Genomic DNA, 114,123 nt, shown 5'->3' on the forward strand with positions numbered 1-114,123 from the left:
GCACGCGTTCGGCGCGGAGGCGAAAGCCGAACTCGACGGCCATGTCTCGCGCTACGCGATCAATCGCAAGCTGTTGCTGGACGGTCTGACCGCGCTCGGCATCACCGATTTGGCGCCGGCCGACGGCGCGTTCTACGCCTATGCCGATATTGGTCATTTGACCGACGATTCGCGTAAGTGGTGCGCGGAAGTGCTCGAGGCCACGGGCGTAGCCTTGGCGCCGGGCATCGATTTCGACACCGTGAATGGCCATCGGACCGTTCGGTTCTCTTTCGCGGGCGCGACCGCGGATATCGAAGCGGCCCTGCTCCGCCTGGGTCAATACCTGCGCGGCTGAATAATTGTGCCCGGCAACAAGTTTGCCGAGATTCGCACCCGGGCGTGGGGAATGCGGTAAAACATCGATGGCTGGGATTCCTCTTACGATTTCGCACGGGTGAACCGATGACGACTGGCACGATGGCACGGTGATAACCGCGACGACCCCCAAAGGCGAACGGCGTCGCCAGGCTTTGGTAGCGGCCGCCGCCGAGTTGTTACTCGAAGGCGGATTCGATGCGGTGCGGCATCGATCGGTGGCCACGCGCGCCGATCTGCCGTTGGCATCGACCACGTACTACTTCGAGTCGCTGGAAGATCTGATCGCGCGCGCGGTCGAGTTCAGCGGCAACGCGGAGTTGGACGCGATGCGCCGCCGGGTCGGCGAGGTCTCCCATCGCCGCCGCGGCGCGGAGGCGACGGTGGATCTGCTGCTGGATCTGCTGGTCGGCGCCGACGGCCACGACGAGAACCCGAGCCTCGAGGCGCACCGCAACCACGGCGCGCCCCGTACCTCGCCGGACCGGCTCGGTCAGCTGATCGCCCGCTACGAGCGGTCGGTGGCCTCGGCCCGGCATCCGGAATTGCGCGAGGTGCAACTACGCCTGCGCGCGCAACTCGACGAGCTGCTCGGCGACGTGCTGCGCCGTTCGGACCGCCTGGTCCGGCACGAACAGGTGCGCCGGCTGGTCGCGGTGGTGGACGGCGCGGTGGTCGCGGCGCTCACCGAACTCGACCCCGAACCGCGCCGAATGGCACGCGGTGCACTGTTGGAGATCATCGATATCGTCGCGCCGGCGACGCCCCAGCAAGTGGACAGGTACCGGGCACTAGACTCGTAAGACGTGAGTCTTGTGCCGAACGTCCTCGCCACCAGGTATGCCAGCCCGGAACTCGTGCGCCTCTGGTCGCCCGAGAACAAGATCGTGCTCGAGCGCCGGTTGTGGCTGGAGGTGCTGCGGGCGCAGTCCGAGCTCGGCATCGAGGTGCCGGCCGGGGTGCTCGAGGACTACGAGCGCGTCATCGACCAGGTCGACCTGGCCTCGATCGCCGAGCGCGAGCGGGTCACCCGCCACGACGTGAAGGCGCGCATCGAGGAGTTCAACGCGCTGGCCGGGCACGAGCACGTGCACAAGGGCATGACCAGCCGCGACCTCACCGAGAACGTGGAGCAGTTGCAGATCCGGCTGTCGCTGGAGCACGTGCACGCCCACGGTGTCGCGGTCGCGGCGCGCCTGGCCGAGCGGGCCGGGGAGTACCAGGCGCTGGTGATGGCGGGTCGTTCGCACAATGTCGCCGCCCAGGCCACCACCCTCGGCAAGCGTTTCGCCTCGGCCGCCGACGAGGTGCTGATCGCGCTGCAGCGCCTGCGCGAGCTGCTCGACCGGTACCCGCTGCGCGGCATCAAGGGCCCGATGGGCACCGCACAGGACATGCTCGACCTGCTCGACGGCGACGCCGCGAAGCTCTCCACCCTGGAGCAGCAGGTCGCCCGCCACCTCGGTTTCGCGAACGTACTGACCAGCGTCGGCCAGGTCTACCCGCGCTCGCTGGACCACGACGTGCTCTCCGCGCTGGTGCAGCTCGGCGCGGGCCCGTCCTCCTTCGCGCACACCATCCGCCTGATGGCCGGCCACGAGCTGGTCACCGAGGGTTTCCAGCCCGGTCAGGTCGGCAGCTCCGCGATGCCGCACAAGATGAACACCCGCTCCTGTGAGCGCGTCAACGGCCTGCAGGTGGTGCTGCGCGGTTACGCCTCGATGGCCGCCGAGCTGGCGGGCGCGCAGTGGAACGAGGGCGACGTCTTCTGCTCGGTGGTGCGCCGGGTCGCGCTGCCGGACGCCTTCTTCGCCATCGACGGCATGATGGAAACCTTCCTCACCGTGCTCGCCGAGTTCGGCGCCTACCCGGCCGTCGTGGCCCGCGAACTGGACCGCTACCTGCCGTTCCTGGCCACCACCCGGATGCTCATGGCGGCGGTGCGCGCGGGCGTCGGCCGCGAGACCGCGCACGAGGTCATCAAGGAGCACGCCGTCGCCGTCGCCTTGGCGATGCGGGAGCAGGGCCGGGAACCCGACCTGCTCGACCGCCTGGCCGCCGACCCCCGCTTCCCGCTCGATCGCCCGGCGCTGGACGCCGCCCTGGCCGACAAGTCCGCCTTCATCGGCGCGGCCGAAGCCCAGGTCGCCGACGTCCTCGCCGCCGTCGAGAAGCTCGCCGCCCAGTACCCCGACGCGGCCCGCTACACCCCGTCCCCGATCCTGTAGTCCCGCAAGGGTTCGGGACCGGGGCCGGTTAGGGTCGCGGGGTGAATCCGTACACGATTTTCGCCGATATCGTCGCCGGGCGGTCACCCGCCAGCAAGGTGTACGAGGACGACGATGTGCTGGCGTTCCTGGATATCCGGCCGATGACGCCGGGGCATGTGCTGGTGGTGCCGAAGGTGGCGGCGCGGAGTCTGGCCGAGCTGGATCCGATGGTCGGGGGCAAGCTCTTTCAGGTGGGCCAGCGGCTGGCGGCGGCGTTGCGGGCCAGTGAGGTGGCGTGCGACGGGGTCAATTTCTTCCTCGCGGACGGTGTGACGGCGGGGCAGGAGGTGTTCCATGTGCACCTGCACGTGATTCCGCGGCTGCCCGGGGACGGGTTCGGGTTGCGGGGCCGGCCGACCAGCCCGCGGCGGGCGGATCTGGACTACCTCGCGGGATCGATCCGAGGTGCGCTCGAGCGGTAGCCGGTAACCATGCTTCTTCCGTACCGGATAGTTTGCTGACCGGATGCTAAATTACTGTTTCATCGCATATATAGCGATGGTGGGATAGCTTGGCAGGTAACGCAATGCGGTGACCGGAGGTGTGTTGTGCGCCGAGCGATGGTAGCTGTAGCAATGCTGGTGTTCGCCCTCGCGGGTGTATGGCCGACTGCCGCCGAGCCGGCGACCGCCACGGCCGCGCGCCTGGTGCACATCGAGGAGCGGAGCCCGACCCGCTCGGCGGTCTTCATCGACTCCGCGGCGATGGGCCGGATCATCCAGGTGGACGTGCTGCATCCCGCCGACGGCGGCGCGCGCCCCTCCTACTACCTGCTCGACGGCCTGGATCCCGGTGCCGGGCAGAGCACCTGGACCAACGCCACCGACGCCGAGCCGTTCTTCGGTGACAAGCGGGTCAACGTGGTGCTCCCCGTGGGCGGGCAGGCCAGCTACTACACCGACTGGCAGCAGGACGACCCGCGGTTCGGCCGCTACCAGTGGGAAACCTTCCTCACCGCGGAACTGCCGCCCATCATCGACGCCGAGTTCAACGGCAACGGCGTCAACGGGATCGGCGGGCTCTCGATGGGCGGCAACGCCGCCTTCATCCTCGCCGCCCGTCATCCGGAGCTCTATCGCGCGGTCGCCGGGTACAGCGCCTGCCCGGATACCGGCATGGCCGCGCCCGCGATCATGTTCTCCGTCGCCAACCGCGGCGGCAACCCGCTGAACATGTGGGGCCCGCCCGGTAGTCCGGAATGGGGCGCGCACGATCCCGCGCTGCTGGCGGAACGCTTGCGCGGCAAGACGATCTATCTCTCCACCGGCACCGGCATCCCCGGCAAGCACGAGCTGGAGATCAAACCGCAGCTGCCCGAGAACCTGGTGTTCGGCGGCCCGATCGAAACCGGCGTGAACGCCTGTGTGGTGTCCTTCGGGGAGCGCCTGCGCGGGCTGGGCATCCCGGCCCAGATCGATCACAGCCTGACCGGCACGCACTCGTGGTCCTACTGGCAGGACACCCTGCACGCGTCCTGGCCCACCCTGGGCGCGGCGCTCGGCGCCTAGGCCCCGCGGACCCGGCGCACGACCACGCCGATGCCGACCGCCAGCACCAGCAGCGCGCCGACCAGCAGCGGCGGCCCGGCGGGTACCCCGAACAGCGCGACATCCTCGCGCCGCCGGATCACCTGGCGATAGGTGGTGTCCGACGGTGCGGCCGCGAAGCCGAAATCGCTGGTGATGCCGGACGGCTGGTGGATCGCGATCGAGAGTTCGGTCAGGTAGTCGCGGCCGGCGGCGGCCGGTCCGGCCAGATCCGGGTCGGTCGCCGCGCCGATCCGCCCCGCGAAATCGACGGCGACGACCTGGTTTCCGGCGTCCGGGTCATCGCGCCGCACTCGATGGTCGCTGAGTACGTACAGCCGCACGTATTGGGCGGCGGTGGCCGCGCTAGACATCCGCATCGGATAGACGAGCCGGTCGGAGTCGAAGCTGAGCCGCACCGGGTCGAGCGCTCCGGCCAGCGGCTTGCTGCTGGTCAGCCGCATCGCGACGAACGACCAGCCCGCGCGCAGATACGGCTCGAGCGTCGCGACCACCTCCGGGCGCAGCACGTAGCCGTTGTCGCGCAACCAGTTCCGGACACCGTCCAGCTCACCACCGGTGAGCGTGGTGGCCTCCAGCGGACCCAGCTGCACCTGGCCGAGCACGGTGGGCCCGCCGGGCGCGCCGGCCATCGCGCCCTCGTCGGCCGACCAGAACCAGCGCCGTTCGGTGTGGACCGCGGGCGCGGTCAGCCGCTTCAGCTCGGCGAAGGTCGCGGCGGTCCCCGCCGAGACCTGGGCCGGGGCCGGCGTCGGCACGATCAGGGCGGCATTGTCGGTACCGGATTGCAGCGCGAGCTGCATCACGATGGTTTCGCGCCGCCCGTCCCAGTCGACGAGTGCCACCTCGTTGTGCACCGAGGCGACGGTGTTCGCGTCGCGTGGCAGGGCCACCCCGCCGCAGGCGCACGCGGCGGCCGGCGCCAGGGCGCCGATTCCGGTGAGCGAGAAGAACATTGCGAGGACGGCCGCGACCCGTACGGCCAGGGTGGAGCGCATGCAGGCGAGACTACCGCCGCGGCGGGCACCGGGACAGGCGCATCACCCGAGGTCCAGCGCCTCGGAACAGTAGGGTAGGACCATGTCTGTCGAGAGTGTGGTGGCGGCGCCGATCGCCAAGCGGGTGCCGGAGCAGCGCGAGCATCACGGTGATGTCTTCATCGACGAGTACGAGTGGCTGCGCGAGAAGGACGACCCGGAGGTCGTGGCGCATCTGACGGCGGAGAACGCCTACACCGAGGCGCAGACCGCGCACCAGCGCGGGCTGCGCGAGAAGATCTTCGACGAGATCAAGTCGCGCACCCTGGAGACCGATCTGTCCGTGCCGACCCGGATCGGCGACCACTGGTACTACTCGCGCAGCTTCGAGGGCAAGCAGTACGGCGCCAGCTGCCGGTGCCCGATCGATGCGAACGCCGAGGGCATCGACGCCTGGACGCCGCCGCAATTGGTTGTGGGCACGGAGATTCCGGGTGAGGAGGTGCTCCTCGACGTCAACGCGCTGGCCGAGGGCCACGAGTTCATCTCCCTGGGCACCGTCTCGGTGAGCCGTGACGGCCACCTGCTCGCCTACTCGATCGACATCGTCGGCGACGAGCGGTACACGCTGAAGTTCAAGGACCTGCGCACCGGCGAGCTGCTGGCCGACGAGATCGCGGGCACCGCGGGCGGCGCGACCTGGTCACACGACGGGACGCACGTCTTCTATCAGACCGTGAACGCCGCGTGGCGGCCCGACACCGTCTGGCGGCACCGCCTCGGCACCGAGCGCGACCAGGACGTCAAGGTCTTCCACGAGCAAGACGAGCGGTACTGGGTCGGCATCAGCAGCACCCGCTCGGAGAAGTATCTGATCATCGGGCTGCAATCCAAGATCACCAGCGAGCTCTGGCTGCTGGAATCCGACGATCCCGAGGGCGAGTTCCGGGTCATCCTGCCGCGCCGGGAGGGTGTGGAGTACTCGGTCGAGCACGCCGAGATCGGTGGCGAGGATCGCTTCCTGATCCTGCACAACGACGTGGTGGACGGGGTGAAGGCGGAGAACTTCGTGCTCTGCGACGCCCCGGTGTCCGATCCTTCGAACATGACGCTGCTGATCGGGCACCGCGACGACGTCCGCCTGGAGGACGTGGACGCGTTCCGCGATCATCTGGTGCTCGGCTACCGTCGCGAGGCGCTGCCCCGGGTCGCGGTCTGGCCGCTGACCGATACCGGTTACGGCGAGCGCCGGGAACTGGAATTCGATCTGGAGCTGTTCTCCGCCGGCGCGGGCGGCAATCCGGAGTGGGAGCAGCCGACGCTGCGGATCGGGCTCACCTCGTTCCTCACGCCGATGCGGGTCTATGACTACGTGCCCGCGACCGGTGCGCTGCTGCTCCGCAAGGAGTCGCCGGTGCTCGGCGGTTACGACCCGGAAGAGTATGTACAGCAGCGTGATTGGGCGGTCGCCGCGGACGGCACCCGGGTCCCGATCTCGCTGGTGTGGAAGAAGGACGCCGTCACCGACGGCCCGAAACCGTTGCTGCTCTACGGATACGGCTCCTACGAGTCGCCGATCGACCCGTACTTCTCGGTGCCGCGGTTGTCGCTGATGGACCGCGGCATGGTGTTCGCGGTCGCGCATGTGCGCGGCGGCGGCGAGATGGGCCGGCTCTGGTACGAGCAGGGCAAGACGCTGTCGAAGAAGAACACCTTCACCGACTTCATCGCTTGCGCACAGCATCTCATCGATTCCGGGGTGACGGCCGCGGACCGGATGGTCGCCGACGGCGGCAGTGCCGGCGGCCTGCTGATGGGCGCGGTGGCGAATATGGCGCCGGAGTTGTTCAAGGGCATCATGACCAGCGTTCCGTTCGTGGATCCGCTCACCTCGATCCTGGACCCGGAGTTGCCGCTCACCGTCATCGAGTGGGACGAGTGGGGAAATCCGCTGGAGGACAAGGATGTCTACCACTACATCAAGTCCTACTCGCCGTACGAGAACGTCGAGGCCAAGGACTACCCGGCCATTCTGGCCATCACCAGCCTGAACGACACCCGCGTGCTCTACGTCGAACCGGCCAAGTGGGTCGCCAAGCTGCGCGCCACCAAGACCGGGGACGCCCAGCTCCTGCTCAAGACGGAGATGAGCGCGGGGCACGGCGGCGTGAGCGGCCGGTACGAGAAGTGGAAGGAAATCTCCTTCGAGTTCGCCTGGCTGCTCGACACCGTCGGCCTGGGCGGCGAATAACGCTGTGCCGCTGATGATCCCGGCCTGATCGGCAGGCCGGGATCGGGCGCGGTCAGATCCCGCAGTTCACGATGTCGTCGAGCATCTGCTGCCGGTTCTGCTCGCGGATGTGCTCGATTCCCCGGTAGGCGCCGCGGGCGTCGAGCACCGCGATGTAGGCGTCGGCGATCTGCTGCGGCGTCGCGTCCGGCGCCTCGGCCCGCACCTTGTCGGCGAAACCCTGTGCCGCGGCACACCTTTCCTCCGTGGTGAAGATCGGCGGCGGCGGATCACCGAGATCGGCTGACGCCGTCCCCGGGGCGATCAGTAGTAGTGGCGTGACAAGGGCGCTGAACAGTGCTGCTCTCACCTCCGCAATCCTAGACATCGAGACCGTGACGGGCTGTTCGTCACTTGGTCACGTGCTTTGCACGCCCAGGACATGTCCGGCTGGCACCGTGAGTTCATGAACGCTGAGCTATTGGTATCGGTGTCCGGCATCCGGGACACCACCCGCGATGCCGCGATCGAGTTCGCCGCCGAGATGGATCAGCGCGATGTCCGGTTGTCGCTGCTGGTGGCGCCGCGGCTGAAGAACGGCTATCGGCTGCTGGCCGATCCGGGGACGCAGGCGTGGCTGCGCGGCCGCCGGGCCCGCGGCGACGCCATGGTTCTGCACGGGTACGACCAGGCGGCCACCAAGCGGCGGCGGGCCGAGTTCGCCACGCTGCCCAAGCACGAAGCGCGGCTGCGGTTGACGGCGGCCGATCGCGTGATGGAACAGGCGGAGCTGCGGACGCGGCTGTTCGCGGCGCCGCGCTGGGACGCCTCGCACGGCGCGGTCGCGGCGCTGCCCGAGGCCGGGTTCCGGCTCGCGCTGGGCCTGACCTCGATCCTGGACCTGGAACGCAATGCCGCGCAGAAGACCCGTGTTTACGGGATCGGGGAGGGGTTCCGCGCCGAGCCGTGGTGGTGCCGGGCACTGATACTGGGTGCCGCCCGCACGGCTCGGCGTGGAGGTGTCCTGCGCCTGGCGATCTCGGCCGCGCAGTTGCAGCGGCCGGGCCCGCGCCAGGCGATGCTGGACGCCGTGGATCTGGCGCTGTTCCACGGCGCGCGCAGTGAGGTCTACCGCTGGGAGCCGTTCGCCACGGCCCGGGCGGCCTAGACGCCGCCGTTGTGCGGTGTGGTCGGTGCCGCGGCCGGGTTTGTGCCCGGTGCAAGCGCCGGCAGGCGCCGCCGCCCGGGTGATGGCGTACACGGGCGGCGGCGTGCGGCGAAATCCGCAGGGGCCGAGGCGCTTACGGAACGGCGGGACGGTCGTCGTGGCGGAACGTGCCCGCCTCGTCCCGGCCCAGGCCCATCGCGTGCCGGTCCAGTTGCGCGAGGCAGCCCGCGACATCGTCGAGCAGCAGGTCGGCCATGTCGACGGTGAAGCCGTGCCGGACGACCGCGCGCATGACCGTCTCGGTGCCGCGCTCAGCCGGCAGGGGCGCGGCGGCGAGGGACCAGCCGCGGGTGCGCAGGCGGTCGGACAGGTCGTAGAGGGTGTAGGGCCGACCGGGTCGCAGCCGCCAGGAGACCGCGGTGCCGCCCTTGCCCGGATCGCCGTCGTGGATCATCTCGAACACGCGGAACTCGTCCAGCCGCTTCGCCAGATGCCTTGCGACCCGGTAGATCTCGGACTGCACGCGGCTGTAGCCCGCGTGCCCGAGCCGGATGAACTCGTAGTACTGGGCGATGACCTGCCCGCCGGGGCGGGAGAAGGTGAGATTGACCGTGGCCGCCGAACCGCCGAGATGGTCGACGTCGAAGACGAGATCCGCGGGCAGGTCGGCGGCGTCGCGCCAGATCGCCCAGCCCGCGCCGAGCGGGGCCAGGCCGCTCTTGTGGCCGGAGGCGTTGATCGACTTCACCCGCGGCAGCCGGAAATCCCAGACCAGGTACGGCGCGCAGAACGGCGCCAGGAAGCCGCCGCTGGCGGCGTCCACGTGCAGGGGAATGTCGAGCCCGGTCCGCTCTTCCAGCCGGTCGAGTTCGCGGCTGACGCCGGCCACGTCCTCGAACAGGCCGGTATGGGTCTGGCCGAAGGTCGGCACCACCATGATGGTGTTCGCGTCGCAGGCCGCGACCAGGTCGGCCGGGCGCGGCGTGAGGTGGTCGCCGCGCGGCGGTAATCGGCGGATCTCGACGTCGAAGTAGCGCGCGAATTTCGTCCAGCAGACCTGTGCGGGCCCGCACACGAAGTTGGGTGTGCCGGTCCCGCCGCGGTGGCGCCAGCGGAACTTCGCGGCCAGCCCGCCGAGCAGGGCGGCCTCGCTGGAGCCGGTGGTCGAGACGCCCCGGGTGCCCGCCGGGTCCGGTGCGTGCCAGAGGTCGGCGATCATTCGCACGCAACGCTTTTCGAGTTCGGCGGTGCGCGGGTACTCGTCCTTCTCGATGATGTTCTTGTCCAGCGACTCGGCCATCAACCGCCGGGCCTGGTCGTCGAGCGCGGTGGTGCAGAAGGTCGCCAGGTTGGTTCGGGAGACGCCGTCGAGCAGCAGTTCGTCGTGCACCAGTTCGTAGGCGGTCTGGGCGAACATCTCCCCGGCGGGGAAGCCCTCCCGGGGCGCGCCCCGCCGCGCGCCGGGCACGGCGAACAGGTCGTCGGAATCCGGGTTCTCGGGCATCCTCAAACCTCCAGGAGCGTTCGCGGCGGTGGTCGGCAGTGCTTGTGGCCGATCCAGAATCGCATATCCGGCGCTTCGCGTATTGCCAATCGTTCGCGACACGGACCGGTCGGTCCGTCAGGTGTGCGCAAGGGGCTGGAAGTTCCGTGTCACAGTGAGATAGCGGAATGATTGCCCGAGTGCCGGTGGTGGCATGGGTATTGTCGGACTGCTGATTCACCGAGCTGCAAGACCCGGACAACCACAGGAGATACCGGCATGACCGCCGATGGGCCGCAGACCGCCGAATTGCGCACGCGCGTAGCCGCTTTGATGCCGCAGGCGAAGAAAGATCTGACCCAGCTGGTTTCGTTCCGATCGGTGGCCGACCCGCGCCAGTTCCCACCGGAGGAGTGCGAGCGGACCGCGCAGTGGGTGGCCGACGCCTTCGCCTCGGTCGGCCTGCCGAAGGTCGGCCTGCACGAAACCCCGGACGGCAGTAAGGCGGTCATCGCCTCCCGGCCCGCGCCGCCCGGGGCCCCGACGGTCCTGCTGTACTGCCACTACGACGTGCAGCCGCCGCTGGACGCCGCCGCCTGGCGCACCCCGGTGTGGGAGCTGACCGAGAAGAACGGCCGCTGGTACGGCCGCGGCAGCGCCGACTGCAAGGGCAATATCGTGATGCACCTGACCGCGCTGCGGGCCATCGATCCCGAACTGCCGCTGGGCATCACGCTGGTCTCGGAGGGCTCGGAAGAACAGGGCACCGGCGGGCTGGAACGGTTCGTCGAGGCGCACCCGGAGCTGCTGCGCGCGGATGCGATCGTGGTCGGCGACTGCGGCAACTTCGCCGTCGGCGTCCCGACCTTCACCGAAACCCTGCGCGGCAACGTCAATGTCGTGGTGACCGTGGAAACCCTTGCCGGGCCGATGCATTCGGGCATGTTCGGCGGCGCCGCGCCGGACGCGCTGGCCGCGCTGATCCACCTGCTGGCCACCCTGCGCGACGAGCACGGCAACACCACCGTCGACGGCCTGTCCAACGACCAGCGCTGGACCGGGGTGCAGTACCCGGCCGAGAAGTTCCGCGCCGACGCCGGCGTCCTGGGCGGCGTCGACCTGCTCGGCGAGGGCACCGTCGCCGACATGCTCTGGGCCCGGCCGGTGCTGACGGTGCTCGGCCTGGACGTGCCGCCGGTGGTCGGCTCCGCGGCCGCCATTCAGCCCAGCGCCCGGGCCCGGCTCAATCTGCGGATCCCGCCGGGCACCGACGCGCGGGCCGCGTTGCAGGCGCTCACCGAGCACCTGCGCGCCAATGTGCCCTGGCACGCGCGGCTGACGATCGAGACCGAGGCCACCGGCGCGCCGTTCCGGTCCGGCCGCGGCGGCCCGGCCCGCACCGCGATGGAGGCCGCGCTGGCCCAGGCCTACGGCAAGGCGGCGACCACCCAGGGCCAGGGCGGCTCGATCCCGCTGTGCAACGTCTTCGCCGACACCTACCCGGACGCGGAGATCATGCTGCTGGGGGTGGAGGAGCCGAAATGCCTGATCCACGCACCCAACGAGAGCGTGGATCCGGTCGAGATCGAGAATATGGCGCTCGCGGAGGCGCTGTTCCTGACCGCCTACGCCCGGCCCTAGAACTCGCGCTGGGTCTCGGGCTCGACGACGGTGAATTCGGTTCCGGCGGGCCCCATTTCGGCCAGCCGGCCGAAGTAGATCCCCTGCGCCTGCGGTTCGATGATGCCGTAGTGGATGGGGAGCGCGGTGCGCGGGCGCACCGCGCGCAGGTAGTCGACGGCCTCGCTGAGCCGCATCCACGGCGCGGCCGCCGGAATCGCCAGCACCCCGACCGGCACCGGCGGCACCCACAGTGAATCGCCGGGATGCACCAGCTCGGCCGGGTCGTCGGCGGTGCCGAGCTGGAAGACGGTGTTGTCGACCACCGGGAGGTCCGGGTGGATCACCGCGTGCCGGCCGCCACCGCCGGTGATCCGCAGGTCGCCGAGCTCGATGACGTTGCCCGCGTGCACCGCCTCCCACTTACCGCCCTGCTGGTGGGCGGTTTGCGGATCGGAGAACAGTCGCGCGCCGGGATTCCCCGCCAGCAGCGCGTCGATCCGGGACGGGTCGATGTGATCGGGATGCTGATGCGTGACCGCGATCGCGTCCAGATCGGTGAGGCCTTCGAAGCCGTGGGCGAAGGTGCCGGGATCGAACAGCACCTTCTTGCCGTGCAGCTCGACGAGGAGACACGAGTGGCCGAAGTGGGCTATGCGCATGCCGCCATCGTATTGACCCCGGAGCCTGGGCGGGGGAGGCCGACAACTACGCTGGTCGAGTACCCCCACACCACCACACCTGAGGAGCAACGCGTGGCACGAGTCGTGGTCGAGGTGATGCCGAAAGCCGAGATCCTGGATCCGCAGGGGCAGGCGATCGTCGGTGCGCTCCCGCGTCTGGGATTCGCCGGTATCGCGGATGTGCGGCAGGGCAAGCGATTCGAACTCGATGTGGACGACTCGGTGAGCGACGCCGAGCTCGAGCAGATCGCCGAAGCGCTGCTGGCCAACACCGTCATCGAGGAGTGGAAGGTCGTCCGGCTGTGACAGCGCGTATTGGTGTGATCACCTTTCCGGGCACGCTCGACGATGTCGACGCCGCCCGCGCGGTGACCCGGTCCGGCGCCGAGGCGGTCAGCCTGTGGCACGCCGATGCCGACCTGAAGGGCGTCGACGCGGTCGTCGTGCCCGGCGGCTTCTCCTACGGCGACTACCTGCGCTGCGGCGCCATCGCCCGGTTCGCGCCGGTGATGGGCAAGGTCGTCGAGGGCGCCAAGGCCGGCCTGCCGGTGCTGGGCATCTGCAACGGCTTCCAGGTGCTGTGCGAGGCCGGTCTGCTGCCGGGCGCGCTCACCCGCAACGAGGGCCTGCACTTCATCTGCCGCGACGAGTGGCTGCAGGTCGAGTCGGTGGATACCGCTTGGACCTCGCGCTACGAGCCGGGCGCGCAGATCCTGATCCCGCTGAAGTCGGGCGAGGGCCGCTACCAGGCCTCGACCGAGGTGCTCGACGAGCTGGAAGGCGAAGGCCGGGTGGTGTTCCGCTACGCGGGCGCGAACCCGAACGGCTCACAGCGCGGTATCGCCGGCATTGCCTCGGCCAACGGCCGGGTCGTCGGCCTGATGCCGCACCCCGAGCACGCGACCGAACCGCTGACCGGTCCGAGCGACGACGGCATGGGCCTGTTCCTGTCGGTGCTCGATTCGCTGGTCTCGGCTTAGATTTTTCCCGCAGGCACCCCGTCACCCCTGGTGGCGGGGTGTTTCGCGTTTCAGCAGATGCGGCCGATGATCTCGAAGTCGACGCCCGCGGCGCGGGCGATGTAGCCCGGCTGGATCACCTGGTTGCCGTGGAAACAGCGGGCGCCGCCGGGTGTTTCGTAGCGCAGGTCGTCGAGCAGCGCGCGCTGCAGGCGGGGCACGTCGAGCGAGCCGACCGACTCGGCCAGCCCGCGCAGCGTGTGGATCGCCTCGTAGGTGGCGTTGCTGAAGCTGGTGAGCGCGGGCGCGAAGCTGCCGTGCCGGCGCCGGTAGCGGGCCTTGCGCGCGGCGCCGTCGACCAGTTCGTCGTCGAGGAAGAAGCTGGACGGGACGAACAGGTTGTGGTTGGCGCCGACGCCGCCGGCCAGCAGCACGTTCTCGTCGGCCGCCGGGCTGACCCGCAATTGCGTGGCCGCGCGCCCGGTCGCCGCGAACCGCCGGTTGAACCGGGATACGTCGTTGCCGACCATCAGGATGATGACGCCCTCGGCCTGTTCCAGCGCGGGCTCGGCCAGGAAGCCGCCGAAATCCGGGCTGCCCAGCGGCACGAACCGTTCCAGCACAACGGCATTCGGGTCGGCCAGGCTCTTGCGCACGACCCGGGCGGTCTCCCGCGGCCAGATGTAGTCGTTGCCGATGATCGCCCAGCGCCGGATGCCGTATTCGCGTTGCAGCCAGTGCACCGCGGGCACGGTGTGCCCGGCCGGATGCTCGCCCAGCATCAGGACGCCGGGCAGTTCGTCGCGCAGGCCCTCGTGGCCGGTGGCGAACAGGTAGGGCACCCGTCCGGCGTTGGCGCGCGCGACCGCGCGCCGCACCGCCGAGGTGTGCCAGCCGGTGATGGCGTGCACCATGCCGGTGGCCAGCAGCGCGGCGACCTCGTCGGCCACCTCGCTCGGCCGGCGGCCGCCGTCGATATGGGTGGTGCGAATTTCACGACCGAGAATTCCGGCGCCGCTGTTGATTTCGTGTACCGCGAGGGAAATCGCCGCGTCGCAGGACGGGCCCACGATCCCGCCCGGGCCCTGGCGCGGGATGATGTCCAGGATCTCGATGATGCCGTCTGGGCTCTCGCCGAACGGAGTCATTCGGTACTCTTCTTCTCGTTCGAGCACAATTCTTGGCGGGCAGGAAACAATGACGACCATTGTAGGCGGACATTCCACGCTGCATGGTGCGCTGCGCGCCGCGGAACGTCGTTGGCTGCGCCACCTCGACGAAGCTTTGTGTGCCAGGCGACTTTCCCCGGACCAATGGTCGATGCTGTGCAATTTGTCCAGTGATTCCGGCATAACCATGAGCGAATTGGCGGTGCGCTCACAGCTGGCGCCGTCCTCGGCGACCCGGCACGCGGATTGCCTCGCTGAGCGCGGGCTGATCTTCCGGGTGGCGGCCGAGGAGGACCGGCGGCGCATCCTGATCGGTCTGAGCACGCTCGGCGCGGAACTGGTCGCGGCGGTGCGCGCCGAGGAGATGCGCGCCGAGCAGGACCTGCGCGGCCGGCTGGGCGCCCGTCGATACACCGAATTGCTGCGTGTGCTCGAGCTCATATCCAGCGCCGAGTTGCCATAAACCCACCCGGTGTCGCGGGTCGGTTTCGATCAAGACACATTCGTCCCAAAAGCCTCGTTCCGAATCTTTCGTCTCCCGTGGGTGATCTTCTTCCATTAGTTTCGGATGGAATTACTTGATGGATGGATGAGGAGCGCGGCGATGGGAAACGAATCTGTTGTGTCGAACCCGGACACGGTCAATGTCGCGGTGCTCAATCACGGGATGCCGCGGCTGCATTCCCGTCCCGAGGTGCTGGCCAACTGCTACCGGATCGGGCTTCTCCTGGACGGTCTGAAATTAGGTCACCGCGACGTGGATCTCGTTGTGCTGCCCGAATATTCGACGATGGGCGTGATGTACGACGAGACCGAGCTGTACTCCACCGCCACCGTGATTCCCGGTGACGAGACCGCGGTACTGGCCGAGGCCTGCCGCCGCAACGGGGTGTGGGGCGTCTTCTCGCTGAGCGAGCGGCACGAGGAGCATCCGCTGCGCCCGCCGTACAACACCGTCGTGCTGATCAACGATCTCGGGGAGATCGTGCAGCGCTACCGCAAGATCGCGCCGTCGCCGGACGGCGAACCCTGCTATCCGGGGGACACCACCTACGTCTGCAGCGGGCCGAAGGGCATTCAGTTGTCGCTGATCATCGGGGAGGACGGCAACTATCCCGAGGTGTGGCGCGACTGCGTGGCCAAGGGCGCGGAACTGATGGTGCACTGCCAGGTGCTGCGCGGCTGCCAGACCGAACAGCAGATCGCCATGGCCAAGGCGATGGCCTGGGCCAACAATGTCTACGTCGCGGTGGCGGGCGCGGCCGGTTTCGACGGCGTGCACTCCTATGCCGGGCGTTCGATGATCGTCGACCACGACGGGCGGCCGCTCGGCGAGTGCGGCTCGGAGGTGAACGAACTACGCGGCGCCCGGCTCTCGCTGCGCGCCATCCGCGAAGCCCGGCACTACAACCGCGACCAGTTCGGCCCCTACGGGCTGCTGCACCGCGGCGAATCCCGCGGCGCCGACGCGTTCGGAGTCGCGGACTGCCCGCTCGACTTCTATCGGACCTGGATCAACGACCCGGTCAAGGCGCAGGAGCAGGTCGCCGAGATCGTCGGAATCTAGATCACTTAACTACCATCGGGGCATGCCCGCGACTACTACCGCTGCCACGGCCCCGGGGCTGTGCCAGTTCATCGATGCCTCGCCGAGCCCGTTCCACGTCTGCCGGACGGTCGCGGCGGAACTGGACGCCAACGGGTTCACGCCGCTGACCGAGGCGGCGGCCTGGCCGGCGGCGCCGGGCCGGTACTACGTGGTGCGCGGCGGTTCGCTGATCGCCTGGGCGAGTTCGGAGGACACCACGCTGCCGTTCCGCGTGCTCGGCGCGCACACCGACAGCCCGAACCTGCGGGTCAAGCAGCATCCCGATCTGGCCGTCGCGGGCTGGCAGCTGGTCGGGCTGGAGCCCTACGGCGGCGCGCTGCTGAACTCCTGGCTGGACCGGGAGCTCGGGATTTCCGGGCGGCTGAGCGTGCGCGACGGAAATACCCTGCACGACAAGCTGGTTCGCATCGACGACCCGATCCTGCGGGTGCCGCAGCTGGCCATCCACCTGGCCGAGGATCGGCGCGGTGTCCAGCTGGACCCGCAGCGGCACGTGAACGCGATCTGGGGCGTGGGCGACCGGCCGCGCTCCTTCCTGGACTTCGTCGCCGAGCGCGCCGGGGTGCGCCCCGACGCCGTGCTCGGCTGGGAACTGATGACCCACGACCTGGCCCCGAGCCGGTTGATCGGCCGGGATCAGGACCTGCTCAGCGCGCCCCGCCTGGACAACCAGGGCACCTGCTACGCGGGGTTGCAGGCCTTCCTCGCGGCGCTCGCCGAGCCCGGTGCGGCGGTGCCGGTGCTGGTGATGTTCGACCACGAGGAGGTCGGCAGCCAGTCCGATCGCGGCGCGCAGTCCGAGTTGCTGCCCACCGTGCTGGAGCGGATCGTGCTCGCCCGCGGCGGCGGCCGGGCCGAATTCCTCACGGCGCTGGCCGGTTCGGTCGTCGCCTCCGGCGACATGGCGCACGCGACGCACCCGAACTACCCGGAGCGGCACGAGCCCGCGCACCGCATCGAGGTGAACGGCGGCCCGGTGCTCAAGGTCAACCAGAACCTGCGCTATGCCACCGACGCCGCCGGGGCCGGCGCCTTCGCGCTGGCCTGCGACCAGGCCGGAGTTCCGTTGCAGCGCTACGTCCATCGCGCGGATCTGCCGTGCGGGTCCACCGTCGGCCCGATGACCGCCGCGCGCACCGGCATGACCACCGTCGACGTCGGCGCACCGCAGCTGGCCATGCACTCGGCTCGGGAGCTGATGGGCGCGGCCGACGTGGGCGCCTACGCCGCGGCGCTGGCCGCCTTCCTCACACCCACCGCCGACTGAGCGGCCACGCCGGCCAGCACCGCGAACGCGATCAGCACGTAGCTGCTGCCCACGATCTGCTGCCACCAGGACCAGTCGAGTTCGCGGTGCAGGGGCAGATGCCACTGCGGGCCCGCCAGCAGCAGCGCGGCGCAGGCGGCGACGCCGCCGAGGAACCACGGGTTGCGGTTGCCGCGTTCGATCGCGTTCGCGGCCGCCAGCAGCGCCGGGGCGGTCCACACCCAGTGGTGTGACCAGGACACGGGCGAAATCAGCAGCAGCGCGAAGGCATTCACCAGTAGCGCGGTGACGGGCGAGCCCGCGTCCAGCAGCCGGCGCATGCACACCACGGCGAGCGCGACCGTCACCGCCGACAGCGTCAGCCAGAGCGCGGTCGCCGGCTGGGCCTGGAAGCCGAGCCGGAACAGCATGCCCTTGATCGACTGGTTGCCCGCGAACTCCGGCGACCCGATCCGCCCGGTATCGAGGATGAGGTGGAACCAGTACCGCGCCGAATCCCTGGGGAACAGCAGGAAGCCCACGCCGATCGCGGCGAGCGCGGACACCGCGATCGTCTGCAATGCCTTCCAATCCCGGCGCAGCAGGAAATACAGCAGGAACGCGGCCGGCACCAGCTTCACCGAGATCGCGAGGCCGATCAGCAACCCGCGCGGCCAGAACGGCTTGCGGGCCAGGCAATCCGCGGTGACCGCCGCCATCAGGATCAGGTTGATCTGCCCGAAGCCGAAGGTCTGCCGGACCGGCTCCAGGAACTGCGCCAGCGCGACCGCGCCCAGCACCAGCGCGAGCACGCTCGGCCGCGCCAGCTCGGGCCGGAGCCGGGTCAGCACCAGCCACAGCGTGATACCGAGGCTCAGTGCCGACAGCGCGAGCATCGCCACCTCGGCCAGCGGCAACGGCAGCAGCGCGAGCGGGGTGAACAGCAATGCCGCCGGCGGGGGATAGGTGAACGGCAGACTGATTCCCAGCACCGGGGGCAGCTCGCCGTAGAGCGCCTTACCGTCCAGCCAGGCCTGGGCGCCGTTGCGGTAGACCAGCAGATCGATGTAGCCGCGCCACCACTGCGCCCGCAGCGCGATCAGCACGGAGGTGGCGAACGCCACGACGGCCAGCACCAGCCCCCAGCCCTGCCGCGCCGATACCGAATCGGCCGCCCGATCGATCATGACTCCACCTCGCTGCCGCCGGTTCTCGCATGGCCGAGTGCGCTCGGGTGTGACTTTCGTTGCGCGCGCGCACGGGCGACAGCGTAGTGGGGACGACCCGCTTCGGAGCTGCTCTGGCAACCGGTGTTTCGTCAGCAGATTTTTAGGGTCTGACAAGGTAATTCGATTGTGGTTGCGACGATGGCGTTCGACATGGGCAATCAACAGGCAATCGATACCCGGTGCTGCACCCGGGTAGGCACCGGCCGACCTGGGCGCTCCCTCTAGACTGAGCCCAGGCACTTCGCCGCAACCCAGTGACAACGCAGGTCGCTGCTCGCCGTTCCACCAGGCCCGGCCGAAAGGACCCAGGTACCTCCGTGACTCCGCAGGTCGATACCGTCAGCGCAGCCGCAGCAAGCCCCGATGCGCCGCAACCGTACAAAGAACTCGGCCTCAAGGACGACGAGTACGCCCGCATCAAGGAGATCCTCGGCCGCCGGCCCACCGACGCCGAGCTGGCCATGTACTCGGTGATGTGGAGCGAGCACTGCTCCTACAAGTCCTCGAAGGTGCATCTGCGCTACTTCGGTGAGACCACCACCGACGAGATGAAGGCCTCGATGCTCGCGGGCATCGGCGAGAACGCCGGCGTGGTCGACATCGGCGACGGCTGGGCGGTCACCTTCAAGGTGGAATCGCACAACCACCCCTCCTACGTGGAGCCCTACCAGGGCGCGGCCACCGGCGTCGGCGGCATCGTGCGCGACATCATGGCGATGGGCGCGCGGCCCATCGCGGTGATGGACCAGCTGCGCTTCGGCGCGGCCGATCACCCGGACACCCGGCGCGTGGTCGACGGTGTGGTGCGCGGCGTGGGCGGCTACGGCAACTCGCTCGGCCTGCCCAACGTCGGCGGCGAGACCGTGTTCGACGCCTCCTACCAGGGCAACCCGCTGGTGAACGCGCTGTGCGCCGGTGTGATGCGGGTCGAGGATCTGCACCTGGCCTTCGCCTCCGGCGCCGGCAACAAGATCATCCTGTTCGGCGCCCGCACCGGCCTCGACGGCATCGGCGGCGTCTCCGTGCTCGCCTCGGACACCTTCTCCGGTGACGAGTCCGGCACCGGCCGCAAGAAGCTGCCCGCCGTGCAGGTCGGTGACCCGTTCACCGAGAAGGTGCTCATCGAGTGCTGTCTGGAGCTGTACGCGGCCGGTCTGGTCGTCGGCATCCAGGACCTCGGCGGCGCCGGCCTGTCCTGCGCCACTTCCGAACTCGCGGCCGCGGGCGACGGCGGCATGCACATCGACCTGACCAAGGTCCCGCTGCGCGCCAAGCACATGACCCCGGCCGAGATCCTCTCCAGCGAGTCGCAGGAGCGGATGTGCGCGGTCGTCACCCCGGAGAACGTGGACGCCTTCATGGCCGTCTGCAAGAAGTGGGACACCCTGGCCACCGTCATCGGTGAGGTCACCGACGGCGAGCGCCTGGTCATCTCCTGGCACGGCGAGACCGTGGTGGACGTGCCGCCGCGCACCGTCGCCCATCAGGGCCCGGTCTACGAGCGGCCCGTGCAGCGCCCGGATTACCAGGACGCGCTGATCGCCGACAGCACCGACACCCTCTCGCGGCCCAAGACCGGCGACGAACTGCGCGCCACCCTGTTGCAGATGCTCGCCAGCCCGCAGCTGTGCAGCCGCAAGTGGATCACCGAGCAGTACGACCGCTACGTGCGCGGCAACACCGTGCTCGCCGAGCACGCCGACGCCGGTGTCATCCGGATCGACGAGGAGTCGGGCCGCGGTATCGCGCTGGCCACCGACGCCTCCGGTCGCTACACCAAGCTGGATCCGTACACCGGTGCGCAGCTGGCGCTGGCCGAGGCGTTCCGCAATGTCGCCACCACCGGCGCCACCCCGAAGGCCGTCAGCAACTGCCTGAACTTCGGCTCCCCGGAGGATCCGGGCGTCATGTGGCAGTTCCAGCAGGCCGTGCACGGTCTCGCGGACGGCTGTGCGGCCCTGGGCATTCCGGTCACCGGCGGCAACGTCAGCTTCTACAACCAGACCGGCAAGGACGCCATCCTGCCGACCCCCGTGGTCGCCGTGCTCGGCGTCATCGACGACGTGCACCGGCGCATCCCCACCGGCCTGGGCCTGGAGCCCGGCGAGACGCTGATCCTGCTCGGCGAGACGCACGACGAGCTCGGCGGCTCGATCTGGTCGCAGGTCGCCCACGATCACCTCGGCGGCGTCCCGCCGAAGGTCGACTTCCCCCGCGAGCAGCTGCTCGCCGAGGTGCTGAAGTCGGGTTCGCGCGACGGCATGATCAGCGCCGCGCACGACCTGTCCGAGGGCGGCTTGGCGCAGACCGTGGTCGAGGCCGCGCTGGCGGGCGAGACCGGCTGCCGCATCCTGCTGCCCGAGGGCACCGACCCGTTCGTGCAGCTGTTCTCCGAGTCCGCCGGCCGCGTGCTGGTGGCGGTGCCGCGCACCGAGGAGACCCGCTTCACCAAGATGTGCGACGCGCGCGGTTTGCCGTGGACCCGCATCGGCGTGGTGGACCAGGGTTCGGACGCGATCGAGGTGCAGGGTCAGTTCACGGTTCCGCTGACCGAACTGCGCTCGACCTTCGAGGCCACGCTGCCGAACCTGTTCGGCGCGCACATCGCCTGACGGCACTACGAAGGCGGGCCCCGGCAATGCCGGGGCCCGCCTTCGTATCCGGCCGGTTGCTGCAGGGGCGGTGCGATGGCGGCGTTGTCGCCCGCGACCGCCATACTGATCGGGTGCTCGAGAAGGCGAGGGCCCTGCGGAGGCTGCGTACGCGCGGTGTCGCGGTGATGCGCCGCCTGGAGACCATGATCGATCTCAACTATCTCGGCTTGATCTTCGCGACCCTGTTCTTCGCGCTCTCGGTGACACCGTCGCTGGTGCCGCGCGACTGGTTGTTCCAGGGTTTGATCAGCGGTATCAACGCCGCGCTGGGGTACGGCGTCGGCTGTTTGCTGGAGTGGCTGTTCCGGGTCTGGCTGCGGTACGCGCCCAAGCTCGGGCCCAGGCTGCGCGCGGCGGTCCCGCCGACCTGGGTGCGCTACGCGATGAAGTCGGCGATCCTGCTGACCGCCGCGGTGGTCGCGGCCCTGATGCTGGTGCAGTCCGCGCGCTGGCAGCGCGAGATCACCGCCCTGATGGGCATGGAGGGCACCGACACCGCCGCCTACCTGCGCACCGGCCTGCTCAGCGTGGTCGTCGGCGTCGGCGTGGTCGCGGTGTACCGCACACTGCGCCACCTCGTGCTCGCCCTGGCCCGCCAGCTCAATCGCTGGATCCGGGTGCCGCGCGAATTCGCGCCCGCGCTGGGTCTGCTGCTGCTCACCGTCTTCACCGTGACCGTGGTCAACGGCGTCGCCTCGCGCGCCTTCTTCGCGGTCGCCAACTCCGCTTTCAGCGTGCGCAACGACCACACCTCGGTGAACGCGGTGCAGCCGCAGCTGCCCGAACGGTCCGGCAGCCCGGAATCGCTGGCCAAGTGGGAGACCCTGGGTTTCGAGGGGCGCTGGTTCGTCTCGCACGGTCCGACCGCGAGCCAGATCGGCGAGCTCACCGGCAAACCCGCGCGCGAGCCGATCCGCGCCTACGTCGGCCTGGAGTCCGTCGCGGGCGGTCCGGAGGAGCACGCTCAGCTCGCCGCCGCCGAACTCGAACGCACCGGCGCCTTCGACCGCAAGGTCGTCGTGGTCGTCACCACCACCGGCACCGGCTGGGTGAACTCGCTCGCGGCCGGCGCCATCGAGTACATGTACGGCGGCGACACCGCGATCATCGCCACGCAGTATTCGTATCTGCCCAGCGTGCTGTCCTTCCTCGCGGACCGCGGCAAGGCCGCCACCGCGGGCAAGCTGGTGTTCGACGCGGTGCACGCGCACTGGTCGGCGCGGCCGCCGGAGGCCCGGCCGAAACTGCTGGTCTACGGCGAGAGCCTCGGCTCCCAAGGCTCCGAGGCGGCTTTCGACGGTCTCTCCGATCTGCGCGCCAAGGTCGACGGCGCGCTGTGGGTGGGCCCGCCCAACTCCAATCAGATGTGGAAGCAACTGGTTTCGCGGCGCGATCCCGGTTCCCGCGAGGTCGAGCCGATGTACGCCGACGGGCTGGTGGTCCGGTTCGCGGCCGAGAGCGCCGATCTGGCCCAACCGACCACCGAGTGGCGGCCGCCGCGCATCGCCTACCTGCAGCATGCCTCCGACCCGATCGTCTGGTGGTCGCCGGATCTCATCTTCTCCCAGCCCGATTGGCTGGCCGAGCCGCGCGGCGCGGATGTCTCCTCGCAGATGCGCTGGGCGCCGTTCGTCACCTTCTGGCAGGTGGCGGCCGATCTGACCAACGCCCAGGGCGTCACCGACGGCCACGGTCACCGCTACGGCTCGCTGGTGCTGGACGGCTGGGTCGCCATCGCCGAGCCGCCGGGCTGGAACGCCGAGCTCTCCGACAAGATCCGCGCCCAGCTCGAAACCGCCGAGGACATCGAGCGGGAACTCAAGTGAGTAGCGGCATCAGAGTCGCTGCCGCAGTGGGCATTCCGCTGCTCTGGCACAATTGGCTGCTGCCGGGCCTCGGTCTGAACCTGCGGGGCCGGACGGCCGCCAACGCCGGATTCGCCACCGGCTACGCGCTGCTGTTCGACGGTGCGCCGCACTGGTTCTCGGCACGTGGCCTGCGCGTCGGCCTGGCGGCGACCGCTCCCGTCGCGGCCGGATACGCTGTGGCGGTGGCGATTCCGGCGCTGCGGCAGGGCCTGGTCGAATTCGCCGATCGCGAAGCCGAGGTCTCGCCCGCCGAGTGGGCGGGCATCCACATTCCGATCGGCACCGTCTACGCGGAGGAGCTGATCTTCCGCGGCACCCTGGAACCCCTGCTGGACAACGCTTTCGGCCCCCGCGCCGGCGCCCTGCTCGGCGCCGCCACCTTCGGTCTCTGGCATATTCGGCCCGCCCGCGCGGGCGGCGACAGCGTGCCCGGCACGGTGGCCGCCACCACCCTCGGCGGCCTCGTCTTCGGCTGGCTGCGCCGCCGCGCCGACAGCGCCACCGCCCCGGCGCTACAGCACTGGGCACTCAACGCCGGTGGCGTGCTGGCCCCGCGCCTGGCCCGCTCCCGCCAAGGTGTCGGGCCCGCCCAGTAACCTCGCCGGCATGGCAGGACGTACGACCGTTGACCCCGCCGAGCTGCGCGCAGCCGTGGCGGCGGTGACTCCTTGGCTGCTGGACGAGTCTGTCGAGGCGCCGGTGCGCGCCGCGCTGGCCGCGGCGGTGCGCGGCACCGCCCGGGCGCTGGCGGCGTCCGCGCCCGGGCACTCGGTCGAGGTGCGGGTGCCGCCGTTCGTCGCGGTCCAGTGCATCGAGGGGCCGCGCCACACGCGGGGCACGCCGCCGAACGTCGTCGAAACCGACGCGCGCACCTGGCTGCTGCTGGCGACCGGGCTGCTCGGCTTCGACGCCGCGCTCGACGCGGGCACGCTCACCGCCTCCGGGAGCCGGGCGCCCGAAGTGGCGCACTGGCTCCCGATCGCGAAGGCGGGCTGATCTACCCGGGGGCGATCAATCGGCGGTGCGGTTGTCCACCGAGGCGCCGGAGTCGTCGACGACGATCGAGGAGCCGCGATGCAGTCCTTTGCGGTCGTAGAACCGGGTGACCAGCACACCCAGCACCAGCCCGACCGCCATGCCCAGCAACGCCATCCACACGCCGCGCGCCAGACCGGCTTGCAGATTCCCGTCGAAGTACAGGATGGCCCGCACCCCGAGGAACACCTGGTGCATCGGCTCGAACTGGGCCAGCCAGCCGAGGTAGCGCGGGGTCGCCTCGATCGGGACGGTGCCGCCGGAGGACGGCAGGCCCAGCACGATGAACAGGATCATGTTCACCAGCAAGCCCGCGGAGCCGATCGCCGCGAGGATCGCCAAGCCCGTGATGCCGACGGCGGCGATCGCGAGCACCCCGTACAGATACAGCGTGAACGAATTGGTGATCGGCATGTCCAGCGCCTTGCCGACCAGGACGAACACCCCGGACACCAGCACCGAGATGACCAGCATCACACCCCACTTGATCAGCAGGGTCTTGAAGCGGGACAGGTGTGTGCGCGGGTAGTGCACGAACCAGGGCCCGTATTCGGTCGGGACCACGCCGAGCGCGGCATCGATCATGGTGTGCACGGTCATCGACCCGATCAGGCCGGCGAGCAGCAGCAGCAACGCGTAGAAGAAGGCCGTCAAGCCCTCGCCGGTTCCCGAGGGCAACTGCCGGAACGGTTCGACGATGATGTCGACGGGATCGGCCAGCGCGAGCCGGGTGGCGCCGGTCAGCTCGGGCGCGGGACCGCCGCCGGGCGGGGCCAGCTGTGTCTGCACCTGCTGGGTGAGCTGCTTGCCGACCTGGGTGTCGACCTGGGCCAGGGCCTCGTTGCCGACCTTCTGCACGATGTTGGTGACGAACGCGCCGGTACGCGGGTTGGTCTGCAAGGTGATCGTCGGCTTCTGGATATCGCCGGGGATGACGCTGCCGACCCCGAGGATCCCGAGCCGCTTGCTGAAGTCGCTGGGAATGATGATGGTGCCGTAGACCTTGCCGCTCTGCATCTGCAGTTCGGCCTCGTTGATGCCGAGCTCGCGCAGGTCGACCTTGTCGGTGGGAATGCCCTGCTTCATGGCGGCGGCGACCTGATCGCCGAAGTTCACGCGCTGCTGGGCCTCCGGCGGCCCGGTGACGTCGCCCTGATCCTGGTTGACCAGGGCGATCGGGAAGTCGTGCAGGTTCTTCTCCGGGTCGACCACGTAGGCGAGATACATGGTGCCCAGCAGGGCGCTGAACAGCGTCAGCACTATGATCGGTGCCAGCCAGGCGCGTGGCCGCAGTCGTGCGGCCTGGGTGCTCTCCACTTCCGCCGATGTCGTCACGTCGGGACGGTAACAGCAGTCGAAGTCGATATTCGGCAGCTCGGCCCCGGTGTCGCCGGTCACTCTCGAGGGCAGATTGCCGCCGGTATGCGGTGGCGGTGCTCGCGGCGGGATATCGATCCGTAGAATGATGTTGCCCCCAGTCCGCCCGAATAGGGAGCAAACGTTGACCGACGTCAGCCAGGCAGTCAATCCCGATCAGGACGAGAACGAACCACGCGAGGAATGTGGCGTTTTCGGTGTCTGGGCCCCGAGCGAGGACGTGGCGAAGCTCACGTACTACGGGCTCTACGCATTGCAGCACCGCGGCCAGGAGGCCGCGGGTATCGCGGTTTCCGATGGTTCGCAGATCCTGGTGTTCAAGGATCTGGGCCTGGTAAGTCAGGTCTTCGACGAGCAGACGCTCGCCGCCATGCCGGGGCATATCGCCGTCGGCCACTGTCGCTACTCCACCACGGGCGGGGTGACCTGGGAGAACGCGCAGCCGATCTTCCGCACCACCGCCGTCGGCTCCGGACTTGCCCTGGGCCACAACGGAAATCTCGTCAACACCGCCGAATTGGCCAGCCGGGCAAGGGAACTGGGTCTCACCGGCGCCGGAGTGCACGGTGGCCGCCCGCAGCCCGCGGCCGCGACCTCCGACTCCGACGTGGTGACCGCGCTGCTCGCGCACGCCTCCGCCGACTCCTCCATCGAGCAGGCCGCGATGGAACTGCTGCCGACGCTCAAAGGCGCGTTCTGCCTGACCTTCATGGACGAGCACACGCTCTACGCCGCCCGCGATCCGCACGGCGTGCGCCCGCTCTGCCTGGGCCGGCTCGACCGCGGCTGGGTGGTCGCCAGCGAAACCGCAGCATTGGACATCGTCGGCGCCGCGTTCGTCCGCGAGATCGAGCCGGGCGAACTGCTGGCGATCGACGCGGAGGGCGTGCGCTCCATGCGTTTCGCCAATCCCGAGCCCAAGGGCTGCGTCTTCGAGTTCGTCTACCTGGCGCGTCCCGACTCCACCATCTCCGGCCGCTCGGTGCACGCCACCCGCGTCGAGATCGGCCGCCGTCTGGCCGGCGAACACCCGATCGACGCCGACCTGGTGATCCCGGTGCCGGAGTCCGGTACCCCCGCTGCCGTCGGTTACGCGCAGGGCTCGGGTCTGCCCTACGGCCAGGGCCTGATGAAGAACGCCTATGTCGGGCGCACCTTCATCCAGCCCAGCCAGACCATTCGCCAGCTCGGCATCCGGCTGAAGCTGAATCCGTTGCGCGAGGTGATCCGCGGTAAGCGGCTCATCGTCGTCGACGATTCGATCGTGCGCGGCAACACCCAGCGCGCCCTGGTCCGCATGCTGCGCGAGGCCGGCGCCTTGGAGATCCACGTCCGGATCGCCTCGCCGCCGGTGAAGTGGCCGTGCTTCTACGGCATCGATTTCGCCTCGCGGGCGGAGTTGATCGCCAACGGCGCCGGCGCCGACGACAGCTACGACGACATGGTGGAGGCGGTGCGCCGCTCCATCGGCGCCGACAGCCTCGGCTACATCTCCACCGAGGGCATGATCGCCGCCACCGAGCAGCCGCGGTCGCGCCTGTGCTCGGCCTGCTTCGACGGTGAGTACCCGATCCCGCTGCCCACCGAGGCGGCCATCGGCAAGAACGTCCTGGAAGGCATGCTCAGCGGCCAATCCGAGGCGATGCTGTTGAGCGAGAACGCGAATGCGAGCGCGCTCAGCCGCCCCTAGTACCGAGTTCGAACACCGAAGGCGTCCCCGCGGGGGCGCCTTCGGTCGTTTCGGCGCGTTGTCTGAGGAGGTGCCGTGGCCTACTCGAGACACGATTTTCCGGAAATCCGAGCCAACCTGGACATATGACCTGTCAAGGGGGCTCCGCACGCACCGGACTCAGTTCGTCTGCTAACACGCCGGTGATTTTTTCTTCGAAAACGCAACTCGCCGGAAATGGTTCCTGGGTAGGTTCCCGAGATATATCGCTAGTTCACCGTGTCCGCACCCGTCCTGTGATCCAGGACGACCCGGTGCGGACACGCACGAGAAGTGGGGCCTGATGTTGGTTTCAAAGACGCCTGGGCAGCGCACCCGAACGAGGCTGATTACAGCCGTCGGTCTGGCCGCGCTGGCGTCATCGGTGGTCGCGGGGTGTGGATCCGGTAACCAGGACGACGGCGGCGACGGCGCCGGCCTGGTCGTGGGTACCACGGACAAGATCTTCTCGCTCGATCCTGTTCCCGCCTATGACAACGGTTCGCTGGTGCCGGAGACGCAGATCTACTCCTACGTGCTGAATTTCGAGCCGGGCGACACCACGCCCAAGCCCGACGCGGCGGAGAAGTGCGAGTTCGCCTCGCCGACGGTCTACACCTGCAAGATGAAGCCGGGCTTGAAGTTCGCCAACGGAAACCCGTTGACCGCCAAGAGCGTCAAGCATTCCTTCGACCGGATGGTCAAGATCAACGACCCGAACGGTCCCGCCTCGCTGCTCGGCAACCTCGAGAAGACCGAGGCGCCGGACGATCTCACGGTGAACTTCACGCTGAAGGTCGCCAACGATCAGACCTTCCCGGCGATCCTGCCGACCCAGGCCGGGCCGATCGTGGACGAGAAGGTGTATCCCGCCGACAAGGCGCTCACCGACGAGGAAGTGGTGGCGAAGAAGGGCTATTCCGGCCCGTACGTCATCACCAGCTACGACAAGAACAAGCTGGTCGAATACCAGGCCAACGCCGACTACAAGGGCATTCTCGGCACGCCCAAGACCAAGCAGATCTCGGCGAAGTACTACGCCACCAGCGACAACATGAAGCTGGATCTGCAGAACGGTTCACTGGACGCGGCCTACCGCTCGTTCAGCCCGACCGACGTGGAATCGCTGAAGACCTCGGACAAGGTGAAGGTGCACGAGGGCCCCGGCGGCGAACTGCGTTACATCGTCTTCAACCTGAACACCATGCCCGGCGGCACGCCGGAGCAGAAGCTGGCCGTCCGTAAGGCGATGGCTTCCAGCGTGGACCGTGCCGCGCTGGCCACCAACGTCTACAAGGGCACCTACACGCCGGCGTGGTCGCCGATCGTGCAGGGCCAGCCCGGCGCCACCGAGCCGTTCAAGGACATCTACGGTGACAAGCCGAGCAAGGACAAGGCGGCCAAGTTCCTCGCCGACGCCGGTGTCGCGGTGCCGGTCGAACTGAACCTGCAGTACAACCCCGACCACTACGGCGGCTCCAGCTCCGAGGAGTACGCGGCGGTCAAGTCGCAGCTCGAGGCCAGCGGCCTGTTCAAGGTCAACCTGCAGTCCACCGAATGGGTTACCTACCAGCGGGAACGGGCGCGTGACGCGTACCCGCTGTACCAGCTCGGCTGGTTCCCGGACTTCCCGGACCCGGACAACTACCTGACCCCGTTCTTCGCACCGAACAACTTCCTGCAGTCCCACTTCGAGGATCCGCGCATCACCTCGCTGCTGACCTCGGAGACCACCGAGACCGACAAGATCAAGCGGCTCGAGATCCTCAAGACGATCCAGCAGGAGATCGCGCAGAATCACATCCCGATCCTGCCGCTGCTGCAAGGCAAGCAGATCGCCGTCGCCGGTACGGGCGTCCAGGGTGTCACCCTCGACGGTTCCTTCAAGTTCCGATACACGACGCTGAGCAAGTGAGTTCCGATATCGCAACCGAGTCCGGGCCTGAAAAGGCCCGGACTCGGGGGTTCGGGCTGCCGAAATTCGGTAAGGGGAGCGGTGATTCCCGCCAGGCCGCGTTGGCCAGGTATCTGGGAATTCGCCTGCTGATGATCCCGCTGACCGCGTGGATTTTGGTGACGGTGGTGTTCTTTCTGATGCGGGTGATCGGTGATCCGATCAGCGCCGCCATGGGCGGGCGCATGACCCAGGATCAGATCGAGATCCGCAAGGAAGCGGCCGGTTTGAATCGGCCGATCCTGGGCCAGTATTGGGAGTATCTGACCAATCTGCTGAGCGGTGATTTCGGCCGCTCCCAGGACGGCCGCGATATCGGTGAGGTCATCACGACCTACGGCGCCGCGACCCTGGAGTTGGTGTTCTGGGCGCTGATCGTCGCCTTCGCGGTCGGTGTGCCGCTGGGCAGATACGCGGCGACGCACCGGGATACGGCCGTGGACGCGGGCTTGCGGATGTTCGCGATCCTGGCCTACGCGGCGCCGGTGTTCTTCGTCGGACTGTTGCTGAAGCTGCTGTTCTCGGTGAAGCTGGGCTGGCTGCCGGTGGCGGGCCGGGCCAGCACCAATGTGGAGCTGCGGTTGCAGCACGTCTCGCCGAAAACCAACATCATGGTGGTCGACGCGATCCTCTACGGCAACAACGACTATCTGATCGACGTGCTCAAACACGCCGTGCTGCCGGCCATCGCGCTCGGCCTGCTGACCGCGGGCGTGTTCCTGCGTCTGGTCCGGATCAACCTGATCCAGACCCTGCGCGCCGATTTCGTCGACGCGGCGCGAGCCCGCGGCCTGACCGCGCGTCAGGTGACCGGCCGGCACGCCTTCCGCAACGCGATGATTCCGATCGTCACGGTGATGGGCATGTACATCGCGATGATGCTGGGCGGTGCGGTGCTGACCGAGACCACCTTCGAATGGAAGGGACTCGGTTTCCAGCTCGCCGAATATCTCAAGGCCCGCGATTTCATCGCGGTCCAGGGCATCGTCGCGTTCATCGCGGTGGCGATCGCGGTGATGAGCTTCGTTGTCGACGCCATCGTCGCGTTGATCGACCCGAGGGTGAGGTTCTGATGACCACACCGGAATTGCTGAACGACTCGGTCTCGGTGACACCGGTCCCGCCGGTGGTGAACCGCCGCGGGATACCGGGGCTGCGCCTGTTCACCATGACCTCGGGCCTGCAGCGGGTGACCCTGATCTTCGGGCTCGCGCTGATCGGGATCTTCGTGTTCGTGGCGATCTTCGCGCCGCTGATCGCGCCCTACGGTTTCGCCCAGAACTCCGCGGACGGTGTGGGTTTCGCGAGCCAGCAACCGCCCTCGGCGGAGCACTGGTTCGGTACCTCGGTGCGCAGCGAGGACGTGTTCTCCCGGGTGCTCTTCGGCGCCCGCACCGCGCTCTACGTGATCGCGCTGTCGCTGGTGCTCTCGCTGGTCGTCGGTGTGCCGCTCGGCCTGGTCTCCGGGTACGTGGGGCGCTGGCTGGACAAGGCGCTGGTGCTGTTCATGGACGCCATGTACGCCTTCCCGACACTGCTGCTGGCCATCGTGGTCTCCATCGTGGTCGCCGGCGGCGCGTCCAGCAGCTTCGGCGGCGTGCTCTCGGCCGCGGTGGCGATCACGGCGATCTTTGTGCCGCAATACTTCCGGGTGGTGCGCAACGCGACCATCGCGGTGAAACAGGAACCCTATGTGGACGCGGCCCGCGTCACCGGCGCCTCCACCGCGCGGATTCTGTACAAGCACGTGTTCGCCAATGTCACCCAGTCGCTGCCGGTGATCGTCACCCTCAACGGCGCCGAGGCCATCCTCACGCTGGCCGGCCTCGGGTTCCTCGGCTTCGGCATCGAGCCGACCCAGGCCGCGGAGTGGGGGTACGACCTGAACAAGGCGATTTCCGATGTCTCCAACGGGATCTGGTGGACCGGAGTGTTTCCCGGCACCGCCATCGTGCTGGTGGTGCTCGGGATGACGCTGGTCGGGGAAAGCCTGAACGAGGTCCTCAACCCCTTGCTGCGGACCCGGCGGACGGCGCGGCCGACCACGGTCGGCAGCGATGTCATCGTGGACGCCGCCGGCGAACCCGAAATGGCGGCCGCCACCGAGGCCCCGGCCACCCCGAAAACCGGTGCGGCGAAGGAGAACGGCGATGAGTAACCCGCAGACGGCGCCGGACGGGCCCGCCCTGTCCATCCAGGGGTTGTCGGTCACCTTCGCCACCGACGCGGGCCCGGTCCATGCGGTCAGCGACGTGTCCTACGAGGTCTTCCCCGGCGAGGTGCTCGCCATCGTGGGGGAGTCGGGTTCGGGCAAGTCGGTGAGCTCGCGCACCGCGATGGCACTGCTGCCGGGCACCGCCCAGGTCACCGGCCTGGTCACGCTCGGCACCCAGGCAATCACCAAGATGAGCGAGAAACAGCTCACCGCCCTGCGCGGCGGCGCCATCTCGATGGTGTTCCAGGAGCCGGGCTCGGCGCTGGATCCGCTGTTCACCGTCGGCTTCCAGATCTCGGAAGCCCTGCGCGCGCATACGGAGATGTCCAAGAAGCAGGCCAAGGTGCGTGCGGTGGAACTGCTGCGTCTGGTCGGGCTGCCCGATCCGGAGCACCGGGTGGACTACTACCCGCACCAGCTCTCCGGCGGGCAGAAGCAGCGCGTGGTGATCGCCATCGCCATCGCCTGCGAACCCAAGGTGATCATCGCCGACGAGCCGACCACCGCCCTGGACGTCACCGTGCAGGCCGAGATCCTGGAGCTGCTGCGCGATCTGCGCGACCGCATCGGCAGCGCCATCGTGCTGATCACCCACAACATGGGCGTGGTCGCCGACCTGGCCGACCGCGTGGTGGTGATGTGGAACGGCAAGGTGGTCGAAACCGCGCCGGTGGACGAGCTTTTCGCGCATCCGAAGGAGGAGTACACCCGCAAGCTGCTCGCGGCGGTACCGCACCTGGGCGCGCGCAAGGAAACGACCGCGACCGTTCAGGTCACCGAGCCCGCGCTCACGGAGTCCGAGCGGGCGCTCGCGCAGCAGGCCGAGCTCGGCGGCCAGCCGGTGCTCGAGGTGTGCGATCTGGTCGTGGAATTCCCCGGCCCGTTCGGGCGCCCGCGCTTCCGCGCGGTCGACGATGTGAGCTTCACCATCGCGGCGGGCGAAACCGTCGGCCTGGTGGGCGAATCCGGCTCGGGCAAGTCCACCATCGGCCGTTGCGTGGCCGCGCTGCAACGACCCAGCTCCGGGCTGGTGCGGGTGCGCGGCGAGGCGATCTCGGGGATGTCGCAGCGGCAGCTGCGGCCGATCCGCAAGCGCTTCGGGTTCGTCTTCCAGGATCCGGCGACCTCGCTCAACCCACGGCTAACCGTGGGCGACTGCGTCGCCGAACCGTTGCTGGTGCACAAGATGGGCAGTGCCGCCGAGATCCGGGAGCGGGTGCGGCACATGCTCGACGACGTCCAGTTGCCCGCGGGCGCCGAGCGCCGGTACCCGCACGAGCTATCCGGTGGCCAGCGCCAGCGCGCCAGCCTGGCCCGGGCCCTGGTGACCGGGCCGGACCTGCTGGTGGCCGACGAGCCGACCAGCGCGCTGGACGTCTCGGTACAGGCCGCGGTGCTCGACCTGTTCGGCGAGTTACAGCGCGACTGCGGGTGGGCGTGCCTGTTCATCAGCCACGACCTGGCCGTGGTCGACCAGCTCTCGGACCGCATCGTGGTGCTGCGCAACGGCGCCGTGGTCGAGCAGGGGCCGCGCGACAGCATCCTGCGCGATCCACAGCAGGAGTACACCCAGCGCTTGGTTGCCGCGGTGCCGGTGCCGGACCCGGTCGAGCAACGCCGGCGCCGGGCCGAAACCGCGGCGCTGTTCGCCACGGACAGCGCGGGCTGAGGTCCGGATAGTGGTCGCTAGCGGCCCCGTAGCGGAAGGGCGTCAAGCGCCCCAGCCAACTCCGCTGCGGAGCCGTTATCCGGTTCCGGTAGCGTGAGCAGGCATCTATCCGCCGATTCGGTTTGGAGCTTTCCCCGAAAATGACTGAACAGACCCCCTCCGGTGCTGGGGCTTCCTACGCCGCGGCCGGCGTGGACATCGAAGCCGGTGACCGCGCAGTCGAGTTGTTCGGACCATTGGCGAAGAAGGCCAGCCGTCCCGAGGTGCAGGGCGGTCTGGGCGGCTTCGCCGGATTGTTCGCCCTCAAGGGTGGCTACCGCGAACCGTTGCTCGCCGCCTCCACTGACGGTGTCGGTACCAAGATCGCGGTCGCGCAGGCGATGGACAAGCACGACACCGTCGGGCTCGACCTGGTCGCGATGGTCGTCGACGACCTCGTGGTCTGTGGCGCCGAGCCGCTGTTCCTGCAGGATTACATCGCCATCGGCAAGGTCGTTCCGGAGAAGGTCGCCGAACTGGTCTCGGGTATCGCCGAGGGCTGTGTGAAGGCCGGCTGCGCGCTGCTGGGCGGCGAGACCGCCGAGCACCCGGGCCTGATGGACCCCGACGACTACGACCTCTCCGCTACCGGCGTAGGCGTCGTGGAGGCCGATTCGGTGCTCGGCCCCGACCGTGTCCGCCCCGGCGACGTGGTCATCGCCATGGGCGCCTCGGGCCTGCATTCCAACGGCTACAGCCTGGCCCGCAAGGTGCTGCTCGACATCGACCGGATGTCGCTGACCGGGCACGTCGAGGAATTCGGCCGCACCCTGGGCGAGGAGCTGCTGGAACCGACCCGCATCTACGCCAAGGACTGCCTGGCGCTGATCGCCGAGACCGACGTGCGCACCTTCGCCCACGTCACCGGCGGCGGCCTGGCCGCGAACCTGGCCCGGGTCCTGCCCGCGGGCATGGTCGCCGAGCTCGATCGCGGCACCTGGAGCCCGGCTCCGGTGTTCAAGATGATCGCGCAGCGCGGGCGTGTCGAGCGTGTCGAGATGGAGAAGACCTTCAACATGGGCGTCGGCATGGTCGCCGTCGTCGCGCCCGAGGACGTGGACCGGGCGCTGGCGGTGCTCACCGCCCGCCACATCGAGTGCTGGACCCTCGGCACGGTCAAGAAGGCCAAGGACGCCGACGCGCTGCGGGCGATCCTGGTGGGCGAGCACCCGCGCTTCTGATCCGGCCCCTGAACCACTGAAAGCCCCGGCCACGGCCGGGGCTTTTCAGTATGTCCGGAGTTGTTGGCGGCCAACGAGTTCCGGGCTTTGTCCAGCTACGACTCAGCGCCCCGCATCGCATCGATGAGGGCGCTGATTTCGTTATGAAAAGTCTTACAGCGTTATCCGCAGCACGGTGTCAACGTTCGAAGGGGGAGGCCCGCCGACCTCCCCTTCGGTGAAGATCCGAATCTCAGCGGCGCCAGTCGTCGTCCTCATCCCAACTACGGGATGGGGACTCGTCTGCGTCGTGCTCCTCGGACAGCACTCCACCACTCATCTGAGAGTTGGGGCTACCCGAAAGCTCGCGCTGAAGGCTCGAGAAGTCGGTGTTATGCGTGCTGTACTTCAGCTCGCGTGCAACCTTGGTCTGCTTTGCCTTAGCCCGGCCACGGCCCATGGCTGACCCCCTCGCGTCACTGCGGGGCGGCCTGGGGTGTGTTGGCGGCCCCGTTCGAATTAATACTCTTCCTGACAGACACTTTAGCGTGTGTCAGGCGCTCGCGCTTCCAGGAGTGGGGGAAGTACTCCGGAAGTGGTGTCGTTTGCCCGGTTGTCGCCCTCTGCCCGGGTTGCCTACAGCGCGCCGGGGATCGCCCGGATCACCCCGACCCGGGCCCCACCACCCATGATCGGCAGCGCCGCGAGTTCGCTGTGCGCGTCGGTCCATTCGACTCCCAAGCGCTGCAAAAGAGCCAGCGTCAGGGGCATTCGGGCCCGGTCATGGCCGTCATCGATCTTGTAGGCGAAGGCCGATCCGTCCGGCAGCGCACCCGCGTGCACGCCGTCGGCACCGATCTTGCAGACCAGGCCGGGGGTGGCCGCCATGGTCAGCAAGTCGGGGCCGTTCGTGCCGGAAATCACTCGCGGATGCGCGCGAATCGCCTCGGCGACGCGCCGTTCCGGCGTGCCGGGTGCGGCGGTGACCATGGCGGCGAACGCCCGCGCGAGATTGACCAGGGAGACCGGGATGATCGGCAGGCCGCAACCGTCGATACCGAGATCGGTCTCGGGCTCGCCGGTGAGCTCGGTGATGGTGGCGATCACCGACTGCTGCAGCGGATGGTTCTCGGCCAGGTAGCCCTCGGTCGGCCAGCCGTTGATCTGGCAGGTCGCGAGCATGGCGGCGTGCTTGCCCGAGCAGTTCATGTAGAGCTTGCGCGGCGGGCCGGCGGTGACGGCGGCGGCCCGGGCGCGATCCTCGGACGGGTAGTCGGCGGGGCATTCGAGCTGCTTCTCGTCGAAGCCGAACCGCTCCAGCAGGCGCTGCACCAGGGCGACATGGTCGGGCTCGCCGTAGTGCGAGGCCGTGGTGATGGCCAGCTCGGCGTCGTCGACCGGCTCGAAGCCGTTGCGCAGCAGGGTAATCGCCTGCATCGGCTTGTTGGTCGAGCGCGGGAACAGGGGCAGATGCACCTCGCCGCGCTCCAGCGTGGGCTCACCGTCGGCGCCGAGCAGCACCACCGAACCGCGATGCACGCACTCCCGGAACCCGGACCGCACGACCTCGACCAGCTCGACACTCACGCCTGCGCCTCGCTGACGCTCGGCTCCGGCGTGCGCGTAGCACGCTGTGACATGGTTCCTTCACTTCGTTCAGTCACGACATCGCCTCCGTGCGCTGGGCCGCCGCGCGGGCGGCGTTGGCGTGCCGGCGTTCGTGCCGGTCGAGCTGCATGCGGATGTCGTCGGAGATCGAGGGCTCCACCTCGCGCAGCCGGTGCAGCAGCTCCAGGTCGGCGCCGAGGAAGACGTCGCGGACCGTGATGCCGTGCTCGGGGACGTGCACGACTCGCACCTCGTCGCCCGCGCCGATGCTGCCCGCGGTGAGCACGCGCAGATAGGCGCCGGTGTCGCTGCGCAGGGCGAAACGCTTCACCCAGTGCTCCTCGCCGGACCAGTGCTGGAAGACCGCGCACGGCACCCGCGGGGCGCTGACCTCGAGCAGGGTGTCGCCGATCGCCCAACGCGCGCCGAGCACCGCGTCGCTGACCGCGAGCCCGTTGATGCGCAGGTTCTCGCCGAACCAGCCGGCGGGCAGGTCGCGGCCGAGTTCCGCGCCCCAGCGGCGGGCGTCCGCCTCGGCGTAGGCGTAGACCGCCTGGTGCACGCCGCCGTGGTGCTTGGTGTCGGCGACGTGATCGCCGGTCAGGCCGAGCTCGCGCACCTCGACCCGGCCGGACACCGGGCGCTTGTCGATCGCGGTGCGCCCGACCCGCCCCGGCACCTCCAGTTCGGCGTGCACGACACAGACCGCGAGCACCTCCGCCGTCATCAGCGGCCTCGCAACCGGTCGACGGCGAGGCGGCCGGCCTGCGGCGCGTCGTGGTCGGGCACCGAGTCGGGGTCGATCGCGGCGGCGGTCGGCCCAGCGGTCAGCGCGGTGTCGGCGGGCACCGCGCGTTTGATCAAAGCCAGTGCGATCGGGCCGAACTCGAAGTGATCGATGACGGTGCCGATCCGGCCGACCGCGCGCCCGCCGGCGGTGACGTCCTCGCCCGGGACCGGGCGCTCGTCCGCGGAACCGTCCAGGTGCAGCAGCACCAGGTGGCGCGGGGGCTTGCCGAGGTTGTGCACGCGGGCGACGGTTTCCTGGCCGCGGTAGCAGCCCTTGTTCAGGTGCACGGCGCCGAGCTCTTCGATGCCGCCGATCCAGCGGGCCTCGTGCGGGATGGTGCGCTCGTCGGTGTCCAGGCCGACCCGGGGGCGCACGGCGGCGACCCGCAGGGCCTCGAAGGCCCACATGCCGGCCGGGGCGGCGCCCGCCGCGGTCAGCCGGGCCCACCAGTCGGCCAGCCGCTCGCGCGGGACGACCAGATCGAAGGAGTCGTCGGTGGGCCAGGGCATGCGGCGCAGGAAGCCGCCGTCGGGCAGCGGCACGGCCTGCAGGACGGTGGGCAGACCGGCCACGCCGAGGGCCTCGGTCAGGTTCGCGATGCCGGGACCGAGCAGGCTCAGCACCGCGTAATCGGCGGCGGCCGGTTTCGCGTCGGCCCAGAACACCATCTTCTGCAGGAAGGCCAGCAGCTCGGGGCCGCGTTCGGCCTCGGTGTCGATCCACACCGTCTCGCCGAGCTCGGTCTGCACGAAGTGGTGCAGTACCCGGCCGTTGAGATCGAGGTCGAGATTCTCGGCGGACTGGCCGTCGGTGAGGTTGGCGATGTGCTGACTGGTGATGGTGTGCAACCAGGTCAGGCGCTCTTTACCGGTGATGTTCAGGACGAACCGATGCGAGCGATCGATGATCGCCACACGCTGCGCGGCAGCGCGCTGTTCGCCGAACGGATCCCCGTAATGCCAGGCCACCGCGGCATCCGGAGACTCCGGAATTCCCGCGACAGCACCCGGGACGGAAAGCAGAGGACTGGGTACAACGACCACGGACACGTAAACCACTGTATGCGATCTTCGCTGTGACGTAGGCGGGGCCAGGTCACACCGCCTACGCTCGACGCATGGTAGATCGAGTTCTTGTAACACTCGACGGCGCGGTCCGGGATGCGGACGCGCCGTTGCTGTTTGCCGACGACATCGGTGTGCTGCGCGGTGACGGTGTCTTCGAAACGGTGCTGGTGCGTAGCGGTAGAGCCTGTGCGATAGAACACCACCTAGGCCGGCTGCGGCACTCGGCGCAGGCCCTGGACCTACCCGAGCCGGAGCTGGGCCGCTGGCGCGAGGCGATCGAGATCGCCGCCAAGGAGTGGGGCAGCGAGCGCGAAGGTGTACTGCGCCTGGTGCTGACCCGGGGCCGCGACAGCGAGCTACCCGGCGTCAAGGACAGCGTGACCTCCGGTGATCTGGCGGCCGCCGTGCCGGTGCCGACCGCGTACGTGCTCGTGCTTCCGGTCGGGGAGCGGGTGGCCAAGGCCAGGTCCGAGGGCATCAAGGTGGTGTCGCTCTCGCGCGGGATCTCGGTGGATCTGGCGCAGGCCGCGCCGTGGCAACTGCTCGGCGCGAAGACCCTGTCCTACGCGACGAACATGTCGGCGCTGCGCTTCGCGCAGCGGATGGGCGCCGACGACGTGATCTTCACCAGCACCGAGAACCGGGTGCTGGAAGGTCCGCGCTCGACCGTGGTGATCGCCCGGGACAAGCAGTTGATCACCCCGCCCGCGAAGAACGGCGTGCTGCCGGGGGTGACGCAGCGCGCGCTGTTCGCCGAGGCCGAGCGGGCCGGCTGGGAATGCATCTACAAATCTTTGTTCACTGCGGATTTGCTGACGTGCGACAGTATTTGGATGCTGTCGAGTATTACGCTGGCGGCCCGGGTCAATTCTTTGGACGGTTTGCGCATGTCCGCGCCCGATAATGCGGGCGACATTATCGAGCTGGTGGACCGCGGTATCGAGAAGGCGGGGTCGGCACGGGATTGGTAAGGCGCGCCAGCAAATAATTGGCGTGTCGTGTCGCAGAGCACGTTGAACAGGACACCTTCCGGCGTATCGTTTACTACGACATGTCGTAGATCGGCAGGGAGGTCGGATGGACGTCGTCGACGTCGCGCGCTGGCAGTTCGGTATCACCACCGTGTACCACTTCATCTTCGTGCCGCTCACGATCGGCCTCGCGCCGCTCGTCGCGGGTATGCAGACGGCGTGGGTGGTCACCGGCAAGGAGCATTGGAAGCGACTCACCAAATTCTTCGGCAAGCTGTTCCTGATCAACTTCGCCCTCGGCGTCGCCACGGGCATCGTGCAGGAATTCCAGTTCGGCATGGGCTGGAGCGAATACTCCCGTTTCGTCGGGGACGTCTTCGGCGCGCCGCTGGCGATGGAGGCGCTGGTCGCCTTCTTCATGGAGTCGACGTTCCTGGGCCTGTGGATCTTCGGCTGGGACCGATTGCCGAAAAAGGTGCACCTGGCCTGCATCTGGCTGGTGGCCCTCGGCGTGAACGCCTCCGCGTACTTCATCGTCGCGGCCAACTCGTTCATGCAGCATCCGGTCGGCGCGCGCTACAACCCGGAGACCGGACGCGCTGAGCTGCACAGCATTTGGGAAGTCATCACCAATGTGACGACCCTGGCGGCCTTCCCGCACGTCATCGCGGGCGCCCTGCTCACCTCGGCCACCTTCGTGGCGGGCATCGGCGGCTGGTGGATGGTGCGCACCGTGCGCAAGGGCGGCGATATCGAGGAGGCCCGCACCATGTGGCGGCCCGCCACCCGCCTGGGGCTGTGGATCATTCCGGTCGCCTGCATCGCGCTCATCTACACCGGTGACGTGCAGGGCAAGCTGATGTTCGAGCAGCAGCCGATGAAGATGGCCTCCGCGGAATCGCTGTGCCACACCGCGACCGATCCCGACTTCTCCATTCTCACCGTCGGCACGCACAACAACTGCGACAGCGTCGACCACCTGATCGAGGTGCCCTACGTGCTGCCGTGGCTGGCCAAGGGCGAGTTCAGCGGCGTCACCCTGGAGGGCGTCAAAGACCTCCAGGAGTCCTACACCGAGAAGTTCGGCCCCGGCGACTACCGGCCCAACCTGTTCGTCACCTACTGGACCTTCCGCGCCATGATCACCTGGATGGCGGGCTCGATCCTGTTGGCGCTGGCCGGATTCTGGCTCACCCGCCGCGGGCGCGTGCCCGATCAGAAGTGGTTCGGCTGGCTCTCGCTGCTGGCCATCGCCACACCGTTCCTCGGCAACAGCGCCGGCTGGGTCTTCACCGAGATGGGCCGCCAGCCCTGGGTGGTCGCGCCCAACCCGACCGGTGACCCGGACATTCGAATGACGGTGCAGCAGGGCGTGTCCGGGGTGTCCGCGGGCACCATCTGGACCTCGCTCATCGTCTTCACGCTGCTCTACGGCGTCCTCGCGGTCGCGTGGTTCTACCTGCAGCGGCGCTACGTGCTGGCCGGCCCGGAACCGGCACCCGGCACCTCCGACTCCCCGGACGACACGTCCGGGGAACCCGTCGAGAAGCTTTCCTTCGCCTACTAGGAGACCCGGATGACTCTGCAAGTGTTCTGGTTTCTGCTGGTCGCCGTGCTCTTCATCGGCTACTTCGTCCTGGAGGGCTTCGACTACGGCGTCGGCATGCTGATGCCCATCATCGGACGCAAATCCGAGGTGAAGCGGCGCGTGGTGCTCAACACCATCGGGCCGGTGTGGGACGGCAACGAGGTCTGGCTGCTCACGGCGGGCGGCGCCATGTTCGCGGCCTTCCCGGAGTGGTACGCGAGCCTGTTCTCCGGGTTCTATCTCGCGCTGCTGCTCATCCTGGTCGGGCTCATCACCCGGGCCTGCGCCATCGAGTGGCGCAGCAAGATCAACGACGACCGGTGGCGGTTCTGGTGCGATATCGGCATCGGGCTCGGCTCCTGGATTCCCGCGCTGGCTTGGGGATTGGCGTTCGCCAACATCGTGCGCGGCGTCGAACTCAACGAGAAGCGCCAGATCCAGGGCAACCTGCTCGATCTGCTCAACCCGTACGCGCTGCTCGGCGGCCTGACCACGCTGCTGCTGTTCCTGCTGCACGGCGCGATCTTCATCAACCTCAAGACCGGCGGCGAGGTGCGCGAGGACGCCCGGGCCATCGTGCGGCGGATCTTCGTGCCGACCGCGGTCGTGGTGGCGGCGTTCGGCATCTGGACCCAGCTGTCCTACGGGGTGGGCTGGACCTGGATTCCGCTGGTGCTGGCCGTGATCGGGCTGGTGGTGACCGGACTGGCCTTCACCCAGGCCCGTGACGGGTGGGCGTTCACCGGTACCGCGCTCGCCATCCTGGCGGCCACCGTGCTGCTGTTCGGCTCGCTGTTCCCGGACGTGCTGCCCTCCAATATCGACCCGGCCTTCAGCCTGACCGTCGACGGCCGCGACGGCACGATCAGCGCCTCCTCCACGCACTACACGCTGGTCGTCATGAGCTGGGTGGCCGGCGTCATGGTGCCGCTGGTGCTGGTCTACCAGGCCTGGACCTACTGGGTGTTCCGCAAGCGGCTCACCATGGAGCAGATTCCCGACCCGATCGGGCTGCTGCCGGAGAAGGTGCGGAGCTGACTCATGGCTCGTCCGGTCGACCCGCGCCTGTGGCGGCACGCCCACTCGGCACGCAGGTATCTCGTCCTGAGCGTGGCGTTGTCGCTGGCGATCACGATCTGCATCGTGGTCGCGGCCCTGGCCCTGGCGCGGGTGCTGACCGGTGTGATCACCGACCCGGATCGGCGTGACATCGGTTCGTGGACAGCCGAACTGGCGGTCTTCGCAGGCGCCGTCGCGGTCCGGGCCGCGGCCACCTGGTGGCAGTCGCGGCTCGCGCACCGGGCCGGGGCACAGGTGGTGGCCGAGCTGGAGACCGCCGTGGTCGCCGCGGGCGCGCAACTCCCACCGCGCGAATTGGAGGCGCGGCGGACCGAATTGGTGGTGGTGGCCGGGTCCGGGCTGGACGGACTGCGCGGTTATCTCGCCGGATATCTGCCCGCGCTGCTGCTTTCGCTGCTGGTGCCGCCGATCGTCCTGGCCGTCATCGCCTTTCACGACCTGGTCTCGGGCGGCATCATCCTGGTGACGTTGCCGCTGATCCCGATCTTCATGATCCTGATCGGGCTGCTCACCCAGGGGAAGTCGCAGGACACGCTGGCGGCCACCACCCGGCTGTCGGACCAGCTCCTCGACCTCTTCGCCGGCATGCCAACGCTGCGGGCCCTCGGGCGGGAAAGCGGCCGGGCGCAAACGGATTCGGCTCGCTCCGGTATGGCCGGGCGAGTCGGTGACCTGGGTGCCGCGCTGCACAAGCGCACCATGTCCGCCCTGCGCATCGCCTTCCTGTCCTCGATGGTGCTGGAGATGCTGGCCACCCTGAGCGTCGCGCTGGTCGCCGTCTCCATCGGCATGCGGCTGGTCTTCGGCAACATGGGACTGTACGGCGGGCTCGTGGCCCTCATCCTGGCCCCGGAGGTCTATCTGCCACTGCGGATGGTGGGGGAGCGGTTCCACGCCGCACAGGACGGAATGGCGGCCGCGGACAAGGCTTTCGCGGTGCTGGACCCGCCCGCGACCGAGGTCGCACCGGCCGCGCCCATGACTCCGTCATCCCCGCACGATCTCAGCCGCGAGCCGCGGCCCGTAGGCGCCACGGCGGGCGGCCGCGTCGAAATCCGCGACCTGAGCGTGCGGGCTCGCGACGGCATGGCGCCCGCCGAACTCTCCGCGGTGTGCCCCCCGGGCGCGGTGACCGTGCTCACCGGGCCCAACGGGAGCGGGAAATCGACCGCGGTGCAGGCGATCCTCGGCCTCATCGCACCCGATACCGGCGCGGTCTCCGTCGACGGCGTCGATGTCCGCGACCTGGATCCGGAGCAGTGGTGGGCGCGGGTCGCCTGGCTTCCGCAGCGTCCGGTGCTAGCCCCGGGCACGCTCCGGGAAAACCTGGACCTGCTGGGTGCGGGCTCCGTGTCCGGTCCGGCGCTCGAAGCCGCTTGCCGGGCAACCGGATTCGACACCGTGCTGAACGAGCTCCCGGAACGCTGGGACACCGTCGTCGGCACCGGCGGCGCGGGTCTGTCCCTGGGCCAGCGCCAGCGCCTCGCGCTGATCCGGGTACTCGCCGCCGACCGCGGTGTCCTGCTGCTCGACGAGCCCACCGCGCACCTCGACGCCGACAGCGAGGCCACCGTGCTCGCCGCCCTGCGCCTGCGCGCCCGGCAGGGCGCCACCGTGATCGTCATCGGCCACCGGCCGACGGTGCTGGCCGCCGCCGATCACATTCTTCCGGTCCGCGCCACCAACCACCGCGCGAAGGTGCTGCTCTGATGACCCACGTGACACGAACTGACAGCGGCTCGCGGACCAGTGGGGTAGGGGTGACCATGGGAAGCGATACGCCGGATGCGAGCCTGCCGGATGATCTGCGGCGCATGTGGCGGCTGCTGGCGATCTCGCCGGGGCGGCTGGCCGTCTCCATCGGGTGGGGTGTGCTGGCGCTCGGTAGCGGGCTCGGCCTCGCCGCGCTCGCCGCGTGGCTGATCGCGCGGGCGTGGGAGATGCCGCCGGTACTGGATCTGACCATCGCCGTGGTTACTGTTCGCGCGCTGGGCATTTCGCGCGGGCTGTGCCGGTATCTGGAGCGGCTGGCAACCCACGACGTGGCGTTGCGCGCGATGAATACCGCTCGCACAACTACTTACCGTGCGTTGGCGGCCGCCGATATCTGGCGGCCGCGCCGGACCGGATCTCCGCTCGATGCCACCGCCGGCCCGGTTGCGAACAGTGCTGTGCGACAGGGCGACCCGACTCAATTGCGGCGCGGCGAACTGCTCGGGCGCGTCATGAGCGATATCGACGACCTCGGGGCCGTGGTGGTGCGGGCGTTCGTGCCCATCGCCGTCGCGGTGCTGCTCGCGATCTTCGCCATCGGTCTGCTGCTCCCGATTTCGGTACCGGCCGCGCTCATTCTCGCGGCGGCGCTGGGTGTGGCGGGCGTTGTCGCGCCGTGGCTCTCGGCGCGGGCGGCCCGCGCGGCCGAGCTGGCGGTGCGCACGGATCGGACCGAATTCACGGCCGCGACGCTCACCGTGCTGGACCACGCACCGGAATTGCGAGTGGCGGGCAAGCTGGACGCGGCACTGGCCACCGCTGCCGCCGCCGGCCGGCGGGCGGTGGCGGCCGAAGACCGTGCCGCCGCGCGCAGCGCGTGGGCCGCCGCGGCGACCCCGCTGTCGATCGGCGTGACCGTCCTCGGCGCGCTGCTCATCGGAATAGCGCTGTACGGCACCGGGTCCGGCGCGGCTACCGCGGGCTTCCAGACCGTCGAGCCCGGTGGTATCTCACCCATGGCGTTCGCCGTGCTCGTGCTGCTGCCGCTGTCGGCGTTCGAGGCCGTCGGTGTGCTGCCCGCCGCCGCGCAGGCCCTGACGAACGGGCGGGCGGCGCTGCGCCGGATCACCGCGCTGGAGCGCGGCGCCGCCGCGGCACCCGCGATGGCGTTGCCGGAGCTGCCGCCGGGCCGCCGGATCGCCGTCATCGGTCCCAGCGGCGCGGGGAAGACCACGTTGCTGATGCACTGGGCGGGACTCTTCGACACCCCGCGACCCGGCGTGACCTTCTTCGCGGAGGACGCTCACCTCTTCGGCACCAGCGTCCTGGAGAACCTGCGGGTCGCCCGCGGCGACGTCACCGAGGCGGAGGCCGAGAAGGCCCTGCGCGCGGTGGGTCTCGGCGACTGGCTGGAGTCCCTGTCCGACGGTCTGCACACCGACCTGGTCGGCGGCGCGGCCGCGGTCTCGGGCGGTCAGCGCCGGCGCATCCTGCTGGCCCGGGCCCTGATCTCCCCGGCCCGGGTGCTGCTGCTGGACGAACCCACCGAGCACCTGGACGCCGAAGCGGGTGCGGAGCTGCTGTGCGAACTGCTCGACCCGGCCTCGGGCCTGGTCGAGGTGGAGCGGCAGGTCGTCGTGGTGACCCACCAGCTCCCGGCCGAGCACGCGGCCGACACCGTCGTCCGCGTCGACGCCGACGGCCGGGTGACGGTCAGCGATACAGCAGGTCAGCGCCCTCGAATTAATTCCGTTGCCGGGTGCGCAGACTTCCACTAACTTCGTCGGTACACAAGGAAGGAGGTGGTTCGAAAGATGTATTTCAACCGGACGCGTGAGGTGGCTGTCCACTAGCGCCACCGCTGCAGGTGAGTTTTCCCCGCGCGAGCGCTGGTGAATCCAAAGCAGCCACCCGGCCCCCGAGTCCCCGGTCTTGTCCGACCGGGCCCCGTGCAGGAGCAATCCGAATCGGGACGGCTCGGGGGTCGTCCCATATCCGGAGCTCGGAAAGAAAAGTCAGCCGATGTAGCGCTGCAGGCGAGCTGACAGGCGCGGCTGCAAGGGGCCGTCGGCGACGACCCGCTCCTCGACGTAAGCCAGATCGCCGCCCTCGACGATGCCGTACAGGCGCTTCGCGCCGCCCACGACGATGCCGGACTGCGAGCGGATGACCACATCGGTGGCCAGCTCCCAGGAGGACTGGGTCAGGGCCGTGCCGTAGAAGAGCTCGACGATGCCGGTGGAATGGGTGAGTAGCAGCTCGATGACCTCGTCGTCGGCGTCGGTGCCGACCCGCCAGAAACCGCTCTCCCGCAGATCCGGACCGGCGTACTCGCCCTCGGTGTCGATCACCCAGGAGCGTGACTCCCAGGCCAGATAGTCGCCGCCGTCGTGCGAGACGATGACCTGCTGACCGAAGCGGTAGTCGCCGCGCTCGGGATCGTTGCCTTCGCCCTCGCCGCGCCACACGCCGACCATCGGCAGCAGCGCCAGCATGGACGCGCTCAGGTCGGGGCCGAGACGCAGGTTCGCGGTGTCCTCGGGCAGCGGCAGATCCGGCAGGACCGGAATGTTGCGGCCGGCCGTGGACTTGGCGCGCTCGGCCGCGTGCGCGACCGCCTGATCGCCGCTGCGGCGTGTTTCTACCCCGTCAGCACCCGTCGCGGCGGGCTGACCGTTGCCGTTCAGTTGGTCACTCGCTCGCTCGGCCGGTTCGGAACCTTCGCTCGCGAGTTCGCTCATGATTCGGTGAAGAGCCGGTAGGCGACGTAGAGGCCGAACCAGGCGATCAGCACCGAGCAGAGGACCAGCAGTACTTCGAAGAAGAGGACCACCCCTGGAGTCTAACTACTCGGCGCGCCGGAGAACGCAACGACCCCGGAGGTTCGCAACCTCCGGGGTCGTAGACGTCTGAACAGGTGGTTAGCGCGCGACGGCGACTTCCACCTCATGGATGCCGGTGCCCTCGGGGCGAATCTCGGCGGAGCCGTTTCCGGCCGAGGAGAGCGCCCGCACGGTCCACGCGCCCGGAGCCGCGAAGAACCGGAAATCACCGGTGCCCGAGGCGACGACCTCGGCGGTGAAATCACCGTTGCCGTCGAGCAGGCGCACGAACGCGCCGCCCACCGGCTGGCCGTCGGTGCTCAGGACACGGCCGGTGATGACCGTTTCCTTCTCCACATCGACGCCCGCGGGAATGGCCTGACCCTGGGTAGGTGCTGCACACATATTGACTACGCTCCCAACTCGATCGGTGCACCGACGAGGGAGCCGTACTCGGTCCAGCTCCCGTCGTAGTTCTTGACATTGCTGTGGCCGAGCAGCTCCTGCAGCACGAACCAGGTGTGCGAGGAACGCTCGCCGATGCGGCAGTAGGCGATGGTTTCCTTGTTGCCGTCCAGCCCGGCCGCCTCGTAGATCTCGGTGAGCTCGGTGTCGGACTTGAAGGTGCCGTCCTCGTTCGCGGCCTTGCTCCACGGCACGTTGATCGCGCTGGGGATGTGGCCGGGACGCTGGCTCTGCTCCTGCGGCAGGTGCGCGGGCGCCAGGATCTTGCCGGAGAACTCGTCGGGGCTGCGCACGTCGACCAGGTTCTTGGTGCCGATGGCCTGGATGACCTCGTCGCGGAAGGCGCGGATCGAGACGTCGGGGGCCGCGGCCTTGTAGGTGGTGACCTCGCGGTTCACCGCGTCCCGCGAGAGCGGGCGGCCGTCGAGCTCCCACTTCTTGCGGCCGCCGTCGAGCAGCTTGACGTCGTTGTGGCCGTAGAGCTTGAAGTACCAGTAGGCATAGGCCGCGAACCAGTTGTTGTTGCCGCCGTAGAGCACGACGGTGTCGTCGTTGGCGATGCCGCGGGTGGAGAGCAGGTCGGAGAACTGCTCCTGGTTCACGAAATCGCGGCGAACCTGGTCCTGCAGGTCCTGCTTCCAGTCCAGGCGCACGGCGCCCTCGATGTGGCCGCCGTCGTAGGCGGAGGTGTCCTCGTCGACCTCGACGAAAACGACGCCGGGGGTATTGAGGTTCTCTTCGGCCCAGTCAACGGAGACCAGGACATCGGAGCGAGCCATGTTGTTCCTTTCGAGAAATTTTCGACGTGCAGGGTCAGTTCGGTGCCGGGGCGGGGGTGGTCCGGCGGAATCGGGCTACCAAGGGATAGATCTGGCAGCCCAGGCAGATCCCGAACGCCGCGTTCAAGAACGCGGCGAACAGGGCGAAGCCGGCGAACACCCCGCCGACCACGGTGGAGCCGGCCAGGAAACCCAGCAGGCTGACGGCACTGAAGACCAGGCCGAGCAATTGGGCGAACCGTAGCGGCGCCACGGGTTCGGTTTCGGTTACCGGGCCGTTGCGGGGTGCGATGACCGCCGCGTAGATCCGGCCGTAGGGAGAGCGGCGCGGGCCCTGCAGGGCGCCGAGCGCGAAGACGATCGCCTGCAGGCCGATCAGGACCGCGGCGGCGCCGGGCGCGACCGCCGCCAAGACCAGGACCAGGACGAGCACGGCGCTGGTGATCCAGGCCGCGAACCGCGGGCCGCGGACGTCGACGCTGCCGGGAGGTATGGCTTGACGAGTGTCAGTGGGCATTGGGATTTCTCCTGCGCTGAATGTGTCTGATAGCGGGGACGTTGCCAATTAGCCGGGGGATCGAAGATCACACGCACAGCAGGGACAACAGGTCGGCGTCAGGAAATCTGGAAAGGCCGACCGATCAGGCGCACAGGCAGCAACAACCACCGAGGCGACACAGATCAACTGTGCGGCGTCGGGTGAGCATCAGCTCGTGGTTGGTTTGCACGAGAAAGAGTTTACCCGGTTCGGCCGGAGAATTGGACCGGGGGTTCGTCACACTTCGCCGAGTGTGCGCAGGTACCGGGTTTCACCGGGTCCCGGCGCACGATTTTCCGCGGGAACCCGCACTGCCGCAAAATTTTTCAGACGGTCAGCGGCGCCAGCGCGGTGCGCAGGTCGGCCGCCTTGGGTACGCCGGAGATGCGGAAGCGCTCGTTGCCCTCGGCGTCGAAGAGGAATGTGGTCGGCAGCGACAGCACGTTCAGCTCGCGGGCGAGCACCGCTTCGGCGTCGATGTCGACCTCGAGATCCTGCGGCGGGCGGTCCGTGCCCGCCAGTTCCCCGGCCACCGTGGCAACCACCCGGCGCACCGCCGCGCACGGGCCGCACCAGTCGGCCGAGAAATGCAGCACCAGCGGGCCGGACCCGGTGAATCCGGCGGCGGCGAGCAGGGCCGCCCGGTCCGGGGCCGCCGTCACCGGCGGCGTCTCGGTCCGGCGCACCTTGCCTTGGCGGCGCTGCCACACCAGACCGACCGCGACGGCGGCCAGGAAGACGACGACCAGAATTGTGATTTCGATCATGATCCCTGCAACCGGTCCAGATCGATCACGACGTTCTCGGTCTCGCCCTCGATGACGATCTGACCACCCAGCGCGTACACCCGCTTCGGTTCCATGCCGAAGGGCAGTTCCTTGGTGTTGATGGTGTGGGTGAACCGCTCCAGCACCACCGCCTGATCCGCCTCCGGGATGCGCGCGGCGGGGTTGGGATCCGAGCTCTTCTCGACATAGAAGCCATTGGCGACGATCTTCACCTGGTCGCCGTCGAGCAACAGGTCGGCCTTCACTTTCACCGTCTCTCCGCCGAGCGGCTTGCCGTAGACATCGGTCAGATTGAAACTCGACGGCAGCGTGCCGGTGAGCACCAGCGCGCCCGCCGTGGTCATGCCGGAGCCGCCGGAACCGCCGGTGCCGTCGGACTTGTCCGCGGGCCGTGAATGAACCTGCAGGTCAGGGATTTTGAATAGGCGGCCGAGCTCGACCGGTTCGACGCGCATGGTCGCGGTCACCCGGTCCACGGCGACGTGGCGCACGTTGCCGTCGGCCAGTTCCCGGAACGGGAGATGCGCCTCGCGCAGGTTTGCCTCGACTGAAATCTCGCCGGGGATGTCGGGCCGCATGTAGCGCGCCTTGATGTCGATGTTCTGGTAGACGCCGTCCATGGCCTGGCCCAGGAACGGGAAGCCGTGGATCGTCACCTCCGGATCGGCGGTGAGATCGGCGCCGGCGCGCAGCGCGCGGGAGACGCGGTACTCCGAGTAGGCGGCGGCGGTGAAGTCGACGACCACGGCCAGCCCCGCGAGTACCAGCAACCCGATGATCAGCTTGCGCATGACGGAAACCCTATCCGGCGACGCGTTTGCGGCGGGAACTGTGTCGTTCCTGGCATAACGGTCACCCGGTGCACGTGGTCTCGGGGGTTCACACGCTAATCTTGCATCCGATTACCCGCGATCAGCGACGAGGCCGACAGCAGTGTTGCTGATGACTTGCGTGGCTATGGCTACGAGATGGGAGGAGGGCTTGTGGAGCTGCTCCTGCTGACCTCCGACCCCAACCCCGAATCGGTACTGCCCTCCTTGGCGCTGCTTGCGCACAATGTGCGGCCGGCACCGACCGAGGTGGCGTCACTTTTGGAAGCTGGCACGGCCGACGTCGCGCTCGTCGACGCACGGACGGACCTGGCCGCCGCGCGCGGTCTGTGCCGTTTGCTGGGGAGCACCGGTTCGTCGGTGCCCGTGGTGGCCGTGCTGACCGAGGGCGGCCTGGTGGCCGTGAACGCCGACTGGGGTCTGGACGACATCCTGCTGCCCGGGACCGGTCCCGCCGAACTCGACGCCCGCCTGCGCCTGCTGGTCGGGCGCAACGGCGGCGTGGCGAGCCCGGAGAACACCGGCAAGATCACCCTGGGTGAGCTGGTGATCGACGAGGGCACCTACACCGCGCGCTTGCGCGGTCGCCCGCTCGATCTGACCTACAAGGAATTCGAGCTGCTCAAGTACCTCGCACAGCACGCCGGCCGGGTGTTCACCCGGGCCCAGCTGCTGCAAGAGGTCTGGGGCTACGACTTCTTCGGCGGCACCCGCACCGTCGACGTGCACGTGCGGCGCCTGCGCGCCAAGCTCGGCAGCGAATACGAATCGCTGATCGGCACGGTGCGCAACGTCGGCTACAAGGCGGTGCGCCCGTCGCGCACGGCCAGCAAGGGCGAGCCGGTGTTCCAGGAAGACGACGCCGAGGACGAGGCGCCGCGCACCCCGGTCAAGAACTCCTCGCAGTAGGCGGGCGCGGAATGCCGCGCGCGTGGGCGGTGCTGTAGGACAACAGGCGCGCACGCCCGGTGCCGCGCGAACGCGAAAGGGGTCGGCCGTGAGCGGTGCGGCGTTGCAGTGGTCCGAACGGCTGTCCGACGAGGTCGCGGCGCGGGTGCAGGATCTGCTCGAGCGCGCGAGCGCCGAGGACGGCGTCGCACCCGTCTCCGAGCAGGCGGTGCTGTCGCTGACCGCCGACGCCGCCGCCCGCCATCTGCTCGCGCTGCGGGCGGACAACGTGACCGGCTACGCCAATCTCGTTCCGGGGCACGACGAGCATCCGGCGATGGCCGAGGTCGCGGTCGACCCGCGCTTCCGTGGTCAGGGCATCGGCGCCGAGCTGGTCGCGGCCGCGCTCGCGGCCGGCGGCCCCGGCACCCGGGTCTGGGCGCACGGTGATCGCCCCGCCGCCAAGGCCGTCGCCGCACGCCTGGGCCTGCGGACCGCCCGCGAACTCTGGCAGATGCGCCGCTCGCTGGCTACCCCCGAGTTACCGGAACTGGCGGTGCCCGAGGACATCCTGCTCCGCACCTATGGCGGACCTGCCGACGATGCGGAGTTGCTGCGAGTGAACGGAGCCGCGTTCGCGTGGCACCCGGAACAGGGCGCCTGGACCGAAAGCGACATCGCGGCCCGCCGCGAATCCGCCTGGTTCGACCCGAACGGTCTGTTCATCGCCGCCGATCCCGCCGACCCGGCCCGCATCCTCGGCTTCCACTGGACCAAAGTGCACCTCGACGAGCAACCACCGATCGGCGAGGTCTACGTCGTCGGCATCGATCCGGCCGCCCAGGGCCGCGGCCTCGGCCGCCTGCTCACCCTCGCGGGCCTGCACTACCTGCGCGACCGCGAGCTCGGCGCGGTCCTGCTCTACACCGAGGCCGACAACAAGGCCGCGGTCAACACCTACACGAAACTCGGTTTCTCCCCCGCGCACATCGACGTCGCCTACGCCGCGGAGTAACACTGCGGCAAACGTCACAGCGCGCCAGCGGAATCGCGCCGGGCTGTTCACTTTCCGTTCACCCAGCTCCGGCTGACTGTCAACCGGGCGACCCTACGTTAGCTGTGGGTGGCAACGGCCGCCTTCAATATCGCCCGGGCCGGTGAGGGACCGGGCGTGTGGATTTCCCCGGAGGAATAGTGAAGTTCAAGCGCAGTAGCGCCCTTGTCGGTGTGCTGGCCGCCGTTGCCATGCCGCTCGCCGCCTGTGGCAGCGACGACAACACCGGTGCCGGTAGTGGCACCGCCGTCAACTCCGACGTGCAGTGCGCCGGCAAGAAGGCCCTCAAGGCCAGTGGCGCCTCCTCGCAGAAGAACGCCATGGAGCGTTTCGTGGCCGCCTACGAGGCCAACTGCGACGGCTACACCCTCAACTACACCTCCAGCGGTTCCGGTGCGGGCGTCAACGAGTTCATCGGCAACCAGACCGACTTCGGCGGCTCGGATTCCCCCCTGAGCGCGAAGAAGGAAGAGCCGGCCAAGGCCGAGCAGCGCTGCGCCTCGCCGGCCTGGAACCTGCCGGTCGTGTTCGGCCCCGTCGCCATCACCTACAACGTCGACGGCGTCACCGACCTCGTGCTGGACGGCCCGACCGCCGCCAAGATCTTCAACGGCGCCATCGCCACCTGGGATGCCCCCGAGATCAAGGCGCTCAACCCGAGCGCCAAGCTGCCCTCGGACAAGATCAACGTGATCTCCCGCTCCGACGAGTCGGGCACCACCGACAACTTCCAGCTCTACCTCGACGCCGCCTCCGACGGCGCCTGGGGCAAGGGCGCGGGCAAGATCTTCAACGGCGGTGTCGGTGAGGGCGCCAAGGGCAACGAGGGCACCTCGGCCGCGATCAAGGCCACCAAGGGCTCGGTCACCTACAACGAGTGGTCCTTCGCCAAGGCGCAGAACCTCTCGGTCGCGCAGATCGTCACCTCGGCGGACAAGACCCCGGTGAAGCTGACCGTCGAAACCGCGGGCAAGGCCATCGACGGTGTGAAGATCAAGGGTGAGGGCAACGACCTGATCCTGGACACCACCTCGTTCTACAAGCCGACCGCGGCGGGTTCCTACCCGATCATGATGCCGACCTACGAGATCGTGTGCTCGAAGTACAGCGACGCGGACACCGCCAAGGCGGTCAAGGCGTTCCTGACCTCGGCCACCAGCAACGGCCAGAAGGGCCTGGAGGAGAACGGGTACATCCCGATCCCCGACAAGTTCAAGACCCGCCTGACCACCGCGATCAACGCCATCTCCTGATCTGATCCGAAAGTCATGACCGTGCACCCTGAGGTGACCGCACCGGGCTCGTCGAACTCGACGGGCCCGGCCGCGGCCGGAGATACTGCGCATATGTCGAGCGAACCGAAAGACGACGTGAATCTCACGAAGGACGCGCCCGAACCGGGTGCGGCCGTCGCGGTCCGGCGTCCACACAGTCAGCGAGCCGAGCGGATCTTCCGGTCGCTCGCGACGGCGGCGGGCGCCATCATCGTCGCCGCCATCGCGTTGATCGCACTGTTCCTGCTGATCCGCGCGGTCCCCTCGCTCAGGGCGGACGAGGTCAACTTCTTCACCAGTACCGAGTTCAAGACCACCGACGCGAACGACCTGCGCTTCGGCATCAAGGACCTGTTCATGGTCACGGTGCTGAGTGCGGTGTTCGCGCTGGTGATCGCGGTGCCGATCGGCGTGGGCATCGCGCTGTTCCTGACCCACTACGCGCCGAAGTCGGTGGCCCGGCCCTTCGCCACCCTGGTCGACCTGCTGGCGGCGGTGCCGTCCATCGTGTTCGGCCTGTGGGGCTTCCTGGTGCTGGCGCCGCAGCTGGATCCGGTGCAGACCTTCCTCAACGAGAACCTGGGCTGGTTCCCGCTGTTCGCCGACGGCAACGTCTCGATCAGCGGCGGCGGCACCATCTTCGTCGCGGGCGTGGTGCTCGCGGTGATGATCCTGCCGATCATCACCTCGGTCTCGCGTGAGGTCTTCAACCTGACGCCGCGCGCGCACATCGAGGCCGCGCAGGCGCTCGGCGCCACCAAGTGGGAAGTCGTCCGGATGACCGTGCTGCCCTACGGCCGCAGCGGCGTCATCGCCGGCTCCATGCTGGGCCTGGGCCGCGCGCTCGGCGAGACCATCGCGGTGCTCGTCGTGCTGCGCACCGCCGCGCAGGCCGGGCACTGGTCGCTGTTCGACGGCGGCTACACCTTCGCCTCGAAGATCGCCTCGGCGGCTTCGGAATTCAGCTCCCCGCTGCCCACCGGCGCCTACATCGCGGCGGGCTTCGTGCTGTTCGCGCTGACCTTCGTGGTCAACGCGCTGGCGCGGCTCGCGGCCGGCGGAAAGGTCAACCAGTAATGGCCACCACGACCACGCTCGAGAAGCCGATCAAGGCTCCGACCTTCCGGCACGTGAGCACCTCGCGCCGGATCAAGAACAACCTCGCCACCGCCGCCTTCGCCACCTGCTTCGCCATCGCGATGATCCCGCTGGTGTGGGTGCTGTGGATGGTGGTCAGCAAGGGCATCGGGGCGGTCACCTCGGCGACCTGGTGGACCAATTCGCAGAAGGGCATCCTGCCCGACCAGGTCGGCGGCGGTGTCTACCACGCCATCTACGGCACCATCGTGCAGACGGCGGTGGCCGCGGTGATCGCGGTGCCGCTGGGCGTGATGGCGGCGATCTACCTGGTCGAGTACGGCCGCGGCCGGCTGGCCAAGGTCACCACCTTCATGGTCGACATCCTCGCGGGCGTCCCCTCGATCGTGGCCGCGCTGTTCATCTTCGCGCTGTGGATCGCCACCCTCGGCTTCCCGCAGAGCGCGTTCGCGGTGTCGCTGGCCATGGTGCTGCTGATGCTGCCGGTGGTGGTGCGCAGCACCGAGGAAATGCTCAAGCTGGTTCCCGATGAATTGCGCGAGGCGTCCTACGCGCTGGGTATCCCGAAGTGGAAGACCATCGTCAAGGTGGTGGTGCCGACCGCGCTGCCCGGCATGATCTCCGGCATCCTGCTCTCCCTGGCCCGCGTCATGGGTGAGACCGCGCCGGTGCTGGTGCTGGTCGGCTACGCCAAGTCGATCAACAGCAATCTCTTCGACGGCAACATGGCCTCGCTGCCGCTGCTGATCTACCAGGAGCTGGCCAACCCCGAAGCCGCCGGCCGGGAACGGGTCTGGGGCGCCGCCCTGACGCTGATCCTGCTCATCGCGCTGCTGTACGCGGCGGCCGGAGTCGTCAACAAGCTGCTCACGCGGAACCGATAGGAATCTGAAGATGGCCAAGCGGATCGACGTCAAAGACCTCAACATCTACTACGGCAGCTTCCACGCCGTGGCCGATGTCTCGCTGACCGTGCTGCCGCGCAGCGTGACCGCCTTCATCGGTCCCTCGGGTTGCGGTAAGTCCACCGTGCTGCGCTCGTTGAACCGCATGCACGAGGTGACCCCGAACGCCCGCGTCGAGGGCGTGGTGGCCCTGGACGGCGAGGACATCTACGGGTCGGCCATCGACCCGGTGGGTGTGCGCCGCACCATCGGCATGGTGTTCCAGCGCCCGAACCCGTTCCCCACCATGTCGATCCGCGACAACGTGGTGGCCGGGCTGAAGTTGCAGGGCGTGCGCAACAAGAAGGAGCTCGACGAGGTCGCCGAGCGCTCGCTGCGCGGCGCGAACCTCTGGAACGAGGTCAAGGACCGCCTGGACAAGCCGGGTGGCGGCCTCTCCGGTGGTCAGCAGCAGCGTCTGTGCATCGCCCGCGCCATCGCGGTCTCGCCGGACGTGCTGCTCATGGACGAGCCCTGTTCGGCCCTGGACCCGATCTCCACGCTGGCGATCGAGGACCTGATCACCGAGCTGAAGAAGGAATTCACCATCGTCATCGTCACGCACAACATGCAGCAGGCCGCGCGCGTGAGTGACCAGACCGGCTTCTTCAACCTGGAGGCCCAGGGCAAGCCCGGCAAGCTGGTCGAGATCGACGACACCGAGAAGATCTTCTCCAACCCGGGCAAGAAGGCCACCGAGGATTACATCTCCGGCCGCTTCGGCTAGGCCCGCGACTCCGATCGGCAGACAGACGAAAGGCCCGCGCACTGCGCGGGCCTTTCGCGTGTCATGGGAACGGATTGTCAGACAACGGGTTCCGGGTCGGTGTCCGGGGGCAGCACGCCGGTGACCAGGAAGATGACGCGGCGGCCGATCTCGACGGCGTGGTCGGCGAAGCGCTCGTAGTAGCGGCCGAGCAGGGTGACGTCGACGGCGGCGGCGACGCCGTCCTTCCAGTCCCGGTCCATCAGCAGCGTGAACAGGTGCTTGTGCAGGTCGTCCATCGCTTCGTCGTCCTGGTTGAGCTGGGCGGCGCGCTCGGGATCGCGGGTCTCCAGCACCTCCTTGGCGCCGGCGCCCATGTTCACCGCGATGCGGCCCATCTCGGCGAAGTAGCCGTGCACCGATTCGGGCAGGGCGGGGTTCGGGTGACGGCGCCGGGTGGTCTTGGCGACGTGCAGCGCCAGGGCGCCCATCCGGTTCACGTCGTTGACGATCTGGATGGCACTGACCACCTGCCGCAGATCGCCCGCCACGGGGGCCTGCAGGGCCAGCAGCGCGAACGCGCGCTCCTCGGCGTCGGTGATCATGTCGGCGATCCGGTCGCCCTCACCGATCACCTGCTCGGCCAGGGAGAGATCGGCCTGGAGCAGCGACTGGGTGGCCCGTTCCATGGCCGAACCGGCCAATCCGGCCATCTCGCCCAGCAGGTGGGCAAGATCGGCCATTTGCTCGTTGTAGATGACACGCATGGAACTGAACAGTAGTTCCCACTGCTGACGTCGTCACCAACAGTGGGTAAATGCTCGGTGCTACTTGCAGGTGTCGTCGGCCGCGTTGACGTGTTCCAGGTCCGAGGGCAGCGCCACGGTGGTGGCGTTCGGCGCCGTGGTGGTGGGCACGTTGGTGATCGGATCGCCGACCGGGACGGCCGAGCGGATGGTCCCGGTGAAGTCCTTGCCGAGCACGACCTCGATGACGCTGCCGAGCTCGGTATCGGCTTCCAGGCTCGCGCCGGGGATGGCGGTGGCCACGGTGGCTGCCTCGGCCTCGTGGCCCGGGGCGAACCGGACCTTCGTGGTCTGCGAGACGCCGCCGGAGTAGTTGGTCGTGCTGTAGATGTTGAAGCCCTGGTTGCCCAGCTTGTTCGCGACCTGCAACGCCCGGCCCTGGATGTCGGAGCCGTTGGAGACCAGCAGCGAGACGGTGTCCGGGTCGACCGCGGTGTAGGTGGGCGGGGCGGGCGGCGCCGCGGGGCTCGAGCTGATCGGCTCCGCCGTCTTCTCACCGGGCAGCGGGCGGTCGTCGCGGACCGCGCTGAAGATCGCCTTGATGTCGGTCTCGCGCGGGATCTCGTTGCCGTAGGAGGTGGTGCCCGCGGTCGGGATGGTGAGGAAGGTGACCGCCCCCGCCTCTACTTTTTGCAGGGACCGGCCCAGTGTCACCAGATCGTTGGTGGTGACCCCGTCGACGAAGGTGTGCTCCCGGAACGCGCCGATCAATTTGTTGAAGGTGTCCGGATTGAACAGCACCCGGCTCGACAGCATGCTGCGCAGCAGCGAGGCCATGAAGCGCTGCTGCCGGCTGATCCGGTCGTAGTCGCTGCGCTCCTCGCCGTAGACGTGGCGGGCCCGCACGTAGTTCAGCGCGGTCTCGCCATTGACCACCTGCTTGCCTGCCTTCTCCAGCACCGTGCCGAGCACGCCGTCCTGGATCGGCTTGGGCGCGCAGACCTCGACGCCGTTCATGGTGTCGACCATGGCCTGGAACCCGGCGAAGTCGATGCCGATGAAGTGGCTGATGGTCAGGCCGGTCATCTTGCGGACGACGTTGACCAGGCACTTGGGCCCGGCCAGGGCGTAGACCGCGTTCAGCTTGTCGCCGATGGCGGAGGGGAAGACCTCTTTGGTGTATTCGCCCTTGTCGTTGTCCCAGCCGTTGCACTGCGGGCGCGTCACGTCCAGGTCGCGGGGAAACGACACCGCGACAACACGTTTCCGGTTCTTCGGGATGTGCACCAGCATGACGGTGTCGGCGCGGGCGCCCTCGGCGTCGTCGAGCGTGCCCGCGCCCATCTTGCCGTTCACGCCGGCGCGGGTGTCGGTGCCGACGATCAGGTAGTTCTCGTCACCCAACTGGAGGTCGGCGTCGACGACGTCGAGCGGGTTCTCCTCGATCGCGCTGATCTGGTTGAGGCTGTTGTTCGTGGCGCGCAGATAGCTCCAGCCGCCGCCGGTGACGAGCAGGATCAGCACGGCGAGCAGGGCCGCGCCCGCGCGGCCGGAGGTCCGCAGGCGGCGGGTGCGCCGCTGCTTGCTGGCGGCCAGGCGGGACAGTGCCGGGCTGCCAACGGTTTTGGGTGCGGCCTTGGACTTGCCGGTGGTCGGCCAGGACATGCCGGTGCGCTTGGTTTCGGCCGGCTCGGCGGCCTCGGCGACCGGGGCCATCACGTCGGTGACCTCTTCCGGCTTCTCGCGCCGGGCGTTCTTCTTCGCGGGGCCGCGACGCTCGGGCCGCTTGCCCGCGGCGCTGGGTACGCCGGCGCCGGGTGTGCCCGCGATGTCGTCGACGACGGCGGAGGGCCGCGCCACGCCGCGCTGCCGGCCGGTGGCCGGGCGCGCGGTGTCCGCGGATGTGGCGGGCTGGTTGCCGGGGTTTCGTCCGGGGGCCGGGGCGGCGGCCTTCGGGGGCTGGACCGGACGTTGCGCAGAAGAAGCTGGACGGGTGGTTCGCTCGCTCTGCCGCGGTGCGGGATCGGCGGGGCGGCCGGAAGATTCGTTCGGCCGTGCGCCCGATCCGCCCGCGCGGGGCGCCGATTCCGGTCCGCGCGGCCCACGCTCGGCGGGATGGGCGGGCGCGGGCTCGGTGCGCCGGGCGGCCCGCGCGCCGCCGTCGGCGCGGCGCCGGCGGCCACCGCGTTCGGAGTCGACCTTCTGGACGAGGTCCTGGACCGTCAGTGGCGCGTTGCCGGATTCGGCCGTGGTATCCGTGTGCCGGGCGCGACGGGACGTGGTGGAGCCGTCTCGTTCGGTGTCATCCGCCGTGGGATAGCGCTCCCACGGGGCGCGATCTCCGGGCCGTGGCGCTTGCCCGTGCCGATCGTCACCCACCAACGAACCTCGCTTTTCGTCTTCGTCGTCGCCTGGGCCGAGCCCGACCCGGCATGACCGATTCCGCCAATGATAACGATTCCGCCACGACGAGCCAGCCGAGTCCGAAATCGCAGAAGCTGCCGTGCTTTTTTCCGTAGACCCGCCGCTCGTTTGCTGAATATTAGCGATCGGCCGAGTCGTATCGCCGATGCTGAGGCGTTGCCACGAGTCCGAGTTTGCTGGATCGACTACCCCTGATCAGGGCGCTACCGAATGGGCGGACCGCCCATTCGGTTCGGGAGTGTGATCTGCCCGACAGTGAAAGGCCGGTAGGTCAGCCGCCGCTGTGCATGACGTCGGCGCCCGCTGGCACCGTCGGATCCTCCGGGTCGTCGAGCCAGCCGTGCGGTAGCGCCACCTTGCCGGGCGAACCCTGCCTGCCGCGCGGACCCTCGGCGTCCCGGGGGAACGGTGCGCTCGGATCCAGCTGATCGACCAGGCCCCGCAACTCCGCCAGACCCGAGATCGAGGCGAAGGAGCGACGTAGGTCCGCGCCGACCGGGAAGCCCATCAGATACCAGGCCATGTGCTTGCGCAGATCGCGCATGGCCTTCTCCTCGCCGAGGTGCTCGGACAGCAGCGCGCCGTGCCGGTAGAGGATCTCGCCGACCCGGCCCAGGTTCGGCGCTTCCGGCAGCGGTTGACCGCGCAGCGCCGCCTGGAGTTCACCGAACAGCCACGGCCGGCCCAGGCAGCCGCGCCCGACCACCACTCCGTCGCAACCGGTTTCGGCCATCATGCGCACCGCGTCGGCGGCGGAGAAGATATCGCCGTTGCCGAGCACCGGGATCGTCGTGACGGCTTCCTTCAGCCGCGCGATCGCAGTCCAGTCCGCCTCGCCCGAGTACCGCTGCGCGGCGGTGCGCGCGTGCAGCGCGACGGCCTTGGCGCCCTCTTCCTCGGCGATCCGGCCCGCGTCCAGGTAGGTCAGGTGCTCGTCGTCGATGCCGATCCGGAACTTCACCGTCACCGGCACCCCGGCCGGTTCCGCCGCGCGCACCATCGAGCGGACGATGTCGCGGAACAGCTTGCGCTTGTAGGGCAGCGCGGAGCCGCCGCCGAGCCGGGTGACCTTGGGGACGGGGCAGCCGAAGTTGGTGTCGATGTGATCGGCCCAGCCCTCGCCGACGATGATCCGCACCGCTTCGGCGAGCGTGGGCGGGTCGACGCCGTAGAGCTGCATCGAGCGCGGGTGCTCGTCGGCGTCGAAGGACATCATGTGCAGCGTCTTCTCGTTGCGCTCCACCACGGCCCGCGCGGTGATCATCTCGCAGACGTAGATGGTGCTGGAGCTGCCGAACTCGCGGCACAGCTTGCGAAAAGCGAGGTTGGTGATGCCCGCCATCGGCGCCAGCACCACCGGCGGATCGACCGGATACGGCCCGATCGCCAGCTGGTTCTTCGCCTCCGCGGTAACAGTCACGCCCTCCAGTGTCTCAAACGCCGATCTGCCAGGACGAATGCCACCTGTGTCGTTCATGGGGGCGGCGGGTTCGCTCAGGTGGGCTCAGTAGCCTGTACCTGGGGCATTGCAATGCCGCGAGTAATCAGAGGCGGGTCGCGGACTCGGCAACCACCCATCGGAGAGGACCCAGATGGCAGCGAACGAAGACGGCGAACAGACGGTGAAGCTGGACAAGGAGCCGGAGGGCACGCCCGTGCCCGAGGCCGCGCAGTACCACGCTCCGGCCCGGTCGCCGGGTGCGACGGTGTCGCTGCCGCTGTCCGCTCTCCTGCTGGGCGCGGCCGCCGTGCTGTTCGCGGTACTGGCGGGTGTGTTCGGGTTCCTGTGGGTCTCGGCGAAGGGCGATCTGGACGACAAGAACGCCCAGGCCGCCGACAACGTGCATGCCGAACAGGTGGCCACCGATTACGCGATCGGCGCGGCCACGGTGAACTATCAGGACATCAATGCCTGGGTCGCGAAGCTGAAAGCCAATACGACTCCGCAGCTGTCCAACAAATTCGATGCGACGGCCCCGAAGCTCGAACAGATTCTGGTCCCGTTGAAGTGGGCGTCGACCGCCACTCCGATCACCGCCAAGGTGATCTCCGACGACAATGGCGTCTACAAGGTGAATGTGTTCGTGAACGTCTCCTCGACTAATGCGCAGAGTCCCGAGGGCGCGCAAACGACGGTCACCTACAACGTGACCGTCGATCAGAAGTCGGATTGGAAGATCACCGACGTCGGCGGTGTCGACGGCGCATTGCCGTTGAAGTGATATCGAGGTTGAAGCAATAACCTCGGCGCGGAGTTAATGCAATAACGAACGAGCCGCCCCCGTGAATCCGGTGGCGGCTCGTTCGTTTTCGATCGTGTTGCTGGGCGGGGCTTTTCAGCTGGTGGCGCCCGCACTGGCGAGATCGCGCTTCTTGGCCTCGCGCGCCAGCATGCGGTCGCGCTGCTCCTCGAACTTGATCACGTCGCCGGCCAGCTTCTCCAGGAACAGGCCGAGGCGCTCGCGCACCTGCTCGCCACGGGCGGTGAAGTCGGTGCGCTCGAAGATGTCCCACTTCTTGAGCACCGGCTGCACCACTTCCTCGAGGTGCTGGCGCAGGTCGTAGATGCCGTGCTTGGCCATCAGCACGCCGTTGCGCCGGAAGTTGGGCATGCCGGCGCCGGGCATCTGGAAGTTCTCCAGGATCAGGGTGATCGCCTCGATGGCCTGGTCCGGGCTCAGATCGAGGGCGGCGCCGCACAGGTTGCGGTAGAAGATCATGTGCAGGTTCTCGTCGGCGGCGACACGCTGCAGCATGCGGTCGGCGATCGGGTCGTCACAGACCCGGCCGGTGTTGCGGTGGCTGACGCGGGTGGCCAGCTCCTGGAAGGTCACGTAGGCGACCGAGTGCAGGAACCCGGCGTCGGCTTCGGTGGGGGAGGCGAACCCGTTGGTCATGTGGATCATGCGCGCGTTCTCCAGCGCGACCGGATCCACGCCACGGGTCACGACCAGGTAGTCGCGCATCACGATGCCGTGCCGGTTCTCCTCGGCGGTCCAGCGACCGACCCAGGTGCCCCAGGCGCCGTCCATCGAGAAGTTCTCGGCGATCTCGCGGTGGTAGGACGGAAGATTGTCCTCGGTCAGCAGATTCGTGATCATGGCCGCCTTCGCGACCTCGTTCAGCTGGGACTGCTCCGGGTCCCAATCCACCCCGCCGAGTGCCGCGAAGTTGCGGCCTTCGTCCCACGGGACATAGTCGTGCGGATGCCATTCCTTTGCCAGGGAGAGGTGCCGGTTGACGTTTTCTTCGGCAACCGGCTCCAACTCCGTGAGCAGCTCGAGTTGAGTCAGATCCCTTGCCATGTAATAGCCCTTCATTGAGTGCGTCCACGCTTGCAGGTCTTCCCCGAGTAGACCGTGCCGATGCGGCCATACCTTACGGCACCGTAGGTGTGATGCGAAACGCATACACCTGACAAAATCGGGCCCGGTGATACACCTCATACGACAGTCCCGGGGTACCACGTGCGGCCGAGTGTATGCCTCTTCGGTGAATTCCCGGGAGGCTCGAGGATCGTGTCCGCGTGCCACCGGGTGGTCTATCGGCAGGGGCGCGAAGTTGTTAGCGCGTCCGGCGTGGCGCGGGCCGTGCGGGACCACCGCGGGCGGGATGGCCTGCCGGAGCGGGCGTTCGGCCCCGGGTACGAGTCAGGCGCCCGGTGGGAACCGGACGCCTGCGGGAGTGCCCCCAGTAGGGCTCGAACCTACGACCTGCGGATTAAAAGTCCGTAGCTCTACCAACTGAGCTATAGGGGCGCGAGGGGCAGTGTAATAGGCGCGGGGCCGAACCCATAACCGGGGGAGTGGTCGGGTTCGGAACCCGGGCCGGCGGCAGCGCGGGGTTAGCGGGGCCGGGTAACGCACGGGACGGTCGCAGCGATCTTGGCGGTAACTGGTTGCCCCCCAGCTTTGTTCATTCGACACACTCCGGGATATCATCGAAATATGTTGTGCACCAAAGGCTTTGCAGTCGTTGGGGGTGTGGAGGCGGAGTCCGGGGGCGGAGAGCCGAGGCGTGAGGCGATGTCGCGCGCGGTCGGGCTCGTGGGCGGCCGCACCGGCCGGTTCGGGTGAACGGCACTGCGGCGCTGGCGAATTGGGTACCCGGCCGGACCAGCCCTGAAGTTAGCCGATCATTTGCTGTAACGCTTAGTTCGACATCCTGGCTATCTGACTCTTCGGTTTGCCGCGTGTCGGGTGATGATTCCGGGTACCGTGACGCATTGGTGAATTCCGGACGAATCGTCGGCGCGGCCGGTGGTCTGGAATTCGGCTTATCTTTGTTGTGCCCCAACGTGTCGCGAACGCTACGGCCGGTCGCGACTTCCCAGGAGTCGACGCCGCAGGAGGCTGATCCGAGAAGACGAACCCGGGTGCGCACCCCCTGCAGCGCACCCGGGCAGGAAAACTATACCAGCTGGTGTGTTTCAGGTTTTCGCATAGTTTTCGTACCGAAAGTTTGAAAACCGGGCAACAAACCGGTTTGAAGTATTGAAAAATCCCATAACTTCGCGCCAAGGGGTCCGTTCCATTTCGGGGGGTTCGATTGGCGGCGATAAGGCTTCGGAGGCGTTTCGAGCATGGCACGGCAGCAAGAGCGGGCCCGCCGGACACGTGCGGCGATAATCAGGTCTGCCGCCGTTGAGTTCGGGAAGAGCGGCTATGCCGCTGCATCGCTCAACCGCATATTGGAAGGTTCCCGCGCGACCAAGGGCGCCATGTACTTCCATTTCGATTCGAAGGAAGACTTGGCGCGTGCGGTCCTGGAGACGGCGGTGGAGCGCTATCGCGCCTCCGCCGAACGATGGCTCACACGAACAGATCTCGGCCCACTCGACACCCTGCACGGGATGATCGACGAGATGGCGCTGCGGCTCGAGCACGACATCATCGTGCAGGCCGAGAACCGGCTCATCATCGAACCCGACTTCTATCGGGACGTGCAGTCCGGCGGCGGGCGCATCCTGGCCCGGGCGACGCGCACCCTCACGGTGCGCGCGATCGAACACGGGCAGCTACGTCAGGACGCCGATCCGGATCGCTTCACCCGCACGCTGACGGCCGCGCTGGCCGGCCAGCGCTACCTGGTCGACACCCTCGGCGGCGGCATCGAGCTACGCGGCCGGTTCGCCGAAGCGCTGGAGGTTATCGTCGAGTCGATGGCCACGCCGGAGTGGGCGGAGAAGTTCCGCGCCGACGGCTGGCGGGCCTCGGCACGGCTCGAAGAGCTCGGATTGGCGCTCTGACCAGCCGATTTGGAACTCTCGGCGAGGCTGTCATAAGCTATGCGAGCTCCCAACGGAACGCACTACACCGTTGAAAGCCGGTCCAGAGCAATCTGGGACGAGCCCCCTTCGTCTAGCGGCCTAGGACGCCGCCCTTTCAAGGCGGTAGCGCGGGTTCGAATCCCGTAGGGGGTACGGTCTTCGGACTGTTGGTAGCACAGCAAGGCCCTGTGGCGCAGTTGGTTAGCGCGCCGCCCTGTCACGGCGGAGGTCGCGGGTTCGAGTCCCGTCAGGGTCGCAAGTGTGTGAACGCCGGAGTAATCCGGCGTTTCGCATTAGCATGGCATTCGCTCCGGGTGTCTGCGGCCAGGTAGCTCAGTTGGTACGAGCGACCGCCTGAAAAGCGGTAGGTCGCCGGTTCGATCCCGGCTCTGGCCACAAATCGAAATCCCCTCGACCTAGTCGGGGGGATTTTTTGCGCGACGGTGGGATGCTGGAGGCATGGCTGATCAACAGTGGTACTACTGCCTGAAGCATCATCGGGCCGAGCAGGGCAAGAAGTGCTGGTTCGCGGATCGGATGGGCCCCTATCCGGATCAGGCGACCGCCGAGCAGGCGCTGGAGATCGCGAAGGCCCGCAATGAGGGGGAGGACGCGAAGGACTCCTGGGGGAACTGAGCGGGCCCGCGCGGGTCTAGGTGGAACTGCTCAGGGCACGGTCAGATCGATCAAGTACGGTTTCTCGGTAAGTTTCTGAGAAATCCGACGAATGCTGGTGAGCAGGGAGGGCGACCCTTGAGGGTTACCGTTGTTGTGCCGACCTACAACGAGCGGGAGAATCTGCCGGTGGCGGTGGAGCGGCTGACGGCGCTTCCGGTGTCCGACCTGCATGTGCTCGTCGTTGACGATAATTCCCCCGACGGCACCGGGGAGGTGGCCGACAAGCTGGCGGCCGAGTTGCCCAACGTGGTCGGGGTGCTGCATCGCACCGAAAAGGACGGCCTGGGCCGGGCCTACATCGCCGGGATTACCCGGGCGCTCGACGAGGGCGCCGATGTGGTCATCCAGATGGATGCCGATCTGTCGCATCCGGCCGAGGTCATTCCGGCGATGCTGGAGAAGCTGGCGACCACCGACGCGGGCGTGGTGCTCGGGTCGCGCTACGTCGCCGGGGGGTCCACCGCCACGGAGTGGAAGTGGTACCGCAAGGCGCTCTCGGCGTGGGCCAACTTCTACGTGAACCTGCTGCTGCGGCTCGGCGTCAAGGACGCCACCGCCGGGTTCAAGGCGTGGAAGGCGGATACCTTGCGCGCCATCGACGTTGCCTCGATCAAGAGCAACGGCTACTCGTTCCAGGTGGAGATGAACTACCGGACCGTGAAGAAGGGCTTCCACATCGCGGAGGTGCCGATCCGGTTCGAGGAGCGCACCCTCGGCGCCTCGAAAATGAGCCTGAAGGTGCAGCTGGAGTCGGCGCTGATGCCGTGGAAGCTGCTGTTCGGCCGCTCCGTCTGACCCCGCACGCGCGAAAGCCCCGCATCCGATCCGGATGCGGGGCTTTTCGCTCGCTCACGCCCCGATCAGCTTGCGGCGCAGGCCTTCGGTGGCCACGACGATGGCCGGAACCAGGGTCAGGTGCGTGATCGAGAGCGCGATCGTGGAGGCGGTGTCGAAGTCGGCGGCCACGGTCAGGCCGATGGTGGCGACGGCGAGCGCCGAACCGACGACCGCGGCGACCCGCAGTACGCCGACCCACTTGTAGGACACCAGGGCGGCGACGGTGAGCCCGATCAGCAGTGGGACGACGGTCAACATGATGATCCCGCCGGGCGCCACGCTAGCGGTCACGCCGTCGGTGGTCATTTCGAAGGAGCCGCCGGCGGCCGCGCCGAGCAGCCAGACGATCAGGTTGGCCAGCAGGGCCGCGCCGGTCGCGCCGAGGACGGCGACCGGACGGCTGAGTGCGGGGATGCGGGCGGTGGTGGTGGCGATGGCGGTCGTGGTGCTCATGATGATCTCCTGAGGTGTGGCTGTGAAGTTCGTGTGAGACCATCCTGAAACCTCAACAATTGTTTGGGTCAACCCCTGTGTGCCGCAGCGTGTTCCAGATCACTCGGCGCCGGGCCAATCCAGCAGCGTGTCCAGGTACAGCTGCCGGACGGCCGCGACCTCGTCGTCCAGCGCGGCGGGATCCCAGGCGCCGACGTCGATCGGCGGGAGCAGGGCGACGTCGACCGTGCCCCGGCGCGCGATCATCGAATCGCGCCAGGAGATCTCACCCGCGTTGCGGATCACTATCGGGATCACCGGGACGCCCGCCTGGCGCGCGATGTGGAACGCGCCCTTCTTGAACGGCCCGACTTCCGGTGTGTAGGACCGGGTTCCCTCCGGCGCGATCGCGATGGACAGCCCGTCCCGCAGCGTCCGCACCACCGGCTCCAGCGCGGCGCGGGTCCCCACGGCGTCCTTGCGGTCGATGAAGGTGACGCCGACGAAGCGCATGAGCGGTCCGAAGACGGGGTTCTTGGTCAGTTCCTTCTTGCCGATGCCGGTGACGCCGCCGGCCAGCACCTTCGGCACGATGATCACGTCGAACTGGCTCTGATGGTTGAACAGGAACACCGCGGGCCGCGGGGTGTGCGCGTATTCGGCGCCGGAGGTGACGCGCAGGCGCACGCCGAGCACCGTCAGGGTGGCTCCGGTGCCGTAATCCATCAGGGCGTCGGCCATTTTGCGCCGCTGCCGGGTGTAGGACTTGCTCAGCACCCCGGCGAACGCGCCGCCCAGCAGGGCGATGAACGCCGCGACGGTGCGCAGATAGTCGGTCGCGTGCGGGGACTGGCGCGGCCGGAAGGTCAGGACCGGCCACCGGTGCTCGGCGGCGGCGACGGTGAGCTTGCGTTCCGGGTTCACCGCGGTCGGGTGGCCGAGCAGTGTGAGCAAGGGTAGGTCGGACACCCCGTCGGCATAGCCGTAGCTGCGCGCGAGATCCAGCTCCCGGTCGGCGGCGAAGGCGCGGACCGCGTCGGCCTTGCCGTTGCGCCACAGGGTTTTCCCCTCGGCGTACCCGGTGAGCGTCCCGTCGACGGTCGCCATCGGCGTGGCCAGCACGTGCGGGATGCCCAGCATCGCGGCGGCGGGCGCCACCTGGAACCGGGTCAGCGCGCTGACCAGCACCACCGTGTGGCCCGCGGCCTCGTGGGTCCGGATCAGCTGCCACGCTTCGGGATACAGGTGCCCGTAGACGGTGCTCTTGAACAGCTGCACGCCCAGCGCGTCGAGGTCGGCTTCGCGCTGGCCGGCCAGCGCGAAGGAGGCCTGCTGCAGGAACCGGCTGTACTCGCCGTCGGTGAGGCCGTTGCGGATGCCGCCGAGCAGGGTCGCCGTGGCGGTGGCGTCGCGCTGGAAGATCCGCCGGTAGAGCCGAGGCCGGGTGAAACCGTCGACTACCGCGCCGAAATCGAAGATGGCCGCGATCCGCGGGCCCTGCGGCCCGGTGCGGATCGCGGTGAGCGTCTCCTCCAGGTTCACTGCGCGGGCTCCCGGTTGGACGGGTCCAGCGCGGCCGCGCGCGAGATCCGGATGGTGATGGTGCGCAGCTGCTGGGCGAAGGCGGCGCGGCGCTCGGACAGCGCGGCGCGGTCCTTGGCCGACTCCTGGCCCACCGGCGTGAGCAGGCCGTGATTGTCGGCGAGCTTCAGTGCGCTGGTGAATAATTCGGTGGAGACCGACTCGGGGCTGTGCAGCCGCTGCTGCAACAGCATCTGCCTGCCCACCTTCACGCACTCGTCGATGAACTGCTTGCGGTCCACCTCCAGCCCCGGATCGCGGGCCGCCAGCCGTTCGGCCACCACCAGCTGCGCTTCGAAGAACGAGCGCAGCACCCGGTGCGCCATCATGAAGCCGGACTCGGTGAGCCGGTCCAGGATGTCGGCGCCGAAGGTGTCCTCGCGGGTGTGGCTGCGCCACTGCGGGTCGACCAGCAGCATCTCGTCGGTCATCCGGGCGGCGAAGCCGGCCCGGTCCGGGAAGAAGAACTCGAACTTGAGCAGATCGCGCAGTTCGTAGGCCTCGTCCCAACCGGCCCGCAGTTGATCCGGATCCTCGGATTCGATCGCGGCCAGGATGGACAGCTCGAGGATGGCCCGGTCGACGAACCAGTGCACGCCGCTGTTGCGGTAGAACGCGGCCTCCAGGTGCGCGCCCGGCTCGATCGAGAACACCGGTTCCAGCCCGCCCCGGTAGATGGTGACCACATTGGCCAGCGAAAGCTGTTCCAGCACCACGGCCAGGCTCTGCTCGTCGCGCAGGGCGGCGAGTTCGCCGCTGGGCAGGCCGCGCTTGTCGATGTAGTGCAGCACCGGATCGAGCACGGCCCGGACCTCGCCCAGGGTGAGCGCGCGATCGTGCACGCCGAGCAGGGCCAGCGTGGCCAGCGCGTTGACGGTGATCGGGGTGACCGCGTTGATGCCGACGGCGATCTCGAAGGCCAAGCGTTGCACGGCCTTCCGTTCCTGCTCCTCGACCTCGGCGTCGGGTGCGGCGACGCTTTCGGTGCCCTGGGCGTCGGTGCGGTGCAGCGGTATCGCGGTGGCCGGCTCGCTCAGCGGGTCGCCGTGCGCGGCCAGCCGATCGCGGGCCGAGAGTGGTTCGCCGAAGCGCACATACACGTGTCCGGCCGAATGCTGCTGGCTGCGCACGTAGCGCGCCAGCCAGGCCAGGCCCTCCGGCTTCTTCTTGCCGCCGACCTGTTCGCTGGCGATCGCGCCGAGTTCGTTGAGCCGCTCGTAGGTGATCGACACCGGCACCAGCAGCACGTCGTCGACCCGGTTCCGGCGCACCGCGGCGGCGAGGTAGTTCAGCAGTCCGTAGCGCGGCGGGCGCAGCTTGCCGGTGCGGGTGCGGCCGCCTTCGAAGTACCACTCCAGGTTGAAGCGCTTGGCCAGCAGGTAGGCGAAGTATTCCTCGACCACCGCCTTGTAGACCTCGTCCTCGCCGAAGCTGCGGCGGATGAACACGGTGCCGGTGCGCCGCGCGATCGGCCCCATCGGCCAGAAGCTCAGGTTCGCGCCGCCGATCACGTGGTTCGGCGGGAAGTCGTTGCGGGCCAGCACGTCACCGAGCACGAAGGCGTCCACGTAGGAGCGGTGCGAGGGCAGGAAGACCAGGGGATAGCGCCGGTTGAGCGTGCGCAGCGTGGCCAGGCCGGATTCGTCGGTGTCGACCTTCCAGGTCGAGGCGTGCACCGGGCGCATGGCCTGGGTGAACAGGTCCGAGACGAGCCGGGACTGCGCGGCGACGAGTTCGTTGAGCCCTTTCTCCGCGCGGCGGTACACCTCGTGGGTGGGCGTCTCGGTCTGGTCGGCGATCAACTCCAGCCGGCGCAGGAACTCGGGGCGGTCCAGGATTTCCTCGGCCACCAGCCGCGGCACCTTGTAGCGGTCGCCGATGATGGTGCGCTCGGCGCGTTCCAGCGCCACCACGCCGGCGCGCACGATGGCGCGGGCCAGCGGCTCGCCGGAGCCGGTCGACAGCATCGCTGTCGCCTCCGGATTATTTGCTTGAAGTTCGCTGAGGAGCGCGGGGCGGCCGGTGAGCACCACGTGCCGGTCCGGTTCCCTGCGCGCGAGTCGGCGCTGCGCGAGGCGGTTCGGCTTGCGCGGGTTGGTCATCGTGGCCAGGTCGGTGAACGTGATACGGCGCACGCCGTCGCGCTCCGGCGGCAGCCACAGCACCCGCACCGGGACCACCAGCGGATCGTCGTGCCTGCCGACCAGGCGGGTGGCGATCGCGCCCGCGTCCATATCCAGTTGCGTCACGGGCGCATTCGCGCCGAACTCGCGGGCGATACCGCCCGCCGTCAGCCAGTCGCCGACGAGCTGCCGCTCCACGGGTGAGGAGGCCTCGATCAAGGCCACCACCGAGGCGGGCGGCGTCGTGCGCTGAGCCGGTGCGGATGCACCCCGGCCGTGATCGATCATGACTGTCCCTCCGCGACGGCGTTCCCCCTATTCAAGCGGCACCGGGCGAATCGCGCAGGTATCTCGGGCGCTTGACTCGCATCGGCGCCGAATCGAGCTGTGCCGGGCGGGGTATCGCACCGGCCGCGGCGCGGGGTTTGCTGAGTTGTGGAACGAGTGTCTTTCGACACCCGGCCACATCGGCCAGGTAATGCTAACCTTACTTCCCAAAGTTAGGTCAGCATTACCTTGGAGGACCGTTGTCGACCACGGACGAGCGCTTGCGCGTGGTGTATGTAACCGATCCGGCGGCAGCAGTGTCCCAGCTGGCGGCCGCGGAGAGGTTCGGCGAGTACGTCATGTACGAGCGTCCGGGGGAGTGGGTGTTCGCGGCCGACCCGATCGGCGGCGTCGAACTGGACGCTCACGAATTGCGAGTGACCTGGGCCGGGCAGACCACCGTGAGCAGCTGGGCCGGCAAACCGGCCGCGGTGCTGGATCGCGCGCTGGGCCTGCTGCCGGTGGGTGCGCGGAAGGCCTACGGGTGGATCGGCTTCGAGTTCTGCGCTTGGGCGCTGGACGCGACCGCCCACGTGGCCGAGCGGACACCACTGGCGCACCTGATGATTCCGCGGCTCGAGGTCGTCTTCGACGACTCCGGCGTGCGCATCACGGGCGCCACCGAGGCCGAGGCCGCCGATATCCGCGAGCTCATCACGGCCTCGCAGCTGAGCCCGCTGCCGCAGGCGGAGCCCGCCGACGTCCGTGCGGATCCGACCGGATACCGGGACCGGGTCGCGGCCGCGGTCGGCGAAATCCGGTCCGGGCGTTACCAGAAGGTCATTCTGTCCCGGAAGGTCGAACTGCCCTTCGCGGTGGACGTGCCCGCCACCTACCGGCTCGGGCGCACGAACAACACGCCGGCGCGGTCGTTCCTGCTGCGGCTGGGCGGACTCGAAGCGGCGGGCTTCAGTCCCGAGCTGGTCGCCTCGGTGGACGAGCAGCGAGTGGTCACCACCGAGCCGCTGGCGGGCACCCGGGCCTTCGGCTTCGGTGCGACCGTCGACCAGGCGGCGCGGGCGGATCTGCTCAGCGACCCGAAAGAGATCGTGGAGCACGCGATTTCGGTGCAGACCTCGTTCGCGGAGATCGCCGCGGTGGCCGATCCGGGCAGCACCGCGGTCTCGGATTTCATGGCGGTGCGCGAGCGCGGCAGCGTTCAGCACCTGGCCTCCACGGTGCGTGGCCGGTTGGCCCCGGGTCGCTCGGCCTGGGACGCACTGGAGATTCTGTTCCCGTCGGTGACCGCGTCCGGCATTCCCAAGCGGGCCGGCGTCGACTCGGTCTTCCGGCTCGACGGCGCGACCCGCGGGCTGTACTCCGGTGCCGTGGTGACGATTTCGCCGTCCGGCGCGCTGGAGGCGACGCTGGTGCTGCGCGCGGTCTACCAGAACGCCGAGGGCGCCTGGCTGCGGGCGGGCGCGGGCATCGTCGGACAGTCACGCCCGGAGCGGGAATTCGAGGAGACCTGCGAAAAGCTGGGTAGCGTCGCGCCTTACGTGGTCAAGGCCTGAGGCCGGGGGCTGGGCAGCGCCGAAAAGCGCTGCCCAGCCGGTTCGTTCAGTGCGCGGCGCGCAGCGCCTTCTTGTCGATCTTGCCGACCGCGGTCACCGGTAAGGTGTCCGCGCGGCGGAGCACGTCCGGCAGCTTGTAGGTGGCCAGGCCGCGGTCGCTGAGGAAGGTCTTGATCTGCGCGAGGGTCGGCAGGTCGCCGTCGACAACCAGGACGGCGCAGACCTTTTCGCCGAGCGCGGCGTCCGGCAGGCCGACCGCGGCGGCGTGCCGGACCGCGGGGTGCGCGAGCAGGTGTTCCTCGAGCTCGTCACAGGAGACGTTCTCCCCGCCGCGGTTGATGACGTCCTTGATCCGCCCGGAGACGACGAGGTGGCCGGAGGGCAGCTGCCGCACCAGATCACCGCTGCGGTAGTAACCGTCGGGGGTGAAGGCGCGCGCGTTGTGCTCGGGGGCGCGGTAGTAGCCGCGAATCGTGTAGGGGCCCTTGGTGAGCAGTTCGCCCTCCGCGCCCGGCTCGACGTCGTTGCCGGCGCCGTCGACGACCCGGATCTCGTCGGCCGCCGACAGCGGGCGGCCCTGGGTGGTGTGCAGCAGTTCGGCGGCGTCGTCGAGGCGGGTGAAGTTGAGCAGGCCCTCGGCCATGCCGAACACCTGCTGCAGGGTGGCGCCGAGCGCGGGCGTGACCTCCTTGGCGTTCACCTCGGCCAGGCGGGCGCCGCCGACCTGGAGCAGGCGCAGCGAACTCAGGTCGGCGTCCTCCCATTCGGTGGCCGCGCACCAGAGTTGCGCCAGCGGCGGCACCACCGCGGTCACCGTCACGTGATGGCGTTCGATGGCGGCGAAGGCGTTCTCCGGGCTGGGATCGGTGACGAAGGTGACCGCGCCGCCCGTCGCGATGGTGCCGAGGATGCCGGGGCAGGCGAGCGGGAAGTTGTGCGCGGCGGGCAATGTCGCGAGATAGACGTCCGCGGCGCCGAGCTCGCAGACCGCCGCGCTGGCGGTGGCGTTGTAGGCATAGTCGTCGTGGGTGCGCGCGATCAGCTTCGGCAGGCCGGTGGTCCCGCCGGAGACCAGCATGAGCGCGATGTCGCGGGAATCGATCTCGGGCAGCGCCGTGCCGTCGCGGGGCACCGAGTTCAAAGCGGTGAACTCGCCCGGGTCGCCGGCGACCAGGACGTGGCGCAGCGCGGGCACCGCCGCGCGGACCGTCGAGGCCAGTTCGCGGTAGTCGAAATCGCCCTGCCGGTCGGCGATCACATAGGCGACCGCGTCGGAAAGCCGTGCCAGATGCTCGATTTCGGCCCGGCGGTGCGCGGGCAGCGTGAGCACCGGGATGATCCCGGCGCGCAGCAGGCCGAAGAGCACGGTCAGGAACTCCGGGATGTTCGGCAGTTGCACGACCACCCGATCGCCGGGCGCGATACCGAGTGCGAGCAGGCCGTGCGCCATCCGATCGGCGGCTGTGTCCACCTGTGCATAACTTCGCACCGCGGCGTCGTCGAGCAGGAGCGGGCGGTCCGGGTGTGCCCGGGCGGCGGTGCGCAGCAGGTCGCCCAGCGGGCGGCCGGCCCAGAAGCCCGCCGCGCGGTAGGACTCCGCCGCGGCATCGGGGAAGGGTACATAGCCGGCGCGGTGGTCGGTGGGCGTGGAAGTCACGGGCTGCCTCACATGCTGGGGGAAATCGGGGGCCTCTATGTAGGTTAGGCAACCCTATCTCAGTGCGATACTCTTGGCGCGAGCAGTAGTGAGCCGCCGCGCGCGGCGGCAACCGAGGAGTGACGGCCGAACATGGAGTCAGCGCAGATCAGCCGGGACGAGATCCGGGCCGCCATCGCCACGCAACTGGGCATCGAGGCCGGTGACGTCGGCGCCGACGCCGACCTGATCCAGCTCGGCCTGGATTCCATCCGCACCATGAAGCTCGCCGGCGGCTGGCGCAAACGCGGGCTGGACATCAACTTCGCGCAACTGGCGGCCAACCCGACGGTCGACGGGTGGTTCGAATTGCTCGGCGGCAGCGATGAACCCGCCGCCCCGGCCGAGCCGGTCGCGGTCGCGGCGGGCACGCCGGACGAGAACGCGCCGTTCCCGCTGGCGGCCATGCAGCATGCCTACTGGATCGGGCGCTCCGACGAGCAGGACCTGGGCGGCGTCGCCGCGCACCTCTACGTCGAGTTCGACGGCGCCGGTGTCGATCCCGAGCGTCTGGGCCGGGCAGTGAGCGACCTCGTCGCGGTGCATCCGATGCTGCGGACGAAAGTTCTGCCGGACGGCACCCAGCAGGCGATCCCCGCCCCGGTGGTCCCCGTTTTCGCGGTGGTCGACCTGCGTACGCACGCGCCGGAGTCCGCCGAGGCGGAGCTGGAGCGCTTGCGCGACACCAAGACTCATCAGCGGCTGGCGATCGAGGACGGGCAGGTGCTCGACATCACGCTGAGCCTGCTCCCCGGCGATCGCACCCGGCTGCACCTGGATGTGGACATGCTCGCGGGCGACGCGATGAGCTACCGCGTGCTGATCTCGGATCTGGCCGAGCTCTACCACGGCGGTACCGTCCCGGAGCAGGGCTACAGCTACCGCCGCTACCGCACCGAGCGCCCGGTCGACACGGCCGCGCGCGCTCGCGACAAGCAGTGGTGGCAGGACCGGTTGCCGGAATTGCCCGGCGCCCCCGAGCTGCCGACCATTCCGGTCAGCGAGCGGGCCGACCCGCACCGCACCGTCCGCTACAACCACTGGCTCGCGCCGGAGGCCAAGGAGCGGTTGCTCGCCGCGGCGCACGCCCGGGGCATCACCCCGGCCATGGCGCTGGCCGCGGTCTTCGCCGAGACCATCGGCGGCTGGTCGGCGCAGAGCCGGTTCCTGCTGAATGTGCCGCTGTTCCACCGGGAACCGGTGCATCCGGACATCGATCGGGTGATCGGCGACTTCACCTCCTCGATCATGCTCGAGGTGGACGTCAGCGCGAACGTGACGGTCGCCGAGCGGGCCAAGGCGCTGCAGCGCGCCATGCACGAAAGCGGCGCGCACACCGCTTATTCCGGTCTCGAGGTGCTCCGCGATCTGGGGCGCCGGCGGGGGGAACCGGTGCTCGCGCCGATCGTCTACACCAGCGCGCTGAACCTGGGCGAACTGTTCGCCACGGCGGTCACCGAGACCTTCGGCGAACCGGTGTGGATCATTTCGCAAGGCCCGCAGGTGCTGCTGGACGCGCAGGTCACCGAGGTGCGCGGCGGATTGCTGCTGAACTGGGATGTGCGCGAGTCCGCGTTCCCGGCCGGCATGATCGACGCGATGTTCGCCCGGTACACCGACGCGATCGGCCGGCTCGGCGCGGGGGAGGCCGGCTGGAGCGCGGAAGCCGCGGTGCGACTGCCGGTTTCCCAGGCCGCGACGCGTGCCACGGTGAACGCGACCGACGGACCGGTGTCCGGCCGCGTGCTGCACGAGGGTTTCTTCGACCACGCCCGCGCCACGCCGGACGCCCCGGCGGTGCGCTGGACGCGCGACGGCGCGGACGGTGGCTGGAGCTACGCGGAGCTTGCCGCGCAGGCTCTTTCGGTGGCGGCCGCGCTGCACGAGGCCGGGGTGCGCCCGGGCGCGACGGTCGCGGTGCAGCTGCCCAAGGGCCCGGATCAGATCCTGGCCGTGCTCGGCGTGCTCGCGGCGGGCGCGGCCTATGTGCCGATCGGGTTCGACCAGCCGGTCGGCCGGCGCGCGGAGATCCTGCGCACCGGCGACGTGCTCGCCGCGCTCACCGTCGACGACGCCGACCTGGACAGTCCCGGCATCACCTGCGTGCCGCTCTCGGCGGCCCGCCGGCACCCGAATCCGCTGGGCGCGCCGGTGCTTCCGGATCCGGAGTCGATCGCCTATGTGCTGTTCACCTCCGGTTCCACCGGCCTGCCGAAGGGTGTCGACGTGCCGCATCGCGGCGCGATGAACACCATCGACGCGGTGAACGACTGGTTCGAGGTCGGCGCGCACGACAGCGTGCTCGGCCTGTCGGCGCTGGAGTTCGACGCCTCGGTGTACGACATGTTCGGCATGTTCGCGGTCGGCGGCACGGTGGTGGCGCTTTCGGCGGCGCAGCGCGAGGAGGCCACCAGCTGGGTGGAACTGCTGACCCACCATCGGGTTTCGATCCTGAACTGCGTGCCGAGCATGCTCGACATGATCCTGGAGATCGGCGGCGAGCACCTGGGTGACGCGCTGCGCGCCGTGACCCTGGGCGGGGACTGGGTCGGGGCCGACCTGGCCCGCCGACTGGCCCGGCAGGTGCCCGGCTGCCGGTTCTCCGGCCTGGGCGGCGCCACCGAAACCTCGATCCACAACACGATTTGCGAGGTCGCCGACCCGCCCGCGCACTGGGCCACCGTTCCGTTCGGTGTCCCGCTGCGCAATGTGCGCTGCCGCGTGGTGAATTCGGCCGGCCGGGACTGCCCGGACTGGGTGCCGGGCGAATTCTGGGTCGGTGGCGCCAATGTCGCGGCGGGATACCGCAACGACCCGGAGCGCACCGCCGAACGTTTTGTCACCCATGACAATCTGCGTTGGTACCGCACCGGCGACATGGCGCGCTACTGGCCGGACGGCACCATCGAATTCCTGGGCCGCGCCGACCATCAGGTGCAGATCCGGGGCTACCGCGTGGAATTGGGCGAGGTGGAGGCCGGTCTGCGGACCGCGCCGGGCGTGCGGCACGCGGTGGCCGCCGTTGTCGGCACGGGCGCGCCCAAGCTGGTCGCGGCGGTCGCGGGCACTGCCGGCAGCGCCGCGGACATCGTGGCCGCCGTCCGGGATCTGTTGCCCGCCTACATGATTCCGACGCGGATCGAGATCCTGGACCAGATGCCGCTGACCGCCAACGGGAAACTGGATCGCCGCGCGGTGACCGCGCTGCTGGCGCCGGATGCGAACGCGGCCGCCGCGGCCGCACCCGCCACCGCGCTGGAGGGCGCGCTCGCCACGATCGTGGCCGAGGTCCTGGGTGCCGAACGGGTCGGCGTGCACGATGACTTCTTCGCGATCGGCGGCGATTCGGTGCTCGCGACCACCGCGGTGGCCCGCGCCCGGGAATGGCTGGAGATCGAGGACGCGCGCGTCGCCGATCTGCTGGCCGGGCGCACCATCGCCGGCCTGGCCCGGCGCCTGCTCGAGCGTGAGCAGGCGCGCGGCGCCGCGGGGCGCTTGGAGACCGTGGCCGCCCTGTACCTGGAGGTCGCCGCGATGAGCGACGACGAGGTGCTCGCCGAGGCCTGAGGGCTCAGGACGCGGCCAGGAACGCGGTCAGCGAGTCCAGCAGCATGGTCGAGCCCTGCTCGGCCATGTCGCGCTCCTCGGCCGAGGCGCAGTCCTGGCTGAGCACTGCCTCGGTGCCGGCGCCCTTGTCGGTCAGTTCGAGCTTCATCACGGTGCTGCCCGTCGGCGTGGCCATATCCATGACCAGCAGGCGCTCGGGCTCCACCTCGAGGTAGCTGCCCTTGATGTCGTGCCGGTTGCCCGCGGGGTCGACCACGGTGGTGGTCCAGGCGCCGCCGGGGCGCACGTCCTGGTGCACGGAGCCGGGCGCGGAGTAGGACCACTGCTCGTACTGCTTCTCGTCGGTCCAGGCCTGCCACACGGCGGCGACCGGGGCGTCCAGGGTGCGGGTCAGGCGGTAGGAGAAGTCGCTCATCGTCATCATCTCTTTCTGTTCCATCGAGTGGGTTCAGGTGATCAGACGCCGCGGCCCCCGCGAACTGATCGCACCGGAAAGTGGTCTGCGTCACACGAGGGTTGCCAGGCCACGGACCTCGAAGTGGACCGCGACGGAACCGGGTGCGGCGGGCCAGGATCGAAGCATGCAGACGGCGGCGATTGTAGGTGTGGCGGCAGCGGCGTTGGGGATGGTGCTGACCCCCGGGCCGAACATGATGTATCTGGTGTCGCGCACGGTGTCACAGGGGCGGCGGGCCGGGCTGGTCTCGCTCGGCGGCGTCGCCGCCGGTTTCGGCGTGTATCTCGCGGCCGCGACCGCCGGGATCACCGCGGTGTTCGCGGTGGTGCCGGGGCTGTACCTGGCCGTGAAGCTGGCCGGGGCGGCCTACCTGCTGTGGCTGGCGTGGCAGGCCGTCAAACCGGGCGGCGCCTCGGTGTTCGCGCCCGCCGACCTGCCGGTGGACCCGGCCCGGCGGCTGTTCACCATGGGGCTGGTCACCAATTTGCTCAATCCGAAGATCGCGATCATGTACATGGCGCTGATCCCGCAATTCGTGGCGCCCGAACGCGGGCAGGTCTGGTTGCAGAGCCTCGGCCTCGGCGCCGTGCAGATCGTGGTGGCGCTGACCGTGAACGGGCTCATCGTGCTCGGCGCCGGCGGCATCTCGGGCTTCCTGGCCGCCCGGCCGCTGTGGCTGCGGACCCAGCGCTGGGTGATGGGGTCGATGCTGGGCGCGATCGCGATCAAACTGGCCACCGACAAGGCCCGGCCCGTTCCCGCCTGAGCCCGTACCGGGTGTCGCGGGCCGCGCAGCGCTCCCGGCGTGCCAACCTGCAGGGCAGGGCGCACGAAGGGAGCGATGGATGAGCGCTGGGACGATGCTGCTGGCCGGTCAGTTCGACTCCGCCGCGAACGCCGCGCAGCACGGCGGCGAGCTGCTCGGCGTGATCGCGTTCGCGACCTCCGGGGCGCTGCTCGCGGTGCGCAAGAACCTCGATATCTTCGGCATGGCGGTGCTGGCCTGCTCGACCGCGCTCGGCGGCGGCGTGCTGCGCGATGTGCTGGTCGGGCGCACGCCACCGGCCGCGTTCACGGACCTGACCTATCTCAGCGCGGCGCTGCTCGTCACGCTGGTCATCTTCTTCCGGCACCCCTCGGCGCGGTTGACCCGCGGCCCGCTCGAGATCGCCGACGCGATCGGCCTCGGCCTGTTCTGCGTGACCGGGACCGCCATCGCCTACGCGCACGGCGCGGGCGCACCCTCGGCCGCGCTGCTGGGGATGGTCAGCGCGATCGGCGGCGGCGTGATCCGCGATCTGCTCGGCGGCCAGGTGCCGAGTGTGCTGCGCCCCGATCAGGATCTGTACGCGGTCCCCGCGCTGCTGGGCGCCTCCGCCACCGCAGTGCTCCTGCACTTCGGTCTCTATCAGGTGTGGACCGGCTTCCTGGCCGCATCGCTGGCCATTACGTTCCGGTTGCTCGCGCGCCGATTCGAGTGGCGCGCACCGCAATCCCGGCACGCGGCCGACAGCTAGACGCGCACGCCCGCGCGCAGCCGGCGCACGCCCTCGTCGATCGTCTCGTCCCGCTTGCAGAAGGTGAAGCGCACCAGCGCATCCCAGGATTTCTTGTCGTCGGCGAAGACACTGACCGGCACGGCGGCCACGCCGAGGCGCTCGGGCAGCTCGCGGCAGAACTGGAGCCCGTCGGTACGGCCCATGGGCGTGATGTCGGCGCAGACGAAATAGCCACCCGCGCTGGACTTCACGTCGAAGCCGGTGTCGGCGAGCGCGGCCGCGAGCCGGATGCGCCGGTCCGACAGCGTGTCCCGGAGCGTGCCCACCCAGTCGAGTTCGTGCTCGAGGGCATAGGCGACGGCGGGCTGGAACGGGCCACCCGCCACGAAGGACATGAACTGCTTGGCGGCCAGCACGCCGTCGATGAGCCGCGCCGGGCCGCAGGCCCAGCCGGTCTTCCAGCCGGTGACGCTGAAGGTCTTCGCGGCGCTGGAGACCACGACGGTGCGCTCGGCCATGCCGGGCAGCGTGGCGATGCTGATGTGCTCGCGGCCGTCGAAGACGAGGTGCTCGTAGACCTCGTCGGTGAGCACCAGCAGGTCGTGCTCGCAGGCGAGTTCGGCGATGGCGGTGAGATCGGCGCGCTCGAGAATGGTGCCGGTCGGGTTGTGCGGGGAGTTGACCACGATCATCCGGGTGGCCGGGGTGATGGCGGCGCGCAGGCTGTCCAGGTCCAGCACGAAGCGGTCGCCGTCGGCGACCAGGCGCGCTGTGCGCCGGGTGGCGCCGGCCAGCGCGACCGCGGCGGCGTAGGAGTCGTAGTACGGCTCGATCAGCACCACCTCCTGGCCCGGCTCGACCAGCCCGAGCAGGGCGGCACCGATCGCCTCGGTCGCGCCGACGGTGACGAGCACCTCGGTGTCGGGGTCGTACCGCAGGTCGTAGCGGCGGGCCCGGTCGGCGGCGATGGCCTGGCGCAGCACCGGCATGCCGCGGCCGGGCGGGTACTGGTTGAGCCCGTCGGCGATGGCCTGGCGGGCGACCTCGAGCATCGCGGCGGGGCCGTCGGTGTCGGGGAAGCCTTGGCCGAGATTCACCGCGTCGTGACGGACGGCGAGTTCGGTCATCTCGGCGAAGATCGTCGAGGCGAAGGGGCGCAGGCGGGCGACGGTCGCGGAGCTCGTGGACACCCTGAAAGGGTAGCCCAGCTGTCGCTGCCGTTGCCAATAGATAGCGAAAGGCTATGTTTCACTTTAAGTTCGAGGCTTCTACCTGCGTGGTTGTGAGTTCTCTGAACGGCAGCTAGCCTCGCCGTGTTCTACCTCACAAAAAACCGCCCTCCGGGCGGATTCTCGAAAGGGGCGTTCATGGCCTCGTATCTGGACCTGGTACTGCAGCCGGCCGCGTCGGAGGTCGCCGGAGCAGCACTGGGTTACCTTCGCGATATCGCACACGATCTCATCGGCGGCAGCTTCCTCGGCTCCTCCACCGGTGACTTCTTCGGTGGTTCCTCGACGGGCAACCACGGCACCGGTTCCTCCACCGGCGACTGGTTCACCGGCTCCACCATCCCGTAATTCCGAGTATCGACCGGGTCGGGCGATGAGGGTCCGGCCCGGTCACTCAGATACGCACACCGGAGAGTTTCGCGGGATTGGCGTGATCGTAAGTGCCCCAAATGGTTCCGGCACTGACCGTGAAGCCGACCACCCGCGCCGGGCCGTCGTCGCGCTTGACGATAAGGCCCAATTGCCCGTTCACCAGCGCGAATTCGTAGCGCATGGTGGCGGCGCCGTCCGTGCCGATGCCGTACCTGCCGGTCAGCCCGAGCAGGAACCTGGCGATCCGGTCCGCGCCGTCGATCACATTCACCGCGGTGGACGTGGTGCCGTTGGCATCGCCGACCATCCGCGAATCCGGGTGCAGCGCAGCGGTTACCGCGCCCACATCACCGGCGGCGAGCGCGTCCAGCAGGCGGCGCACCGCGGCCTCGTGCTCGGCATCGGGCACCGGCGCCGGGACACCGGCCACCGCTTTGCGGGCCCGCACCGCCAGTTGCCGGGCGGCATCGGCGGAAATCCCCAGGATGTCCGCGATCTCGTCGAAGGGCACCGCAAGCCCGTCGTGCAGCACGAAAGCCACGCGCTGCGCGGGGGTCAGGGTGTCGAGCACGACCATCGCCGCCATCCGGAATTCCTGTTTGCGCACCACCTGCTCCAGCGGATCGGCGGTCCGCGAGCCGGTCAAGCCGGTGACCACCGGCTCCGGAAGCCACTGCCCCACATAGGCTTCCCGGCGCGCCGCGGCGCTGCGCAGGCGATCCAGGCAGATCCGGGTGACGACCGTGGTCAGCCAGGCCCGCAGATCCTCGATCTCGGATTGGTGCACGCCCGCCAGGCGCAGCCAGCTCTCCTGGACCGCGTCTTCCGCGTCGCTGACACTTCCGGTCAACCGGTAGGCGACGGAAAGTAGATGCGTTCGATGCGATTCGAACAGATCAGCGAGAAAAGCGGCAACCACCGGGTGGATTCTACGGGGCCCGAGGATACGGCCGGCGCACCGGATACGCATGACACCATGAGTGCTGTGCAGGAACGCGCGCTCTCCGACGGCACCGTGTGGCTGTCGCCGCCCACCGAGGCCGATATCGACACCATCGTCGCCTGCTGCCAGCATCCGTCGATCGGCGAGTGGGTGACCATCCCGGTGCCGTACCGGCGCGAGCACGCCGAGGCCTTCCTCACGGATCTGGTCCGGCCCGGCTGGGCGGGCCGCAGCCCGACCTGGGCGGTGCGCGCGGCGCAGGACGGCCCGGTGATCGGCATGATCGGGCTGGAGGCACAGGATGTCTCCGCCGCCGAGGTCGGCTTCTGGCTGGTGCCCGAGCAGCGCTCGCGCGGGCTGATGTCGCGGGCGCTGGGTTTGGTCTGCGCTGCCGGTTTCGACCCCGCCACCCTGGGCTTGCAGCGAATCAGCTGGCGCGCCTTCGTCGGCAATCACGCCTCGGCGGCGGTGGCGCGGCGCAACGGTTTTCACTACGAGGGCATGCTGCGCCTGGGCAGCACGCAACGCGGGCTGCGGCGCGACACCTGGATGGCCGGGCGGCTGCACACCGATTCGGGCCTGCCCGCACCGGAGTGGCCGATCTGATCGCCGCAATCCCCGGACTCGCGGGCGGCGCCGTCCTAGATTTGCGGCTATGGCGGAGGACGCGCGTTTCCGGTGGATCGTCGACACCATGGCGGTGCGGCCGGGGGATCGGGTGCTGGAGATCGGTCCGGGCGCCAGCGAGTCCATCGCCTGCGTGGCGCGGGCGCTGGACGCGGGTCACTACGTGGGGATCGACCGTTCCGCCACGGCCATCACCCGGGCTACCGAACGTCATGCGGCGCTGATCGATTCGGGCCGGGTCCGGCTGGTGCACGCCGGGCTGGAACACCTGCGCGCAGGCCGCGCGGTGGCGGGAGTCGACTTCGGCGCGGGCACTTTCGACAAGATCCTGGCGGTGAACGTCAACCTGTTCTGGACCAGACGGCCCGATGCCGAGCTCGCGCTGGTCCGGGATCTGCTGGCCGCCGCGGGGACCCTCAATCTGTTTTACGGCTACGGCAGCCCCGGCGCGACAAGTCCGAAACCGCCGCCGGGCACTCTGATTCAGCACCTGGAAGCGGCGGGATTCAGCGCTCGGACAGTCACGGCGGGCGACTTGCTCGGCATCATCGCCCGGCCCCGCTGACCCGTTGTGCATAGCTCACATCCGGGTGGGCGGGGCTGATGGGAAGCTCCAGAGCTGTCGCCGGATCGGGTTCAACTCAAAACTAACACCGTTAGCCTCCGTCCGTACGGCGCCAATGACGGCGCGCTCGAGGAGGTTCAGGGATGACACGACCTACCGTCCGGCTGCGGGGCAGAGCTCTCGCCAGCGCGGTGATCGCCGCGGCCGCGGCGCTGCTGATCGGCGTGGGAGCGCCGGGCGCGGGCGCCGAGGAACCGCAGGCGCCGACCGAACAGGAACTGGCCGACAGCATCAATCGGGGCGGTCGGCCCGTGGCGGTCGCGGACTCCGGCAGCAGCTCCGGCTCCTCGGGCAGCCGCTCGGCCGTGGCGGCCGGTGCCGGTCCCGAACTGAGCTCCGCCGTAGCGGCATTCGGCTACGGGCTGTTGAATCCGAATGCCGCACCGGCGGGCGCCAACGACTGGAATTGCCGTCCGAGCGCGGCGCATCCGCGCCCGGTGGTGCTGATGCACGGCACCTGGATGAACGCCTACGACAGCTTCGCCTACCTGTCCCCGCGCCTGGCCCGGGCCGGATTCTGTGTCTTCGCACTGAATTACGGCCAGGCCAACCTGCTGGAGGGCGGCGGTCTCGGGCCGATCATGCCGGGGCGCAACGGCGTTGGATATATGGAGGACTCGGCGCGGCAGCTGGCGGTGTTCGTCGATCAGGTGCTCGCGGCCACCGGCGCGGCGCAGGTCGACGTGGTCGCGCACTCGCAGGGCGGCACCGTGGCCAACCAGTATCTGAAGTTCGAGGGCGGAGCGCCGAAAGTGCAGCGGCTGATCAGCTTCGGCGCCACCCACCACGGCACCTCGCTGCTCGGGATCGCGACACTCGGCCGGATGATCAACAATCTCGGCCTCGACATCCTGGGCTTCTACGAACTCTTCGTCGGCCACGGCAATATTCAGCAGACCGTCGATTCGCCGTTCGTGCGCAACCTGAACCGGGACGGTGACACCGTGCCCGGAATCGATTACACCGCAGTGGGTTCGCGCTACGACGAGGTGACCAACCCCTACCAGCTGACCTTCCTGACGGCCGGACCCGGCGCGACCGTCGCCAACATCACCCTCCAGGACGAGTGCGAGCAGGACTTCTCCGATCACCTGACGATGATGTATTCGCCTCGGGCAGCGGCGATTACGCTGCGCGCCCTGGATCCGGTCGCCTTCCCGGACCTGGTGTGCGCCTTCAATCCCTGGCTGGTCGGCGGAGGCGGCTCGCTCTAACTAGACTCCGGATCATGAGTGGCTGGGACAATTCGGACATCCCCGATCAGAGCGGGCGGCGGGTCATCGTCACCGGCGCGAACAGCGGATTGGGGGCCGCGGCGGCACGCGCGCTGGCCGCCGCGGGCGCCGAGGTCATCCTGGCCTGCCGCAACCTGGAGAAGGCACAGGTGGTCGCCGCCGAGATCGGGGAGCGGGCCCAGGTGCGCAAGCTCGATCTGTCGGATCTGGCGTCGGTGCGCGAATTCGCGGAGTCGGTGGACCGGGCCGACGTGCTGATGAACAACGCCGGGGTGATGGCGGTGCCGCTCGGTCGCACCGCCGAGGGCTTCGAAATGCAGTTCGGGACAAATCATCTCGGGCACTTCGCGCTGACCGGCCTGCTGCTGGACAAGATCACCGACCGGGTGGTGACCGTGTCGAGCTGGGGGCACCGATTCGGTCGGATCAATCTCGGCGACCCGAACTGGGAGCAGCGCCGCTACGACCGCTGGCTGGCCTACGGTCAGTCCAAGCTGTCCAACCTGCTGTTCACCGGCGAATTGCAGCGCCGGCTGACCGCGGCCGGGTCGGCCAAGCTCGCCACCGCCGCCCATCCGGGCTATGCCGCCACCGAGTTGACCAAGCACACCGAATCGTTCTTCGACACGCTCATGATCCTCGGTGACCGCATCATTGCGCAGAGTGCCGAAAAGGGCGCGCTGCCACAGCTTTTCGCGGCGACTGCCGATGCGGAGCCGGGCGGGTACTACGGACCCGAGGGGATCGGCGGGCTGCGCGGCTATCCGATCCGCTGCGGGCAGAACAAGGCCTCGCGCGACGAGCGGGTGGCGCGTGAGCTGTGGGAGCTGTCCGAGAAGCTGACCGGGGTCACCTACCGGTTCGGCTGACCGGCCGATGTCACACCCGGTGCGGCCGCGTCGTCGTCTCTGTGAAGCCAACACACACAGGATGAAAGAAGGCCCACCATGGACGCTCGCTTCGATTTCTACGGCAACGACAACGGCGCCAAGTTCACCAAGCGCATCGGCAACGCCGGTCTGGTCGTCGACAACTCGGCCCTGCCCAAGCCCACCCAGGAACTGGTGAAGCTGCGCGCCAGTCAGATCAACGGCTGCGGCTTCTGCACCGACATGCACTCCAAGGACGCCGCGCACGCCGGTGAGACCCAGGTGCGCCTGAACCTCGTCGCCGCCTGGCGCGAAGCCACCGTCTTCACCGAGGCCGAGCGTGCCGCCCTGGCCCTGACCGAGGAGGGCACCCGCCTGGCCGACGCCCACCACGGCGTCACCGACGAAACCTGGGCCCAGGTGGAAAAGCACTACGACGCCGATCAGATCGCCGCCCTGATCTCGCTGATCGCCCTGATCAACGCCTACAACCGGATGAACGTCATCGCCCGCGTCCCGGCCGGTGACTACCAGCCCGGTCAGTGGTGAACCCGGTCGGCGGCCGGCCCCGCGCCGGCCGCCGGACGTAGGACCCACAAACGGCGTCCGGCTCGATAATCTCGAGATACCGGATGTGACGTTGAGCGCCTCGTGGCTGGTGCCTGGTTTGTCCCTGCTACAGTCGGCGACGTGCAGCGAGCATATTTCTGGTTTAGCAAGCCGGCCCTGGGTGGGCCGGTCTGCGGCATGTGCCTGCGCTGACCAACCTCCACCCCCGAGCCGGATGATGACCGGCTCGACGGGGTCTCGAAATTCCGTGGGTCGGCCTGACGAAAAGGAACCCACCTATGACCACCGCAGTTGATGTCGACGCGCGGCATTCCGATCTGGACGACCAGCGCACCCTCTCGGTGAGCCCGTTGCGCTCGCCGGCCGAAGTGCGCCAGGTGCACCAGATCACCGATGCCCTCGCCGACACCGTGCGTGCGGGCCGCAAAGCCACCGTCGACGTGCTCAACGGCGACGACGACCGCCTGATGGTGATCGTCGGCCCGTGCTCGGTGCACGACCCGGCCGCCGCGATCGAGTACGCGCGCCTGCTGGCCGCCAAGGCCGAGGAGCTGAAGGACCGGCTGCACATCGTGATGCGGGTCTACTTCGAGAAGCCGCGCACCACGCTGGGCTGGAAGGGGCTGATCAACGATCCGCACCTGGACGGCTCGTTCGACGTCAACACCGGCCTCGGCATCGGCCGCAAGCTGCTGGTCGACATCACCGGCCTCGGGCTCCCGGTGGCGTGTGAGTTCCTGGATCCGATCACCCCGCAGTACATCGCCGACCTCGTCTCCTACGGCGCGATCGGCGCCCGGACCGCCGCCAGCCAGGTGCACCGGCAGCTGAGCAGCGCGCTGTCCATGCCGGTCGGCATCAAGAACGGCACCGACGGCGACGTGCAGGTGGCGGTCGACGGCGTGCGCGCCGCGGCGGCCAGCCACGTCTTCCCGGGCACCGACCTCGACGGCCGCGCGGCCCTGATCCGCACCAGCGGCAATCCGGACTGCCACGTCATCCTGCGCGGCGGCAGCACCGGCACGAACTACGACGCCGCCTCGTGCGCCGAGGCCTGCCTGCGCCTGGAGAAGGCGGGGCTGGCCCAGCGCCTGGTCGTCGACGCCAGCCACGGCAACAGCAACAAGGACCACAACCGCCAGGTCGACGTGGTCACCGATATCGCCGGCCGCCTGGCCGCCGGTGAGCCGGGCGTGGTCGGCGTGATGCTGGAGAGCTTCCTGGTCGCGGGCCGGCAGGATCTGACCCTGGGCCGCTCGGACGAGCTGACCCACGGCCAGTCCATCACCGACGCCTGCCTGGACTGGGCCACCACCGCTACGCAGCTGGACCGCCTCGCCGAGGCCGTGCGGCAGCGTCGCGAGAACTGACCCTCGCGTTGTTGAACCGCCGCATCGCCGCCCGCCCCCGGGTGCGGCGGCGCGCGGCGGGAACAAAAGCGCCGGGCCGGACGCTGAAGTAGCGGGTCCGGACCGGAACCCGCGGGTTGCCGGGGGCGTCGGGGAGAATGAGACGACCTCGCGAGAGCGATCGGGCCGGGGATGGTCCAGCTGCCGCCGACAAGGGAGAGTTCTGTGACCGATGGTCCGTTGATCGTGCAGAGTGACAAGACGCTGCTGCTCGAGGTCGACCACGAGCTGGCCGGCGCGGCACGGCAGGCGATCGCGCCGTTCGCGGAGCTCGAGCGCGCGCCCGAGCACGTGCACACCTACCGGGTGACACCGCTCGCGCTGTGGAACGCCCGCGCGGCCGGCCACGACGCCGAGCAGGTCGTGGACGCCCTGGTGAATTTCTCGCGGTACGCGGTACCGCAGCCCCTGCTGGTCGACATCGTCGACACGATGGCCCGGTACGGGCGCTTACAGCTGATGAAGTCTCCGGCGCACGGCCTGGTGCTGCACAGCCTGGATCGCGCGGTGCTCGAGGAAGTGCTGCGGCACAAGAAGATCGCGCCGATGTTCGGTGCCCGCATCGATGACGACACGGTCGCGGTGCATCCCTCCGAGCGCGGCCGGATCAAGCAGATGCTGCTGAAGATCGGCTGGCCCGCCGAGGATCTCGCGGGCTATGTCGACGGTGAGGCGCACCCGATCGAGCTCGACTACGAGGGCGGGCACTGGGAGCTGCGCGATTACCAGCAGCTGGCGACGGATTCGTTCTGGGCCGGCGGGTCCGGCGTGGTGGTGCTGCCCTGTGGCGCCGGCAAGACGATGGTCGGCGCGGCCGCGATGGCCAAGGCCAAGGCGACCACGCTGATCCTGGTCACCAACACCGTCGCCGGTCGGCAGTGGCGGCGCGAGCTGCTGGCCCGCACCTCGCTGACCGAAGAGGAGATCGGCGAGTACTCCGGCGAGCGCAAGGAGATCCGCCCGGTCACCATCGCCACGTACCAGGTGATCACGCGGCGCACCAAGGGCGAGTACAAGCATCTGGAGCTGTTCGACAGCCGCGACTGGGGCCTGGTCGTCTACGACGAGGTGCACCTGTTGCCCGCGCCCGTCTTCCGGATGACGGCCGACCTGCAATCCCGCCGCCGCCTCGGCCTGACCGCGACGCTGGTGCGCGAGGACGGCCGCGAGGGCGATGTGTTCTCCCTGATCGGCCCGAAGCGCTACGACGCACCGTGGAAGGACATCGAGGCGCAGGGCTGGATCGCGCCCGCCGATTGCGTGGAGGTGCGGGTCACCCTGACCGACGCCGAGCGGATGGCCTACGCGACGGCCGAACCGGAAGAACGCTACAAGCTGTGTTCCACGGCACGCACGAAGATCCCGGTGGTGCAGTCGATTCTGGCCAAGCATCCGGACGCGCCGACACTGGTGATCGGCGCGTATCTCGATCAGCTGGACGAATTGGGCGTGGCCTTGAACGCGCCGGTGATCCAGGGTTCGACGAAAACCAAAGAGCGCGAAGAGCTCTTCGAAGCGTTCCGGCAGGGCGAGATTCCGGTCCTGGTGGTCAGCAAGGTCGCGAACTTCTCCATCGATCTGCCGGAAGCCTCGGTGGCGGTGCAGGTTTCGGGGACTTTCGGGTCCCGGCAGGAAGAGGCGCAGCGGCTCGGGCGGCTGCTGCGGCCCAAGCACGATGGTGGCCAAGCCCACTTCTATTCGGTCGTCGCGCGTGACACGCTGGATGCCGAATATGCCGCGCATCGGCAGCGTTTCCTGGCCGAACAAGGGTATGCCTATCGCATAACGGATGCCGACGACTTGCTGGGACCCGCCATCGGATAAGTGGAGGAATCCTCTCCACTACGTGTGCTAGGAAGATTACGTGCGACGCTTCGAATTCCCGGTGGACCACAGCCACGCCCAGGCGGTGAACGAAGTTCTCGCCGACGTGCGCCGCCTGCGCGTGCTCGCGATCGCCGGAGCCATCGTCGCCGGGCTGATCGCCGGCTATCTGATCTGGCTGGGCCACGCCTGGTCCTACCTGCTGGCCATCGCGTTCGTGCTGGGCGCGGTGGTCGCGCTCTGGGTGACGGTGTGGGCGCCGCGCCGGTTCAGCATCGACAGGCTCTACGCCACGGGCGATCTCGTGCCCGCGGTGGTCTCGGAGACGCATCCGGGCGGCGTGGTGCTGCTCGCGCTCGTCGATGTCGCCAAGCCGCCCGCCACCGGTCCGCTCTACGCGCTGGTCATCCGCAAGGTCCGGGACCTGCCCGGGCACGAGAAGCGCGCGGGGGAGCGGGTGCCCTCGGTCGCGGTGCGCAGCGAACGCGCGCCCCGGCAGGTCGGGGAGCGCTGGCAGACAGTGCATCCCATGCCGATCGCCTGGGGCACCACCGACGGCAGCGTGATCGAACGCGCTCGCGCCGCGATCGGCGAGGCCGAATGGCGTTTGCTGACAAACAATCTCGGGCTCGCCGCCAAGGTCCGCCGGACCTCCTCGAAGCGGCTGCTGCTCGATCCGGAGCAGTTGCCCGACGATCTGGGCGCCTGAGCGCGCTCTCGATCGGAAAAAACATGGCGGGATGGCGGGCCGTCGCGCCTAGACTCGGTTGATGGTTCCGGTCGGAAATCTGCTGGCCTTCTCGGTCGCAGCGTTTGTCATCATCGTCGTGCCGGGACCCGGTGTGCTGTTCGCGATCGGGCGCGCGCTCGCGCTCGGGCGCCGCGCCGCCCTGCTGTCGGTCCTCGGGCACGCGGTGGGCGTCTTCGTGTCCCTGCTGCTCGTCGCCGTCGGTCTCGGCACCATCCTGACCGCCTCGGCGCTCGCGCTCACCATCGTCAAGTTCGCCGGTGCGCTGTATCTGATCTACCTGGGCATCCAGGCGATCCGCGACCGGAAGTCGCTGCGCGCGGCCTTGCAGGTCCGCACCGAGCAGGACACGCGGGTGATCCGGCAGGGCATCATCGTCGGTCTCACCAACCCGAAGGCGGTCATCTTCTTCTCGGCGGTCCTGCCGCATTTCATCGACCCGGCGGCCGGGTCCTACGTGGTGCAGTTGCTGATCCTGGGCTGCGTCTTCCTGGCCATCGCGGTGGTGTCCGACAGCGCCTGGGCGCTGGGGGCGGCCGCGGCGCGCGGCTGGTTCGCCCGGTCGCCGCGGCGGCTCGAAGCGGTCGGCGCGACCGGTGGCGCGATGATCGTCGGCCTCGGCGCGTCGGTGGCACTCAGCGGCGCGGCGAAATAACCGACTAGCATCGCCGCAGTGCCAATGCTCGCCGGCACGATCCCGAACCGAGGTGATCGAGAGAGGCGGTTGGTCGAATGAGGTTGTCCGGCCTGTGCAGCGCCGTGGTCGCGGGTGTCCTGGTCGTCGCGGCGCCCGCGGTGGCCCAGGCGGATCCCTTCGTGGGCGCACCCGGACTGGGTGATCCCTACTATCCGCTCGACGGCAACGGCGGCTACGACGTCGGCCACTACGACGTCAGCATCGACTACGACCCGCCGACCCGGCACCTCATCGGCCAGGCGCGCGTCGAGGCGCGCGCCACCCAGGGGCTGAGCGCGTTCAACCTCGACTTCAACGGTCCGGAAGTCCGGATGGTGACGGTGAACGGGCACCCCGCCGCCTGGAACAGCAACGGCGAGCACGAACTGACCATCACCCCGTCGCTGCCCCTGCTGCCGGGCCTGCCGTTCGTCACGATCGTCGATTACGCAGGTCCCGCGGTCGACGCGTTCGGCAAGGGCTGGACCATCGCGCCCAGCGGCGGCGCTTTCGTCGCGGGCGAACCGCATTCGGCCGCCACCTGGTATCCGCTCAACGACACCCCCTTGGACAAGGCGACTTTCGCGCTGCACGCCACGGTGCCCGCCGAGTGGGAGGTGGTGTCCAACGGGCGCCGCGTCCAGAACGAGGTGCAGGGCGCGAAGCGGGTCGTCAGCTGGGAATCCAAGCATCCCGTGCTCGGGTACCTGACCACCGTCGCCATCGACAAGTTCAGCTTCCTGGAGCAGCGGCGCGCCGACGGCACTCCGCTGCTCAGCGCCTTCGCGCCGGAGGCCGAGGGCAACCGGGAGACCGAGCAGCGCCTGCCCGAAATCCTCGACTTCGCCGAAAACCTGTACGGCCCCTACCCGTTCGACACCGCGGGCGGCATCTACGTGGACGCCGAACTGGAGATCTCGCTGGAGACCCAGACCCGCCCGATCTACGCGCCCTGGACCGACCTGGAGACCGTGGTGCACGAGATCGCGCACCAGTGGTGGGGTGACGCGGTATCGGTGCGCAACTGGTCCGATATCTGCCTGAACGAATGCTTCGCCAGCTACACCGCGGACTACCTGTGGCCGGAGCAGAAGGAAGGCGTGGACGTCGACGCGCAGTATCGCGAGACGCTCGCGGAGTACCTGGACAAGCCGAAGTTCTGGCAGATCCCGCTCTTCGATCCGGGCGCCGGGCGGGAATTCACCTCGGTCTACTACCGGGGCCCGCTGTTCCTGCACGCGCTGCGCAAGCAGATCGGCGACGAGGTGTTCTTCGGCGCGCTGAAGGAATTCCAGCGCAACCGGGCCTACGGCAATGCCTCGATGCCGGAGTTCCGCACGTTCATCCAGTCCAAGTCGCGGACCGATCTGACCGGCTTCTTCCACGCCTGGCTCGATACCGAGGAGCCGCCCGCGGACGAATACCTCTACCCGGGCGCGTTGCGGGTCTAGCCGAGGCGCTTGCGGGCCCGCTCGACCCACCGCTCGACGCGGTCGAGCTGGCGCTGGGCGGACCGGAGCTGCTCGTGTGCGGTGCGCTCGGCGGACTTGGCGAACTGCTTCTCGTGTTCGGCGTGTTCGAGGTCGGCGCGCAGCTGGTCGATGCGCGCCTCGGTCGCGGCCAGCCGCCGCGCGGCCTCGTCGGTGTCGCCCTGCGCGGAATCCCTTGCCGTGCGGGCTAATTCGAGTGCCTCTACCGCCTCGTCCAATTCTTGCCGGGCGGACTCGTCGTCGTCGGCGGGCTCCGGCGCCGGCTTGCGGGCGGACTTGTGCTCGGTGCCGCCGACGGCCACCAGCGCCGGGCCCTCCGGCCCGAAGCCCTCGTAGGTGGCGGCGGTGGTCAGCGTGCCGGTGTGCACCCGCTCGGCCACCTCGTCGTCGGCCAGCGCCGCGCTCAAGGTCTGCCCGACCTCGCGCAGCACCGTCTCGCCGACCGGATGCCCGTGCTCGCCGGCCAGCGCCCCGGCGCGCTTGGCGAGGGCGTTGACGACCTGCTGGCGTTGCGCGGTGAGTGTCCGCAGCTGATCGCCGGACAGCTCCCGCTGGGCCGAGCGCAGCGCCGCCCCCAGTTGCAGCAGCGCGTCCACGTCCTCGGGCGCGGAGCGGGCCAGCAGGTTGACCGTCCACGCGGTGACCGTGGGCTTGCGCAGCTTGCCGATGGCCGTGGCCAGGGCCTTGTCGCCGGCGTCCCTGGCGTCTTTGACCCGCGCCGTGCGCGCCGCCACGAACTCCGCGGGATCCAGCCCGTACAAGTCGCGGGCAACGTCGTCGACCGTCATACTTGCCAAGCGTAACGACTGGTGCCCCCGCAGCGACAGACTCCCTGAATTGGACGTTCGTCCACGTGGTGGGCGACATTGTGGAAGGCATTGCTAGTGAACAACTTTGGATTGCAACTTCTCCTCGGTCTGCCGGCGCGTCTGCTGGGCTTCTCGCTGCTGAGCATGTGGGGATTGGGCATGCTCTGACCCTGCTGTCAAGCAGGTGCGGCCACCGCGACGTGCGGGTATCCTCACCGCGTTCACGATGAGTGCAGATGTTCGGTGAGAGAAGGTATTTCCGTGAGATTCCCAGGCGCCCTCTTGGCGGTGGCCGCAATCGCGGTCGCGGTGACCGGTTGTTCCGCGGTCGACAACGCGAGCAAGTCCGACGTCGCCAAGACCAAGGTCGGTGACTGCATCAACATCACCGACAACGCCTCCAACGACACCAAGGGCGAGGCGATCGACTGCTCCTCGCCCAAGGCCGTCTACAAGGTGTTCCAGACCTTCGACAACCAGACCGCGTGCCCGACCACGGACTACACCACCTACACCGAGCAGCGCCCGAGCGGCGGCACCACGTTCATGTGCCTGGCTCCGAACCTGAAGCAGGATTCCTGCTACAACGACGTCGGCACCTCGCCGTACAAGTGGGCCGACTGCGGCACCCCCGAAGCCACCATCAAGGTGCTGCAGCGCCTCGAGGGCACGACCGATGAGATGCAGTGCCCCGAGGACACCCAGACCTACATCACGGTGCCGGATCCGAAGGCCCTGTTCTGCCTGGGCGCCCCCGCCTAAGCGTCGAGTAGCGCGACCGAGGCGATCCGGTGCAAGGTGAAGTGCCGGACCGCGCCGGTCACCGGGTCGAGCGCGTCGAGCTGACCGTTGCCGACCTTGAGCGGTTCCACCACCCGCTGCGACGCCACGCCCTGCGCGTCGACGTAGCCGATGTTCACCGGCCGCCGCACCCGCGCCGCCAACTGCAGCAGCGCGAGCGTCGCGGCGGTGTTGGTGCGGGTGCCGTCGGCGCGCACGAACTGGCCGGATTTCGCGCTGGCCGCGCGGTCCCCGGCCCGCAGTTCCGCGACCAGTAGCTCGAGCTGCTCGGTGCTCGGCGGCGTCGGCCGGTAGGGCGCACGGGCATTGGGGCGCACCGTGATTCGCGCACCACGCGCGCGCACATCCACGATGATGCCGGCGGAATCCTCGCCGGCCGGTGCGAATCCGGCGGCCCGGAGCTGCTCGAGCAGTTCGCCGAGCGGCGCCTGGGCGATGGCCACGGTCGGTGCGATGGCCCGCAGCGCCAGCGCGCTCGCCACCGGGGCCGCCAGCACCTGCGCGAGCAACGCGGGATCGTCACTGCGCAAGAAGGATTGGGCCATTCCCGCGCGCAGCTGACCGTGCCGGCGCGCGACGTCGTCGATCAGATAGGTCAGGGCCTGCGGGATCGGCGTGCGGGAATGCGTGCTGAACAGGGCATGTAGTTCGGCGGCGGTCAGCCCGGCGTCCAGCGCGCGCCGCACCGAATTCTCGCTGAGCCGGTAAACCGTTGCCGCACCCGCGGATTCGACATCGGCGACCAGCGCGATCCGCTGCTGCAGTTCGGGAGTGAGCGGGCCGGGCGCGATGATCGTCAGATCAGCCTGCACCAGAACGTAATCCAGCGGGTCCGGCAGCGCGGCTTCCATCTCGGCTTCGGCGTCGGCCAGGCTGGTGGCCGCGCCGTGCAGCAGCGCCCGCGCCGGCGAGGCCAGCGCGCCGCGGCCGATGAGGCCGAGCTCGGCCGCCTCGCGCAGCGTGTGCTCGACCGCCTCCAGCCGGAAGTGCCTGCGCCAGCGCGGTTGCCGCCAGGCCAGCAGGCGGCCGATATCGGCGGGTTCCAGCGCCGTGCCGGACGGGAATTCGGCGAGCAGCGCCAGAATGGTGCGGCGGTCGCGCGGTGCGTTCGGCATGCGCAGCTCGAAAGACAGTGCCGCGAGCGGCTTGTCGTTGGCGTCGCGCATACCGATCATCCACGGCATCCGGTCCAGCTCCAGCCAGGCCAGCGCCAGGGCGGTCCACCGGCGCGCGGCGGGCGCGTCCAGCCAGCCGTCCGCGGCCGGCGTCGGCGCCCAGTAGTCCTCGGCGTTGTCGTAGTTCGGCTCCGGTTCCGGCAGGCCCTTGCCGACCAGCTTCGCCGCGGTCAGCAATTCGACCAGCAGCCCGGCCCGGGTCTCGTCCACCCCGGTCTGCTTGGCGACGCGGCGCAGCTCGCGCACGCCGAGCCCGCCCGCGCGCAGCGCCGGCGCCGGGGCCTGGCCGAGCGCCTCCAGCACGTCCTCGCAGTGCCGCAGCAGCTCGCCGACCTCGCCGGCGGCGACGGCGTTCACCTCGGCGGGCGTCTGTTTACGCAGTTCCGGTTTCGGGGGTGTGAGCGCATGGGGATGGGTGACGGGTTCGCGGCGCAGCACCTGGCCGACCGTGCCGGGTAGCTCCACCGTCTCGTCGTCGACCCAGTGCAGCAGGCGCCGGCTCAGCAGCTGCTGCACCGGCCGGTCGGCGGGGGTGCCGGGCGCGGCGTCCTTGCTGCGGCCGAGCGGGCTGGTGGTGGCCAGCTTGTCCAGCAGCGCGCGGGCGGCGGGCGGCAGGTCGCGCAGCGCGGCGACGACCTCGGGTTCGGTCAGGGCGTCGGGAATCTCGGTGGTGGACCCGATCGGCCACGGCAGCGCCTCGGCGGTCGCGGGGACCAGATGCAGCTCGTCGCCGTCCGTCCAGACCAGCGCGCGGGCCATCAGGCGCTCCAGCGCGGCGTCCAGCGCGGCCTTGGTCACCCGGCCCTTCAACTGCGCCTGCAGCGCCTTGCGGCCCAGCGGCGCGGCGTCGTTCGAGGCCTTGTGCACAGCAAGGGTTTCCACGATCGCGAACTCGAGGGTGTTCAGATCGTCGGTGGCGCGCAGCACCGAGGCCCGCTGCTCGGCCCGGGCGCCGAGCACCTGCATGGCAGAGGGCAGCGGCACCGCGAGATCGGGCCGCAACTGCAGCAATGCCACGAGCTGGGCATCGGTCCGGGCACCGAGCCACCCGGCCAAAGAGGTCGCGCTCATCCGATCCAGCGTACGGTGCTGGTTTGTTGCGGTGTGAGCTCAGGGCCCGGAGGCGGTAGCGCAGCGTGACCATGGAGGGCCCAGCGAACACCGCCAATCGGGCAGAGCCCGCTGGTCCGGGAGTATGGTGGTCCGGCCGTGCGCGGGAGGGAGGATTCCCGCTAGCATGTGGCCGTGGTGAACAAATCGAAGAAACCGTATGTCGACAATGGCTGGCCGAAGCTGGCCGAGGGTGACCACGCCGTCACCGAACTGTCGTCGACCCGCTCCGGTGGGCTTTCGCCGTTCGGCGAGGACACCGAGTTTCCGGTCCCGGCCGAGCAGCTGCCGTACATGCACCCGCACACGGTGATCAACCGCTGACTTCCGGGCTGGAAACGGCCGCGCTCCGGCGCGGCCCTACCCGGCGCGAGCCGGGATCCAGAACAACAACAAGGCCCCCGCATCGACAGTGATGCGGGGGCCTTGTTTGCTGACGAACGTCGGGTCAGGAGGGGAGCAGCCCCTTGTTCGCCTCGTAGAAGTTCACGATGGCCGGATCGAGCTTGACTCCGTTGCCCTTGGCGGCATTGAAGAAGTCGAGGGCCGGCTGCGGGACCTGCACACCCTGCTGCTGCACCAGCGCGACGGCGCGGTCGACAGCCTGGTAGATCTCCTGGTGCGTATCGGGGGCCTGGACCTGAGTGGGGTTCCACTTCGGGATCGAGGGCTCGGCGGGCACGTCGCGCTGCTGCGGCGCGCTGCGCAGGCCGAGGGAGGACGAGCAGGACGGCCAGGCGCCCCAGCCCTGCGAGGCGAGGACCTTCTCGGCGACGGCGATCTGCTCTTCACGGCTGGCCTGGTGGGCGCTGGGCGCGTATTCCTGGCCGCCGTGGGCTTTCCAGGTGCTCGGAGAGAACTGCAGACCACCCTGGAAACCGTTGCCGGTGTTGATACCCCAGTTGCCGCCTGCTTCACACTGTGCGAGGCGATCCCAGTCGGAGTCGGGGGCCGCGCTGGCGTTCCCGGCCAGGGCCACACCCGCGGTGCCGATGATGGCGCCGGTGACGGCGACCTTCGCTACGGTGCGCCCGGTGGAGGTCGGCTTGCGATGGCGTCCACTCATATCCGGTGTCTTCCTCTCGTCCGCACCTGCGAGGCGTCTTGAATAAGATCCAGCGCTCGGAAACGGACTGAGAGGTCGTCCGTACCGCCCTCACCCCTGATCCAGTCGGGGTTCCGGTACCCGCGGGGTGAGGCTCGGTGCGGCGGGCCGGTGGTGCCGGGGTGCCCCGGCTGGAATAGACGGTACGACTATCGCGGCGAAAAATCACTATTTGATAACCGGCGTGTATGTGCTGGGCTCGAGCGGGGGTCATCTGGCGCGAAAGTGCTTCTGCGCAGCTAGAAGCCGCTCGCCTCGCCCTGTAACGGTTCGATGCCGCTCCGTGACCGCTCCGTTATGTGATCAGGATCACATCTAGGATTCGCTAACGGAGGGCTCGGGTACCTCACCTGGCGCGCCGCCCCGACCACAGCGCGTACCCGACGCCGAGGATGAAACCGAGCGGCGCGAGCATCGCGAGCAGGTACAGCCAGAGTCCGGCAGTGCCGTCGGTCAGTATCGGAGTCAGGAAGATGCCGATGACCGCCAGCAACCCGAGCGCGAACAATCCGAGCGCGAAATACAGAAACCCGTCGCGGCGCGGACGCGGCGGCTGCGGGGCGGAGGAGTTCGTCACCGGTCGACCGTAAAACTGGTGTGCTCCGGGCATACCCACCGGGGTAGACTCGGGGGCAATCGCGTCCTGCAGGCTTGTGGGGCGCGTTCTTTTCGCAAAGCAGAAAATTTGCTCGGGCCGTTGGGGTTCCGAGTGTCGATGATGAACGGGTGAGCGCAGTGCCGACCGGCAGGGTGAAGTGGTACGACGTCGAAAAGGGCTTCGGCTTCCTTTCCCAGGATGAGGGGGAGGACGTCTATGTCCGGAGCTCGGCGTTGCCGCAGGGCATCGAATCCCTCAAGCCGGGGCAGCGCGTCGAATTCGGAATGGCCGCGGGCCGCCGCGGGCCGCAGGCGCTGAGCCTGAAGCTGCTGGAAGCGCCGCCGTCGGTGCGCCAGGGCCAGGAACGCGGTGAGCGCGCGGTCCACAAGGATCCGGCCGCCCCGCGCCGCACGGCCGACGAACTGCACGGGATGGTCGAGGACATGATCACCCTGCTGGAGACGAAGGTGCAGCCCGACCTGCGCAAGGGCAAGTACCCGGATCGCAAGATGGCGCAGCGCATCTCGGAGGTCGTCCGGGCCGTCGCGCGCGAGCTCGACCACTGAGACCCACAGACGCGAAAGGCGCCCCTGCACGCGGGGGCGCCTTTTCTGTGCCGTCTCAGATCGTGTTGATCGACCAGGCGGCGTGCGGCACATAGAACTCCCGGCCGGTCTCGTCGCGCGCCAGGATCGGCAGCTGCATCTCGACGCCGATCAGTCGCAGCTCCGGCAGCGGCCGCGAGTCGATGGTGATGGCCCGCGCGTCCTTCGGATAGTCGTTGCGGCTGATCACCTTTCCGACGCGCTGGCCGTCCTCGGTGGCGTACACCAGCTGCGCCAGCCAGGGCGCCTCCACGATCTGCTTGGGCAGCGACAGCTGCAGCGGATAGCCCGGCGGCACCTGGAGGTCGGCGGTGCCGCCCTTCGCGCACCCCTCGGCCTCACACGGCAGGCCCTCGAACACCGTGCCCACGGCGTCCTCGGCGTTCTGCGGCAGCACCCGGCAGTTCTGCATGGACACCGCGCAGTAGGCGAACGGGGTGACGTCGACGGTTTTCCCGTGCGAATAGGCGGTGAGCTCCGGCGCGTGCTTGTCCGCGTTGCGGACCGTGACGATCAGCACGCCCACGAACGCGACACCGACAACCAGCGCGGCCGCCGCGAGTAGGGCAATGATGGTGCGGCCACTGGGCTTACCCACCCCGCCGCCGGAAAAAGCACCGGCGGCTGCCGTCCCCGAATGCTTGCGTCGCTCACTCACTGAGGGGATCTCCAGTCGGTCGGGGGATGAAGGTGGTCTTGCCGGGCAGCTTCTGCTCGACATGCTGCGGGCGGTTACCGCTCATGAACGGCAGCAGCGTGTGGCCGCGATAGCTGAGGTAGGTCTGGGTCAGGCCCAGCACGAGTATCGCCGAGACGACCGCGAAACCCTTCCACCACTCGGTGGGCAGCAGCACACCGGCCGCGCCGCCGATCACCCAGGACAGCTGCAGCACGGTCTCGGACCGGCCGAAACCGGAGGCGATCGACTCCGGCGGCAGGTCGTCCTGGATCGCCGCGTCCAGCGAGACCTTCGCCAGCGCGCTCGCGCCGGAGGCGACCAGCGTCGCGATGGCCGCGCCCAGCAGGTTATCGGCGAGGATCGCGAAGACGGCCACCAGGGTGCAGGCCGCGGTGCAGCCCACCACGATCAGGGAGGGGCGGCCCAGTTTGAGGCGGGCGCCGGTGGCGTTGCCGGTGAAGTTACCGATCGCGGCGGCGGCGCCGACGATGCCGAGCATGGTGGCCTGCTGCACCGGGCGGTGCTCGGTCGCCTTGGCGACGAAGGCCACATAGAAGGTGAGGAAGCCGGTCAGCACGCGGATCGCGCTGTTGCCCCACAAACCGGTCACGACGGACCGGCCCAGCGGCTGCCTGCGGCGGCGGGCGGGCACGTCCGGCACCTGCTGGATGACCTCGGTGCGGGCCTGCTCGCCGTGATAGCCGAGCGTCGTCGGAACCTCGCCCTCGGTGACCTCGACCCAGCTCGGAATCCGCAGGCTCAGATAGGTGCCGGCCACCGCGATCAGCACGGCCAGGATCAGCGCGCCGTTCGAGCCCGCGATCACCGCCGCGAGCGCGGCCACCGAGCCCGCGCCGATGGTGCCGCCGACCAAACCGAAGACGGTCAGCCGGGAATTCGTGCGGACCAGGTCTATCTCCGGTGGCAGCACGCGCGGCGTCACCGCGCTCTTGAGCACCGAGAACGATTTACTGCCGACCATCATGCACAGCGCGAGCGGATACAGCGCGACATTGTTGAACTGGAAGATCAGCATCACCGCGACCACCGCGCGCGCCGCGAACGAACTCGCCAGCGCCACCCGGCGCCCGTGCTGCAACCGGTCCAGCAGGGGGCCGATCAGCGGGGCGATCACCGCGAACGGCGCGATGGTGATCAGCAGATACAGCGCGACCTTGGATTTGCTCTCCGCGGTCGCGCTGGCGAAGAACAGCGTATTGGCCAGCGCCACCGCGATCGCCGCGTCCAGCGCGAAGTTCGTCATGGTGGCGTAGGTCAGCGCGGTGAGCCCCGACTTGTCGGCCCCGTCGGCCTTGGCGGCCCGCTGGAAGGTCGCGATGCCCTTCCCGGTCAGCTCCCGTCCGCGCATGACCGCGACACGGGTGACCGTGAGCTTGCGCGGAATACGCTGCTTCCCCGCCGGCGGCTCGGCCGATTCCGGTTGCGGCACTTCGCCGAAGCGCTGAGTCTCCGGGGACTGCCGCACATCCGGAAGGTGCTGCGTTTCGGTGCGCTGCTGGACGTCCAGGGGGTGTTGCGCGTCCGCCAGGGGCCGCGTGTCCGGCGGGCGTTGCCCGTCGAGCGGGTATGGCGGTTCGGGCGCACGCGAGGTCTCGGGTCGCCGCTGCGCATCGGGCAGGCGCTGGCTACCCGCCAGGCGTTGAGTTTCCTGCTGGCGCTGCGAGTCCTCCGGGTGCTGGCTGTTTTGCGGGTGCCGCGTGTCCTGCGGGCGCGTGGGGTCCTGCGGGCGCGCGGTGTTCTGTGGGCGTTGGCTGTCTGGCTGGTGCTGGACGTCCCGCGAGCGAGGGGTGTCTTGCGGGTGCTGGCTGTTTTGCGGGTGTCGCGTGTCCTGCGGGCGTTGAGCGTCCTGCGGGGGCTGGCTGTTTGGCAGGCGCTGCGATTCCAGCGGTCCCTGGGGGCCGGCCGGGCGCGGCGGCTCCGGGAGGCGCGGGGGTTCCGGGCGCCACGGGAAGACTCGGCGGGCGCGGCGCTGGTTCGCTCCGTCGGCGGGTTGGCCCCAGCGATGGTCGGCGTTCAGGGCGGGGAACGGGCGGGTCGGGGGCGGATAGCGGTCGAACTCGGGGTGCCGGTGGATCGGTGGATCCTCCGCGCCATCCCAGGGGCCACGGTCGGAACCGGTGGGATCACGAGGAGTAGTCACACGCTCAATTCTGGCGCATCCGCGACCGTGGGGTACTCAGGCCGCCCGGTTCGCTGTCTCACATCGGCACGAACCGGACCTCGAAGATCGTCGGCCAGTACTTGCCGGTGATCAAGAAATGATCGGTGCCGGGCAGGTGAGCGATGCCGTTGAGGACATCGGTGCGCGCCCGCTCGGCCGTGCTGAGCAGTCCGCTGCCGTCGATGACCGCGAGGACACGCCCGGTGTCCGGATCGATGCGCAGGATCTTGTCGGTCGGATAGTCGTTGGCGTAGACCGATCCGTCCGCCGCGCAATCGAGTTCGTTCAGGCGCGCGCCGCGGTAGTTGCCGAGGTCGACCGAACCGGTGACGGCGAAGCTGACCGGGTCGCGAAAGGTCAGCGTGCCGCTGCCGTCGCTCATCACCAATCGGTCGGCGCGGGTGCACAGGCCCCAGCCCTCGCCCTCGTAACGCACCTGGTCGCGCACCGCGAGACTGTCCGGGTCGCGGGCGTAGGCAGTCTGATCTTTCCAGGTCAGCTGCCACAGGGTGGAGCCCGCGCGGGTGATCCCCTCGCCGAAGAAGCCGCCCGGCACGTCCGCGCGGGCCAGCTCCGCCCCGGTGTCCAGGTCGCTGGCGCGCACCCAGGACGCGCCCGACAGACCGGTGCTTTCGTACAGCACCCCGTCGTGCACCTCCAAGCCCTGAGTGAAGGCTTGCGGGTCGTGCGCGCGGGTGCCGAGGACCTCGATTCGGAGCCGCGGGGGCTCGTCGTTGGCGCTGCCGCAACCGCTCGAGGTGAGCAGGCAGAAAAGAACAGCGACGGCCAACGAACGCGGATTGCGTTCCATACGGCAAAATGTAGGCCGTGAGCGCAGTATCTGTTTCGGAGCCCGGCGTAAGGCCCGTGTTGGCCGATGCCGTGGACGTGGCCCGCCGTGCGCTCCTGGAGTTGGAGCCCTCGGCGGTCGGCAGCCATCTCGGCGTGTCCCTCGAGGACGAAAGCGCGGCAACACACCGCTTCGAGGCCACCCTGCCCGGCTATCGCGGCTGGCAGTGGGCGGTCGTGGTGGCGGCGCCGCCCGGTGCCGAGCATGTGACGGTCAGCGAGTCGGCGCTGCTGCCGGGGCCCGACGCCCTGGTCGCGCCCGACTTCATTCCGTGGGAGCAGCGGGTCCGCCCCGGTGATCTGGCCCCCGGCGATCTGCTCGCCCCGCCCGCGAACGATCCGCGTCTGGTGCCCGGCTACATCGCCACCGGCGATCCGGTCGTCGACGAGGTCGCCCTGGAGATCGGTCTCGGCCGCACCCAGGTGCTCAGCCTGGAGGGCCGTGCCGAAGCCGCCGACCGCTGGTACGCCGAATTCGGCCCCGACACCGACATGGCCAAGGCGGCCCCGTCGACCTGCGGCCTGTGCGGCTTCTATCTCCCGCTGGCCGGCGCCATGCGCGCCGCCTTCGGCGTCTGCGCCAACGCGATGGGCGCGGACGGCCGCGTCGTGCACACCGAATACGGTTGCGGCGCGCACTCCGATGTCGAAGGCCCCACCGGCGGCGGTTCCCCCCTCTACGAGGCCTACGACGACGCTGCCTACGACGTGGTCCCCACCGAAAAGCGCAAGCCGTCCACCGAAGCCGACGATTCCGCCGCCGCCGCGGAGCCGGGCGTCGAAGCGATTGCCCCGGCCGCGGCGGAAGCCGAGACCGTCCCCGGCGAAGACGTTGCCGCTGGAGCAGCGCCGTCGGTCGATGGCGAGGCAGGGTCTGCCGCCGCGTCCACCGAACCGAGCGACGAGGTTCTCGCTGCTACGCAGTCCGAGGATGTCGAAGCGGTAGCGCCGGTCGAGTCCGCCGCGGCGGCCACCGAACCGCGTGATGAGGTACTGGCCGCCGCGCAGACCGCGCAGGCGGAGCCGGGTGTCGAGGCGGTGGCCTCGAACGAGCCTGTCGCAGCGTCGGCGAATGGTGTGCCGCAGGAGAATTCCGCGGCTGACGAGGCGCAGTCCACCGCGGTGAGCGTGCGGCCGAAGGGTGAGGTCGCGGTGCGCGAGGGCGGGCCGGGGCCGGAGCCGGTGGACGCGCATGTGGTCGCGCATCCGGAGGCGGAGGAGTCCGCCACCTATGTGGCCGACAGCGACGGTTCGGTCGTGGCGGACGAGCAGATCGAGATGCTCGGTGCGGCAGCGGTCGAGGACTCGGAGTCCGAGTCATCGCGCAGCTGAGCGCCGCCGACCCGTTCGGCACCTCGGACCTACGCGCGGGAGTTCTCGCCGCCTGGGGGAGTTCGCCGACCCGGCTGCGGGAGGACGCCGCCACCGAGGCCGACCTGGTGCGCGCGGGCTACCGCGACCGCCTGCTGACCGAGCTGGCCCAGAACGCCGCCGATGCCGCCGCGAAGGCCGGGGTTCCGGGCCGGGTGGCGGTCCGCCTCGACGGCCGCACCCTGCACATCACGAACACCGGTGCACCCCTGGACCTCCCGGGTGTGCACGCGTTGACGGCGCTGCGCGCGTCGGGCAAAGCCGATCCGGCCGATGTGGGCCGTTTCGGCGTCGGCTTCACCGCCGTCCTCTCGGTCAGCGACGACATCGAAGTGCGTTCGACCACCGGATCGCTGTCCTTCTCCCGGCAGCGCACGCTGGATACCCTGCGCGACAACGAGATCCAGCTGCCCGCCGGCGACGCGCATTTCGTCCCGCCGACCCTGCGGCTGGTGTGGCCCGCTGCCACCCCGCCCGCGCCGGGCGCGGACACCGAGATAGTCCTGCGGCTGCGTGACGATGTGGACCCGTCCGCACTGCTGTCCGCGATGCGCGCCGAAGCAGCCGACCTCCTGCTGGAACTGCCCGCGTTGCAGCGCGTTCGAATCGCGGACGACGAGTTCACCAGCACCCTCGGCGAACTCGGCAACGGTGTCCGGGAATTACGCGTCGACGGCCCGGGCGATGAGCGCCGTTCCTGGTGGCAGTACCGGACATCCCGGGCCCGCTGGCTGCTTCCGGTGCGCAACGGCAAGCCCGTCGCCGCCGCGCCCGATGTCCTGCGCGCACCGACCCGTTCCGACGAGGAACTCTCGCTGCCGGCCATTCTGATCGCCGACATCCCCATGCAGCCCGACCGCCGCCGTCTCTTGCCCGGCGCTCGAATCGCCGAATTGGCCACCGGATACGCCGATTTCGCCCGCGCTCTCGCACCAGCCGATCGTCTCGCGCTGGTCCCCGCACCCGGCTTCGCCCGCAGCGAGGCCGACAGCTTGCTGCGCGAGGCGATAGTCGGAGAACTCCGGACCAACGGCTGGCTTCCGGTCCTGAGTGCTGTTCAGCAGGAGACGCGTCTGGATGACGAACTCGACCCGATGGGGGAGTCCGCGGCCGATCTCGGCGTAATACCCTCCGCGTCAACTGATTCCCCGGACGACGCCGTCGAGCCGGTCGACGGTGACGCCGAATCCATCTGGGGCGGAGGCTTTTTCGAGCCGCCCGTCACCACGCCGCCCTCCTACGCGAATGCCGTGCCGACACGCGCAAGCGTATTCACCGGCCTGACTACCGAACTGGCCGAGCTGCTCGACGACGTGATCGGCCCCTTGGTGATTCCGGAGCTGTCCGGCCCCGCGCACTCCGAGGCCCTGGGCACGCTGGACGTCCATCGGCTGGGTTTGGCGCGCCTGGCGGAGCTTTCGGGCGGGTTGCAGCGCGAGCCGGGGTGGTGGCGGCGACTGTATGAGGCGCTGGAGTCGTTCGTGGCCGATCCGCTGGCGGCGGAGGAACTCGGTGCGCTGGCGGTGCCGCTGGCCGACGGCCGGGTGGTCACCGGGCCGCGCACGGTGGTGCTGGATGATCAGCTCGAAGTGCCGATCCCGGTGCACTGGGCGCGGCTGGTGCACCCGGACGCGGCGCATCCGCTGCTGGCCCGGCTGGGCGCGCGGTCGGCGACGGCCGAGGATCTGCTGAACGACCCGGGCCTGCACGCCGAACTGGAGGATCGGCCCGACGACGAGGACACCCTCGACGCGGTACTGCGGCTCGCGTCGCACGCGAACCCGGCCCTGCTGCCGCCGTGGCTGGGGCTGCTCGAATTGCCGGACACCGCAGGCGAATTGCGTCGCGCCGACGAGCTGCTGCTGCCCGACGCCCCGCTGTATCCGCTGCTGGTCGAGGACGCCCCGTTCGGCACCCTGGACAAGGCCCTGGTGGACGCCTACGGCGTGGAGCCGTTGCGGGCGATCGGTGTCGGCTGGGATTTCAGCGTTGTCACCGAAGCCGATCCGACCGGACCCGATCACGACCTCGACGACGAGGAGCAGTGGTGGTCCGGTCTGACGGCGGACCCGCCGGAGTTGGCCGCGGTCCGCGACCTGGATCTGGTCGACGAGATCGCGTGGCCGGATGCGTTGCTCCAGTTGGTCTCCGAGCCCCGTACGCGTCGGCTGCTGGCCGATCCGGACGGCTACACCGCGTGGTGGCTGCGCCGGCACGCGCGCATCGACGGCACACCGCTGGGCCTGCTCCGCCACCCCGCGGACACCGAATTCACCGGTCTACTGCACGAATTCGGTTTCGACGGCTTCAGCCGCACCGATCTGGACGCCCTGCGCGCGGTCTTCGCCGACCCGGTGGTCCTCAGCACGGAGCTGGCGGAGGCCCTGCTCGAAGCGCTCGCCGATCCGGCGAAAACGCCGTCCCCCGAGGTGATTTCCCGAACGCACCGCAAGCTGGCCATCGCGGTCGCCACCCAGCGCCTGGAGGTCACCGACCTCGAACTGCCGAACCGGGTCCGAGCCCTGTCCGGCGCGGTGATCGATCCGGCCGACGCGCTGGTCCTCGACCAGCCCTGGCTGGCGCTGGCCCTGCCCGCGGACCGCCTGGTGTACGGCGATACCGAGCACGCCCAGGCCCTGGCCACCCTGCTGGATCTGCCGGCGGCCTCCGCGGCGGTCACCGCCGAGGTGCTCGGCACCGGCCGGCGCGGCACCTGGGCGACCGAGCCGCTCGGCGTCGTGCTGCGCGAAATGCTCACGCTCCCGGCCCAAGACGGCGATCTGGTGCTGCACGACGAGCTGCGGGTACGGCTCGACGGCGCCGTGCAGGGCACCGTGGCGGTGCCCTGGTGGCGCGAGGGGGCCACGACGCACGTCCGGATCCCCGAGGGCCGCTGAAGCCGTTAGCGCGGCACCGCGTAGCTGGTGATCATGTCGCTGAGCAGATCGAGCTGTCCGCGCACCGCTTCGCTGTCGTTGTCGACCAGCCAGCGCAGCACCATGCCGTCGATGACCTCTAGCACGAACCGGCTCAGCGACTGCACCGGAACGGTCCACTGGTTGGCCGTGGCATCGCGGGCGTGATCGAGAATGTCGCCGACGGTGGCGTCGTTGAACGCGTACTGTTCGCGCGCGATCGCGAGTTTCGCAGGTGTTTGCTCGCCTTCACGCAAGGCGTAAGTCGTCGTTTCGTAGGTGAGTAGTTGACGCTCGGGTGTGGCTTCAATGTTGAGCCACATGAGTTCGAGTGCCGAGCGCACCAATTTTTGAAGTGCTTCTTTTCCACTTCCGACGTCTTGCCAAACCGTTTCATTGGCGTCGACGGAATCGCGCAATTCCATCGCCAGCGCCTTGACCAGCTCGGTCATCAGCGCGTCCTTATTTTCGAAACAGTAATGCACCACACCGAGCGAGACCCCCGCCGCCTGTGCCACATCTCGTGTGGTCACACCGGCTACGCCCTTTTTCTCGGCTAGCCCAATGGCCGCCTCGATAAGGTGGGCCCGTCGTTCTTCGACGCTCAATCGGGAGGACACCCCAGGGAGTTAAGCGCCCGTGGCGCGTGCAGTCAATTCGCTGGCCGGAAAAACTTCCACTGGACGCACGTCCAGTTCTGTGGTTCAGTGCCAACGGAAGACTAAGGAGCTCCCGTATGTCGTTGTCTCGCAGGACCGTTCTGGCCGGATCCGTGGTGGGGTCGGCAGCCCTGGCCACCGCCGCCGCGACGGGCGCCATCCCGGGTGTACGGGGCGCTGCCGCGACGGCCGCGCCGGCCGGCGGCTACCTCGTCGGCCTCGGCATCTCCGACATCACCGGACCCGCCGCCGAGTGCGGCATGATGGGCTACTCGCAACTGGAGCAGACCACCGCGGGCATCCACCTGCGACCTCGGGTGCGCGCCTACGTGATCGCCGACGGCGGGCAGCGGGTCGTGTTCGTGGTGGCCGAGAACGGCATGATCTTCGGATCCGTGCATCGCGGCGTAATGCTGGAGCTGGCACGGCGTTTCGGTGATCTCTACACCGAGCGCAACGTCCTGCTCACCTCCACCCACTCGCACGCGACCTGCGGCGGATCCAGTCACGACTACGCCTACAACCTCGCCATTCTCGGCTTCCAGCAACAGGTCTACGACGCCGAGGTACAGGGCATCGTGGAGGCGATCGCCGCCGCGCACGCCGACCTGAGCCCCGGCACGCTGGCCCTGGGCCGCGGCGAACTCCACGACGCGAGCGTCAACCGTTCGCGCGTCGCCTTCGAGCGCAACCCCGCGGCGGACCGCGAGCAGTTCCCGGGGGCTATCGACCCGGCCGTGACCGCGCTCTCGATCAGCAAGGGCGGCAAGCAAGTCGGCGCCATCACCTGGTTCGCCACGCACAACACCTCGATGAGCAACTCGAATCGCTTGATCAGCAGTGACAACAAGGGTTACGCCGCTTTCGCGCACGAGCACACCGAGCGCGGGGTCCGCTACCTGGACGGCAAGCCGGACTTCCTGGCGGCCTTCGCCCAGACCAATGCCGGTGACATGTCGCCGAATCTGAACCTGAGCCCCACCTCCGGGCCCACCGAGGACGAGTTCGAGAACACCCGCATCATCGGCGAGCGCCAGTACCACGCCTCGAAAGCCGCGCTGGCGCAGGCGCGGTCGATCGGCGGCACGGTCGATGCCCTGCTCTGCTACATCGATCTGGCCGACATCGCCGTCGACGGCCGCTTCACCTCCGACGGGCAGCCCAAGCGCACCTCGCCCGCCGCGGCCGGTGTCGCCCTGATCGCGGGCAGCACCGAGGACGGGCCCGGCCTGCCCGGCATCCCGATCCCGGAGGGCGTGCGCAACCCCTTCGTGGACGCGCTCGGCGACCCGCGTCAGCCCGCGCCCGCCTGGCTCTCGGATGCCCAGGCGCCCAAGGCGATCGTGGCCCCGCTGGGCCTGCTACCCCCGGTGGGCTGGGTGCCGAGCGTGGTGCCCATCCAGATCATGCGCATCGGGGAGCTGTACCTGGCCGCCGCGGGCGGCGAGTTCACCATCGTGTCCGGGCTCCGCATCCGCCGGGTAGTGGCCGAGGTGCTCGGCGTGCCGTTGGAGCAGGTGCTACTACAGGGATACGCGAACACCTACCACGAATACGTCACCACCCCTGAGGAATACGACGCCCAGCAGTACGAGGGCGGTTCGACCCTGTTCGGCCGGTACACCCTTCCGGCCTATCTCCAGGAATTCACCCGGCTGGCAACGGCTTTCGCCGCACGGCAGCAGATCGACCGCGGTCCCGCCCCGCGCGACGTGTCAGCGCTGCAGCCGAACTTCGTCGCCGCACCCGGCCCGGACGCCACGCCCGCGGGCCGCGCCTTCGGCGACGTGCTGACCCAGCCCGCGCCGACCTACCAGCGCGGTAGCCAGGTGGCCGTCGAATTCGTCTCCGCCCACCCGAAACACAACCCGCGCCGCAACGGCACGTTCTTGGAAGTGCAGCGCCGTACCGGATCCGGTGACTGGGTGCGGGTGGCCAACGAGGGCGAGTGGGCGGTGCGCTACCACTGGAGCAAGCGTGGCGGCGCTGAATCCGTGGCGCGGTTCACCTGGGACATCCCGGCCGACGGCGCGGGCACCTACCGATTCGTGCACTTCGCCGACAGCCTGGGCGGCGACGGGACGCTGCGCCCGTTCACCGGTACCAGCGCCGAATTCGCGGTGCTCTAGAGGCCGGTCTGGGCGCCCTTGTCGCCGCGGCGGGCGCCGCGGCGCTGGATCAGGAAGATGGTGGTGCCGAGCAACCCCACCGCCAGCCCCATCAGGCACACCGGGCGCAGTGACTCCCAGCGGTCCCCGCTGACCCACACGACGAGGGTCGCGACGAGCCAGAGCGCACTCCCGATCGCGAGCACCGGCCGCGGGTCGGTGAAGCGCGGCGGAATCTCGGGAACTTTCTGGGTCACCCCGCAAGCGTAGCTACCGAACCGGCTGCCCGTCCTGCGCAGGTCCCGTATCGTTTGCGCTTGTGACAATGCCATCGGATGTTCGAGCCCTCGCGGGTGAGCTCTCGCTCGCCGTGGTCAGGCTGACCCGACATCTGCGAGGCCGGCGCGCCGATGCACAGATCTCGTTGACCCAGCTCTCCGCTCTGGCCACCCTGCACCGCGACGGCGCCATGACCCCGGGCGCGCTGGCCGCGAAGGAGCGGGTGCAGCCGCCGTCGATGACGCGGGTGATCGCCTCGCTAACCGATCTCGAGCTGGTGGAGCGCAAGCCGCACCCCACCGACGGGCGGCAGATCATCGTCTCGCTCTCCGATGCCGGCCGCGCGCTGATCGACGACGAGGCCAGCGCCCGCGAGGCCTGGATGACCGAGCAGCTCTCGCAGCTGACCGACGAACAGTTGGTCACCCTGACCCGCGCCGTCGGCATCATGAAGCAGATCGTCACCGACTCGGAGTAGGCGCTACCGGGCGTATTCGCGGGCCCCGAACGGCTGATCGCTGTCCACGATCTCGCGCCCGAGCGGGAACAGCGAGAGCGGGATCATCTTCAGGTTCGCCCAGCCGAACGGGATGCCGATGATCGAGATGAACAGCGGAATGCTGGTCAGCAGGTGGCCCAGGGCCAGCCACCAGCCCGCGAAGATGAACCAGATGACGTTGCCGAGGGTCGACCCCGGCCGCACGCCCGGCTTCTCCACGGCGCTGCGCCCGAACGGCCACAGCGCGTAGGCCGCGATCCGGAACGAGGCGATGCCCCAGGGGATCGTGATGATCAGGATGCAGCAGATGACGCCGGCGACGACGTAGCCGACCGCCATCCAGAACCCGGCGAAAATGAGCCAGAGGATATTGAGAACCAGCTGAATCGGCTTCATGGTTTCCAGGATACGGACGGAATCGGATCCCGGCCGGGGCCGAGATCCGCGGCACAGTCCCGGTTCAGAAGTGCCACCCGAGCACCGCGTCCCGGTCCGCGGTGAAGGCGTACTCCAGGGCTTCCAGTTGCCCGGAATCCTTGACCCGCAATCGATTCGCGGCGGCGAACACGCGCGCGGGGTAGGCCCCGAGGTACAGGCTGCCCAGCACGTCGATGCCGAGCTCGAAATCGGCTGCCGCGCTGGTCGGTACGCATTCGGCCTTGCCGTCGCGGGCCGTCAGCGCGAAGGTGCCCCCCGCGCCCCGGAACGGATCGTGCACGGCCAGAACGACATCCAGGTCGGCGCGGTACTCGCGCGCGGTGAGCGCGGCGGGCACGTCCATCAAGCGCAGCCACAGACCGTCGTAGCGGGCCTCGGTCCGGACCAGCCGCAGATCGGTCAGCAGGTAGGGCAGCGGATCGTGCTCGCTGAGCACCGCCTCGATCCGGGTGACGAGCTCGAGCCCGAACAGCGTCCGCCAGAGCGCGACGTGCGCGTCGGCGGTCACCGTGCGCATCTCGACGACCTCCACCTCGGTGCCGCTGTCGCGATGGTGATAGCGGTAGAGGACATACCCGTCGGCGTGCAGCAGCACGAACAGGCCGGTGCCGCCGCTCCGCCACCCCTCCGGGTCGGCGAAGCGCGTCGCCCAGGACGCCTCGGGCCGGTGCTGCACGCCGGGGGTGACCTGCCGGAACCGGTCGTAGATCGCCTTGATTGCCTCGGCGGCCTCCGGGAGCGCGGCGAGCTGGACCCCGCCCGGGTCCGGCGCGGTCGGCAGGAATTCGGCGAACCGGCGATCGATGCTCACCCGGCTCTCCCGCAGCGTCGGCCCGTAGCCGAACCGCCCGTAGATGGCGCCCTGGCTAGCGGTGAAGATGGTCAGCGGCAGCCCGGCCGCCTCGGTGCGCCGATGCTGTTCGGTGTACATCGCCCGCAGGATGCCGCGGCGGCGGTACTGCGGCGCTACCGTCACCCCCGCGATGCCCGTGGCCTCCACGGTCCGCTCGCCCGGCACGGTCAGCGTCATCGTGCGGGCCTTGGTGTGCCCGACCACCCGGTCACCGTCCACCGCGACGATCGCGTCCTCCGGCGGGAACAAGGTCATCGCCTGCTCCCGGTACCACTGATCGGAGGGCCAGGTGAACAGGGTCGCGCCCAGCAGCCAGATCTGCTCCACGTCCGCGGCGGTGGCCGGACGAACAGTGATCTCGGATCCCATCGTCATCGTCCGACCATCCCATGCCTCACCCCGGCGCGCACCCGATTTCTCGCGGCGCGGCCACCGGTGTGCGACGCCGGGCCGCCGACCCGGCAGGATAAGGGCCGTGGCTGAAGTGATCGATATCGACGATCCCGCGGACCCGCGGGTCGACGATTTCCGCGATCTCTCCTCCGCCGACCGCAGGCCGGACCTGCCGGGGCGCAAGGGGCTGGTGATCGCGGAGGGGGTGGTCGTGGTGCAGCGGATGCTGGATTCGCGATTCACGCCCAGTGCGCTGCTCGGCGTGGGCAAACGCTACGAGCAGCTGGCCCCCGATCTGGCCGGGGTCGATGTGCCGTACTACCGGGCCGGTCCCGAGGTGATGGCGCAGGTGGTGGGGTTCCATCTCAATCGGGGCGTGCTGGCGGTCGCGCCGCGACCGAAGGAACTCACCCTGGACGAGGCCCTCGCCGACGCGCGGACCGTCGCCGTCCTGGAGGGCGTGAACGACCACGAGAACCTCGGCTCGATGTTCCGCAACGCCGCGGGCCTGGGCGCGCAGGCGGTGCTGTTCGGGGATCGGTGCGCTGACCCGCTGTACCGGCGGTCGGTGCGGGTGTCGATGGGGCACGTGCTGCGGGTGCCGTTCGCCGCCGTGCCGGACTGGCCGGACGGGGTGGATATACTGCGGCGCAAAGGTTTTCAGATCATCGCGTTGACGCCGGATCCGGCGGCGCGGAATCTGGCCGAGGCGATGACGGGGGAGCGGGTGGCATTGCTGCTGGGGGCGGAGGGGCCGGGATTGACCGAGGCGGCCATGCGGGCCACCGATATCCGGGCGCGCATCCCGATGTCGCCCGGCACCGACTCGCTGAATGTGGCGACGGCCGCCGCGATGGCGTTCTATGAGCGGGTGAGGACCTCGTGAATCCAGAATGGGGACAGCAGGAGGCGGAGCCGACGGGGTGGGTGAACAAGGAGTACCGGGACCCGACGCCGTGGGCGTCGGGACTCACCGTGTCGGTACTGGTCGCGCTGCTGAGCGCGGCGGCGGTCTACTCCTTCGGTGACGCGCTCGCGCGGGTGCATCCACTGCTGTCGATCGCGGTGAACCTGATCGCGGCCGGCGGTGCCGCGCCCACGGCCTGGCGCTGGCGCTGGGCGCCGGTCACCAGGTGGGTAGTGGCCGGCATCGCGGCCGGGGTACTGCTGGCCTGGTTCGCGCTGTTCGTCGGACTCGTTTTCGGCTGAGTCAGGACACGCGATCGCGGCCCCGGATCCAGTGCAGGATGCTGCGGCGCTGCGGCCGCGCCGCTAGATCCGCTTCGGCCGGCAGCAGGGCGGCCGGATCGGGCGCCTGGCCCTTGGGATACAGCGTGAACCCGCAGACCGCGATATCGCGCGGCACCACCGCCGCCGCGTGCGCGGGCGCCCGATAGCGGAAACCGAGCCACTCCTCGTTGGCGGCGTCGGCGAATTCGGGGGGATCGAAGGGCAGCATCTGCGGGTCGGGCAGTTCCCCGGCGCGCCAGCGCACCGGATGCTCGCCGGCCCAGAACTCGCGCTCCCAGACCAGCGGCAGGCCCTCGTCCTCCAGGATGTTCACCCGGGTGGAGCTGAAGGCGCGCCGGAATTCGCCACGCTCCCAGTGCGCGAACGCGCCCCAGGCGTAGGTGGAGTCGAAGGCGACCAGGTAGGTGTGCTCGGAGGCGAGCGGGCGCACCAGCAGTTCCGGCAGCGCGGTCGGGCGGACCAGCGCGGCCTGCGCCGAGCACAGCACGGTGACGCCGGGATAGCAGCCGATGTAGACCTCGCCGACGGGCGGGCCCGCGCATCCGGCGAGCGTGCCGACCATGATCGGCAGCACGTCGCGGTCGGCGTGCAGTTGCTTGGCCAGGGCCAGTGCGGCTTCGGGATCCGGATCGCGATGGTCGCGCAGCACCGCCAACGGGTCGGAGGCGTCGACGTACCAGAGAGTCGAGGCTTTGGACAGCATTGACGGCACCTCCCGATGGTTGCATGAGCTAAGCAAACTTCTAGCAACTCTCGGCGTCGGCGAAGACCTTCCGGCTACCGCGAACTGCCCGCCACCGACGTGTGTGTCGACAACTCACATCAAATCTACCCGCACAAATCGGTCAACGCTGCCGGTTCGGCGGGCGAACACGCCAGGGAGACTCAAAAATTGGAGTTTCAGATAGCTGTCAGCAACCTTGGTCGGGTGCCTGCAAAATCACCGGGGGTGAACTCAGTGACCGGAGCTGCGGACGCCGAGCAACACGTCTTCCCAGGACGGCATGGGCGCCTTGCCGCGCTTGTTGCGCGCGGTCTTCGCCGGGGGCTGCTTGGCGGGCTTCTTGTCCGCCGGAGCGGGATCCGGCGTCGTCGCGGCCGGTTCCGATGCGGCGGCGGGGGTGCTCGGAGCGCTCGGCTGCGGAGCCGGGGGCGCGGGCGCGGTGGGTGCGGCGGCGGTCGGCGTCGTGGCGGCGCCCGCGGTGACCGTGGGTGCGCTCGCCGCGGCAGGGGCCGGCGAGGTGGCCGCCGCGGCCGGAGCGGGCGCGGTGGTGGCGGCTGGAACCGCGGCCGCCGTGCCGCCCGCGGCGACGGCGCGCTGCGGCTCGTAGTACTCCTCGACGGCGGGCGTGGTCTGCCGGGCCGCCGGACGCGGCGGAACGATGGCCTCACGGGTGGCCGGACGCGTCTCGGCGGGACGTTGCGATTCGACGACCGCCGGGGGCTCCGGCTCCGCCACGGGCGCTTCGACTTCGGCCGCGGCGGGCAGAATCGTCGCGAGCCCGCGCAGCGCGCGGCCGAAATCGGGATCCACCAGGTCGGCGGCGGGATCGTCGAGGGGGGACACCGAGCCGCCGTGCGCGTCGGGCTGGTAGCGCCAGTGCGCGGCGATCTCGGAATGGCCGTTCTGCCACTGCAACTGGGCGACCCAGTAGCCCTTCTCGTCCTTCCAGGCATCCCACTCGGCATGGTCGAGGGTGTGCCCGCGCTCGGTGAAAGCGGCGGTGACGATGTCGATCAAAGTTTCCACGGCGGGCCCGTCCGGCCGCACCGGATGGGCCTTCTGGGCGAGTTCGGCGGCCCGGGCGCGTTCCAGCAGCACCGGGTAGGCGAAGCGCTCGACCCGGCTGGCCGGCATGCCGGATTCCTGGGTGACTTGTTCTACGGAGGCCCCGGCACGGATACGAGCTTGAATATCGCGGGGACGCATAGTTGCTTCCATCTCGATCTCAATCTGGCCGAATCGGGCAAGGTCTCCGCGGGCCGCGGCTCTAAGCTTGTCGTCGGCGGGCAGCCGGTACTTGGTGCCGGTCTCGGTGTCGATACACACGATGTGCGTGGAGTCGGGCGTCACCCCGATCACTCGAAGTTCACGCACACCGTTACCTCCTTATCGCGCCGGCTCGCGACACCGCCCACCGCCCACTGCTCTTGCGAAACAGTAGTGCACAGTTGTTGTTTTCGAGGCAAGACACGCGGGCCGAATGTCGGCCCAAAACGTGTCATACCCGCTAATCTGCTCTGTTCCCCTTCGCGGAATTCGATCTACGGCGTGTCGAATTCCGGTGTGTCGCAGGGCATCAACTGTGCACTACCGCTCGAAACCTCAGCCCAGGTTCTGCACGACCCAGTCGATGGAGCGGGTCAGCTGCGACACGTCCTCGGGGTCGATGGCCGGGAACATGCCGACGCGCAGCTGGTTGCGGCCCAGCTTGCGGTACGGCTCGG

The 114,123-nt window shown here is 69.1% G+C and carries 103 protein-coding genes, 4 tRNA genes and 1 pseudogene (2 of these 108 cut by a window edge); 65 read left to right on the forward strand and 43 right to left on the reverse strand.

The features are described from left to right. The 5 genes from AB0H76_RS27320 to AB0H76_RS27340 form a co-directional block, all read left to right on the forward strand. A protein-coding gene (locus AB0H76_RS27320; protein ID WP_357329494.1) for a pyridoxal phosphate-dependent aminotransferase crosses the window boundary here: on the forward strand, positions 1-337 show its end. It extends 821 nt beyond the left edge of the window; 337 of the gene's 1,158 nt are visible here — the last part of the coding sequence; the start codon falls outside the window, past its left edge; it ends in the stop codon at positions 335-337. Positions 338-467: 130 nt separating this feature from the next. Beyond that, complete coding sequence (locus AB0H76_RS27325) at positions 468-1,160, forward strand: TetR family transcriptional regulator (protein ID WP_357329496.1); 693 nt, start codon at positions 468-470, stop codon at positions 1,158-1,160. Positions 1,161-1,163: 3 nt separating this feature from the next. Continuing rightward, complete coding sequence (gene purB / locus AB0H76_RS27330; RefSeq protein ID WP_357329498.1) at positions 1,164-2,585, forward strand: adenylosuccinate lyase; 1,422 nt, start codon at positions 1,164-1,166, stop codon at positions 2,583-2,585. 41 nt (positions 2,586-2,626) lie between these two features. Then, on the forward strand, positions 2,627-3,049 hold the full coding sequence (locus tag AB0H76_RS27335) for an HIT domain-containing protein (RefSeq protein WP_357329500.1): 423 nt from the start codon (positions 2,627-2,629) through the stop codon (positions 3,047-3,049). 138 nt (positions 3,050-3,187) lie between these two features. Continuing rightward, positions 3,188-4,135 (forward strand): alpha/beta hydrolase family protein, encoded by a 948-nt coding sequence (locus AB0H76_RS27340; RefSeq protein ID WP_357329502.1) that lies wholly within the window; start codon positions 3,188-3,190, stop codon positions 4,133-4,135. On the opposite strand, the gene AB0H76_RS27345 is transcribed toward AB0H76_RS27340, so the two are convergent. After that, positions 4,132-5,172: a DUF2330 domain-containing protein gene (locus AB0H76_RS27345; protein WP_357329504.1), complete on the reverse strand. Its 1,041-nt coding sequence runs from the start codon at positions 5,170-5,172 to the stop codon at positions 4,132-4,134. The genes AB0H76_RS27340 and AB0H76_RS27345 overlap by 4 nt on opposite strands. A gap of 82 nt (positions 5,173-5,254) precedes the next feature. Here AB0H76_RS27345 and AB0H76_RS27350 point away from each other — a divergent pair, with 82 nt between their 5' ends. Further along, the gene (locus tag AB0H76_RS27350) at positions 5,255-7,402 is read left to right on the forward strand and encodes a S9 family peptidase (RefSeq protein ID WP_357329506.1); all 2,148 of its coding nucleotides are present in this window, start codon (positions 5,255-5,257) and stop codon (positions 7,400-7,402) included. A gap of 52 nt (positions 7,403-7,454) precedes the next feature. On the opposite strand, the gene AB0H76_RS27355 is transcribed toward AB0H76_RS27350, so the two are convergent. After that, on the reverse strand, positions 7,455-7,751 hold the full coding sequence (locus AB0H76_RS27355; RefSeq protein WP_357329508.1) for a hypothetical protein: 297 nt from the start codon (positions 7,749-7,751) through the stop codon (positions 7,455-7,457). A 96-nt stretch (positions 7,752-7,847) separates the two neighbouring features. Here AB0H76_RS27355 and AB0H76_RS27360 point away from each other — a divergent pair, with 96 nt between their 5' ends. Further along, entirely contained in the window at positions 7,848-8,549 is a 702-nt protein-coding gene (locus tag AB0H76_RS27360; RefSeq protein WP_357329510.1) for a DUF2334 domain-containing protein, read from the forward strand. A gap of 133 nt (positions 8,550-8,682) precedes the next feature. Here AB0H76_RS27360 and AB0H76_RS27365 read toward each other — a convergent pair whose 3' ends face one another. Continuing rightward, complete coding sequence (locus AB0H76_RS27365) at positions 8,683-10,053, reverse strand: glutamate decarboxylase (protein WP_357329512.1); 1,371 nt, start codon at positions 10,051-10,053, stop codon at positions 8,683-8,685. A 258-nt stretch (positions 10,054-10,311) separates the two neighbouring features. Between AB0H76_RS27365 and AB0H76_RS27370 the strand changes: the two genes are divergently transcribed. Beyond that, positions 10,312-11,673, forward strand: a complete 1,362-nt coding sequence (locus AB0H76_RS27370; protein ID WP_357329514.1) for a dipeptidase — start codon at positions 10,312-10,314, stop codon at positions 11,671-11,673. Here the strand turns inward: AB0H76_RS27370 and AB0H76_RS27375 are convergent. Further along, positions 11,670-12,314, reverse strand: coding sequence for an MBL fold metallo-hydrolase (locus AB0H76_RS27375; protein WP_357329516.1), 645 nt, complete (start codon positions 12,312-12,314; stop codon positions 11,670-11,672). The two genes, AB0H76_RS27370 and AB0H76_RS27375, sit on opposite strands and share 4 nt — an antisense overlap. Positions 12,315-12,407: 93 nt before the next feature. On the opposite strand from AB0H76_RS27375, the gene purS reads away from it, so the two are divergent. Further along, positions 12,408-12,641 (forward strand): phosphoribosylformylglycinamidine synthase subunit PurS, encoded by a 234-nt coding sequence (gene purS, locus AB0H76_RS27380; protein ID WP_357329518.1) that lies wholly within the window; start codon positions 12,408-12,410, stop codon positions 12,639-12,641. Continuing rightward, the gene (gene purQ, locus AB0H76_RS27385) at positions 12,638-13,315 is read left to right on the forward strand and encodes a phosphoribosylformylglycinamidine synthase subunit PurQ (RefSeq protein ID WP_357329520.1); all 678 of its coding nucleotides are present in this window, start codon (positions 12,638-12,640) and stop codon (positions 13,313-13,315) included. The genes purS and purQ overlap by 4 nt, the downstream gene beginning before the upstream one ends. 50 nt (positions 13,316-13,365) lie before the next feature. On the opposite strand, the gene AB0H76_RS27390 is transcribed toward purQ, so the two are convergent. Continuing rightward, positions 13,366-14,442, reverse strand: coding sequence for a substrate-binding domain-containing protein (locus tag AB0H76_RS27390; RefSeq protein ID WP_357329522.1), 1,077 nt, complete (start codon positions 14,440-14,442; stop codon positions 13,366-13,368). A gap of 49 nt (positions 14,443-14,491) precedes the next feature. Here AB0H76_RS27390 and AB0H76_RS27395 point away from each other — a divergent pair, with 49 nt between their 5' ends. The 3 genes from AB0H76_RS27395 (at position 14,492) to AB0H76_RS27405 (ending at position 17,339) form a co-directional block, all read left to right on the forward strand. Further along, the gene (locus tag AB0H76_RS27395; RefSeq protein WP_357329524.1) at positions 14,492-14,926 is read left to right on the forward strand and encodes a MarR family transcriptional regulator; all 435 of its coding nucleotides are present in this window, start codon (positions 14,492-14,494) and stop codon (positions 14,924-14,926) included. Positions 14,927-15,067: 141 nt separating this feature from the next. Beyond that, positions 15,068-16,030 (forward strand): nitrilase-related carbon-nitrogen hydrolase, encoded by a 963-nt coding sequence (locus AB0H76_RS27400; protein ID WP_357329526.1) that lies wholly within the window; start codon positions 15,068-15,070, stop codon positions 16,028-16,030. Positions 16,031-16,052: 22 nt separating this feature from the next. Beyond that, positions 16,053-17,339: a M18 family aminopeptidase gene (locus tag AB0H76_RS27405; RefSeq protein WP_357329528.1), complete on the forward strand. Its 1,287-nt coding sequence runs from the start codon at positions 16,053-16,055 to the stop codon at positions 17,337-17,339. Here AB0H76_RS27405 and AB0H76_RS27410 read toward each other — a convergent pair. Beyond that, a complete protein-coding gene (locus AB0H76_RS27410; protein WP_357329530.1) occupies positions 17,294-18,505 on the reverse strand; it encodes a glycosyltransferase 87 family protein in 1,212 nt (403 codons plus the stop codon). The two genes, AB0H76_RS27405 and AB0H76_RS27410, sit on opposite strands and share 46 nt — an antisense overlap. Positions 18,506-18,864: 359 nt before the next feature. Between AB0H76_RS27410 and purL the strand changes: the two genes are divergently transcribed. From purL to AB0H76_RS27430, 4 genes are all read left to right on the forward strand, one after another. Then, positions 18,865-21,159: a phosphoribosylformylglycinamidine synthase subunit PurL gene (gene purL, locus AB0H76_RS27415; protein ID WP_357329532.1), complete on the forward strand. Its 2,295-nt coding sequence runs from the start codon at positions 18,865-18,867 to the stop codon at positions 21,157-21,159. Between the two features lie 167 nt (positions 21,160-21,326). Next, entirely contained in the window at positions 21,327-23,027 is a 1,701-nt protein-coding gene (locus tag AB0H76_RS27420; protein ID WP_357329930.1) for an alpha/beta-hydrolase family protein, read from the forward strand. Then, positions 23,024-23,665, forward strand: coding sequence for a CPBP family intramembrane glutamic endopeptidase (locus AB0H76_RS27425; RefSeq protein ID WP_357329534.1), 642 nt, complete (start codon positions 23,024-23,026; stop codon positions 23,663-23,665). The genes AB0H76_RS27420 and AB0H76_RS27425 overlap by 4 nt, the downstream gene beginning before the upstream one ends. Before the next feature lie 10 nt (positions 23,666-23,675). Continuing rightward, entirely contained in the window at positions 23,676-24,065 is a 390-nt protein-coding gene (locus tag AB0H76_RS27430) for a sterol carrier family protein (RefSeq protein WP_357329536.1), read from the forward strand. Between the two features lie 15 nt (positions 24,066-24,080). Here AB0H76_RS27430 and AB0H76_RS27435 read toward each other — a convergent pair whose 3' ends face one another. Next, on the reverse strand, positions 24,081-25,439 hold the full coding sequence (locus tag AB0H76_RS27435) for an ABC transporter permease (protein WP_357329538.1): 1,359 nt from the start codon (positions 25,437-25,439) through the stop codon (positions 24,081-24,083). Between the two features lie 166 nt (positions 25,440-25,605). Here AB0H76_RS27435 and purF point away from each other — a divergent pair, with 166 nt between their 5' ends. From purF to purM, 6 genes are all read left to right on the forward strand, one after another. Beyond that, positions 25,606-27,171: an amidophosphoribosyltransferase gene (purF, locus tag AB0H76_RS27440; protein WP_357329540.1), complete on the forward strand. Its 1,566-nt coding sequence runs from the start codon at positions 25,606-25,608 to the stop codon at positions 27,169-27,171. Positions 27,172-27,493: 322 nt separating this feature from the next. Continuing rightward, positions 27,494-29,104: an ABC transporter substrate-binding protein gene (locus tag AB0H76_RS27445; RefSeq protein WP_357329542.1), complete on the forward strand. Its 1,611-nt coding sequence runs from the start codon at positions 27,494-27,496 to the stop codon at positions 29,102-29,104. 101 nt (positions 29,105-29,205) lie between these two features. Next, positions 29,206-30,216, forward strand: a complete 1,011-nt coding sequence (locus AB0H76_RS27450; RefSeq protein WP_357329932.1) for an ABC transporter permease — start codon at positions 29,206-29,208, stop codon at positions 30,214-30,216. A gap of 95 nt (positions 30,217-30,311) precedes the next feature. Continuing rightward, positions 30,312-31,301 carry an ABC transporter permease gene (locus AB0H76_RS27455; RefSeq protein WP_357329934.1) on the forward strand — a complete coding sequence of 330 codons (990 nt, stop codon included), beginning with the start codon at positions 30,312-30,314 and terminating at the stop codon, positions 31,299-31,301. Beyond that, positions 31,294-33,027, forward strand: coding sequence for an ABC transporter ATP-binding protein (locus AB0H76_RS27460; protein WP_357329544.1), 1,734 nt, complete (start codon positions 31,294-31,296; stop codon positions 33,025-33,027). Before AB0H76_RS27455 ends, AB0H76_RS27460 begins: the two co-directional genes overlap by 8 nt. Before the next feature lie 140 nt (positions 33,028-33,167). After that, positions 33,168-34,247 (forward strand): phosphoribosylformylglycinamidine cyclo-ligase, encoded by a 1,080-nt coding sequence (gene purM / locus AB0H76_RS27465; protein ID WP_357329546.1) that lies wholly within the window; start codon positions 33,168-33,170, stop codon positions 34,245-34,247. Positions 34,248-34,479: 232 nt separating this feature from the next. Here the strand turns inward: purM and AB0H76_RS27470 are convergent, their stop codons facing one another. From AB0H76_RS27470 to AB0H76_RS27485, 4 genes are all read right to left on the reverse strand, one after another. After that, a complete protein-coding gene (locus tag AB0H76_RS27470; RefSeq protein ID WP_357329548.1) occupies positions 34,480-34,686 on the reverse strand; it encodes a DUF3073 domain-containing protein in 207 nt (68 codons plus the stop codon). Positions 34,687-34,862: 176 nt separating this feature from the next. After that, positions 34,863-35,813 (reverse strand): asparaginase, encoded by a 951-nt coding sequence (locus tag AB0H76_RS27475; RefSeq protein WP_357329550.1) that lies wholly within the window; start codon positions 35,811-35,813, stop codon positions 34,863-34,865. A 73-nt stretch (positions 35,814-35,886) separates the two neighbouring features. After that, positions 35,887-36,561: an MOSC domain-containing protein gene (locus AB0H76_RS27480; protein WP_357329552.1), complete on the reverse strand. Its 675-nt coding sequence runs from the start codon at positions 36,559-36,561 to the stop codon at positions 35,887-35,889. Next, positions 36,561-37,673, reverse strand: coding sequence for a folate-binding protein YgfZ (locus AB0H76_RS27485; protein ID WP_357329554.1), 1,113 nt, complete (start codon positions 37,671-37,673; stop codon positions 36,561-36,563). Before AB0H76_RS27485 ends, AB0H76_RS27480 begins: the two co-directional genes overlap by 1 nt. 68 nt (positions 37,674-37,741) lie before the next feature. Here AB0H76_RS27485 and AB0H76_RS27490 point away from each other — a divergent pair, with 68 nt between their 5' ends. The 5 genes from AB0H76_RS27490 (at position 37,742) to AB0H76_RS27510 (ending at position 44,821) form a co-directional block, all read left to right on the forward strand. After that, entirely contained in the window at positions 37,742-38,662 is a 921-nt protein-coding gene (locus tag AB0H76_RS27490; protein WP_357329556.1) for an aminodeoxychorismate lyase, read from the forward strand. Between the two features lie 106 nt (positions 38,663-38,768). Next, complete coding sequence (locus AB0H76_RS27495) at positions 38,769-40,229, forward strand: cytochrome ubiquinol oxidase subunit I (RefSeq protein ID WP_357329558.1); 1,461 nt, start codon at positions 38,769-38,771, stop codon at positions 40,227-40,229. A 9-nt stretch (positions 40,230-40,238) separates the two neighbouring features. Next, positions 40,239-41,288, forward strand: coding sequence for a cytochrome d ubiquinol oxidase subunit II (gene cydB / locus AB0H76_RS27500; RefSeq protein ID WP_357329560.1), 1,050 nt, complete (start codon positions 40,239-40,241; stop codon positions 41,286-41,288). A gap of 3 nt (positions 41,289-41,291) precedes the next feature. Then, complete coding sequence (gene cydD, locus AB0H76_RS27505) at positions 41,292-43,040, forward strand: thiol reductant ABC exporter subunit CydD (protein ID WP_357329562.1); 1,749 nt, start codon at positions 41,292-41,294, stop codon at positions 43,038-43,040. A gap of 56 nt (positions 43,041-43,096) precedes the next feature. Continuing rightward, on the forward strand, positions 43,097-44,821 hold the full coding sequence (locus tag AB0H76_RS27510) for an ATP-binding cassette domain-containing protein (protein ID WP_357329564.1): 1,725 nt from the start codon (positions 43,097-43,099) through the stop codon (positions 44,819-44,821). 237 nt (positions 44,822-45,058) lie between these two features. On the opposite strand, the gene AB0H76_RS27515 is transcribed toward AB0H76_RS27510, so the two are convergent. The 6 genes from AB0H76_RS27515 to AB0H76_RS27540 form a co-directional block, all read right to left on the reverse strand. Continuing rightward, on the reverse strand, positions 45,059-45,784 hold the full coding sequence (locus tag AB0H76_RS27515; protein WP_357329566.1) for an FABP family protein: 726 nt from the start codon (positions 45,782-45,784) through the stop codon (positions 45,059-45,061). 180 nt (positions 45,785-45,964) lie between these two features. Next, complete coding sequence (locus tag AB0H76_RS27520) at positions 45,965-46,270, reverse strand: DUF1416 domain-containing protein (protein ID WP_357329568.1); 306 nt, start codon at positions 46,268-46,270, stop codon at positions 45,965-45,967. Positions 46,271-46,275: 5 nt separating this feature from the next. Continuing rightward, a complete protein-coding gene (locus tag AB0H76_RS27525) occupies positions 46,276-47,109 on the reverse strand; it encodes a sulfurtransferase (RefSeq protein ID WP_357329570.1) in 834 nt (277 codons plus the stop codon). A gap of 34 nt (positions 47,110-47,143) precedes the next feature. Beyond that, positions 47,144-47,626 (reverse strand): DUF4395 domain-containing protein, encoded by a 483-nt coding sequence (locus AB0H76_RS27530; RefSeq protein ID WP_357329572.1) that lies wholly within the window; start codon positions 47,624-47,626, stop codon positions 47,144-47,146. Between the two features lie 347 nt (positions 47,627-47,973). After that, the gene (locus tag AB0H76_RS27535; protein WP_357329575.1) at positions 47,974-48,414 is read right to left on the reverse strand and encodes a thioredoxin family protein; all 441 of its coding nucleotides are present in this window, start codon (positions 48,412-48,414) and stop codon (positions 47,974-47,976) included. Then, positions 48,411-49,226 carry an LmeA family phospholipid-binding protein gene (locus AB0H76_RS27540; protein WP_357329577.1) on the reverse strand — a complete coding sequence of 272 codons (816 nt, stop codon included), beginning with the start codon at positions 49,224-49,226 and terminating at the stop codon, positions 48,411-48,413. The genes AB0H76_RS27535 and AB0H76_RS27540 overlap by 4 nt, the downstream gene beginning before the upstream one ends. A gap of 192 nt (positions 49,227-49,418) precedes the next feature. Between AB0H76_RS27540 and AB0H76_RS27545 the strand changes: the two genes are divergently transcribed. The 6 genes from AB0H76_RS27545 (at position 49,419) to pstB (ending at position 55,250) form a co-directional block, all read left to right on the forward strand. Further along, complete coding sequence (locus AB0H76_RS27545; protein ID WP_357329579.1) at positions 49,419-50,174, forward strand: response regulator transcription factor; 756 nt, start codon at positions 49,419-49,421, stop codon at positions 50,172-50,174. An 88-nt stretch (positions 50,175-50,262) separates the two neighbouring features. Continuing rightward, entirely contained in the window at positions 50,263-51,168 is a 906-nt protein-coding gene (gene mshD, locus AB0H76_RS27550) for a mycothiol synthase (protein ID WP_357329580.1), read from the forward strand. A gap of 179 nt (positions 51,169-51,347) precedes the next feature. Beyond that, complete coding sequence (pstS, locus tag AB0H76_RS27555; RefSeq protein ID WP_357329582.1) at positions 51,348-52,460, forward strand: phosphate ABC transporter substrate-binding protein PstS; 1,113 nt, start codon at positions 51,348-51,350, stop codon at positions 52,458-52,460. 15 nt (positions 52,461-52,475) lie between these two features. Continuing rightward, positions 52,476-53,558: a phosphate ABC transporter permease subunit PstC gene (pstC, locus tag AB0H76_RS27560; protein WP_357329584.1), complete on the forward strand. Its 1,083-nt coding sequence runs from the start codon at positions 52,476-52,478 to the stop codon at positions 53,556-53,558. Continuing rightward, positions 53,558-54,463: a phosphate ABC transporter permease PstA gene (gene pstA, locus AB0H76_RS27565; RefSeq protein WP_357329586.1), complete on the forward strand. Its 906-nt coding sequence runs from the start codon at positions 53,558-53,560 to the stop codon at positions 54,461-54,463. The genes pstC and pstA overlap by 1 nt, the downstream gene beginning before the upstream one ends. 10 nt (positions 54,464-54,473) lie before the next feature. Then, positions 54,474-55,250, forward strand: coding sequence for a phosphate ABC transporter ATP-binding protein PstB (gene pstB, locus AB0H76_RS27570; RefSeq protein WP_357329588.1), 777 nt, complete (start codon positions 54,474-54,476; stop codon positions 55,248-55,250). A gap of 77 nt (positions 55,251-55,327) precedes the next feature. On the opposite strand, the gene phoU is transcribed toward pstB, so the two are convergent. From phoU to dusB, 3 genes are all read right to left on the reverse strand, one after another. Beyond that, complete coding sequence (phoU, locus tag AB0H76_RS27575; RefSeq protein WP_357329590.1) at positions 55,328-55,996, reverse strand: phosphate signaling complex protein PhoU; 669 nt, start codon at positions 55,994-55,996, stop codon at positions 55,328-55,330. Between the two features lie 60 nt (positions 55,997-56,056). Next, a complete protein-coding gene (locus AB0H76_RS27580; protein ID WP_357329592.1) occupies positions 56,057-58,354 on the reverse strand; it encodes an LCP family protein in 2,298 nt (765 codons plus the stop codon). Positions 58,355-58,670: 316 nt separating this feature from the next. Beyond that, positions 58,671-59,819 (reverse strand): tRNA dihydrouridine synthase DusB, encoded by a 1,149-nt coding sequence (dusB, locus tag AB0H76_RS27585; protein ID WP_357329594.1) that lies wholly within the window; start codon positions 59,817-59,819, stop codon positions 58,671-58,673. A gap of 172 nt (positions 59,820-59,991) precedes the next feature. Here dusB and AB0H76_RS27590 point away from each other — a divergent pair, with 172 nt between their 5' ends. Further along, on the forward strand, positions 59,992-60,621 hold the full coding sequence (locus AB0H76_RS27590; RefSeq protein ID WP_357329596.1) for a hypothetical protein: 630 nt from the start codon (positions 59,992-59,994) through the stop codon (positions 60,619-60,621). A gap of 114 nt (positions 60,622-60,735) precedes the next feature. Here AB0H76_RS27590 and AB0H76_RS27595 read toward each other — a convergent pair whose 3' ends face one another. Both AB0H76_RS27595 and AB0H76_RS27600 read right to left on the reverse strand, forming a co-directional pair. Further along, complete coding sequence (locus tag AB0H76_RS27595; protein ID WP_357329598.1) at positions 60,736-61,704, reverse strand: acyl-ACP desaturase; 969 nt, start codon at positions 61,702-61,704, stop codon at positions 60,736-60,738. 380 nt (positions 61,705-62,084) lie between these two features. After that, positions 62,085-62,157 (reverse strand) — tRNA-Lys (locus AB0H76_RS27600). A gap of 824 nt (positions 62,158-62,981) precedes the next feature. Between AB0H76_RS27600 and AB0H76_RS27605 the strand changes: the two genes are divergently transcribed. The 6 genes from AB0H76_RS27605 to AB0H76_RS27630 all read left to right on the forward strand — a co-directional run bounded on the left by AB0H76_RS27605 (position 62,982) and on the right by AB0H76_RS27630 (position 65,141). Further along, on the forward strand, positions 62,982-63,647 hold the full coding sequence (locus tag AB0H76_RS27605; RefSeq protein ID WP_357329600.1) for a TetR family transcriptional regulator: 666 nt from the start codon (positions 62,982-62,984) through the stop codon (positions 63,645-63,647). 101 nt (positions 63,648-63,748) lie between these two features. After that, positions 63,749-63,821: transfer RNA gene (locus AB0H76_RS27610), tRNA-Glu, on the forward strand. A 29-nt stretch (positions 63,822-63,850) separates the two neighbouring features. Continuing rightward, positions 63,851-63,924, forward strand: a tRNA-Asp gene (locus AB0H76_RS27615). A gap of 66 nt (positions 63,925-63,990) precedes the next feature. After that, a tRNA-Phe gene (locus tag AB0H76_RS27620) sits at positions 63,991-64,064 on the forward strand. A gap of 63 nt (positions 64,065-64,127) precedes the next feature. Then, entirely contained in the window at positions 64,128-64,304 is a 177-nt protein-coding gene (locus AB0H76_RS27625; RefSeq protein ID WP_357329602.1) for a hypothetical protein, read from the forward strand. Positions 64,305-64,421: 117 nt separating this feature from the next. Further along, positions 64,422-65,141 carry a polyprenol monophosphomannose synthase gene (locus AB0H76_RS27630; RefSeq protein WP_357329603.1) on the forward strand — a complete coding sequence of 240 codons (720 nt, stop codon included), beginning with the start codon at positions 64,422-64,424 and terminating at the stop codon, positions 65,139-65,141. A 54-nt stretch (positions 65,142-65,195) separates the two neighbouring features. Here the strand turns inward: AB0H76_RS27630 and AB0H76_RS27635 are convergent, their stop codons facing one another. The 3 genes from AB0H76_RS27635 to AB0H76_RS27645 all read right to left on the reverse strand — a co-directional run bounded on the left by AB0H76_RS27635 (position 65,196) and on the right by AB0H76_RS27645 (position 69,607). Continuing rightward, entirely contained in the window at positions 65,196-65,636 is a 441-nt protein-coding gene (locus tag AB0H76_RS27635) for a DUF6069 family protein (protein ID WP_357329605.1), read from the reverse strand. 99 nt (positions 65,637-65,735) lie between these two features. Continuing rightward, a complete protein-coding gene (locus AB0H76_RS27640; RefSeq protein WP_357329607.1) occupies positions 65,736-67,157 on the reverse strand; it encodes an HAD-IB family hydrolase in 1,422 nt (473 codons plus the stop codon). After that, positions 67,154-69,607, reverse strand: coding sequence for a glycerol-3-phosphate 1-O-acyltransferase (locus AB0H76_RS27645; protein WP_357329609.1), 2,454 nt, complete (start codon positions 69,605-69,607; stop codon positions 67,154-67,156). Before AB0H76_RS27645 ends, AB0H76_RS27640 begins: the two co-directional genes overlap by 4 nt. A 239-nt stretch (positions 69,608-69,846) precedes the next feature. Between AB0H76_RS27645 and AB0H76_RS27650 the strand changes: the two genes are divergently transcribed. Then, the gene (locus AB0H76_RS27650) at positions 69,847-71,160 is read left to right on the forward strand and encodes a salicylate synthase (RefSeq protein ID WP_357329611.1); all 1,314 of its coding nucleotides are present in this window, start codon (positions 69,847-69,849) and stop codon (positions 71,158-71,160) included. A 46-nt stretch (positions 71,161-71,206) separates the two neighbouring features. Here AB0H76_RS27650 and AB0H76_RS27655 read toward each other — a convergent pair whose 3' ends face one another. After that, the gene (locus tag AB0H76_RS27655) at positions 71,207-72,817 is read right to left on the reverse strand and encodes an AMP-binding protein (RefSeq protein WP_357329613.1); all 1,611 of its coding nucleotides are present in this window, start codon (positions 72,815-72,817) and stop codon (positions 71,207-71,209) included. A gap of 132 nt (positions 72,818-72,949) precedes the next feature. Here AB0H76_RS27655 and AB0H76_RS27660 point away from each other — a divergent pair, with 132 nt between their 5' ends. Then, on the forward strand, positions 72,950-76,423 hold the full coding sequence (locus AB0H76_RS27660) for an amino acid adenylation domain-containing protein (protein WP_357329615.1): 3,474 nt from the start codon (positions 72,950-72,952) through the stop codon (positions 76,421-76,423). 4 nt (positions 76,424-76,427) lie between these two features. Here AB0H76_RS27660 and AB0H76_RS27665 read toward each other — a convergent pair whose 3' ends face one another. Continuing rightward, positions 76,428-76,862, reverse strand: a complete 435-nt coding sequence (locus AB0H76_RS27665; RefSeq protein ID WP_357329617.1) for an SRPBCC domain-containing protein — start codon at positions 76,860-76,862, stop codon at positions 76,428-76,430. A 187-nt stretch (positions 76,863-77,049) separates the two neighbouring features. Between AB0H76_RS27665 and AB0H76_RS27670 the strand changes: the two genes are divergently transcribed. Both AB0H76_RS27670 and AB0H76_RS27675 read left to right on the forward strand, forming a co-directional pair. Next, entirely contained in the window at positions 77,050-77,646 is a 597-nt protein-coding gene (locus tag AB0H76_RS27670) for a LysE family translocator (RefSeq protein WP_357329619.1), read from the forward strand. A gap of 79 nt (positions 77,647-77,725) precedes the next feature. Further along, entirely contained in the window at positions 77,726-78,397 is a 672-nt protein-coding gene (locus AB0H76_RS27675) for a trimeric intracellular cation channel family protein (RefSeq protein WP_357329621.1), read from the forward strand. Here AB0H76_RS27675 and AB0H76_RS27680 read toward each other — a convergent pair. Continuing rightward, complete coding sequence (locus tag AB0H76_RS27680) at positions 78,394-79,569, reverse strand: pyridoxal phosphate-dependent aminotransferase (protein ID WP_357329622.1); 1,176 nt, start codon at positions 79,567-79,569, stop codon at positions 78,394-78,396. The genes AB0H76_RS27675 and AB0H76_RS27680 overlap by 4 nt on opposite strands. A gap of 177 nt (positions 79,570-79,746) precedes the next feature. Between AB0H76_RS27680 and AB0H76_RS27685 the strand changes: the two genes are divergently transcribed. After that, complete coding sequence (locus tag AB0H76_RS27685; RefSeq protein ID WP_357329624.1) at positions 79,747-79,956, forward strand: hypothetical protein; 210 nt, start codon at positions 79,747-79,749, stop codon at positions 79,954-79,956. 46 nt (positions 79,957-80,002) lie between these two features. On the opposite strand, the gene AB0H76_RS27690 is transcribed toward AB0H76_RS27685, so the two are convergent. Then, a complete protein-coding gene (locus tag AB0H76_RS27690) occupies positions 80,003-80,899 on the reverse strand; it encodes a sigma-70 family RNA polymerase sigma factor (RefSeq protein WP_357329626.1) in 897 nt (298 codons plus the stop codon). Positions 80,900-80,956: 57 nt separating this feature from the next. On the opposite strand from AB0H76_RS27690, the gene AB0H76_RS27695 reads away from it, so the two are divergent. The 10 genes from AB0H76_RS27695 to AB0H76_RS27740 all read left to right on the forward strand — a co-directional run bounded on the left by AB0H76_RS27695 (position 80,957) and on the right by AB0H76_RS27740 (position 90,957). Continuing rightward, complete coding sequence (locus AB0H76_RS27695; protein ID WP_357329628.1) at positions 80,957-81,529, forward strand: GNAT family N-acetyltransferase; 573 nt, start codon at positions 80,957-80,959, stop codon at positions 81,527-81,529. A gap of 49 nt (positions 81,530-81,578) precedes the next feature. Next, a complete protein-coding gene (locus AB0H76_RS27700; RefSeq protein WP_357329630.1) occupies positions 81,579-82,115 on the forward strand; it encodes a methyltransferase domain-containing protein in 537 nt (178 codons plus the stop codon). A gap of 143 nt (positions 82,116-82,258) precedes the next feature. Next, positions 82,259-83,389: an alpha/beta fold hydrolase gene (locus AB0H76_RS27705; RefSeq protein WP_357329632.1), complete on the forward strand. Its 1,131-nt coding sequence runs from the start codon at positions 82,259-82,261 to the stop codon at positions 83,387-83,389. Positions 83,390-83,403: 14 nt separating this feature from the next. Next, positions 83,404-84,279 (forward strand): oxidoreductase, encoded by an 876-nt coding sequence (locus tag AB0H76_RS27710; RefSeq protein WP_357329634.1) that lies wholly within the window; start codon positions 83,404-83,406, stop codon positions 84,277-84,279. A gap of 78 nt (positions 84,280-84,357) precedes the next feature. Further along, a complete protein-coding gene (locus AB0H76_RS27715; protein WP_357329636.1) occupies positions 84,358-84,828 on the forward strand; it encodes a carboxymuconolactone decarboxylase family protein in 471 nt (156 codons plus the stop codon). A 299-nt stretch (positions 84,829-85,127) separates the two neighbouring features. Continuing rightward, on the forward strand, positions 85,128-86,219 hold the full coding sequence (locus tag AB0H76_RS27720) for a 3-deoxy-7-phosphoheptulonate synthase (protein WP_357329637.1): 1,092 nt from the start codon (positions 85,128-85,130) through the stop codon (positions 86,217-86,219). 204 nt (positions 86,220-86,423) lie between these two features. Beyond that, on the forward strand, positions 86,424-88,082 hold the full coding sequence (locus AB0H76_RS27725; protein ID WP_357329639.1) for a DNA repair helicase XPB: 1,659 nt from the start codon (positions 86,424-86,426) through the stop codon (positions 88,080-88,082). Between the two features lie 40 nt (positions 88,083-88,122). Continuing rightward, the gene (locus AB0H76_RS27730) at positions 88,123-88,791 is read left to right on the forward strand and encodes a DUF3239 domain-containing protein (RefSeq protein ID WP_357329641.1); all 669 of its coding nucleotides are present in this window, start codon (positions 88,123-88,125) and stop codon (positions 88,789-88,791) included. 61 nt (positions 88,792-88,852) lie between these two features. After that, the gene (locus tag AB0H76_RS27735; RefSeq protein ID WP_357329643.1) at positions 88,853-89,485 is read left to right on the forward strand and encodes a LysE family translocator; all 633 of its coding nucleotides are present in this window, start codon (positions 88,853-88,855) and stop codon (positions 89,483-89,485) included. Between the two features lie 77 nt (positions 89,486-89,562). Further along, a complete protein-coding gene (locus AB0H76_RS27740) occupies positions 89,563-90,957 on the forward strand; it encodes a M1 family metallopeptidase (protein WP_357329645.1) in 1,395 nt (464 codons plus the stop codon). Here the strand turns inward: AB0H76_RS27740 and AB0H76_RS27745 are convergent. Continuing rightward, a complete protein-coding gene (locus AB0H76_RS27745) occupies positions 90,954-91,784 on the reverse strand; it encodes a hypothetical protein (RefSeq protein ID WP_357329646.1) in 831 nt (276 codons plus the stop codon). The genes AB0H76_RS27740 and AB0H76_RS27745 overlap by 4 nt on opposite strands. Positions 91,785-92,066: 282 nt before the next feature. On the opposite strand from AB0H76_RS27745, the gene AB0H76_RS27750 reads away from it, so the two are divergent. Next, entirely contained in the window at positions 92,067-92,567 is a 501-nt protein-coding gene (locus AB0H76_RS27750) for a hypothetical protein (RefSeq protein WP_357329648.1), read from the forward strand. Here AB0H76_RS27750 and AB0H76_RS27755 read toward each other — a convergent pair. Beyond that, positions 92,564-94,852 carry a helicase-associated domain-containing protein gene (locus AB0H76_RS27755; protein WP_357329650.1) on the reverse strand — a complete coding sequence of 763 codons (2,289 nt, stop codon included), beginning with the start codon at positions 94,850-94,852 and terminating at the stop codon, positions 92,564-92,566. The two genes, AB0H76_RS27750 and AB0H76_RS27755, sit on opposite strands and share 4 nt — an antisense overlap. A 174-nt stretch (positions 94,853-95,026) precedes the next feature. Between AB0H76_RS27755 and AB0H76_RS27760 the strand changes: the two genes are divergently transcribed. Then, entirely contained in the window at positions 95,027-95,215 is a 189-nt protein-coding gene (locus AB0H76_RS27760; RefSeq protein ID WP_209884268.1) for a hypothetical protein, read from the forward strand. Between the two features lie 124 nt (positions 95,216-95,339). Here AB0H76_RS27760 and AB0H76_RS27765 read toward each other — a convergent pair whose 3' ends face one another. Together AB0H76_RS27765 and AB0H76_RS27770 are read right to left on the reverse strand one after the other, a co-directional pair. Beyond that, complete coding sequence (locus tag AB0H76_RS27765) at positions 95,340-95,957, reverse strand: transglycosylase family protein (RefSeq protein WP_357329652.1); 618 nt, start codon at positions 95,955-95,957, stop codon at positions 95,340-95,342. Positions 95,958-96,342: 385 nt separating this feature from the next. Further along, positions 96,343-96,573: a hypothetical protein gene (locus AB0H76_RS27770; RefSeq protein WP_357329654.1), complete on the reverse strand. Its 231-nt coding sequence runs from the start codon at positions 96,571-96,573 to the stop codon at positions 96,343-96,345. 158 nt (positions 96,574-96,731) lie between these two features. On the opposite strand from AB0H76_RS27770, the gene AB0H76_RS27775 reads away from it, so the two are divergent. Further along, positions 96,732-97,160: a cold-shock protein gene (locus tag AB0H76_RS27775; RefSeq protein WP_357329936.1), complete on the forward strand. Its 429-nt coding sequence runs from the start codon at positions 96,732-96,734 to the stop codon at positions 97,158-97,160. 55 nt (positions 97,161-97,215) lie between these two features. Here AB0H76_RS27775 and AB0H76_RS27780 read toward each other — a convergent pair whose 3' ends face one another. The 3 genes from AB0H76_RS27780 to AB0H76_RS27790 all read right to left on the reverse strand — a co-directional run bounded on the left by AB0H76_RS27780 (position 97,216) and on the right by AB0H76_RS27790 (position 100,871). Beyond that, complete coding sequence (locus AB0H76_RS27780; protein ID WP_357329656.1) at positions 97,216-97,857, reverse strand: DUF2771 domain-containing protein; 642 nt, start codon at positions 97,855-97,857, stop codon at positions 97,216-97,218. Then, a complete protein-coding gene (locus tag AB0H76_RS27785; protein WP_357329938.1) occupies positions 97,850-99,328 on the reverse strand; it encodes an MFS transporter in 1,479 nt (492 codons plus the stop codon). Before AB0H76_RS27785 ends, AB0H76_RS27780 begins: the two co-directional genes overlap by 8 nt. A 769-nt stretch (positions 99,329-100,097) precedes the next feature. Beyond that, positions 100,098-100,871: a glutaminyl-peptide cyclotransferase gene (locus AB0H76_RS27790; protein WP_357329658.1), complete on the reverse strand. Its 774-nt coding sequence runs from the start codon at positions 100,869-100,871 to the stop codon at positions 100,098-100,100. A gap of 17 nt (positions 100,872-100,888) precedes the next feature. Here AB0H76_RS27790 and AB0H76_RS27795 point away from each other — a divergent pair. Beyond that, positions 100,889-101,623: pseudogene (locus AB0H76_RS27795) on the forward strand (DUF3027 domain-containing protein); the annotation flags it as partial. Positions 101,624-102,237: 614 nt separating this feature from the next. Then, positions 102,238-105,177, forward strand: coding sequence for an ATP-binding protein (locus AB0H76_RS27800; protein ID WP_357329940.1), 2,940 nt, complete (start codon positions 102,238-102,240; stop codon positions 105,175-105,177). 5 nt (positions 105,178-105,182) lie between these two features. Here the strand turns inward: AB0H76_RS27800 and AB0H76_RS27805 are convergent, their stop codons facing one another. Further along, entirely contained in the window at positions 105,183-105,803 is a 621-nt protein-coding gene (locus AB0H76_RS27805; RefSeq protein ID WP_357329660.1) for a TetR/AcrR family transcriptional regulator, read from the reverse strand. A gap of 128 nt (positions 105,804-105,931) precedes the next feature. On the opposite strand from AB0H76_RS27805, the gene AB0H76_RS27810 reads away from it, so the two are divergent. Next, the gene (locus AB0H76_RS27810) at positions 105,932-107,983 is read left to right on the forward strand and encodes a neutral/alkaline ceramidase (protein WP_357329661.1); all 2,052 of its coding nucleotides are present in this window, start codon (positions 105,932-105,934) and stop codon (positions 107,981-107,983) included. Here the strand turns inward: AB0H76_RS27810 and AB0H76_RS27815 are convergent. Continuing rightward, a complete protein-coding gene (locus AB0H76_RS27815; protein ID WP_357329663.1) occupies positions 107,980-108,219 on the reverse strand; it encodes a DUF2530 domain-containing protein in 240 nt (79 codons plus the stop codon). The two genes, AB0H76_RS27810 and AB0H76_RS27815, sit on opposite strands and share 4 nt — an antisense overlap. Before the next feature lie 68 nt (positions 108,220-108,287). On the opposite strand from AB0H76_RS27815, the gene AB0H76_RS27820 reads away from it, so the two are divergent. Then, entirely contained in the window at positions 108,288-108,719 is a 432-nt protein-coding gene (locus tag AB0H76_RS27820; RefSeq protein WP_357329942.1) for a MarR family transcriptional regulator, read from the forward strand. Positions 108,720-108,722: 3 nt separating this feature from the next. Here AB0H76_RS27820 and AB0H76_RS27825 read toward each other — a convergent pair whose 3' ends face one another. Then, positions 108,723-109,136, reverse strand: a complete 414-nt coding sequence (locus AB0H76_RS27825) for a YccF domain-containing protein (RefSeq protein WP_357329665.1) — start codon at positions 109,134-109,136, stop codon at positions 108,723-108,725. 64 nt (positions 109,137-109,200) lie between these two features. Further along, a complete protein-coding gene (locus tag AB0H76_RS27830; protein WP_357329667.1) occupies positions 109,201-110,406 on the reverse strand; it encodes a GNAT family N-acetyltransferase in 1,206 nt (401 codons plus the stop codon). A 100-nt stretch (positions 110,407-110,506) separates the two neighbouring features. On the opposite strand from AB0H76_RS27830, the gene AB0H76_RS27835 reads away from it, so the two are divergent. Both AB0H76_RS27835 and AB0H76_RS27840 read left to right on the forward strand, forming a co-directional pair. Beyond that, on the forward strand, positions 110,507-111,310 hold the full coding sequence (locus tag AB0H76_RS27835; RefSeq protein ID WP_357329669.1) for an RNA methyltransferase: 804 nt from the start codon (positions 110,507-110,509) through the stop codon (positions 111,308-111,310). A gap of 41 nt (positions 111,311-111,351) precedes the next feature. Continuing rightward, positions 111,352-111,633 (forward strand): DUF2537 domain-containing protein, encoded by a 282-nt coding sequence (locus tag AB0H76_RS27840; RefSeq protein WP_357329944.1) that lies wholly within the window; start codon positions 111,352-111,354, stop codon positions 111,631-111,633. A gap of 1 nt (position 111,634) precedes the next feature. On the opposite strand, the gene AB0H76_RS27845 is transcribed toward AB0H76_RS27840, so the two are convergent. From AB0H76_RS27845 to serC, 3 genes are all read right to left on the reverse strand, one after another. Continuing rightward, positions 111,635-112,378, reverse strand: a complete 744-nt coding sequence (locus tag AB0H76_RS27845; RefSeq protein WP_357329670.1) for a hypothetical protein — start codon at positions 112,376-112,378, stop codon at positions 111,635-111,637. Positions 112,379-112,630: 252 nt separating this feature from the next. Continuing rightward, the gene (gene sepH / locus AB0H76_RS27850) at positions 112,631-113,773 is read right to left on the reverse strand and encodes a septation protein SepH (RefSeq protein ID WP_357329672.1); all 1,143 of its coding nucleotides are present in this window, start codon (positions 113,771-113,773) and stop codon (positions 112,631-112,633) included. 228 nt (positions 113,774-114,001) lie between these two features. Beyond that, positions 114,002-114,123, reverse strand: partial view of a phosphoserine transaminase gene (gene serC / locus AB0H76_RS27855; RefSeq protein WP_357329674.1) — the 3' end only. It continues 1,000 nt past the right edge of the window; the window shows 122 of its 1,122 coding nt (coding positions 1,001-1,122); its start codon lies off the right edge, out of view; its stop codon occupies positions 114,002-114,004.

It is taken from the genome of Nocardia sp. NPDC050712 (assembly GCF_040654295.1).
Classification (GTDB): domain Bacteria; phylum Actinomycetota; class Actinomycetes; order Mycobacteriales; family Mycobacteriaceae; genus Nocardia.

Excerpts from the sequence above, each read along its gene's own strand:
- AB0H76_RS27410 (WP_357329530.1), bottom strand. The coding sequence starts at position 18,505 with ATGATCGATCGGGCGGCCGATTCGGTATCGGCGCGGCAGGGCTGGGGG.
- AB0H76_RS27705 (WP_357329632.1), top strand. The coding sequence starts at position 82,259 with ATGACACGACCTACCGTCCGGCTGCGGGGCAGAGCTCTCGCCAGCGCG.
- AB0H76_RS27790 (WP_357329658.1), bottom strand. The coding sequence starts at position 100,871 with ATGGAACGCAATCCGCGTTCGTTGGCCGTCGCTGTTCTTTTCTGCCTG.
- AB0H76_RS27510 (WP_357329564.1), top strand. The coding sequence starts at position 43,097 with ATGGGAAGCGATACGCCGGATGCGAGCCTGCCGGATGATCTGCGGCGC.
- AB0H76_RS27830 (WP_357329667.1), bottom strand. The coding sequence starts at position 110,406 with ATGACGATGGGATCCGAGATCACTGTTCGTCCGGCCACCGCCGCGGAC.
- AB0H76_RS27665 (WP_357329617.1), bottom strand. The coding sequence starts at position 76,862 with ATGGAACAGAAAGAGATGATGACGATGAGCGACTTCTCCTACCGCCTG.
- pstA (WP_357329586.1), top strand. The coding sequence starts at position 53,558 with ATGGCCACCACGACCACGCTCGAGAAGCCGATCAAGGCTCCGACCTTC.
- AB0H76_RS27715 (WP_357329636.1), top strand. The coding sequence starts at position 84,358 with ATGGACGCTCGCTTCGATTTCTACGGCAACGACAACGGCGCCAAGTTC.
- pstC (WP_357329584.1), top strand. The coding sequence starts at position 52,476 with ATGACCGTGCACCCTGAGGTGACCGCACCGGGCTCGTCGAACTCGACG.
- AB0H76_RS27470 (WP_357329548.1), bottom strand. The coding sequence starts at position 34,686 with ATGGGCCGTGGCCGGGCTAAGGCAAAGCAGACCAAGGTTGCACGCGAG.
- AB0H76_RS27430 (WP_357329536.1), top strand. The coding sequence starts at position 23,676 with ATGGCAGGACGTACGACCGTTGACCCCGCCGAGCTGCGCGCAGCCGTG.
- AB0H76_RS27340 (WP_357329502.1), top strand. The coding sequence starts at position 3,188 with ATGGTAGCTGTAGCAATGCTGGTGTTCGCCCTCGCGGGTGTATGGCCG.
- AB0H76_RS27740 (WP_357329645.1), top strand. The coding sequence starts at position 89,563 with ATGAGGTTGTCCGGCCTGTGCAGCGCCGTGGTCGCGGGTGTCCTGGTC.
- AB0H76_RS27395 (WP_357329524.1), top strand. The coding sequence starts at position 14,492 with ATGACGACCATTGTAGGCGGACATTCCACGCTGCATGGTGCGCTGCGC.
- AB0H76_RS27765 (WP_357329652.1), bottom strand. The coding sequence starts at position 95,957 with ATGAGTGGACGCCATCGCAAGCCGACCTCCACCGGGCGCACCGTAGCG.
- AB0H76_RS27530 (WP_357329572.1), bottom strand. The coding sequence starts at position 47,626 with ATGCCCACTGACACTCGTCAAGCCATACCTCCCGGCAGCGTCGACGTC.
- AB0H76_RS27635 (WP_357329605.1), bottom strand. The coding sequence starts at position 65,636 with ATGAGCACCACGACCGCCATCGCCACCACCACCGCCCGCATCCCCGCA.
- AB0H76_RS27825 (WP_357329665.1), bottom strand. The coding sequence starts at position 109,136 with ATGAAGCCGATTCAGCTGGTTCTCAATATCCTCTGGCTCATTTTCGCC.
- AB0H76_RS27675 (WP_357329621.1), top strand. The coding sequence starts at position 77,726 with ATGAGCGCTGGGACGATGCTGCTGGCCGGTCAGTTCGACTCCGCCGCG.
- AB0H76_RS27755 (WP_357329650.1), bottom strand. The coding sequence starts at position 94,852 with ATGAGCGCGACCTCTTTGGCCGGGTGGCTCGGTGCCCGGACCGATGCC.
- pstB (WP_357329588.1), top strand. The coding sequence starts at position 54,474 with ATGGCCAAGCGGATCGACGTCAAAGACCTCAACATCTACTACGGCAGC.
- AB0H76_RS27370 (WP_357329514.1), top strand. The coding sequence starts at position 10,312 with ATGACCGCCGATGGGCCGCAGACCGCCGAATTGCGCACGCGCGTAGCC.
- AB0H76_RS27365 (WP_357329512.1), bottom strand. The coding sequence starts at position 10,053 with ATGCCCGAGAACCCGGATTCCGACGACCTGTTCGCCGTGCCCGGCGCG.
- cydB (WP_357329560.1), top strand. The coding sequence starts at position 40,239 with ATGACTCTGCAAGTGTTCTGGTTTCTGCTGGTCGCCGTGCTCTTCATC.
- AB0H76_RS27360 (WP_357329510.1), top strand. The coding sequence starts at position 7,848 with ATGAACGCTGAGCTATTGGTATCGGTGTCCGGCATCCGGGACACCACC.
- AB0H76_RS27645 (WP_357329609.1), bottom strand. The coding sequence starts at position 69,607 with ATGATCGATCACGGCCGGGGTGCATCCGCACCGGCTCAGCGCACGACG.
- purM (WP_357329546.1), top strand. The coding sequence starts at position 33,168 with ATGACTGAACAGACCCCCTCCGGTGCTGGGGCTTCCTACGCCGCGGCC.
- AB0H76_RS27520 (WP_357329568.1), bottom strand. The coding sequence starts at position 46,270 with ATGTGTGCAGCACCTACCCAGGGTCAGGCCATTCCCGCGGGCGTCGAT.
- AB0H76_RS27845 (WP_357329670.1), bottom strand. The coding sequence starts at position 112,378 with ATGCTGTCCAAAGCCTCGACTCTCTGGTACGTCGACGCCTCCGACCCG.
- AB0H76_RS27685 (WP_357329624.1), top strand. The coding sequence starts at position 79,747 with ATGGCCTCGTATCTGGACCTGGTACTGCAGCCGGCCGCGTCGGAGGTC.
- AB0H76_RS27625 (WP_357329602.1), top strand. The coding sequence starts at position 64,128 with ATGGCTGATCAACAGTGGTACTACTGCCTGAAGCATCATCGGGCCGAG.
- AB0H76_RS27720 (WP_357329637.1), top strand. The coding sequence starts at position 85,128 with ATGACCACCGCAGTTGATGTCGACGCGCGGCATTCCGATCTGGACGAC.
- AB0H76_RS27535 (WP_357329575.1), bottom strand. The coding sequence starts at position 48,414 with ATGATCGAAATCACAATTCTGGTCGTCGTCTTCCTGGCCGCCGTCGCG.
- AB0H76_RS27525 (WP_357329570.1), bottom strand. The coding sequence starts at position 47,109 with ATGGCTCGCTCCGATGTCCTGGTCTCCGTTGACTGGGCCGAAGAGAAC.
- AB0H76_RS27460 (WP_357329544.1), top strand. The coding sequence starts at position 31,294 with ATGAGTAACCCGCAGACGGCGCCGGACGGGCCCGCCCTGTCCATCCAG.
- AB0H76_RS27595 (WP_357329598.1), bottom strand. The coding sequence starts at position 61,704 with ATGGCAAGGGATCTGACTCAACTCGAGCTGCTCACGGAGTTGGAGCCG.
- AB0H76_RS27480 (WP_357329552.1), bottom strand. The coding sequence starts at position 36,561 with ATGACGGCGGAGGTGCTCGCGGTCTGTGTCGTGCACGCCGAACTGGAG.
- cydD (WP_357329562.1), top strand. The coding sequence starts at position 41,292 with ATGGCTCGTCCGGTCGACCCGCGCCTGTGGCGGCACGCCCACTCGGCA.
- AB0H76_RS27375 (WP_357329516.1), bottom strand. The coding sequence starts at position 12,314 with ATGCGCATAGCCCACTTCGGCCACTCGTGTCTCCTCGTCGAGCTGCAC.
- AB0H76_RS27695 (WP_357329628.1), top strand. The coding sequence starts at position 80,957 with ATGAGTGCTGTGCAGGAACGCGCGCTCTCCGACGGCACCGTGTGGCTG.
- AB0H76_RS27810 (WP_357329661.1), top strand. The coding sequence starts at position 105,932 with ATGTCGTTGTCTCGCAGGACCGTTCTGGCCGGATCCGTGGTGGGGTCG.
- AB0H76_RS27420 (WP_357329930.1), top strand. The coding sequence starts at position 21,327 with ATGCGCCGCCTGGAGACCATGATCGATCTCAACTATCTCGGCTTGATC.
- AB0H76_RS27350 (WP_357329506.1), top strand. The coding sequence starts at position 5,255 with ATGTCTGTCGAGAGTGTGGTGGCGGCGCCGATCGCCAAGCGGGTGCCG.
- AB0H76_RS27515 (WP_357329566.1), bottom strand. The coding sequence starts at position 45,784 with ATGAGCGAACTCGCGAGCGAAGGTTCCGAACCGGCCGAGCGAGCGAGT.
- AB0H76_RS27390 (WP_357329522.1), bottom strand. The coding sequence starts at position 14,442 with ATGACTCCGTTCGGCGAGAGCCCAGACGGCATCATCGAGATCCTGGAC.
- AB0H76_RS27490 (WP_357329556.1), top strand. The coding sequence starts at position 37,742 with ATGGTAGATCGAGTTCTTGTAACACTCGACGGCGCGGTCCGGGATGCG.
- phoU (WP_357329590.1), bottom strand. The coding sequence starts at position 55,996 with ATGCGTGTCATCTACAACGAGCAAATGGCCGATCTTGCCCACCTGCTG.
- AB0H76_RS27735 (WP_357329643.1), top strand. The coding sequence starts at position 88,853 with ATGGTTCCGGTCGGAAATCTGCTGGCCTTCTCGGTCGCAGCGTTTGTC.
- AB0H76_RS27660 (WP_357329615.1), top strand. The coding sequence starts at position 72,950 with ATGGAGTCAGCGCAGATCAGCCGGGACGAGATCCGGGCCGCCATCGCC.
- AB0H76_RS27590 (WP_357329596.1), top strand. The coding sequence starts at position 59,992 with ATGGCAGCGAACGAAGACGGCGAACAGACGGTGAAGCTGGACAAGGAG.
- AB0H76_RS27700 (WP_357329630.1), top strand. The coding sequence starts at position 81,579 with ATGGCGGAGGACGCGCGTTTCCGGTGGATCGTCGACACCATGGCGGTG.
- AB0H76_RS27820 (WP_357329942.1), top strand. The coding sequence starts at position 108,288 with ATGCCATCGGATGTTCGAGCCCTCGCGGGTGAGCTCTCGCTCGCCGTG.
- AB0H76_RS27710 (WP_357329634.1), top strand. The coding sequence starts at position 83,404 with ATGAGTGGCTGGGACAATTCGGACATCCCCGATCAGAGCGGGCGGCGG.
- AB0H76_RS27495 (WP_357329558.1), top strand. The coding sequence starts at position 38,769 with ATGGACGTCGTCGACGTCGCGCGCTGGCAGTTCGGTATCACCACCGTG.
- AB0H76_RS27455 (WP_357329934.1), top strand. The coding sequence starts at position 30,312 with ATGACCTCGGGCCTGCAGCGGGTGACCCTGATCTTCGGGCTCGCGCTG.
- AB0H76_RS27670 (WP_357329619.1), top strand. The coding sequence starts at position 77,050 with ATGGTGCTGACCCCCGGGCCGAACATGATGTATCTGGTGTCGCGCACG.
- AB0H76_RS27745 (WP_357329646.1), bottom strand. The coding sequence starts at position 91,784 with ATGACGGTCGACGACGTTGCCCGCGACTTGTACGGGCTGGATCCCGCG.
- AB0H76_RS27540 (WP_357329577.1), bottom strand. The coding sequence starts at position 49,226 with ATGCGCAAGCTGATCATCGGGTTGCTGGTACTCGCGGGGCTGGCCGTG.
- AB0H76_RS27605 (WP_357329600.1), top strand. The coding sequence starts at position 62,982 with ATGGCACGGCAGCAAGAGCGGGCCCGCCGGACACGTGCGGCGATAATC.
- AB0H76_RS27445 (WP_357329542.1), top strand. The coding sequence starts at position 27,494 with ATGTTGGTTTCAAAGACGCCTGGGCAGCGCACCCGAACGAGGCTGATT.
- AB0H76_RS27345 (WP_357329504.1), bottom strand. The coding sequence starts at position 5,172 with ATGCGCTCCACCCTGGCCGTACGGGTCGCGGCCGTCCTCGCAATGTTC.
- AB0H76_RS27405 (WP_357329528.1), top strand. The coding sequence starts at position 16,053 with ATGCCCGCGACTACTACCGCTGCCACGGCCCCGGGGCTGTGCCAGTTC.
- AB0H76_RS27400 (WP_357329526.1), top strand. The coding sequence starts at position 15,068 with ATGGGAAACGAATCTGTTGTGTCGAACCCGGACACGGTCAATGTCGCG.